Source organism: Helicobacter pylori (genome assembly GCF_021062735.1).
GTDB lineage: Bacteria > Campylobacterota > Campylobacteria > Campylobacterales > Helicobacteraceae > Helicobacter > Helicobacter pylori_DN.
Genome location: NZ_JAHXLB010000006.1, coordinates 1 through 115,343, shown reverse-complemented (window position 1 = coordinate 115,343; position 115,343 = coordinate 1). Strand labels below are relative to the sequence as shown.

Below are 115,343 nucleotides of genomic sequence, written 5' to 3'. Positions count from 1 at the left end.
CAGGGAGGATGATTTATGGTTTAAGCCAAAAAAAGATGTTTTTCCCCCTTTTTGCTAAACTTAACGCCTCTGGCACACCCACTTATGCTTTGTATTTATCTTTAGGGGTTACACTTATTGGCATGCTCACCGAAGCGTTTGCACCAGAAAAAATCATGGCAAGCTTGATCAATGTAGTGAGTTTTATGGTGATTATTGTATGGATCAGTATCAGCGTAGCGCAATACCGCTTCAGGAAAGAGTATCTGGCTTTGAGAAAATCCTTAAAAGATCTTCCTTATAAAGCCCCTCTTAATCCCTTGATCCAAATTGTTGGCATCAGCGGGTGTTTGGTGGGGCTTATAGGGGCGTATATGGATGCAAATGAACGCATTGGAGGGTATCTCACGCTGGTGTTTATGGGGCTTTGCTATGGGGCGTATTATTTGAGTAAAGACAAATGGGGCTATCAGCAAGAAAAAGGAATTTAAAGGAGTTATAAAATGATTTTAATAGGATTGGAAGCGGAATTAGGAGCGTCAAAAAGAGGCACCGATAAAGGGGTTAGGCGTTTGAGAGAAGCCTTAAGTGCAACGCATGGCGATGTGATTAAAGGCATGCAAACGATCATTCAAGAGCGGTGCGTGCTTTATAAAGAGTTTAGATACGCTAAGAATTTTGAAGATTACTACCTTTTTTGTAAAGAAAGTTTGATCCCTTGCATGAAAGAAGTGTTTGAGAAAAAAGAATTTCCTTTGATTTTAAGCTCAGAGCATGCGAACATGTTTGGGATTTTCCAAGCCTTTAGGAGCGTTCATAAGGACAAAAAAATAGGGATTTTGTACTTAGACGCGCATGCGGATATTCATACGGCTTATGACAGCGATTCAAAGCATATCCACGGCATGCCTTTAGGCATGGTTTTAAATCGTGTTCGTAGCGGGTTCAATCGCATGAGCGAGAGCGAAGAAAAGGCATGGCAAAAGCTCTGCTCTTTGGGGTTAGAAAAGGGAGCGTTAGAAATTGATCCTAAATGTTTGGTGTATTTTGGGGTAAGAAGCACCGAACAGAGCGAAAGAGATGTGATTAAGGAATTGCAAATCCCTTTATTTAGCGTGGAAGCGATAAGAAAAAACTTGCAAGAAGTGGTTCAAAAAACCAAAGAATCATTAAAAGCGGTGGATATTATTTACCTTAGTTTGGATTTAGACATTATAGATGGCAAGCTTTTCACTTCTACCGGCGTGCGTGAAAATAACGGGCTGAGTTTTAATGAGCTAAAGCAATTACTGGGCTTGCTTTTAGAAAGCTTTAAAGACGGATTAAGAGCCGTTGAAGTAACCGAATACAACCCCACGGTGAGCGCAAAACACACCGACGAAGAAGAAAAGCAGGTTTTAGAGATCTTAGATCTCATCATCAATAGCTGTAAAATTAAAGACAAGAAGCCATCTTTTACAATGAGTCGCTGATCGCTTTTCAAACACAACGATAAAAAGTTGAAAAAAGGGGCGGTGTTTAGATGAAAGGTTAAACCACTTTGAGCGTCAAAGAATGTCTTGTGTGTTTTGAGAACGCATGCAAGCTTGTCGTGTGTCAAAAATGGGTATTTTCTACTAAAATCAAGCGAAATCAAAAAAAAAGATTTTCATGGGATTAATAAAATTTTAAGAATTTTATGATAAAATTTCGCGAATTATTAAGTTTTTTTTATTTTTATTACTTAATAGGCGTTCGTTATTGGTGTGGTTTTACTTGAAAAATTTAAACTATTTTTTAATCTCTCAAAATACAAGGAGTTTGTGTTGCATAAAAAAGTTCTGTTGGCTTTAACTGCTAGTTTGATTTGCCAAGAGTCTTTGTTCGCTAAGGAAAAAGACTACACTTTGGGCAAGGTTTCTACTGCCGGCAAAAAGGATAAATCTGATTATTCTGGGCAGGTCAATTTGGGTTATAGCGGGATTACCGCGCCTAAGAGTTGGCAAGATGAAGAAGTGAAAAAATACACAGGAAGCCGCACGGTGATCTCTAATAAAGCGCTCACCCAACAAGCTAACCAAAGCATTGAAGAAGCTTTACAGAATGTCCCAGGTCTGCAAATTAGGAATGCGACAGGCGTAGGGGCTATGCCCACTATCCAAATCCGTGGCTTTGGAGCTGGGGGTTCAGGGCATAGCGATGCGACGCTCATGTTAGTTAATGGTATTCCTGTTTATATGGCCCCCTACGCCCACATTGAGCTAGACATTTTCCCTGTTACCTTTCAAGCCATTGATCGCATTGATGTGATCAAGGGTGGAGGCAGCGTGCAATATGGGCCTAACACTTATGGGGGTATTGTCAATATCATCACTAAGCCTATCCCTACTCAATGGGAAAACCAAGCGGCTGAAAGGATCACTTATTGGGCTAAGGCTAGAAACGCCGGGTTTGCCGCTCCCCCTGATAAAACCGGCGATCCTTCTTTTATCAAGTCTTTAGGCAACAACCTCCTCTATAACACCTATGTGAGGAGTGGGGGGATGATCAATAAGCATGTGGGTATCCAAGCGCAAGCTAACTGGGTTAGAGGACAAGGCTTTAGGGACAATAGCCCCTCTAATATTTCAAACTATTGGCTAGATGGGATCTATGACATCAATGAAAGCAATGGGATTAAGGCCTATTACCAATACTACGATTTTGCTATCGCTCAACCGGGATCACTCAGCGAACAAGATTACAAAATAAACCGCTTCGCTAATTTACGCCCTATCAACCAAAAAGGCGGGCGCTCACAACGCTTTGGGGCTGTGTATGAAAACCGCTTCGGGGATTTAGACAGAGTGGGCGGGACTTTCAGCTTCACTTACTATGGGCAGTTGATGACTAGGGACTTTCAAGTAAGCTCCAGCTACAATAGCGCTAACACGGTTACTTGTTTTAGCGAAGCGGCATGTAGGGCGGCAGGACTTCCGGCAGGGTATAACTTGGCTGTGCCTTATTATGCCACCAACTACAATGGTTGGGCAGAAGTAGAAAACCCTGTGCGCTCCATTAACAACGCTTTTGAGCCTAAAGTGAGTTTGATCGTCAATACCGGGAAAGTCAGGCAAACCTTTATCATGGGCTTGCGTTTCATGACCACCACTTTTTTACAACGCCAATACTTAAACACCAATGAATGCCCCACCAAAACGAGCGGTGAGGGGGCAGGATTCTTGTGTGAGGGCGCTAATGTGATGAGCGGTTGGAAACCCCACATCAAGCATGGCGTTTATAGAAACTGGAATAACTGGCGCAACAATTACACAGCAGTTTATTTGAGCGATCGCATTGAAGCTTGGGATGGGCGCTTTTTCATCGTGCCTGGTTTGCGCTACGCTTTTGTGCAATACAACAACGAAAATGCGGCCAACTGGGTGCAAATCCCTGAGAAGGATTTAAGAAAAATCAAGCACATGAACAATTGGATGCCCTCAACCAACATTGGCTTTATCCCTGTGCAAGGCGATCACAATGTGCTTACCTACTTTAACTACCAACGCTCTTTTGTCCCGCCTCAATTAGACGTTTTGAGCTATGGAGGAGCGGAGTATTTTACCCAACACTTTGACACTGTGGAAGCAGGAGTGCGCTACACCTATAAGGATAAATTTAGCTTCAATGCGGACTATTTTAGGATTTGGGCGCGCGATTTTGCCACTGGGCAGTATTCAGTCTATACGAGCGGCCCTATGAAAGGTAATGTGCGCCCCATTAATGGCTATTCTCAAGGCGTGGAGCTGGAATTGTATTACAGGCCTATTAGAGGGTTGCAATTCCATGCCGCTTTCAACTACATTGACACTCGTGTAACTAGCCATGGCCCTTTAACAGACTTGAATGGGGATGTGCTAAAAGGGACTAGCTATAACAAGCATTTCCCTTTTGTAAGCCCTTTCCAGTTCATTCTTGATGCTCGTTACAATTGGCATAAAACCACCATTGGTATTTCTAGCTATTTTTATAGCCGCGCTTATAGCGGGATTAGCAACAGTGCAGCAGGAGGCTATTATGGGATGCAATATTATAGTGGGGGGAACAACTATGAAAGCGTTCTCAATAGCGGTTATCAATGCGAAGCTTGGTGTATGACCCAACATGAAGGGCTATTACCTTGGTATTGGGTGTGGAATATCCAAGTGAGCCAAATTTTTTGGGAAAACGGAAGACACAGAGTTACAGGAAGTTTGCAAATCAACAATATCTTCAACATGAAGTATTATTTTACAGGGATTGGCTCTAGCCCTGCAGGCTTGCAACCTGCACCTGGAAGATCGGTTACAGCGTATTTGAACTACACTTTCTAAAGGCTTTAAAAAGGAGGGGGATTATTGCTCTATGATGAGCCGCTAAAATGAGCCGCTTAGCGGTTTTATTGAAACAATGGAATATTCATTCAAGAATACTCCAAATAAGTTTCTTTGAGGCTGGCCTTAGCCCTTTGCCAATTAGGCAAATACAAACTCAGCAAATCCCTAAAATATTCGTTATGATGGCGCGTTTTTAAATGCAATAATTCATGCACAACCACATATTCAATGCCCTCGCTAGGCGCTTTAGCCAGTTCCAAATTAAAAAGCAAGGCGCGTTTAGCAATGTTGCAACTCCCCCATATCCGTTTCATTTTTTGGATTCTAAAGCCTTGTATGCTTTCGTTTAAAATCTTTTCATACTGGTTGATGTAGGTTTGTATTTTTTCTCTTAAAACTTGTCTGTAGTAGTTTTCTAACACTTTTAAGCGGTTTTCTAAGCTTGTCTTTTGATGGACATGCAAGATTAAATATTTAGGGCTTTGGAGGACGAAGTGTTTTTTTATGGTGTGTTCAATCTTTAACAGATAGCGTTTCCCAAAAAGATAATGGCTTTCTCTTTCTAGCATTCCTCTTTGGCTCTGTCTGTTTTGGTTTAAAAAATTTTGTTGCTGTTCTTTTATCCAAGGGAGTCTTTTAATCAAAGAAAGCCTGAGGCTCTCATCGTTTAAAGCTAGGGGGCAAGACACACGCACAGAGCCATCAGGCGGGCAAACGCTAATGTGTAAATGCTTAATACCCTTTTTTTCTATAGCGATATTGGTATCATTTAAAGTCAAACAATAAGCGTTCATTAATGATACTCCTCTATGCATTTGGCTAAATTAAAGGTGTTTTCCAACAAACCCTCATCGTCTATGATTTTTCTTAAAGCGAATTTAAGGATTTTTTCTTTTTGATGATGCCCCACCCAACCATCTTTTTTATTATCCCTTATGCATGCGTCTATTTCTAAAGCTAAGGCTTCATTTTCATCTAAATTATCATAGAGGGTTTTTAAAGCGTCAGTGTCGATCTTTTTAGGGTAATTTCTATCTTCTTTATCAATAACTTTTTTGGCTAAGTCGCAGATTTGTTGCAAGTATTCTAAATAGGTTAATTTCTTTTCTCTAAACTGGAGAATCAAATCGTTTAAAAGCGAAGATAATTTTTCGTAATACTTAGGATCGCTCGCTTCTTTTTCTATAATGCGTTTTTTAGTGTTGTTAGCGATGCTTTCTGCCATAGAGCTTTCATTTTTAAAGACTTGAGACAGCACCTTATTAAAATCATTAATATCCATTTGGGCTAAAACTTCACACAGCCCTTGATCTTCTATTTTGATTAGCGTCTCGCTATCCGTGGTTTTAATGTAAGCGTCTAAAATCCGGCGCATGTCTTCACTATAGCTTTTTAAATCCACGCTATCCCCACTGCTTAGGCTAACCGCTTTTTGTAAATGCCTATAAAATTCCGCTTCTTGTTTGATTTGTCGCATTTCTTCTTTAGAATAAATGGGCTTTTCTAAGTTGTTCAATTCCACAAACATTCTTAAAAACGCGCCAACAAGCTGGTAAAACAACCGCCTTTTTTGAGCGTTTTTTTCTAAATCGTTCCCGCAAAAATAAGCGATATAATCCATTTCATCTTTTGGCTCTTTCACGCTTTCACAAAGCGATTTTAACTGATCTCTAGTTTCTTCTAATCTTTTCTTAATCTTTTGGGCTTTGTCAGAAATAAGCCCTTGAATGTCTTCTCTTTCATAGTTTTCAAACGCTTTATTGGTGTAATCGCTGTGCGCTTCTTGTAGGCTATCAAACAAATCCTTATAGTCTATGATGCAGCCAAAATCCTTATCTTCACTATCCAATCTATTCACCCTGCACACCGCTTGAAAAAGCCCATGATCTTGCATTTTCTTATCCATGTATAAATAAGTGAGACTTGGCGCATCAAAACCGGTCAATAGCTTATCCACCACGATCAATAGCTTCATTCTATTAGGCTCATTAATAAAACGCTCTTTAACTTTTTCTTCAAACTCTTTAATTTTATTAAGGGCTTTTTTCTCATCTTTTTCATTAAAAAAGTTTTGCAACATTTTGCAATAAGCGCGGTATTTATAACTCTCTTCGCTCTCATCGATCCCGCAATCTTTAAGATCAGCGATATTGGGTTCATAGCTTGTGATCACAGCCACCTTATCCTTTAATTCTGTTTCTAAAAAGAGTTCAAAATACCGGCATGCGTTATACACGCTTTCAGCCACCAGCATGGCATTCCCCTTTTCACTCCTTAATCGTGGGAGTTTTGCCATATCCAATACAACATCTTGCACAATACGAGCTAATCTGTCTTTAGTGGAAAAAACTTTTTGCAAATTAACCCATTTCTTTTTAAGCTCTGTTTTAGCCGCATCATTCAAGCCTTGAGTTTTTAATTCAAAATATTCGTCTAGCTTTTCAGGGTTACTGACATATTGTTCCACGCTTCTGGCTTCATAGTTTAAATCTAGCACCACTTTATCGCTAACGGCTTCATTAAATTTATAGCAATGGATATAATTCCCAAACACTTCCTGGCTTGTCTTTTTATCTTGTTTCAATAAAGGCGTGCCGCTAAAGGCGATAAAAATCGCATTAGGGAGCAGGCTTTTCATGGCTTTATGCAATTTACCGCCTTGGGTTCTGTGGCATTCATCCACTAAAACAACCCATTTCTCTAAAACAGGTTGTTTTTTTAAATCTTCTAAGTCGTTGTCATCAAACTTATGCACAAGCGAGCCAACCAAAAATTTCTTATTTTCAAACAGCACGCTCAATAAATCCTTCTTGCTGTCTGCGCGATAAAGATTCTTCTCACCTATTCCACTAAACACGCCTTGGATTTGAGCGTCTAATTCCCTCCTGTCCGTAACGATTAAAATCCTTGCTTGTTGGGTATTCTCTCTTAGCCATCTAGTAAGCCACACCATAGTCAAGCTTTTACCGCTGCCTTGTGTGTGCCAGATAATCCCCCCTTCGTTTTTGTGGATAAATTCTTGCGTTTTTTTAACCGCAAAATACTGATGGAACCTGGCACATTTCTTTTGCCCCTTATCAAAAATCAAAAAATCATGGATAAATTCTAAAAACCTTTCTTTTTTTAAAAAGCATTCAATCGTCTCAAACAAATTTTTTAAAACGCCCTCTTCTTTCCAAGAAAGGTAGTGTTTTTCTTTAGTTTCTATGACGCCATATTTTAGCCCTTGACTTTCATTACCCGCCATAACCAATTGGATCGTTTTAAAAAAATCTCTAATAAACTCTTTCTTTTGGTTGTCTAAATTTTGCCTGATAGCGCTTTCTACGCTCACGCTGGATTTTTTCAATTCTAGCACCCCTAAAGCGATCCCATTCACATAAAGCACCATGTCCGGCCGTTTTGCGTTTGGCCCTTTAACGCTCACTTCTTCAGCCATGCTAAATTCATTCTTAGAAACATCTTTCCAATCAATGAGCCAAGTCGTTTGGAAGTTTTCATTCTGGCTTATTTGAGTTTTCACGCCATAAATTAAAAGCTCGTAAAATTTTTGATTCGCTTCGTATAAATCGTTTTTTAAAGCGTTATGGATTTTCTGCTCAATTTTATGCCACCTTTCAGGCTCAATTTTTTGATTTTTAACTAGCCATGCTTTCAAGCTTTCTTTATTAATGTTTTCGTTATCGCTCTTTGTTAAATCCCCTAAATACGCATAGCCCATGCTTTTAAAAGTTTCTATGACTTGTTTTTGAACTTCTTTTTCTGTTTTCATCATAAACCCCCTAAGAACGCTTTTTATCGCTTTATATTATAATCCTAAAAACAAAATAGGGCGGTTAAAAATGGCGATCAAAAAAAGCGAATTGTATAGCTCTTTATGGGCTGGAGCGGATAGCTTAAGGGGCGGGATGGATGCGAGCGAGTATAAAAACTATGTTTTAAACCTACTTTTTTTAAAATACATCAGCGATAAAGCCAGAAACAATAACTTTAGCGAAATAGAAGTGCCAGAAGGGTGCTTTTATGAAGACATCCTCGCTTTAGAGGGCGATAAGGAAATAGGCGACAAGCTCAATAAAATCATCGCCAAGATCGCAGAGCGAAACGATTTAAAAGGCGTGATTGACAGCGTGGATTTTAACGATAACACCAAGCTTGGCGAGGGTAAAGCGATGGTAGACACCCTTTCTAATTTGGTTAAAATCTTTGCGGATTTAAGTTTGGGCGCACATGGGGCTTTAGACGATGATTTACTAGGCGATGCTTACGAGTATTTAATGTGCCATTTTGCCAGCGAATCCGGTAAATCCAAAGGGCAGTTTTACACCCCTAGCGAAGTTTCGCTTTTATTATCCCTTTTGCTTGGCATTGATGAAAACACCAGACAGGATAAAAGCATCTATGATCCCACTTGCGGGAGCGGTTCGTTATTATTAAAAGCTTCTAGTTTGGCCGGTGAAAAAGGTTTAACTATCTATGGTCAAGAAAAAGATATTTCCACCACAGCCCTTTGTAAAATGAATATGATCTTACACAATAGCGCTACTGCTGATATTGCTAAGGGGGGTTCTAGCACCCTTTCTAACCCCCTTTTTATTAAAAATGGCATGCTACAAACCTTTGATTATGTCGTGGCTAACCCTCCCTTTAGCTTGAAAAACTGGACTGATGGGCTAAGCATAGACCCTAAAAGCAAGCAAGTCATTAACGATCGTTTCAATCGTTTTGAAGACGGCACGCCCCCTGAAAAAAATGGCGATTTTGCTTTTTTGCTCCATATCATCAAATCCTTAAAAAACACAGGCAAAGGGGCAGTGATTTTACCCCATGGGGTGCTATTTAGGGGGAACGCTGAGGGAGTAATTAGAAAAAATCTTTTAATGAAAGGCTATATTAAAGGCGTGATAGGCCTAGCCCCTAATCTTTTTTATGGCACTTCCATTCCTGCATGCGTGATCGTTTTAGACAAAGAAAACGCGCGCGCCAGAAAGGGCGTTTTTTTGATCGATGCGAGCAAGGATTTTAAAAAAGACGGCAATAAAAACCGCTTAAGGGATCAAGATGTCCAAAAAATGATAGACACTTTTAACGCTTACAAAGAAATCCCTTATTATTCCAAAATGGTGAGCCTAGAAGAAATCAGCGCTAACGACTATAACTTGAATATCCCGCGCTACATTGCCGCCAAACCAGAATCAGAAAAAGACTTGTTCGCTTTAATCAACAGCCACAAAGCGAGTTATTTGCCCAAAAACGAAATAAAAGCCTACGCCCCTTATTTTCAAGTGTTTAAAGAGCTTAAAAACACGCTTTTTAAAAAGAGCGATAAAGAGGGTTATTACGCTTTAAAAACAGAATGCGAAAACATTAAAGAATTAATCATTCAAAGCTTAGAATACCAAACCTTCCACGCTTCTGTTTTAAACGCTTTTGACCGATTGAATCTATTTGAAACTTTTAACCATTTAGAGCTAGGTTTTAACCCAAAAACCCTCATAGAAAGCGTTTGTTCAAAGGTTTTAAAAGAATTTGAAAAGGTGGAAATTTTAGACAAATACGGCGTGTATCAGCTCTTCAAAGATTACTATAACGAAGTCTTGCAAGACGATTGGTTTCTTCTTTCATTCAATGGCTTTAGAAGCACTAAAGAATTGAGAAAATTAACCCCCCTAAAAGACAAAAACAAAAAAGCCAACTATTTAGAGGAGCCGGATTTTGTCATTCAAAAAACCTACTATAAAAGCGATCTAATCCCTAAAAACTTGATCAAACAACGCTTTTTTGAAAAAGAAGCGAAAGAATTAGAAGAATTAGAAAACGCCTTCAATGAAAAAGAGGCTCTTTTAGATGAATTTATAGAATAGCATTCTAACGAAGAAGGGCTTTTTTATGAGTTGAAAGTCAATGAAAGCGTTTTGAAAAAAGAGCTAAAAAACGCCACCGATTCAGAAGATAAAGAAATCCTAAAAACCGCTTTAGAATTGCTAGAAGCTAAAAACAAGGCGCTAAAAATGAAAAATAAAACCCATGAGGAGCTGGAATTAAAAGCGTTCCACCAATATAAAAACTTGAAATTAGGTGAAATTAAAGATCCCATCATCCAAGACAAATGGCTTAACAGCTTGAAAAACGCCCTAGAAAACAAGATTTTAAAACGCATCAACGCTTTTACTAGCACCCTTAATGAAATCATTTCAAGCTACTCTAACAGCTTGTTAGAATTAGATAAAGAAGTCAAAGAGAGCGAATCAAAAGTTTTAGAGCATTTGAAAGATTTGGGGATTGTCGTTTGATATTAAAAAGTTTGGAGTGCCTTTTGACTAGCGTATCCTCGCTATGAGACCTCCAAACTAGAAGAGATTATAGCACAGGAAATTTAATGGAACTTGAAAATGAAGTTTTTAATCGTATTTTAAAGCATCTAGCCCTAAAAAACCCCCTTGCTTTCAAAAATAAGGGTTTAGATCAATTAAAAAAATCTATTAGCGTGTTACACTATGACTATCTCATAGGCGCTAGTAAGGAATTGGGTATCGTGTTACAAAAATACCCCAATAAAGAAAATGAAATCAATAACCTTTTTGATTTTTTAATGCATTTTTATAACAAACGAACTAAAACGCACCACATGCTTTTTTTATGGATACATTTTTTTGAAACGGCTTTGCGTTCTAAAATGGCGGTTATTTTGGCTCAAAAACACAGCAGCAAGGATATTGACGATTGGTTTTTATCTAAAAAGCTTAACCATAAGATTGAACGCTTAAAACACACCCACCATTTAGAAAGCTTAAAAGGATACAATGGCTTTCAAATCTTAAATTTATTCACTCTTGGCGATTTAGAAACCATTATTAAAATGTATTGGAGCGATTTTAAACCCTTATTTGCAGATTACAAAACATACAACGAGTATGTTTTGCCAGTCTATGGCACTTGGGAACATTTTTTAAAGACTTTCAGCTTGATACGAAAAGCCAGGAATGACTTATTCCACAACAACCCTTCTAAAATCAAAACAAGTTCGCTAGTTAAAAACATTGAAATCTTGCTATTAAGGCTGGATTTTAACCCTAAAAACGCTTTTGATAACACCCTAAAATTAGAACGCACTATCTTTTTTAAAACCATTCAAAAGAACGCATGGACGCATTAACAACGCCCTCAAATTGGCAAAGAGTGAGGCTTGGGACTTATAAATATAGGCGAGGTTCTTTTCCGCAACCTTATGGCAATCCACAATGATATAGTGATAATGGTATGCCATTTGTGCAAGTTTATGATGTGGGTGAAAATTTTAAGCTTACCCAAAAAACCAAACAAAAAATCAGCAAAATTGCACAACCCATGAGCGTTTTTGTTCCAAAAAATAGCGTGATTATCACCCTACAAGGGACAATCGGTAGAGTTGCTTTAACACAATATGATTGTTATTGTGATAGAACAATTTTAATTTTTGATAACAATACGCTTAATGATGTAAATAAATATTTTTTTGTTTTAAGTCTTTTTACGAAATTTGAAGAAGAAAAAAGAAAAGCAGATGGAAGCATTATTAAAACAATTACTAAGCAAACCTTGAAAGATTTTGAAATCCTTTTACCCCCTCTAAACGAACAAATCGCTATCGCTAACATTTTAAGCGATTTGGATCATGAGATCACAAGCCTTAAAAACAAAAAACGCCAATTTGAAAACATCAAAAAAGCCTTAAACCACGATTTAATGAGCGCTAAAATCAGGGTTTTAAAAAAATAAAGATTGTATTAAGAGAGGTTCTTTGCGCAATCCATGCAAAGCGTAATAGATTGTGAGAGCATCCAAGTTGTTAAAATTTGTTGTAAAATTCGTTTTTATTGATTGTCATTCTTTTTGCTCGCTCGTGTAGACTCTTAAAAAAGATTTTAGTTTTTGTTAATTTTAGTTTTTAGCGGGTGTGGTTTTAGATGGGTTTGTGGGATAAAGAGTGTTGAATGATGTTTTAGTTTATTTGGCGAGAACAAAAGCCACAAACTTTCAGAGGGTTATTTTAATGGGTGCGAAAACGCCACACTAAACAAAATAATGACGCTATAAAACTGAATGAATAAGCATAAAGCAAGATTAATACCTTGCTTATAACCCCGTATTGCCCTGCCCTTCTTTATTGGCATAATCTTTCAATTCTTTATAAAGCAAAGATTGCAGGCGCGTGATAGCAAAATTCTTATTCTTTTCATCCACTTCAAGACTTCTATTCAATACGGGCGTGCCTTGACAATCGCTCGCGCTAACAACCACTCTAATGCGTGTGGTGCCATTAGCGCTGTCTGTGAAAACTTCATTTTTGATTTGATAGAGTTTTTCTTCATCGCTAGGGGTTAGCACTCTAGCGTAAGCGCTTATGAGAGCGTTTTTAATCTCTGCATCGCTGTTATTATCAAAAGTGATTTGCACTTTAGGTTTGAAAGCGTTTTGGTAATAGATTTTTTCATAATTTTCTAACGAACCCACCGGGACAGAATACGCTTTTAAAATCCTTTCTATAGGCATCGCTTTAGCCAACAAATCCCCCATGTTCTTAGATTGCTGTAAAAAAACCCCTTTACAAACCTTAGGCATTAAGGTGGAAAACTGCCCATAAAGAGCGTTATACTTATCCCTTAAACCCTGCAAAAACAAGTTTTGATTAATCCTTACTCTGGTGTAGTAGATCCCTTTTTGCGCTTCTTGATTGACAATTTCTACATTATTCAATTCCAAGTCATCGGTTTTTAAGTTAATCGTTTGCGAATCACTGGATTTTAACTTATTATCCACACGACTTTTTTGAATATGGATTTGGGAATTAACCACCACGCTAATAGACGCCACTAAATCCGCTAACGCTTTTTGTTTAGAAGCTTCTTTAGAAGTGGCTGAACCACTCCCATAAAGATAGCCTTTTTGGGTGTTTGTTTTGTTATAGGCCTTGCTATACCACTTGGGCTCTGCACTTAAATTGGCACCCACAAAAGCCATAAGGCATGCAAGAATAATCTTTTTCATTATTAATCCTTACTCATTCGTTAAAGCGATGTGTTTCTTAGTGATGTTGAGAAGCACATAAACTTTATCCGTATCAATAAAAGTGGCCTTTAGCTCACTAGCCTTAATCTCTATTTTATCCCCCTTGAAAGCTTCCATCACTTTCTCTAAGGCGTTTTGTCTGGCTGAGGACAAGCTGTAATCCATATCCGAAAGCAATATATCGCTCATCCCACACACTAAAATTTTTTCATCTTTGGTTTGAGTCTTTTCAATCCGCACTTCTTTTGAGCAATCTCTCGCCCACTTAGGCAAGGATTTCCCCCACGCAACTCCCAATACCAAAGCGAACGCGATAGCAAGGCGTTTCATTAAACCCTACTTTTTAACCATGCCCAACTCTTCGCGCACTTTATCCACAATTTGCTTATCCAAGCCCACTAAAACAAAAACCCTGTCTTTACCGACATAGCGGGCAAGCATTTTAGAAGCGATCAATTCCTTATCCACTAATTGAGAAATTTTTTCAGTATCAGTGCCGCTGATGGACCTTTTACCAGAAGCGTCTACCGTTCTGGTTTTTTCATTTTCCAAATCTTTTTGTAAAGTGGATTTCAAATTCGCCGCTAAATTAGCCCTAGCCTTCGCTGTAGCCTGGTTAGTAGAATAATCCACATCATTATTAGTGATCAAATCTTCAGCCCTTCCTAAAAAGACCCCTGAATATTTTTCATACTTCGCCACTTTTTCTAAATCCCCTACTACCCAATCAGGAGCGCCTTTAGTCGCTTCTTTGTATGCCTTATTGCTTTTACTGATACCTGATTTTGGGGCATGGCTACAACCTACGATCATTATCGTTGCTATCACACTCATCCCTAAAATTTTTTTAACTTGATTTTTCATCGTTCATCCTTTCAAATATAAACTTAAAACATACGCTTATTGCTAGCGTTCTTCACAATAGGCTTAACATCGCTCCATACCTCTTCACCCGTTTTCCTGTTAGTAAGGCTTAGGGTGAAGTCATAGTCTAAACGCTGCCTAGAACTACTAATAGAGGCTGCGATACTAGATACTTTACCACTTAAAGATAAATCAGCGGCTTTTAAAGTGCCTTTTTCTACAGTGGTGTCTTGATTATACTCTTCGCTCTCTCGTTCTTTTTCGCGCTGTTTCACCATTCTGCTATCCGCTGCAATGCCACTCCCTCCGCTCGCCCTTGTGATATTGAACCTCCCATTAGATCGCAACCGCAACTGCCGCGCGATTTCAGTCGTCAAAAGATTCATGTCCAAATTGGGTTGCGTGGTGTCGTTAATCACATCTGAGACTTCAATCAAATGCTTGCCCTTGAGTTGCTCAAAATTAGGGTCGCTAAACATGGAATCTAACATCGCATTAGCGGTTAGCAATAAATCCGTGCTATTAATGCTTGCAGTCGTATTTTTAGTGGCATCATTCACATTTTGATAAGTTGCCATTTCGCTTGAGCAACCCACCCATAATAAAGCACTCAAAATCACCGAGCTTATAATTTTTAATTTTGTTTTCAATACCATAGTGATAGAAACTCCCTATTCAAAATTTAAAACAGATACTTCCGTTCCTAATTTTAAACTTCTAATCTAAACACATCGTCAGTGTTTTTGCGGATTTTAGCATTTTATGCGTCTTTTTTTTCACATTTTACAAGTTCTAGCCCTACAAATTTCACACTGCAAGCATTAATACCACAAATTCGCTCATTTTTAGCTTAATTAAAGAAACTTTTTTGACAAACATGCTGATTTAAAAACGATAAAAACGATTTTTTGAGATAAAGAAATAACATAAAAGCTATTTGAAGTTAGTCCCCTATCAAAAAGGGGGCTAAAAAAAGGGACTATAGAAAAAAAGACTAAATAAAAAAAGAGTTAAAAGATTTTTAAACTCTTATTTTTACAATAAGGCTCTTTGATAACGCCCTTTATGATGCCCTTTACAATAACGCTTTTAGAGCGTCTTCAATCGGTTTTTGAGAGCTAGGTTCTACAAGCCTTTCCCCCACTTCTTTGGCGTTTTTGTAAAAAATCAAAGTAGGGATCTTGCGAATGTCTAAACTCTCTTTTAAATCCTGGCTTTCATCAAAAGAAACCTTAAAAAATTCCACCTTGCCTTTGTAAGTTTTGGCTAAATTTTCTATAATCGGCTCAATCTTTCTGCAATCCGGGCACCAACTCGCCCCCACATTGACCACTACCGCTTGATGAGCGGTTTTTTCTGCGTAATTCTTCCCGTTAATCACTTCTAACATGATAATCCTTAATTTTTATTTCCCCCAACCGCCGAAGTATAGCATATTTCAAGCGCTAATCCCCTTTAGTATTAGCCCTATTAGCCATAAACGCATGCAATTCGTTGTATTCTTGGCGGTTTAAAAACCGCATTTTCCCTACCGGCAAGGCATTCAAATTCACAAAACCATAACGAACGCGCCTTAAATCCAACACTCCAGCGTTAAAAAACGCAAAAAAACGCCTCAATTCTCTGTTTTTCCCCTCATTGATAATGACTCTCAGTTTAGAATATTTGGCATGGTTTTTGATGATTTCATAACCAATAAAGGGGGCAAATTCCATGCTTTTAATGGGGGTTTTTTGGTGCGCTCCCTTAGTAGCGTTTTCTAATTTCAAGCCCTCTTGCATGGCGTTTTCTATCTCTCTTGTAACAAAGCCTTGAATCTTAACAAGATACTCTTTTTCTAAATTCGCATGCATCAAAGCGCTCACCACCGCCTTACTATCGCTTAAGAGTAGCACCCCCTCGCTTGCAAAATCCAAACGCCCCACCGGCGCGAAATGGGCGTATTTTTTCTCCAAGCTTTCATAAATCACGCGCCGTTTTAAGGGATCTACTTTACTCACCAATTCGCCCTTTGGCTTGTGATAAACCAGCACGCTGAATTTTTTGTTTTTTAAGGGTTTGATGAGTCGTTTGTCTAAAAACACCTTGTCGTTTTCTTTAACCACGCTAGCGAGTTTGGCATGCTCATGGTTGATTTTCACCCGCCCCTCTAAAACCAATTTTTCAGCCTCTCTTCTTGAATGCTTGGTGTAATGGGCTAAAAATTGGTTGATCCTCAAGCTAAATCCCTCCACTCTAATTCTTTAAAATCGTCCTTAATCTTTTCATTTACCATTAGATCGCTTTGGATTTTGAATTGCTTATCCTTATCTTTGATGATCAGATACAAGGGGCGTTTGCCCTGGTGTTTTAGAGCGCTCTCTTTGATCTGCCTTAAAAACTCTTTTTTCACATCATTTTCTAACACGATCGCCAAAGAGCAAGAGCTGGAGGCGAGTATTTCCATGGGGGGGATTTCGCGCACATCTTCTTTTTGCTTTTCAGGGTCTTTATAGCGGGCTTTAGGGATTTTAACCTCTCTAGCGCTCTCTAGATCCAAGATTTCAAAAAGCCTTAATCGCGCCACTTCTTCTTGCTCTTCAATCTTGCATTTAAACACTAAAGGCTTACTAATATCCAACTCTTCTAAAGCGTTTAATTGCTTTTCAAACAGCATGAGTTCAAACTTGCCGTATCGATCCAAAATGTCCGCTGTGCCATAAGGCTTACCGCTTCGTTTGCCAATTTTCTTTTTAACTTCCATGATTTTGCCCAGCAAATAAGCCTGTGAGCCGATTTCTAACTCTTCAATATCAATACTTTTGACTAAATTTTTAAAGCCCTTAATCTCTTCTTTAAACTCGTCTAAGGGATTGCCTGAAACATGGATGCCTAAAGTCTCATATTCGCATTCTAAAAGCGTTTTAGCGTCATGTTCGCCCAAATCAACCATATCCAAAATAACCTGCTCTTTAACTCCGCCTTCCATAGCTCCAAAAAGGGAGTTGCCTCCTTGCATCATTTCATTAGCCTTGTCTTTAGCGCGCCCGGCATCACAGATCAAATCCAAGTTAGCGAGCATGGTTTTTCTAGTGTAGCCTAAATTGTCCAAGCTCCCTGATTTCACTAATGGCTCTAAAGATTTTTTAGTGAGTTTAGAAAAATCCACTCGTGAAATAAAATCTTCTAAACTCTTATAATCCCCTTTAGCCCTTTCTTCAATGATGTTTTTAATCGGCTCACCCCCAACCCCTTTAATCGCTCCTAAACCAAACACGATTTTCTTTTCCAACTCGCCCTTTTGGTTTTTAAACTCCGCCACGCTGAAATCTTGCATAGAAGAATTGATGTGCGGGGGCATCACTCCAATTTCTAAAGCCCTGACCTCATCAATATAGCGCGCCACGGATTCAATCTTATTGGATTCGCTAGTGAGCATCGCTGCCATGAACTCATGCTTGTAATAAGTCTTTAAATACGCCGTTTGGAAAGTGATCATCGCATAAGCGGCTGAATGCGATTTGTTGAAACCATAGCCGGCAAATTTAACGATCAAATCCCACAAATTAGCCGCCTTTTGACCATCATGCCCTAAATTTTTAGCGCCTTCTACGAATTTAGCCTTATTGTCCGCCATGATTTGAGCGTCTTTTTTCCCCATAGCGCGGCGGATGAGATCCGCTTCACCCAAACTGAAACCGCCGATAGTTTGCACGATTTGCATCACCTGCTCCTGATAGACGATCGTGCCGTAAGTGGGCTTTAAAATCGGCTCTAATTCTTTAAACGCATAAGCGATAGGCTCAACGCCATGCTTTCTATTCACAAAATCATCTACCATGCCTGATTCCATAGGCCCCGGTCTGCCTAGCGCGATAATGGCGATAATGTCTTCAAAGCTTGAAGGCCTTAAGCGCTTGTTAAGCCCTTGAAACATTCCGGATTCAATTTGGAAGATCCCCACCGTATCCCCGCTTTGGATCGTTTTATACACTTTCGGATCGTCCATATCCAACGATAAAAAATCCACATCAATGTTATGCTGCGTTTTAATGATTTTAAGCGCATCATCAATCACGGTCAAGGTTTTAAGCCCCAAGAAGTCAAACTTGATCAAATCCACCGGCTCTAAATACTTCATGGAATATTGCGTAACGATACCGCCGGTTTTTTCAGAGGCAAATAAAGGGGTTTTGTGCCACAACTCTTTTTGGCTATCCACCACTAAAGCTGCCGCATGCACGCCTGCGTTGCGGTTTAAATTCTCTAAATTGAGCGAATATTCCCACACTTGTCTAGCGGTGTCATTGCTTTCTACTAATTCCTTGATTTTAGGCTCTAATTCCCACGCCCCCTCTATGAACTCGCCATTTTTTTCATAACCCTTAAGCGTGATGCCTAATCGGTTGGGGATGAGTTTGGCAAAATCGTCCGCTTCTTTATAAGGCATGTCCAAAACCCTTGCGACATCTCTGATCACGCCTTTAGCCAACATCTTATTAAAGGTGATGACTTGAGCCACATTGTATTTGCCGTATTTTTCAATCATGTATTCTATGATTTCCTTACGCCGGCGTTGGCAAAAATCCGTATCAATATCAGGCATGCTGACTCTTTCGGGGTTTAAAAACCTTTCAAAGAGCAAATCGTATTTCAAGGGGTCAATATCCGTGATTTTTAAAGCAAAAGCCACCAAACTCCCGGCCGCACTCCCCCTACCAGGCCCTACAGGAATGCCCATTTCTTTAGCGTAACGGATAAAATCCCACACAATCAGCATATACCCCGGGAATTTCATGCTCGTAATGACTTCAATTTCTTTTTCTAAGCGTTCTTGGTATTGATCATGCTTTTCTTTAGGCACTAAAATTAAGCGCTCTTTCAAGCCCTCTCTAGCCTTGTAAGCAAAATAAGAAGCGTCATCTTCAAAATTCAGCCCCTCATTTTGAGCGTAAGCTTTAGTGAATTTGAAGCTTGGAGGGGTTGGGGGGTTCTTTTTATCGTCTTTTAAATCAATCTCTAAAACGCATTTATCAGCGATTTCTTGGGTGTTTTCTAAAGCTTCTGGAATATCTGCAAAGAGCTTTGCCATTTCTTCAGGGGACTTGATGTAAAACTCATGCACGGAGTGTTTCAAGCGCCCCTTATCGTTTAGGGTTTTACCCATCGCTACGCACATCGCTACTTCTTGAGCCTTAGCGTCATTAGGCATGGTGTAGTGGGTGTCGTTGGTGGCAATGATTTTTAACCCCGTTTCTAAAGACATTTTAATGACCTGCTCATCAATGAATCGCTGATCCAAAATGCCATGGCGCATGATTTCTAAATAAAAGTCGTCTTCAAAAATCTCTTGGTATTCGCAAGCGATTTTTTTGGCTTCATCATAGCCTTTAGCCCCATACTTGCGGTTTCTCTCATTATGAGTATTCAAATGGTAATTGACTTCCCCTTGCAAGCACGCGCTAGAAGCGATAAGGCCTTTAGAATGCTCTTTTAGAAGTTTTTTATTGATGCGCGGGAAATAATAAAACCCTTCTAAATACGCCATAGAGCTTAAGAACATCAAATTTTCATAGCCCTCTTGGTTTTTAGCGAATAAGCACAAATGGAAGCGCTGCTTGGTTTCTTTGCTAGAAAGGTTGTCGTCATTATGGATATACGCTTCCATGCCGATGATAGGCTTAATGCCTTCTTTTTTCATGCTCGTATAAAAATCAATCGCTCCAAACATGTTCCCATGATCGGTTACGCTCACGCTTTTCATGCCCAATTCTTTAATGCGTTTGGCTAGAATTTTAATCTTGTTCGCCCCGTCTAAAAGCGAATATTCTGTGTGCAAGTGCAAATGCGTGAAGGCTTTATTCTCTTTCATTGTATAACCCCTATTTGGATTTAACGCCATTATACCTATCGCTCTTTAAAAAACTCTTTATCAGTTCATTTAGTGGTAAATTATTTTAAAATGGTGGTTATAATAAGAAAGTTTTTATTATTTTTAATGCTATTTTAGGAGTTCATCATGAAAAAATCCATTTTGTTGGGCGTTTGTCTGGCTTTTTCTTGTGCTCATGCCCTAAACGATTTAGAATTGATCAAAAAAGCGAGGGAAAGCCAGTTAGAACCCATGCCTATGGGCAAAGCGCTCAAAGAATACCAAATCAAAAAAACCAGAGATGTGGGCATTGGCGCTAAAAACAGCGAAATCATGACCTCCGCTCAAGTGGAATTGGGCAAAATGCTCTATTTTGACCCTAGGATTTCCACTTCCTATCTCGTGTCTTGCAACACATGCCATAATTTGGGCTTAGGCGGGGTGGATTTAGTCCCAAGCGCGGTAGGTTCTCAATGGAAGAAAAACCCCCACCTTTTAAGCTCCCCAACGGTGTATAACTCTGTGTTTAACGATGTGCAGTTTTGGGATGGCAGGGTTACGCATTTAAACGAACAAGCACAAGGGCCGATCCAGTCTTCTTTTGAAATGGGGGCTGATCCCAAAGTGGTGGTAGAAAAAATCAATTCCATGCCAGGCTATGTCAAACTCTTTAGAAAAGCTTATGGCTCTAAAGTCAAAATTGATTTTAAATTGATCGCTGATAGTATCGCTATGTTTGAAGCCACGCTCATCACCCCAAGCCGTTACGATGATTTTTTAAGAGGCAATCCTAAAGCGCTCAGTAAAGCCGAAAAAGAGGGGCTGGATTTATTCATTTCTAAAGGCTGTGTGGCTTGCCATAACGGCATCAATCTTGGGGGAACGATGCAGCCTTTTGGGGTGGTCAAACCTTATAAATTCGCTAATGTAGGCGATTTCAAAGGCGATAAAAACGGGCTTGTGAAAGTGCCTACTTTAAGGAATATCACCGAAACGATGCCCTATTTCCATAACGGGCAATTTTGGGATGTTAAAGATGCGATTAAAGAAATGGGCTCTATCCAGTTAGGCATTGAAATCAGTGATGCAGAAGCGAAAAAAATTGAAACCTTCTTTGAAGCCTTAAAGGGTAAAAAACCTAAAATACTCTATCCAGAACTCCCTATAATGACAGACAAAACCCCTAAACCCTCTTTTTGATTTAAAAAAGTCCTTTTAGGGGGCTTTGACGCCAAATCTAAAAAACGCTCAAAGCATCTTTTGCGATCAAAATAATAAAAAGCTTGCGAAAAGCCAAGCGATAATCCCTTAAAAAGCGATCTTTATGGGGTTTAGAGGGATTTAGTTGGAGGGTTGTAGGGGGAGAATTGTTTCAAAATACCCCTATCCCCTTAAAAGAATGATTTTTACTCCTATTTTTTAAAAATTTTTTAATCTCTTTATCATTTAGAATGTTTTTTGATTTTAGATCGCACTTAAAACACAAAACATAAACTCAAGGCGTTCTCAAATAAATTTTCATTTTTTGGTTGTCTAAAATGAGCGTATCCTTGCCCTTAGTTACCGTAAAATTACCCTTAAAATTTTCCATAAATTCCAATTCAAACGCCATTAAATGCTCATCTTTACACACTTTTCTTGAAATCCCGCTATCTTCAATTCCAATATGCCTATCGCCCTGCCATACATAGCTGGCAAAATACCGGTTGCAATAGCCTTTGCCATAAATACGATTTTCTTTTTGGTCAAACACAAACTCTCCCATAGAGCTTTTAGGCTTTGGCTTCTTTTTGAAAAGCTCATACCAGTGTTTTCTTTTTTCTTTTTGCTCCTGCTCTTTGGCTTCAAGTGCTGTCTTATCCTCAGGTAAAGCGGTATTGAGAGAGGAATCTTGCTCTTCTTCATGCTCTCTAAAGGCGCTATCAGCGAGCATGGTTTCAATGTCATACACTTGATGGTTCATTTCTACTTTTTGGATATGCCAATCATTGCTAGAAAGTTTTTTATCAAACATTTTTAAAAAAAAACACCCCGAAAAGACACAAGCGGTTAAAACGCTTGCTCCAACCAATCGTAAGTTCAAACAATTCCTCCTTATGTTTATTTTTTTAACGGGCTTACGCTTTGCGCTTCAATGGCTTTTTTAATCAAAGAAATCGCTTCTTGCATCGCTTGTTCGCTTACATGTTGGAGGGATTGTATCGCACTTTCTTGAAAATCTTGATTGCCATTTTTACTCGTTTTGGTCGTTTTATTTTCCAAGCTAGAAATATTTTCATGCTTAATGATCACTCCAGAATGCGAATCGCCTTTCACGCTAATATCATAGCCTAGTGCAAATTCCGCCCTATAGGTAGAATTTTCTTTTTCTAAAAGAGAAAACGATAAAATCGTAAAACGGACCGCATAAGTGGGCGCGCCCGCACCATAAGGGGGCAAAGCCACGCCTAAGCATGCTTTTTGCGCTTCTTGCATGAACATGGTTTTTAGCATGTTGCGAGGCAAGTCTATCCATTTTTGGTGTTTCCCATGCGTGATCTGCCCGTCTTGGGCTTTAAACACGATCTCTTTAGTGTTGAATAAATCCGCACTCAAAATACTAATGAGCCTCACTTCAGTCAAAGGTTTAGGGCATTGCGTGATTTCAAAAGAACTCGCATTCAAATCATAAGTTCTGATCTCTGGTAGCATTTGTTTTAAATTGATACTCAAGCAACCCTGAAGCAATAAGGCTAATGCTGATGAGAGTGAAAAGATTTTTATCGCCGCAGCTCTCATGATTATTTCCTTTCTCCAAAAATCGTTTTATAGGGGTTAGCGTCAAATTTATCTATCAAAGCAGAGCCTTTTTCCACAAAATTATCAATGTTTCTTAAACTCAACTGTGCTTGCATGATTAAGGGAGTGAACATCGCTTTAAAGTCGTATTGCCCCTGTTTTAGGCGCTTATCCACATCTAAAGCCACATTATTGACATTAGAAACAAGATTGTTAGCGTTGCCAATCAAGGCATCAAATTGAGTCTTTCTTGAATCCAAGTTAGCGATGAGATCATCTACTGAAGCAAGAATGTGCTTGAACTTTTCCACATTTTCATCGTCTAAAATCTTATTCATGTTTTTAATCGCTTTCATCACTTCTTGCATCGCTTGGTTAGCATCCACGCTCAAGCGATCCATAAGCCCTTCTTTAAAGATCAAAATCCGCTCCCCTTTATCGCCACTGCCATAAAATTCTTCATTGTGGCTTTGCTCTAAGGCTAAAAATTTTAACCCCATAAGCCCTCTAGAAGAAACCGCCACTTTGGAGTCTTTACGGATCTTGACGCTGGATTTAATCATCAAATCCAAACGGACCACCCCCACTTTATCCTTTACAAAACCCACCTTGATGACATTACCCACTTGAATCCCTTTGTAATTAACGGGCGAGTTGGTCGCAATGCCTCCCAAGTCTTTGTCCGTATAGACCACATATTCATAATATTTTCCGTCATCTAAGCCCAAATGGCCTAGCCATAAAATAAAGCCTACCATGCACACTAAGCATAAAAAGAAGAGCCCGCCGATTAAAGTGTAATTCACATGCCTTTCCAAAATTTCTCTCCTCGTCTTGAATTGAATAAATTGCCTTCATCTAGCCCTTGAGTTTGAGCTTTTTTAATAAAATCTTTTAAATCCCCATTAAACTCCAATAGCCCGTCTTTGAGCATGATGAATCGATCCACGCAATCATGCACGGAATCTAAATCATGCGTAATCATCACCACCGTAAGCTGTAAGCTCTCTTTGAGCGTCATAATCAGTTCATCAAATTTGCCCGCGCTATAAGGATCTAGCCCGCTTGTTGGCTCGTCTAAAAATAAGATCTCTGGATTAGTCGCCATAGCCCTAGCTATACCCACGCGCTTTTTCATCCCCCCACTCAATTCATAGGGGTAAAGGTGGTAAGCCCTAGGGGGCAAACCCACTTTTTCAATCCACATTTTAGAAATTTCTTCAACAATTTTTTTAGAATAAGCGCCGTATTGCTCTAGCATGACACCCACATTTTCTAAAACCGTTAAAGAGCTATACAACGCCCCAAACTGGAAGCAAATGCCGCAGCGGTTAAAAATCTTTTGCTGCTCTCTTTCTTTGAGTTTCCATATATCTTCCCCAAAAAGCAACACTTCCCCCTTTGTAGGGCGATTGAGCAAGATCATGCACCTTAAAAGTGTGCTTTTACCGCTCCCTGAACCCCCTAAAATCGCCATCACTTCGCCCTTATGCACGCTAAAACTCACGCCCCTATGGATAATGGTGTTCCCAAAAGCGCTATGGAGATCCTTCACTTCAATTAAGACTTGATGGTTAATAGCGTTCATTATATGTTCAACTTAGAAAAGATGATAGAAAAAACAGCGTCTAAGAAAATGATCCAAAACAACGCGTTCACGACGCTAATAGTGGTCAAGCGCCCAATGCTCTCAGTATCCCCCTTGACTTCAAACCCGCGCATGCACCCTACCATCGCAATTGCAAACCCCCAAAAAGGGGCTTTGACAATCCCTACCAAAAAATGATTCCAACCCACTGTGTCATGCAGTCTGTCTATATAGCTTGGAAAGCCCAAATCCAATTGGTATTTAATCGCAAACATGCCCCCAAGAATGGCGAACGCATCAGCGATAAACACCAATAAAGGCAAAACAATCACTAAAGCTAACACCCTAGGCAACACTAAAAATTCAAAAGGGTTAAAGCCCATGGTTTTCATCGCATCTAATTCTTCAGTGATCTTCATCACCCCAATTTGCGCGGTAAAACTGCTCGCGCTCCTCCCAGCAACCACAAGGGTTAAAATAAAAGGGCCGATCTCTCTTAAAGCGAGTTTAGCCGTCATTTCAACCGACATTAAAGGCGCGCCCATGTCTTGTAATTGTAAAGCCCCTTGTAAAGCAACGGCAAACCCCACGATAAACACCGTTAAAATACTTATGGGCAAAACCTTAAACCCGGATTCATTGATATGATAGAGCAAAGGAGTGATGCAAAAGCGTTTGGGGTTGAAAACGCTTTTAATGAAGTAAAATAAAATCATGCCGCAAAAATTGAACGCGTTTAAAAAGGTGTTGTAAGTCTCTACGATACTCTTACCCAATTTAGTGATCATAAGCTCGTATTTTTTGCCCGCTTTTTTAGACTCTAAATCCTCTTCTTTTTCAAGCCAGTCTTTAACCACTTTCAAAGCGCATGCGTTATTCTCGCTCACGTTGCACAATTCAATGTTTAAAGAACGCTCCTTAACTAAATCAAATAAAAACATGCCAAAAACAAAATCCACTTTTTGGCACCCTGAAAAATCCATTTTTAAAGACCCTTGATGATCTAATAAATTTTTTTTCAACTCATCTAAACGAAACACGCTCGTTTTAAAATCCCAATCACCTCTTAAAATCAGCACAGAGTTCGCCCCATCTTTACGCATCTCCAAAAATTTTTGTTTCTCTGTCTTCATTAAAATATATTCTCTCTTAGATTAGGTAAAATCTATTAACAAAATTTTGTTTGTTAAAACGACTATTTTAACACAATGATAAAACAAAAGGTTAAACAATATTCTGTTTAATAAAGGATTAATTATTTTTAAAATGTTTAAAAAAATCATTTTTTTTTGTGTTTTCTTAATGGGGGGTTTTGCTGTCTTTCCCCTTGATGCAATGCCTATTTTGCATAATAAAACCCCTAAAAAAAATTACCAAGAAGCCCATGAAGAACTCTATAGAAGCATCATTAACCGCCAAAAGCTCACTCGTAAAAAAAGCGGGTGGTATTTTTTAGGAGGGTTTGGCGCTGTAGAGGCCATTAAGGACTATCAAGGCCAGGAAATGAAAGATTGGATTGCGACGCTCAATTTAAAAACCGGCGTGCAAAGTTTTTTTAAAAAATATATCGGGATTAGGGGGGTTTTTGCATGGGATCTTGGGTCAGGAAAAGTGAATTACCAAAGCCATAAAGATCCTACCAACTCTTTTTTTACCATGCTTGCGGTGGGTTTGGATGTGATTATGGAGTTTCCTTTAGGGAGTTATAAGCATTATTTGGGGGCGTTTGGGGGAGCTAGGGGGGCTTTAGTCGTTTATACAGACAAGCAAAATTTCAAGTTTTTTAAACATTCTGTGGTTTCAGGGGGATTAGCGATTAATGGGGGGGTCATGCTCACGCTTTTTTTAAGACACCGCATTGAATTAGGGTTTAAAATCTTACCCACCGCCAGATTGCTTTCTAGCTCCAAACGCTTTGAGACTTCGCCCTTATTTTATGCGGCATACAGCTATAAATTTTAACCTTTTAGCAAACTTCAAAAATCCAATCTTTGGGGGCTTCTTGTTCGCCCTGCTGGATGGATAAAAGCAAATCATAGAGTTGTTTAGTAATATGGCCCGGCGCTTCAAAAAAATAAGACTTGTTATTGTGTGCGATTTCTTTAATGGGCGTAATGATCGCAGCTGTCCCGCACGCTCCAGCTTCTTTAAACGCATCTAATTTATCAATCAAAATTTCTTTTTCTTCCACTTTCAAATTTAAATATTCTTTAGCCAAAACCATCAAGCTTTTTCTGGTAATGCTTGGTAAAATGCTTGGCGAATGCGGAGTAATAAAGGCGTTATCATGCGTGATGCCAAAAAAATTCGCCGCCCCCACTTCTTCAATCTTAGTGTGCGTGGTAGGATCTAAATAAATGCAATCATCATAGCCTTGCTCTGTGGCCATTTTGTGGGCTAACAGGCTTGCAGCATAATTCCCCCCCACTTTCACCCCACCGGTGCCTTTAGGCGCGGCCCTATCAAACGCCGTAGTGATAAACCTAGCCCCTCCTTTTTCTATACCCCCCTTAAAATACGCCCCCACCGGTGCGCAAAACACGATAAAAAGGTATTCATTGGCCGGCTTTACCCCCAAATTATCCCCTACGCCTATGACAAAAGGGCGCAAATACAAACTCGCCCCGCTTTTATAAGGAGCGAGCCATTTTTGATTCGCTTTCACTACTTCAGCGCATGCCCTTAAGAACAATTCTTCGCTCACTTTAGGCATGAGCAGTCTTTCGCATGAAGTTTGCAAGCGTTTGGCGTTTTCTAAAGGGCGAAAAAGTAGAGCCTTCCCGTTTTGAGAGCGGTAAGCCTTCAAGCCTTCAAAACAAGCCTGCCCGTAGTGCAAGACCGGCGAGCCTTCGCTGATTTGCAACACGTTTTCGCTCACCAATCCGCCTTGCGACCAAGAGCCGTTTTTATAAGTAGCGATGAAGCGAAAATCCGTTTTAATGTAGCTAAAGCCTAAATTTTTCCAGTCTAAATTTTCTAAATTTGCCATTTTCACACCTTTAAATGGATAGTTTCAGGCGTGATTGTATCTAAAAAGGGGTTAAAAATCCCTCAAGTAACTGATTTGAAACGCATAAACTCTACGCACATCAGCCTGTAAGGTGTATCCCTTTTCGTTGGTAAGAGAGAAAAGCTGGTGCGTGATCGTAGGCACTTTAATCCCTAATTCTAGGCTATTGTGTTTAGCGATATGGGTGCGGATCCCAAATTTCCATAAAAACTGGAAATTGGCCGGGCTGTAACTGGAATTGCTGTGGTGTTTTGCATAATGAGCAATCTCTTTACTGATGCTCGTTGCCCAACTATCCCCCGCTAATTGGATTCCTACCACAAAACCAAAAACCATGTTTTCTTTATTCACAAAATTCCACAGCGTATCCAACCCCACGCCATAAGTGAATAAATTGACATAATATTGCCCTTGATAGGAATCCCTTTCCGTTAAAGTCGTCCCTCCAAAACTAAAGCTGTTGTAAATAAACCCGCTCTCGCCCACCGGAATGCCCTTTTTCATCACGCCAAAGCGGTTGTGCGCGTAGTCAAAAAACCCATAATAACGCATGCCAAACCATTTTTTCTTACCAAAAAATTGCTTATAGCCCACTTCAAAACCGGCTCCTGCATAAGGCGGGAACTTTATCAAAGGCTTTTGCAAGCCGTTGTCATTCACCATTTTAGTCTGATTTTGTATCATGCTCACCTGGTAATTGACTCCCACAAAAGCCGCGCTCTCTTCAGCGCTCGCTCCAACACCCAAAGCCCCTAAGAATATAATTCTTTTCAACATTCAGTCTTTTCCCTTTATTTTTGATAATCACTTTATATTATATTAGCTTAAAATGGCTAAGTATTACTTATAAAGAAATAATAATATATTTTTTCTTAAACTCAATTAAAAAACTACCCTTTTAATTCATTCCAACGCTTAGCCATAAACGCGCTCGTTTCTAGTGGCACCCTCAAAGGATAAACTTCATCATTGAGGATGCGTTGGATTTCTTGCTGCAACTCTAGGGCGTTTTTTTCTTCAATCTCAAAAATCAATTCGTCATGCACTTGCAAAAGCAGCCTAACTGAAGGGTTATTTTTGAAACGCTCGCTCACTTTGAGCATGCCCAATTTCAATAAATCACTCGCGCTCCCTTGAAAAATCGCATTCACGCCCTCTCGCAAGTAATTGCCCTTGATGTAATCATTTGCACCGGTAAAATCAAACACCCGATAACGCCCAAGCAAAGTAAAAGCTTTAGAAGTTTTTAAAATCTCTTCTTTCATGCGGTTTAAATAATCTTTGATGCTAGGGAATCGTTTGAAATACGCTTCTATGTAGCTTTTAGCCTCATTTAAAGGGATGTTTAAAGTTTCGCTCAATTTCTTACTCCCCATGCCATACACCAGCCCAAAATTAATGCTTTTAGCGATGGATCGTTTTTCTTTGGCCAAATCTCCACCAAACAACGCCTTAGAAGTTTCTAAATGGATGTCTCGCCCCTTTAAAAACGCCTCCATTAAATCCTTATCCTGGCTGAAATGGGCTAATAAGCGCAATTCAATCTGCGAATAATCCACCCCTAGCAAACAATATTCTTTAGAGCTGGCGATAAAGCCTTTACGAATGAGTAAGCCTTTAGGCGATCGCACCGGGATATTTTGCAAATTAGGCGAATGCGAGCTTAAACGCCCGGTAGCTGTGCCGGTTTGGATGAAAGTGGTATGGATTTTATCGTCTTTGTCTTTTAGGCGCAATAAGGGGGTGGTGTAAGTGTTAAAAAGCTTATTTAGTTCTCTGTATTCTAAAATTAAAGCGATGCTTGGGTGCTTGTCTAGGATTTTTAACAAGCTTTTTTCATCAGTAGAATGGCTTTTATTTTTAGGAAGCCCTAATTTTTCATACAAAATCTCGCCAAGTTGCTTGGGCGAATTGAGGTTAAAATCCACGCCAATTAAATCCAAAATTTGGCGCTCTAAAACATGCAATTCGTTCTTAAACTCCTGCTCTAATCGCTTGAAATAAGGCGCATCAATCTTAAAGCCTTGAAATTCCATGCCCATTAAAACTTTCACAAACGGCGTTTCAATGTCTCTAGCTAAAGTGAGCAAGCCCTCTTCTAGCCCCCCTTTTTCAAAATACTCGCACAAACGCTTTAAAGCGCTTAATTCCATGCTTAAAAGTTCTAATTTTTCCGCTTTTGTCTTAAAATCTTTGATTTTTTCATGCGGGATTAATTCTTCTTTTAAATATTCCTTTAAAACTTCATCAAACCCCACTTTTTCCGGATTCTTTAAAAACGCTAAAATTTGAGTGTCTTGGATGCGGATGTTTTCTAAAGACACCTGGTATTTGGCTTTTAAAAAGCTCAATAAAGGTTTTAAATCATGCCCAATGATTTGCGCATGCTGTAAGATTTGAGAAAAAGCGTTTTGCAAAAACTCTACAGAAAAGGGCGAAAATAACGCCTCTTCTAAAGGCAAAAAATAGCCTTGATCTTGTAATAAAAACGCTAGAGCCAGAACTTTTTTTTCTTTATCCAGCACCAAGCGTGCAAAAACCCTAGCGTTAGGATTTTTTAATTTTTCTAAAAACATGCTCAAAGGCGCAGCGCTTTCTAAAACGATCATGTGCGATTTTTTAGGGGTGTTGTCTAATATAGGCACGCTATCTAATATAGGGGCGTTTTCTACAATTAAGGGCGTAGGGGAATTTTCTAAATCCCTTAAAGTGGAAATAAAACCATATTCTTTCAGTTCGTCTTTAATTTTCAATAAGGGGTTTTCGCTAGGAAAAGCGCAACTTAAAAAATCAAATTCTTTAATGCATCCTCTTTCTAAAGTGGCCAATTCTTTGCTTAAAAACGCGCTTCCTTTGTCGTGTATAAGGGCTTGATACATTTTAGGGCTGAGTAAATTTTTCGCCAAGTCTAAATTTTCATAGATTTTTTCCAAACTCCCTAATTGTTGTAACAATTCCTTAGCGTTCTTGCTCCCAATGCCTTTAATCCCCTTGTAATTATCGCTGCTATCCCCTACAATGCCTTGATAATCTGTGAATTGACTCGGCAAAATCCCGTATTTTTCCACGCAATCCTTCGCTAAAAACTCCGTTTTGCCATCAAAAAGCGCGATCTTATCGCTCAAAAGCTGGTTAAAATCCTTATCTTTAGAATAAATGCGCGTTTTATAAGGGCTTAGCGTGGCTAGAGTAGCGATCACATCATCGGCTTCAAACCCGCTTATTTCCACGCAAACAAAACCCATTTTTTGCAACCATTCTAAGGCGATAGGGATTTGTAAAAGCATCTCTTTGGGGGCGTCTTTGCGATTTTGTTTGTATTCGCCCAATTTTTCAGCCCTTTTAGTTTTAGTCTGGCTTTCTAGAGCGAACACGATAAAAGGCATGTTTTTTCTATCTTTATAAAATTTTTTAACCATGCCCACAAGCCCCGTTAAAAGCCCTGTAGGAAAGCCCTTGTCATTCGTTAAAGGCTTATTTTTAGCGCTCATGTAATAGCTTCTAAACAAATACGCAAAAGTATCAATTAACGCTAAAGTCCCCTCTTTAAGCTCTTCCATGCATCAACCCTCTTCAATCAAGCAAATTTTAAGTTTATTGTAACACAAGCTTGACCTCATCTCTTTCAAAATAACGAGTCTTTTTGGGTTGGTGCTTCTTGTCTGATGGCTTCTTTTGTAGCTTGTATTTTAGCGCTGCTGTATTGAACCACGCCCTGAATGGTTTGTTTCATTAGAGCGTTTATAAAGGTGCGCATGAAATGAAAATCAATTTCGCCATGTTGGTTGGTGGGGAGTGAAATATTTTGATTTTCTATTATGCTAACACTAAAACTCGCACTCCCCCATGAAAAATTTCTAAAAGCCTTTGTTAAACTTGTGATAAAAAATAAAGCATTTATCTTATTAAAATTAGGATTTTTGCATCGTAGAATTTTGATTTTATCCCCTGTGAAATAAGGCTTTTCTTGATAAAACATTGTAGCGGTGTCTTGCCCAAAAGATATAGTGTTTCCCGCATTTAAAAAATTTGTATTTTCTTTTAAATAACCCCTTATGCCATTATTTAGGCTTGTGCGCACAACATAAGGGTAAGTATCTTTAGTTTTGCTAGCGTAAATATTAACCTTATTAGCATCAAAGCGTTTTTTATATGGCAACACTTCAAACAAATCCCCTAATTTGAAGCTTTGCCATGTTAAGCCGCATGGGGTATTACCCCCCCCAGAATTATTGAAAAGGTTAAGGGCGTTTTCTTCATCACTAGAAAGGGTGGTGTTTGATAGCCCTGTAGCTTTTAAATAAGCCTCAAGTTCGGCGAGCCGACACTGCTCAAGTTCGGCTATGAATTTTTCCATGAAATTGAAATCTACATCATCAAGGGTTTGAGTGTTAGCGGTGGGTTTTAGGGGTAGAGAAAATTTAAATTCCGCAATGCTTTCTGTTGTAGAGCCTAGCCCCCAAGTTAAGGGTTTTAAAATAAATTGCAAAATCGTGCTTATAAAATGTAAAATTTTAGGGCTTTTGAAAGCAAATTTTGGTTTTAAAATTTTAACCTTATTGCCTGTAAAATAAGGTTGTTTTTGATAGAACACGGTGAAAGTGTCTTGCGCGAACGAAAGGGTATTTTTTTCATTAGTATAATGTGGGTCATCTACAATAAAGCCTTTTATACCATTGTTGGTTGCAGCGCGCACGACATAAGGGTAGCTGTTTTTTATTTGCGTGTCATGGATTTTTATCGTGTTGGCATGATAAATTTTCTTACTTGACAACACTTCAAACAAATCCCCTAATTTGAACTCGCCCCACTTAATAGCGTTGAGCTGGCTACTAAGGGGGCCAATCACTTTGGGGGCGTTTGGTTTTTTAAAATCAAGCCCACTTCATAAGAAAGGTAATCGGCTATCGTTCTTTTAAAATCCTCTAATTCGGGTTTAGTCTCATTCTTTTGGTGCGCTTCAAAATTAAAGTCTTTAGCATGCTTGTTTTCATGTGGCTTAGCGATAAAATCTTCAATATAGATGGTTTTTAAATCGCCCCACAGCTCTTTAGAAACCTTAGCGTTTAAGCCGGCTTTGTAAATTTTAATGATTTCTTCGTAGCGTTTGGTGGGGTTAGAGGTTTCATTCAAGCCTCTTTTGGTGCGTTTGAAACCGTCGTTTCTAAAGTCTATGAATTTAACGGGCTTTTCATAATCGTGTGGCTCATGAGCTTTAAAAATATAAACGCTGGTTTGCACCCCGGCTTGAGGCATGAATAAATCGGTGGGCATTTTAACGCTCGCTAAAAGCGAATGTTTTTTTAAAATTTCAACATTGGATTTTAAAGCTTGCCCGCTCCCTGCACTATCTTGGATAATGATCGCGCCTAAAGCGCCCTTTTGCATATACTCTAACCCGAACTTGATAAAAGGCATGCCGTTTTCTTTGTAGCTAAAAGGAGGGTTTAATAAAAGGATATTGGGTTTAAAATCTTCATAAATCTTTTTATTGGTTTCAAAAGTGTTGCCCTTGATGATCAAGCTTGAGCCATCGCCTCTTAAAATCATGTTAGTGGTGGCTAGCGAAAACATTTCAGCGTTAAGCTCCACGCCTAAAAGTTGCGTGGTTTTTGCGTCTTTTATTTTTTCGTTCGCTTTAGTGGTGTTTTTACCATAGGTTTTTTCAATGTCTTCAATCATTAGCACCATAGAAGAAATTAAAAATCCCGCGCTCCCTGTGGCTAAATCCATCACAAAAGATTTCGCATTAACCCCTAAAAGTTCGCTCATCATTTTAGTTACATAAGGCGGGGTTAAAACAATGCCCAATTCCTTACCATCCCCTAAAGCGTATTTTAAAAATTCGCTAATTTGGTTAAACACTAAAACACCATCACGGCTAGTATCAGTCAATTCGCCTTTTAAATCGCTTGGTTTTAAGCCCTCTTTTTTGCCTTTAATTTCTTGCATGGATAAAAGCATGCCACTCACATATAGCACGCGCTGAGGCGCGGTGATGTTGTGGTTATGCATAAGGCGGTTGAGTTTTTTAGCGGTTTCGTTTAGATCGGCTTTGGTTTTGATTAAGATAAAATGTTTTTCTTCTTCAGTGAGCGTGCATTCTTTATAAAAAGCGTTAAACGATTCTTGATTTTCTAAAAAATGCAGGTTTTTAGCGTTAGTGAGTTTGTGCGAATTGATTCCGCTTGCAAAAACATAATACACTTCTATCAAAAGGTTTTCTTCGTCATCACCGGCTATGCCTATGGCGATACATTCTTTATACTTTTCTTTGTTTTTTAGGATATTTTGAGCGTAGTGTAAAGCCCCATTCACGGCGTATTTTGAAATGGAATGGTCATCGTTTTGCAGCGCGCTGTTTTTGAGCTTTTTTAAATTTTTAGCGTAAAGTTTGTTTTCTATGATTATAGGGATAACGCTCTCTTTATTTTTAGGGTGCGTGTATTTTTCTAAACTAAAATCTGGCTCGCCATAAGAAGTTTTATCTTTAGTTTTACTCGCATTCAAAAGGGCGTTTTTAAGGCTAGGACTCATTTGGCTTTTAACATTAAAATCCTTATTTTTCATAAGCCCTAATTTTGTCAATTCTTTTTTAACATAGTCATCAACATCATCTTCTAACCGAAAAGCTTGCATGGTTTTATCCTTTTAAAAATTAAAATTATAACTCATTCATCCGCGCTGCAAAGCGCGATTGCAAAGTGCACTTTGATGTTTAGGTTTTTAAGGTATTTTAAGGCTTCTTTTAGGGTGGTGCCGGTGGTGATAATATCATCTAATAAAAAATAATCTAAATTTTTGTCGCCTTTGAAGGTGAAATCCCGTGGGTTATTGGCGCGAAATTCTAAGCTTTTTCCGGCATACGAAATAGTATTATTAGCCCTTAAACGCCCGTAAGTGGGCTTTAAATTGCCTTGACAAAAGCCTTTTAAAAGCGCGGCTGAATGCGAGTAAAAGGATTTGATTTTATCATCAATGGCGATGCCATAAAGGGGGGCGCTCAAGCCTTTTTCTTTTAGGATTTTCACAAATTCCGCGCCGGCTTTTTGAGAAAGCAAGGGCAAAATGCGAGAGCCAATCAGCGCGTATTTGCTTTTAATGAGCTCTTCTATTTCGCTATAAGCGTAAAAACTATACACGCTCACGCCCTCTAAAACCCTTACTTTTAAATTTAAGGGCAAATCGTTCAAGCAATTTGAACAAAGGGGCTTAAAAGAAAGCTTCAAACAAGTTAAACAACGCATTCAATAAAGGCTGCAATCTGGCGGTGCAGATCCCCAACGCTTTTTTGAGCGTCTAATTCCAAAACTTCGCACCCGAATTTTTCTTTTAGCGCATAAGCATGGGTTTTGATCTTTTGCTGGATTGTGAGTAATTTTTCTGCACCTTGGTTTTCTATTTTGTCTAAACTTTTAAGGCTTAAGCGCTGTTTTAAACCCTCTTTATCTATGAGTAAAAGAATGATTTTTTCAGGCAAGACGCTTTGAGTGGCAAGCAGGTTTAATTCCAAGCTTGAAAACTCGCTATAAGCCATGCCAGAGATCAAACTCCTATCACTAATGATGAGCTTTTTTTCTTTCAATGCCGGTTTGATCACACTTTCTACATGCTCAGCCCTATCGCTTAAAAATAAAAACGCTCTAGCCAATTCGCTGATGTTTTCATTTAAAGCGATACGCCTTAAACTTTCGCCTATTTTTGTCCCCCCTGGCTCTTTGGTAAAAAGGGCGTTTTTAAACCGGTCTTTTAATAATTCTACTTGAGTGCTTTTGCCCACGCCATCAACGCCTTCTAACACCACATACATTTTAAGCCTTTGAAATCAAAGGATAAATTTCTTTAGGCACTAAATGGCTCGCATCGCCCTTATGCGCGATAATGGATCGCACGATAGAAGAGCTTATGAAAGCGTTTTGTAAAGTGGGCATGAAATACAAGGTCTCTAATTCGTGGTTTAAGGATTTGTTCGCATAGCCCATTTGCAATTCGTATTCAAAATCGCTCACCACCCTTAAGCCCCTAACTAACACCTTACAATGGTATTCTTTAGCCAAATTAGCTAACAGCCCTTCAAACGCAACGCATTCTACATTTTTAAAACTTTTGGTGGCGAGTTGCATCATTTTTAAGCGCTCTTTTAAACTGAACATGGGGTTTTTAGCGCTTGAATGCGCCACAGCGACAATGAGCTTTTCAAACAATTCGCTAGAGCGGTGGATGATGTCTATATGCCCGTTAGTGACCGGATCAAAAGTGCCCGGGTAAATGCCGATTTTTTGCATCAGTTCATTCCCCATCGTGGGTATAAGTCATTTTCTATCCCTAAGCTGTCAAACCACTTCCCCACTAAAAAATCTTGCATCGCTTCTAAAGTCTTGCTCTGGGTGTAATAAGTCATCATCGGCGGCGCAATGATTGCATTAGAATGGGCGAGTTTGAGCAAATTTTCCAACATGATAGCGCTTAAAGGCATTTCTCTAGGGGCAATGAGTAAGGGACGCTTTTCTTTAAGCATCACAGACGCACTCCTAGAAATCAAATCCCCCCCAAAGCCATGCGCGATTTTAGCCACCATGTCCATGCTCGCTGGAATGATCGCCATTTTATGGATACCATAACTCCCTGAGGCAATGCTCGCATGGATGTCTTGCTCGTTGAAAAAAGTCGCGCCAGGCCGTAAATCTTTCATGGCGTTTTTAAGGTTGATATTCGATTCTTCTAACGCCACGACATGCGCGTTTTTAGACGCCACGACAAAAACTTCAATTTCTTTAGGTAATTTTTCTAAAAACCGCAAGGCTAGGGGTATCCCGCTCGCCCCGCTGATGCCTAAAACCAATTTCATGAATATCCTTTATAAGATTTGCGCTTTAGAGCTGCTCAACACTTTCGCTTTGAGTATTTTATTGCTTTCTAAATTTTTCGCTTGAATGATTTGATTAAGCGCGCCATTTTCTAGGGCTTTTAGGCTTATTTCTATGCTGATTTGCCCCTCTTCATACACCCCAGTGATGATGTCGTTTTTACGCACGATGATTAAAGCTTGGGTTTTATCCATGCTTAAAAGCGTGTCAGGGGGGATAAAATGTTTCGCGCTCACTTTACCAATTGCACCCTCTAACAAGGGGTTAGAAAGCGCGCCAAACAAAACGCGTTCTTTTTTGGTGTTGTTAGCGGTGATGTTCTCGTCTTTTTTAATCGCCTCTATGCTTTTAAAAGCCTGCATGCTGCCTATCACGCTATAACGCACCGGTAGGCGTAAATTAGGCTCATTTTCCAACCTTAAAAACACGACCCCGTCTTTTTTAAGCTTATTGGAAGCGTTTAATTCATAGCTTAAAATGGAAGTGTTAGAAAAGCGCTCTGGGATTTCTAAGTTAATGGTTTCAATTTCTAATTTTAAGTCTTGGTATTCTTTGAGGTAAATTTCTTTAATTTCTGCTTTAAGCATGTTGGTATCCATAGCTAGTAGCGTGCGTAAAACCATGAAAAAAAGGATTAAAATTTTCAAAACCCGTTATCCACTTTTTCTACAAATTTTTCTGAGATTTTATCATAGATATTCCCTCCGCAATTGATTTTCAAGCACAAACCGCTCAAGCCCTTTTCCACGCCTAAAACCCTACCGGTGCCAAAAATCTTATGCTTGATCAAATCCCCCACTTTAATGGGCGTATTTTTTTGGTGATTTTGTTTAGGAGGCTTGTCTTGTTGGAGCAGCTTGGCTTCTTCTAAAAACACAGAGGGCGAGCAAGAAATTTTCCTCCCAAAATACGAACGCTCTTTGACATAAGAAAGTTGTAATTCTTCTTTAGCCCTAGTGATCGCTACGTAAGCCAAGCGCCTTTCTTCTTCTAAATCGCTTTCTTGATTGAACCCCCTATGCGGGAAAAACCCCTCTTCTAACCCGATCACAAACACATGCTTAAACTCTAATCCCTTACTCATATGCACGCTCATGCAACTCACTTTTTGCGCGTTTTCTGTATTATGGGCATCTAGAACGCTTTCATTCAAAAAATCCAGTAAAGAATGCGTGGGGTTAGTTTTAAAATGCTCTTTCAATAAGGTTAAAAGCTCTTTAACAAAGCCCTCCCTTTCTTCGTAATTGTCTTCTTTTTCATAGCTTTTTAAAAGGTTGGTTTCTTCTAAAAACTGAGCGCAAAACTCCTCTACTGAAATTTCAAAAGCCTCTCTCAAACGCCCTATCATAGCGGTGAATTTCTTTAAAGCGTATTCGTTTTTAGGGTTTAATTTGTCTTTAAACGCCCCAAGTTTTAGTGCTTCTTCTAAATTCAAATCCCCATCATCTAAAAGGGAAAAAATCCATTCTTGAGTGATCTTGCCAAGGCCTCTTGGGGGCTTGTTTAAAACGCGCTTAATAAAAAAGCGATCGTCTTTTTTAGCCACTAAATGCATGAACGCCAAAGCGTCTTTAACCTCGGCTCTTTCATAAAAACTCACCGCCCCAATAAGCCTATAGGGGATATTCAAAGCGTTCAAGCTCTCTTCAATGCTGCGGCTAAGCCCGTTTAAGCGGTACAAAATAGCGATATTTTCTAAATTTTCGCCCCTCTTTAAAAGGGCTTTGATTTGATAAGCCACATCCAGGCTCTCTTCTTTTTGCGTCAAATATTCTTTACAAACCACGCTTTTATGCGAGCCTTTGAAACTTTGAAGCGTTTTAATATGGCGGTGTTGGTTGTGGCTGATAAGGGAGTTAGCGCACGCTAAAATTTCAGCACTAGAGCGATAATTGGTCTCCAATTTCACTATTTTAGCCCCTTTAAAATGCTTGGAAAAATTTAAAATGTTAGAAATATCAGCCCCCCTAAACCCATAAATGCTCTGATCGTCATCGCCCACCACGCACAAATTATGGTGCGTGAAACTCAATTTTTTTAAAAATTCTAATTGCAGGGCGTTCGTGTCTTGATACTCATCTACCATAATGTAATGGTAGCGCTCGCTAGTTTCTTTGGCGATGGTTTCATTATCTTGTAAAATCTTAAGGCTTAAAAAAAGCAAATCGTCAAAATCCACTAAATTGTCTTTTTTGAGCGCGTTTTGATAAAGCTCATAGGCTTTATAGCATTCGCTATCTTGCATGCTCAAATCCATCATGCCGTTTTTGATTTGAGAAATACTGGCTCTAAAGCTTGAAATTTTGAGCTGTTTGCACAGCGCTTTTGTCTCATCGCTATCTAGCACCGAAAAATCGCACGCTCTTTTTAAAAGGCTCATGTGTTGCCTTAAAAACAGCAAACCAAAACGATGGAAAGTGCAAAGCAAAGGGGGGATAAACGCTTGATTGTTCAATAATTTCAAAGCCCTTTCTTGCATTTCTTTACTCGCTTTATTGGTGAAAGTGAGCGTTAAAGTGTTCTCGCTAGGCACACCACAAGCGCCAATCAAATACGCTAAACGGCTCGTTAAAGTCTTAGTCTTGCCGCTCCCAGCTCCCGCTAAAATGAGCAATGGCCCTTGAATGTGGCTTGCAGCGATTTTTTGCGCTCCGTTTAAATTGCCTAAAATGCTTTTTTCAAAACCCATTATTCTAAAAACTCGCCCTTTCTTCTTGGTTTAAACGCTCTTTTAAAAGGTTGGTATCAATTTCAAAATCAAAATAGGGCGAAGAAAAATCAGAGGTTTTAATGGCTAAAAAATGGTTTAGCGCTGATTTCAAGTCCCCTTTTCTTTGATACAACAACCCCAAAGCGTAACGGATATTTTCATTATTCGGATCGTCTAATTTCCCAAGCTCTAGCCATAAAGCGGCGTTATTGTAATTATTTTGCGCGATATAAGTCAAACCCGCTAGGATTTTTAAACGCACCTCACTGTCCTTAAGATCGCTAATTAAGTTTTGATACAACGCGCTCGCTTTTTCATACTGGCCTTGAAACAAACTCACTAGCGCTAAATTTTCTAACCAATCGTTAGGGGCTTCTTTCTCTTCTAAACTGGCGATTTTTTGCTCTAGTAATCTTTCTTGATGATCCAAATCATTGACCATAAATCCCATGTAAGTGTAGAAATGACGCCCTAAAATGGGCCCTTGCATGGTTTGATCCCAACTGATTTTACGCGAATCTAAAAGGGTGTAAATGCTTAAAGTGTGGCGGATACTCGCATCATAATACGAAACGATTTCATAAAAGATATTAGAGATGAGATCTTTAGGGAGCATTTTTTTTAAATTCCCAAAAGATTGCACCATCAATTTTTTATCCTTGCTCTCTTTAGCGAACACCGCTTCTAGCACGTAATAAAAGGGGAGTTTTTTAGGGGCGTTTTTAAGCCAGTCCATATCCCAATTGGTGCGGTAATTCAAATAAGCGATGAGCGAAGAGAGTAAGGCTTTTTGCGTGGGGCTAGAAAAATCCTGACTATAAAAATTCTCTGTGATTTCTCTTAAAAACTCCGTGGTGTCTTCATGGGTGAAATGCGAAGCTAAAATTGCAAAAATCGCGCTCAAATAATCCGCAGAATTCAAATGGAAAGCCCTTAAAAAATGGAAATAGGCTTTGTGGTAATTTTCTAATTGCGCATAAATCAAGCCCGTATTATAATGGAGGAGCGCGTTATTGGGGCTGTTTTTTAAAGACAAATCAAAAAAAGAAAGGGCTTTTTTTAAGCACTTGTTTTCTAACGCTTTCAACCCTTTGAGCGCGTTTTTATCCGCTATCGCCATCAAACGCCCCCTTTTAAAAGCAAGGCTTGCCCCCTCTAAATCCTTTTGTGCATCAGAGTCTAAAAGAAACAGCCCCTCTTCAATCACGCCTAAGGTTTCTTTAGAGTCTAAAACCTTAAAAGGAGCGTAATAAAAGAGCAAGCGGTAGATAAAATCCCTTTTACCTTCAAAATATTGCGTGTTCCAAAAACGCTCTTTGGCTCTTTCTTTGTCTAAAAAAACAGGGTTTATCGTGGGCTTGATGGGGTAAAAAGAGTTGGCTAGCACGCTATCTTCTTTTGTGTGGCTGGCTATTTTTAAGGCTTCGCTCGCTTTAAGGGTATCGCCTTTTTTCAAACTCACCAATTCCAAAGCCATCAAAGCGTTTAAATCTTTAGGGTAGTTGTGCAAATAATGCTGCAAATGCTCCAAAGCCTGCTTGTAATGGCCCAAACGCGCCTGCAAAAGCCCTAAAGCAAGCTCATCTTGGGCGTTTGCGCTTTTTTGTAATTGCTTGTAAGCGTTCGTTTCATCTTTAAACATCAAAAACAATTTAGACGCCAAGCGCGCGTTAGGCTTTAAAAAGGCGTTGGAATTAGGGTGCATTAAAGGCGAAAGGGCTTCAAAATACTCTCCAGCGTAATAGGATTTGAGCGCGTAAGCGTAGGAATAAAAAGACTTTTTATAGTCTTTATACAAAGTGTCTCTCACAATTTTTAGATAATGATAATACAAATCTTCATCTTGCAAATGATAAGCGCTCACTAACGCATCAATCGCGCTCACGCTCGCGTTTTCTTTAGAAGCGATGCTAGAATCAAACAAATCCAACGCCCCGTTAAAATCCTTTTCTTTAAACTTAATCACCCCTAAATTATGGCTCGCAATCCCTTGCGAAAAAGAAGCGGCTTTGTCAAACAGGTGTAAGGCTTCATCTTTTTGCCCTTGCTCATACAAAAGACTCGCTTTTTTCATGATCGCATCCACTTGATTTTCATCGTTTCGTTTGAGGGAGTCCTTGCCGATTAAATCGGGTAAGTCTAAATTCTCTATTTGCCCCTCGGCTTGTGTGTTGTTAGCGTTGTTGGTGTTATTAGGCGTTTCGTTATTGGTGGTGGCGGTATTAGTTTGTAAAGAAGTTTGTTTATTTTCTTTTTTATGCCCTAGTAACAAACTCAAAGCCACAATGAGCACGATGAATAAAAGCAATGCTCCAAGCGCGATATAAAGCTTTTTTTTATTGTGTAAAAGCTGTTTAAAAAACTCTTTAGAACTTTTGATTTTATTAATCGTCTGCTCTAAAGCCTGCTTCAAAGAGGGGATTTTAGAATGAATGCCTTTTAGGGGGGTTTCTTTTTCGTTTTTGTTTTCGCCCCCTTTTTCTTCTAATGAATTTTGCTCTTCATTCAGCACGAACTAGCCTTAAAGGTATTTTTCTAACGCCTTAGGAATATGAATGCTCCCATCCGCTTGCTGGTGGTTTTCCATTAAAGCGACCATCGTCCTGCCTACCGCTAAAGAAGAGCCGTTTAAGGTGTGCACTAATTGGTTTTTTTGATTTTCTTTGAAGCGGATTTTGGCGCGCCTGGCTTGAAAATCCCTCGTGTTAGACACCGAGCTGATTTCTCTGTAGCAATTTTGCCCAGGCAGCCACACTTCAATATCTATCGTGTTGCTCGCGCTAAAGCCTAAATCCCCGCTGCACAATTGCACAAACCGGTGCGGTAATTCCAAAGCCTTTAAAATTTCGCTCGCGCTCTCTAGCATATGCTCTTGCATCGCATCGCTTTCTTTAGGGTGCGTGATAGCCACTAATTCTACTTTATCAAATTGGTGCTGTCTTATCATCCCCCTTGTGTCCTTGCCCGCACTCCCTGCTTCGCTCCTAAAACAAGGCGTGTGCGCAGTCATTTTAATGGGGAGATTTTCAACGCTAATAATGGTGTCGTTGTATAGATTAGTGAGCGTTACTTCAGCGGTGGGGATCAGATACAAATTTTCATTTTCTATTTTGAAAACATCTTCTTTGAATTTGGGCAATTGCCCGGTCCCAAAAAGCATTTTTTCATTCACTAACGCCGGCGTGTAGATGATTTCAAAGCCATTTTTTTCATTAAAATCCAACATTAAATGAATGAGCGTGCGATAAATTTTAGCCCCAAAACCCCTAATGACAGAAAAACGGCTTTTGGCGAGTTTCACGCCGCTTTCAAAATCAATCCAGCCATTTTGTTGAGCGAGTTCAAAATGCTCTTTGGGTTTGAAAGTGAAATTTCTAGGGGTTAAGATTTTTTTAATTTCTATATTGTCTTCTTCATTTGTGCCTAAAGGGGTTTTTTCATCCACTAGATTGGGGATTATGGAAAGCTTCAAATCAATTTGTTGCTCCAATTCGCCCACGCTTTTAGAAAGCTCATTCAATTTGATTTTATTGTTTTCTAGCTCTTTTTTGAGATCGCTTGTATCCGCTTTTTGAGCCATTTTAATACCAAATTCTTTAGAAACCTTGTTTTGAAAGGCTTGCAAGCCTTCCAATTCAATGAGCTGCTTTTTATAGTGCGTGATGACTTCGCGCAAACGCTCTAACTCATCACCCATCACATGGTTACGCTTTTTTAAAGAAAGAGCCACCTTGTCAAAATCTTGCAATAAAAGTTTTCTATCAATCATTCAACCCTCTTTAATCGTTCTAAAATGCCACAATTTAGCCCATTCGTCTATATCGTTTTTATCTATTTGAGCGCTCAAAGCCCCCATTTTACCCTCTAAAGAATCTTCAATAGCACCATTAGGCAAAGCCACAAAACTATCCCCATAAAATTTCCACAAAAATTCGTTTTTTTGATCTTCTTCTACAATAATTTGGCGATACGCTCCGATCCTATTAGCCCTAACCACCACGCAAGAAGTGCAAAAAGCGCGCATCTGGCACAAAAGCCGCCACCTTTCATTGGATTCAAAAGTGGCCACGCTGCTCAAAAGCACCACATCCACGCCCTGATTTTTAGCCTGAACCCATATTTCATCAAAATGCGCTTCAAAGCCAAACAAAGGGGCGAATTTCAAGCCGTCTCTTTCAAACACGAGCAATTCTTTAAAAGCACTTTTTTCATTATCAAAAAAGCTCTCTTCATCCCAGTGAGGATAGGGGATTAGGCGTTGTTGCGTGTAATACTGGATATTTTCCTTAGAAATGAGAGCGATTTTTTTATAGATTTTAGAATGTTCTTCTAAAAGCACCGGGGCTGAAACGATTAAGTCTAGTTCTTCGCATTTTTGCGATAAAAACTCTATCGCTCGCACAGACTGCACGTTGATTTCACTCACATCCAATCCCATGTTATGGTGGAAAAAGGGGTTGATCACGTATTCAGGCAACACCACCACGCTTTGCTTGGGTATGGAGTTGAATAAGGATTGCATGAGGGTTTCTTCAAAAGACTCTAATTGCAAAGCAAACACTCGCATGCTTTAAGCCTTTTTGTCTGGCGTTTGGAGTTTCTCATGCTCTAAATAAGCGTTTTCTAAAAGCTTTTGAGCCAAAACCAACTCTTGCATAGCCGTTTTATACAAATCCATCCCGTCTTTTAAGGACAAGTTAGGATCATTCAAGCGATCTATGGCTTGCTCTAGGGAATGAACATGCTCTTCAAAACTTTTTTTAGGGGCGTTTTTAGCGTTTTTAGTGTTTTTTGGGGGGATTTTTTCGGTTTCAAATAATTCATCTTGCATAACATTCCTTTAGCTTTTTTTAACAAGCATGGTCGTTGAAATTTGAGCGATAGAATCTTCAGTCCTTAAAATCTCAAACCCTGCGTTTTTTAATTCAAATTTCAAGCCCTCCAAACTCAAAAATCCCTCAATGGATTGCGGTAAATAAGAATAAGCGCCATAATTCTTACTGATAGCCCCTCCCACTAAAGGCAAAACCTTATTCGTGTAAAACCCTGAGATTTTATCCAGCCATGTGGGGTTGTCCTTTTTTAAAAATTCTAAAATCACTAAAACGCCCCTGGGTTTTAACACCCTAAAAAACTCTTTTAAAGCTTCTTGTCTTTCCACGATATTACGCAAGCCATACGCAATGGAAAGGATATCCACGCTGTTATTTTCAACGCCTTTTAAATCTTTGGCTTGAGCTCGGATGAAAGAAGCTTTGTTTTCAAGCTCTTCACATTTTTTGATAGCCAATTCAAGCATGTTATTAGAGGGGTCAATCCCCAAACATTCCTTAAACTCTATGCCGCAATTGAGAGCGCTTTTTTGCCAAGCTATGAGCATATCCCCCGTCCCGCATGCCACATCCACAAGCCTTAACGCTTTCTTGTTTTCCAAAAACAAAAACGCATGCTCGCAAGCCCTTTCTCGCCATTTAACATCTAAGCCAAAACTCATCAAGCGGTTGGCTTGATCGTAAGAGCTGGCTATATCATCAAACATGTTGATGATTTTTTCTTGCTTGAGGTGCTTTTCTTTTTTCATGACTTTTCTTTTTTCATGGCTTGTCTTTAAAAAGGCTTGACAACCACTAAAATCACAATGAGAATCATTAAAATCGCGGGTATTTCATTAAACACACGATAAAACCTTGCGTTTCTTCTTGTGGGGTCTTTTTCTAGCTCGCGCATGCATTTCTTGCAATAAAAATGATAGGCTAAAAGTAAGATCACTAAAGCCAATTTAGCATGTAACCAACCCCCACTTTTAAAGAGTGCAGGCTCTATCAACAGCATTAAAATCCCTGTGATAAGCGTGAAACCCATAGCCGGCGAAGCGATAAAGGAATAAAGCTTTTTTTCTTGGATTTGAACCACTCCTACAAACTCTTTTTTATGCGCATTTTCTGCATGATAGACAAAAAGGCGCGGCAAATAAAATAACGCCGCCATCCACGAAATGACCGCTATCACATGGAAAGCCTTAACCCATAAAAAATACCCATTCAAAAATCCCATACCACTCTCCCTAATTTATCTTATTTTGTTGTAAAAACGCTTGCAAATTTTCTCTTTCGCCGCTGATTTCCACTTCCACGCTTTGGTTTGAAAAATTCTTTTTGCTTAATTGTAAGCTAAATTTCTTAATTTCACGCTGAAGAGCGTCTAATTCTTTGTAAGAATAATGAGCGCTTAAAGTTTCTAACTCCACAAAATCCTTCAAAGCGTTTTCTTTTTGAGCGTTTTCTACGCACAATAACGCGCTAGTGGCATAAGCTTTCATCAAGCCCCCCACCCCTAAAAGCGTGCCTCCAAAATAACGCACGCTCACTAATCCTATATTGATTAAATCCTTTCGCCTCAAAACGCTAAGCACAGGCATCCCTGAACTCCCTTTAGGCTCGCCATCATCGCTAAAACCCTCCGTGATTTTGCCCTCTAAAGAATAGCGGAACGCCGTTACAAAATGTGCGGCTTTAAAATGCTCTTTTTTCAATTGTAAAAGGGTTTCTTCAAAATCATCAAAAGGCATAAGATACCCTAAAAAGCGAGACGCTTTAGTTTGGTGCTTGGAAGTGATGAGGTGTTTAAGCGTTTTCACAAGCTTTCTTTAAAGAGCTGAGTTTAAAGACACTCCCTATAAAACTCGCAATAAAAATCGCAATAAGCGCGTAAAAATGGATGGAAACATCTATAAATTCCGCATGCATTTGATTCAATCGCCCTAACAAACTAATCGCATGATAAGCTGGCACCATTTGGACGAACGCTTGTAAATAAGAGGGCAAGGATTCAAAAGGCCACACAAAACCCATCATAAAAATCAAGGGCAAAGAAGAAATTAAAACGATTTGAGTGGTGTGGGCTTCATTTTTGATCCATGCACCTAAAAACAACCCCAAACTCAAGGTTGCAAGCATAAAGATAGAGCTATTCAAAAACACCATTAAAGCGCTCGCATGCCGTTCGATCCCATAAAAAGAAAACAGCGCCCCAAAATACAACAAAACAAAAATACTAAACGCTCCCATAAAGATCAAAAGCCTTGCAAATTGCCTTAAAGCGATTTGCTTTTTGTCTAAAAGGGCTAATTCCAAACGCCTGGAGCTAGTAAACATGCTGCTTGCAATGAGCATCACCTGGTGTAAGATGAAAATAAACACGCTAGAGAGCGCGTAATTCAAATACCCCTCACTAGGGTTATACAAGGCGATAGGCCTGATTTTAATCCCGTCTGTCCCTAATTCAGCTTCTTCTATTTGGGCGTTGCGTTTGAACCTTATCTCATCATTTAAAGCGTTGATGCTCTCCACCACCGCATTCGCTAACGCGCCATAAATCAAAAAGTAATTGGAATTCGCATAAAAATCTATCGTTACAGGCACTTGTTTATGGATATTGGCTTCAAAATGCGAAGGGATATGCAAGATCCCATAAATTTTTTCTTCTTTTAAAAGCTTTTTGGCTTCCAGCATAGAGGGGCTAAAAAAAGCGATTTCTAACTCGTTGGAGCTTTGCGCCATGAAGGCTAATTGCCTAGAAAGGAAGGAATTGTCTTCATCTACAAGGGCGATTTTTTGCTGCGTTACGATGTCTTTCAAATAAGGCAAAGGGTATAATAAGCCATAGATTAAAGGAGCGCCTATAAGGATTAACAAAACGCCTTTATGAGAAACAATAGCCCTCAATTCCATTAAAAGGATTTTAAAAAAATTCATGCGCTAGCCTTGTCTTTTTTAAAAGAAAAATAAAAAATCAAAAGCCCTAAAGCTAAAAAGATTAAAAAGAACACAAGCGGCATTAACGAATTTAAAGACTCGGTAAAATCTGTCTTATAATAAGCCTCTTGTAAAAAGAACTTCATAAAATGGCTAATAGGCAAGCAATGGCTCCAAAAATCCCCAAAAATTTCCATGTTGTTTTGCGGGTAAGTAACCCCAGCAAACGCAAAGCTTGGAGCGGTATAGACCCCAATCGCGCCCGCAGTTTCAATAACGCTTTTTGAAATGCCATAAACTAGCACCACAAACCCGCTCATAATAAGCGCCATTAAAACTACCGCCAAAAAGACCAACAACAAATGCGCATAATTCCCCTGCATGCCAATGAAATTAAAATAAAACGCCATACCCATCCCCCAAAAACTAAACACGCACACATTCGCTACAATACTGATCAAAAGCTCGCGCATGTTAGAGGTTTTTTGAATGAAATTGAGCATGCCAATCGCAATGAAAATAAGCCACATGCAAGGCAGCATCACGCTTAAAAGGTATTGCGTGTAATTGTTTTCTTCATTATATAGGGCATGCAATTGGAGAATGATGGGCATTGCTTGGGCTTTAGCCGAAATCAAATTAGAATCTCGCACTAAAGCTTTGGTGGCTAAGGTTTTAGCGTCTAAAGTCAAAGCGGTTTGTAAGAAGGCGTTTTTGAGCGTTTTCCCCACCAAAACGTATTCAGCGTTATAATAAAAGGGCAAATCCACCTTTCGCCCCATTTTGATTTTTTTCTCTAAATCTCTAGGCAAAACTAACGCCCCATACGCTTCAGCGGAATTTAAAAAGCGTTTGGCTTCTAAAAGGCTAGCCACTTGGTATTTGATTTGAAGCGCGCTCGTTGCACCTAATTCAAACGCTACTTGATGGCTTGTCGTGGTTTTATCCAAATCCACCACCACGATAGGGAGCTGTCTTGGGATTTCTTGTTTAAAGATTTGCGTGCCTAAAACCCCTAAACAAAAAGGCAATATAAAACACACGATAAACAAGAACTTGTCTTGTAAAACCCATGCGCTTATCAATTTGAACAAAACAATCCTTTTTAAGGTTTAATGGTAACTAACACGCTCATCCCTACCCTAAAATTTTCCAACTCTTCTAAGGGTATGGCCTCCACTTCATAGCTTTTCATGTCGTAAGTGTTGGAATTATTTGTCGCTTTCCAAGTCGCAAAATCCCCCATCACGCTCAAATATTTGACCCTGAATTTCGCGCTTTTTTTCAACGCTGGGATATAGCCTTCAAATTCCTTACCCACTTTAAACTCGTTCAAATACTTTTCAGGCACGCTGATTTTTAACCAACTATCCTTTAAATCTATCATTAAAACCACAGGAAAACCCTTAGGGCTAAGCTCGCCACCGCTTAAAAGCACATTGCTCACTTCCCCATCAATAGGGGCTGTCGCTTTGACATCTTTTAAATAAGACTCCACTTCATTCACTTGCCCTAAAGCCGCGCTCTCTTTAGCCTTAGCGGCAATCTTGCTTTCAGAGCTCGCCCCCCCTAAAGCCATTTTATACTTTTGGTAAGCCGCGCTCTCGTTGTATTTAGTGCTTTCATAAGCCGCATAGGCTTCATCGCGCTTTTGCAAACTCGCCACGCCGTTATCATACAAATCTTGAACGCGCTTATAAGTCTCTTTGGCTAAAGTCGCTTGAGATTTTGCCGCTTGCCAAATGTCTCTTGCAGAATTGATCGTTTCATCTCTTGAGCCTCTTTTGACTTCATCGCTAAGCGCTTTAGCGGCTTTATGCCCGGCTTCAGCTTGAGCGAGCTTGGCTTCTAATTCAGGGCTAGAAATGCTAAAAACCAAATCGCCCTTTTTAATGCGATCGCCTTTTTTAACAAACACCTTTTCAATGCGCCCAGGGACTTTGGAACTCACGCTGTATTCTCTGGCTTCCAAAAACCCTTGCAGCACTTCAGCCTTAGGGCGATAAGCTAAATAAAAAAGCACGATTAGCCCTAATAATAAAGCCCCACCCCCTGTAAGAATCGCTTTATTTTTATCCAACATGCTGTTTGACATGATTTTTTCCTTTAATAAACAAATTCATAAAATAAATCAATATGATCGCTTAACGCCATTAAATTCGCTAATGAAACAATGTATTTATAAGCCACGCTTTTTTGCTCCACGATGATAGAAGAAAGCGTGTTCCTTGCATCAATGACTTGAGCGTTCGTGCTTAAGCCTTGTAAAAAAGCCTGCTCTTGGAGTTTTAAGTTTTCCTTGGCTAATTCCACGCTAGAAAGCAAACTTTTGTATTCTTTCAAATAAGAAAGCGTCTCTTTATAAGTCTTATTCACTAGCAATTCCATGTTTTTTTTAGCTTGGATTTGTTCGCTATTAGCTTGCAACTCCGCTAATTTGCTCGCTTGGTATTTTTGGATACGCCCTGTGGGGGAGAGTATGGGCATGCGCCCGGCTACGCCCACAAACCAGCTAGGGATCATGTCTTCAAACACCGAATTGTTTTGTTTCATGATATAAGAGCCAAAAAAACTCACTTGGGGCAAGAATTTAGCGATCTGTAGTTTCGTGTTTTCTTTAGAAATTTGAACTTGATTTTCTAAAGTCTTTAAAACCGGGTAGGAATTGAGTGTGGAAGAAACAAAAAAGCTCAAATCGGGCAGATTTTTCTCCGTGCGGATCTCTAATTTGCTTGAAGGCGCTAGATCGTCCTTGCTAGACAAAATGGAATTGAACGAGAGTTGCGAAACTTCTAACACGTCTTTAGCCTTAACGCTAGCGATATGGGCCTTATCATAAGCCACTTGAGCGCCTAAGGTTTCTACCCTAGCGATTTGCCCTACTTTTTGCATTTTTAAAGCGTTTTGGAAATGCTTATAATGGCCTTTTTCCACCTCTTCTAAAGTTTCAGCCACTTCTGCGTTTAACACCATGCCATAATACACGCTCACAAGCTCTTGAAAAGTGGAAAGCTTTTTCAAACGATACACTTCATTAGCGTCTTTTTGCATCAAATCCGCAATGCGCACCATCGTGAATCTTGCCCCACCCATATAAAGGGGATAAATAATGCTCAAAGCCCCAATCACCACATTTTGCTTAGAAAACAATAAGGGGGCTTCTAAAGTGCTGCTCAAAGCCCCAAAACCTTGCATCACCCCTTGCATGCCCGCTTGGATTTGAGGGGTTAATACTTGAGGGGGGATATTTTGCTGGATGTTTTGCAAGCCTTGATGGATTTGGTTGGTGGCTTTTTGCACGCCCGGTTGTTTTTGGCTGGCAAAATCCATTTTAATAGGGTTAGAAAGATACACGTAAAACGCGCTCAAATCAATTTGAGGCAAAAAAGAAAGCTTAGCCGCTAATTTCATTTTACTCGCTCTTTTAATGGCGTATTCTTGTGCATGCAAGCCTTCATGGTTGGATAACACCCTATTCCATGCGTTTTTTAAGGAGAGTTTTTGGGCGTTAGGGTGGTTCAAAGGTAGGCTGTCTTCAGCCAAATTCAAAGAAGAAGGCTCGGTTTTAGAAGTCTCATCAACAGCGCTTAAAGAGCTATTGAATAATAAGCCCAATACAAAGAGGGTTGTTTTTTTCATGCTTCATTTTCTCCCTGATCTTGTTTAACCGCTTTTAAGCGTTTTATCCTAGCCCCATCCACGCTCAACACCTCAAACAAATACCCATGCGAAATGATTATATCCCCCTCCATAGGCATGCGTTCTAACAAGCTAAAAACATAGCCCCCAAGCGTTACCTGCTCGCATTCTTTGTCAAATTCAATGTGAAGCACTTCTTCTACGCTCTCTAAATCCAGCATGCCCTCTAATTCAAACACGCCCTCTTCAAGCTTGTTCACGCCCTCTTGTTTCAAATCGTATTCATCGCTAATCTCGCCCATGATCTCTTCAATAATATCTTCCATAGTGAGCAACCCGGCCGTGCCGCCGTATTCATCAATCACCAAAGCGGTATGGATTTGCTCTTTTTTCATTTTAATAAGGATTTGAGAAATGGAAGCGCTTTCAGGGACGATGATCATTTTCCTAACGATTTGATTGAAATCATGCATTTTAGGGGTAAAAATAGAGCGCGAAAGCAAGTCTCTGATATGCACCATGCCGATAATGTTATCCTTAGAACCCTTACAATAAGGGTAGCGCGTGAAGCGGCTTTTTAAAACAATGTCTACATTTTCTTCATAGCTGTTTTCTTCGTCCAAACACACCATGTCTTTTCGTGGGGTCATGATTTCTTTAGCGCTCGTGTCAGAAAAATCCACCGCGTTTTTAATGATTTCGCCCTCCACTGAATCAATAATGCCCTCTCTTAAACTCTCGCCCACAATGATTTTTAACTCTTCTTCAGAATGCGTGCCGTCATGCTCTTTAGGATTGATGCCCACTTTTTTTAAAAAGAAATGAGCGATCACATCAAACAAGCGCACCACCGGGTAAAACACGACCCAAAACACATGCAAAGGGCGTGCGGCAAAAAGAGCGGCTTTTTCAGATTTAGCGATCGCTAAAGATTTAGGCACAATTTCGCCCAGCACGACATGCAAAAAAGTGATGCTTAAAAACGCTATAACCACGCTCATTGAATGGATAAAAATAGGATTTTCTCTCAAATCCATAGACTCAAACAGCACGGCTAACAATTTTGCGATAGCGGGCTCACCCACCCAGCCTAAAGCTAATGAAGAAAGGGTGATGCCTAACTGCGTTGCACTCAAATAAGTGTCTAGTCTTTGACTCATCTTTAAAGCGAGTTTAGCGTTGGAATTACCGATTTTAACCAGCTCTTCTAATCGGGTTTTACGCACTTTCACAAGGGCAAACTCTGAAAGCACAAAAAAAGCGTTCAACAGCACCAATAAAAAAGCAACCATCAACATCAAAATTGATTCAGACGGATCCAAATAAGCTCCTTGATTCCTCCCCATGACTTTAAACCTAACGATAAATATAAAATAAATATAAAATCCTAGAATTTTAACATAAAAGATTAAGCCTAACTTTAAAAAATCAAGCCTTTAAAAACCCTAGAAATACTTTTCTATAAAACCAAGAGCCACAAAAAGAAGCGCCCCCAAAAGTGCAGAAACCGGCACGGTTACAAGCCAAGCGGTAACAATCTTTTTCAAAATGGAGCGTTTGATCACTTCTTCTTTATACACTTTTTTAAGCGACTTTTTTTCTTTCTTTTTCAATTCCAAAGCGATAGCGTTGTTCTTGCTTTTTTTCAAGCTCTCTAGCATGAGCGATTTTTCTTTCAAGTTGGCTTTATCAAAGCGCTCTAAAAAGCCTTCAATTTCTTCTAAATCTTCCCCAAAGTGCGCCGCTACAATGTTGTCTCTGATCCTAGCAAAACGCCTTCTTGATTGCTCTCTTAAGCGCTCCCTTAAAAAGCCCACCCCAAACACCGCGCCCACCACAATATGCGTAGAGCTTACGGGCAAGCCTAATTGAGAAGCTAAAAGCACGGTGATGACTGCAGAAAGCGCGATGCAAAAAGCTTGCATTTTGTCTAATTCTGTGATTTCAGACCCCACCGTTTTAATGAGCTTTGGCCCATACAAACTCAAGCCTAAAGCAATCCCAGCTGCCCCTACTACCATAATCCACAACGGCACAGAGCTTAAGGTATTCCCCATAGGGCTATTTGCATCTTCTAAAGTTTGACTGATGGCCGCTAGTGGGCCTATAGCGTTAGCCACATCATTAGCCCCATGCGCAAAGCTTAAAAGCGCAGCGGCAAAAATCAAAGGGACATTAAAAAGCTCATTAATGCTTTCATGGCTGTTTTCTAATTGCGGGGCTTTCTTTAACACAAACCTTTTAAAAAGGATAAAGATTAAAAGCGCAAGGATACAGCCGCAAGCCAGCTGGATTTCAAAATTCAGTGCATAGAGGCGTTTTAAAACCTTAATAATCAAATACCAGCTAAACGTTAAGCTCATCAACGCCACCAAATAAGGCACGACCTTTAAAGCCGCGCTCTTTTTGTCTTCTTTATAAGCGATAGTCTTTTTAATGAGCATCAAAAAAAACATGGCTATCAAAGCCCCCATTAAAGGCGAAACCACCCAACTCGCTACAATACCTGATAAAAAATGCCAATTGACAGCAGACATTCCAGCTGCTGCCATTCCAGCCCCCATAATCCCCCCCACCACAGAGTGTGAAGTGGAAACAGGAGCGCCTATTAAAGTCGCTACATGCAACCACAGCGCCCCACTCAAAAGGCTAGCCAACATGACATTAATGAAAACATGCACATCATTAATGGATTCAGGCGAAACGATACGGCCCTTAATCGTAGAAACCACTTCCCCCCCAGCAATGATCGCTCCAAGCATTTCACAAATCCCAGCAATCACAATCGCCCCGCCCATGCTAATGGCTTTAGAGCCTACGGCAGGGCCAACATTATTAGACACATCATTCGCGCCAATATTCATCGCCATATACCCCCCAATCACAGCCGCAAAGATGAGCAACAATCCCTTAGAATTAGCCTGCCCAAAAATAAGAGCGAGCAAAGCAGTACCAATGAGAAACAAAAGAGCGAGAGCGATCTTTAAAGTGTCTTTTTGGAGTTTTTTAGAAGCTTTTTCAAACTCCTTGATGTTTTTAATTTCCATATCGTCATAAAAACCTTGTTCTAGTAGTGGTCTTATTCTATCCAATTAGCCCTTGAGCCACTCTTAAAAAGCGTTGTTTGATAAAAATGGCTCATTATATGGTATCTTAAAGTAAAATTTTAAAGAGAGTTTTAAAAATGATAGAATTTAGCGATGAAGATTTACAAAAACCGGTGCGTGTTGTGATAGAAAAAATCCGCCCTTACTTGCTCAAAGATGGCGGTAATATTGAAGTGCTAGGGGTGAAAAGCATGAAAATTTATGTGGCTTTAGAGGGAGCATGCAAAACTTGCTCTAGCAGTAAAATCACTTTAAAAAATGTCATTGAAAGGCAGCTTAAAATGGACATTCACCCCAATTTAGAAGTGGTGTGCTTAGAAAACGCTAAGGAGTTTGATAAGCTTTAAGGATTATAGGCATGCAAAAGTTTGATTATGAATTTAAAAAGCGCGCATTGATTAAAGATGGCTTTTTAGCGTTCAAGCAAGCCCATTACGCTGAAGCGTTACGCCTTTTTTCTGAAGTGTTGTTTTTGGATAAAGACAACCAAAAAGCCAAAGTGGGGGCGTTATTAAGCGACATCGCTAAGGATTTCCCTAAAGAAGCCCATAGCTTTTATGAATTGTATCAAAGCCTGATCGCTATGCAAAAACGGAGTTTAAAAAACCAAGCTGAAGAGCAAATCATCAATTTGATCGCTTCTTTTGATGAGGGATTGAACCAAATGACTGAAAAGATTGATGCGCAAATTTCTCAAAAAGGCGAGGAATTGAATGGCATTTTGTATGCGGATTTCAAACGCTTGAGCTTGGAGCGCGGTTTTAAGGAAGCGTTTGAAGATTTGATGTTCAGCTCTAGGGTGATTTTTGACAATAAAGAGGATTTTTATGAATTTTTGAAAGAATTGAACCACTATGGCTATTATGAATTAGCGATCAATTACATTGAAAACATGCATGAAGATTCTTTTATTTACGATAAGTTTTTGCGTTCTCTTTTAGAAGACGCTCTCAAATCCAATAAGGCTTAAAGAATGAAGCTTAAAAAAACCCTGACTTATCAAAACCACACCTATTCTTTTTTAAGCGATAACACTCGCGAAGTTTTAGAAAACCCTAAAGAAATCCTTTTTGTCAAAACGCCTTTAAATGAAAAATACTCTCCTTTCATTACAGAAAAAAACCTGGCTATTTTAGATTTTAACGAGCTTAAAAACTATTTTGATTTTAAAATGAAAATTGTAGGGATTACTGGCACTAATGGCAAAACGACCACGGCGAGCTTGATGTATTCCTTGCTCTTAGATTTGAATAAAAAGACCGCTCTTTTAGGCACAAGAGGGTTTTTTATTAACGATGAACGCATCAAAGAAAAGGGCTTGACCACGCCCACTCTTTTAGAGCTTTATAGCGATTTAGAAGAAGCGATTCGTTTGGGGTGTGAATATTTTATTATGGAAGTGAGCTCCCATGCGATTGTCCAAAAACGCATCGCCGGGCTTGATTTTGCTCTTAAAATCTTAACCAATATCACAAGCGATCATTTAGATTTCCACAAAAGCCTAGAAAATTACAGGGACACTAAAAACAGCTTTTTTAAAGATGAGGGCTTGAAAGTGATCAACAGAGATGAAACAAACGCCCTTTTTAACCCCATTAACGCACACACTTACGCACTGGATAAAAAAGCGCATTTAAACGTTCAAGCCTTTTCGCTCAACCCCTCCATTAGCGCGTCTTTATGCTACCAACAAGATTTAAGAGATCCCAATCTTAAAGAAATCGCCCTCATCCATTCCCCCCTTTTAGGGCGTTACAACCTTTATAATATCTTAGCGGGCGTTTTAGGGGTCAAACTGCTCACTCAATTACCGCTAGAAGTAATCGCACCGTTATTAGAAAACTTTTATGGGGTTAAGGGGCGTTTGGAAATTGTGCATTCTAAGCCTTTAGTGGTTGTGGATTTTGCCCACACTATAGATGGCATGCAACAAGTCTTTGAAAGCTTTAAAAACCAAAAAATCACCGCTCTTTTTGGAGCAGGGGGCGATAGGGATAAGACCAAGCGCCCTAAAATGGGAGAGGTAGCGAGCTATTACGCGCATAAAATCGTCTTAACTTCAGACAACCCCAGAAGCGAGAACGAAGAAGACATTATCAAGGATATTCTAAAAGGCATCAATAATTCTTCCAAAGTGGTTGTAGAAAAAGACCGAAAGAAAGCCATTTTAAACGCTTTAGAAAATTTAAAAGACGATGAGGTGTTATTGATTTTAGGCAAGGGCGATGAAAACACTCAGATTTTCAAAGACAAAACGATTTTTTTTAGCGACCAGGAAGTCGTTAAAAGCTATTACCAACATTTAAAACAAGGATAAAACATGCAAGAATTCAGTTTGTGGTGCGATTTTATAGAAAGGGATTTTTTAGAAAACGACTTTTTAAAGCTCATTAATAAGGGGGCTATTTGCGGGGCGACGAGTAACCCTAGTTTGTTTTGCGAAGCGATCACAAAAAGCGCGTTTTATAAAGATGAAATCGCTAAACTCAAAGGCAAAAAAGCTAAAGAAATTTATGAAACTCTGGCGTTAAAGGATATTTTACAAGCCTCTAGCGCGTTGATGCCTTTGTATGAAAAAGACCCTAGCAACGGCTACATTAGCCTAGAAATTGACCCTTTTTTAGAATATGATGCTATTAAAAGCATTGATGAAGCCAAGCGGTTATTCAAAACACTAAACCGCCCTAATGTGATGATTAAAGTCCCAGCGAGTAAGAGCGCTTTTGAAGTGATTAGCGCTTTAACTAAAGCTTCTATTCCTGTTAATGTAACTTTAGTCTTTTCGCCTAAAATTGCCGGTGGAATCGCTCAAATCTTAGCCAAAGAAGTGCAAAAAAGAGCGGTCATTAGCGTGTTTGTCTCACGATTTGACAAAGAAATAGACCCTTTAGTGGCGCAAAATTTGCAAGCTCAAAGCGGGATTATCAACGCTACCGAGTGCTATTATCAAATCCATCAGCATGCTAATAAGCTAACAAGCACCCTTTTTGCATCCACGGGCGTTAAATCCAATTCTTTAGCTAAAGATTACTACATTAAAGCACTGTGTTTTAAAAACTCTATCAATACAGCCCCCCTAGAGGCTTTAAACGCTTATTTGCTTGCCCCAAACACTGAGTATCAAACCCCTTTAAAGATTGCAGAAATTGAAGCGTTTAAAAAAGAATTAAAAACGCACAACATTGATTTAGAAAACACCGCTCAAAAACTCCTTAAAGAAGGCTTGATAGCGTTCAAACAATCCTTTGAAAAGCTTTTAAGCAGTTTTTGATTTTTAAGGGTTTTTTGGATAGAATAAGCCCTTATTTTATTTTAAAGGATTGACATGTTAGAAGGCGTTATTAGAGAGAGTATTACTAAAGCTAACGCTAAAGCTTTAAAAAAAGATGGCTATCTAATCGCAAATATTTATGGAAAGGGCGTTGAAAATGTGAATTGCGCGTTCAAATTAAACCCTTTCATTAAATACCTTAAGGAAAAAAAGCATTTGGTTTTTCCGGTGAAATTAGGGGATAAGACTTTTGAAGTCGTGGTTCAAGAATACCAAAAAAACCCTGTTACTAACGAGCTTATTCATGTGGATTTACTCGCTGTTACTAAGGGCGTGAAGTCTAAGTTTAAAGTCCCTGTTAAACACCAAGGCACTCCAGTGGGCTTGAAAAATAAAGGGATTTTAATGCTCTCTAAAAAGCGTATCAGCGTGGAATGCGCTCCAGAGCATTTGCCCGATCACTATTTAGTGGATGTAGCCCCTTTAGATGTGAATGAGTCTATTTTGGTGCGCGATTTAGAAAAACACGAGAATGTTAAGATTTTAGATCATGATTCTATCGCTGTGATCGGTGTGATTAAGGCGAAGTGATTTCAGGTGATGACGCTTTTAGTAGGTTTAGGCAACCCTACTTTGCGTTACGCTCACACCAGACACAACGCTGGTTTTGATATTTTAGATTCGCTCGTTAGCGAATTGGATCTTTCTTTCACTTTTTCTCCCAAACACAACGCTTATTTGTGCGTTTATAAGGATTTTATCTTACTCAAGCCCCAAACTTACATGAATTTAAGCGGCGAGAGCGTTTTAAGCGCTAAAAATTTTTACAAAATTAAAGAGCTTTTAATTGTCCATGACGACTTGGATCTACCTTTAGGCGTTGTGAGGTTTAAAAAGGGTGGGGGGAATGGGGGGCATAATGGCTTAAAGTCCATTGATTTATTGTGTTCTAATTCTTATTACCGCTTGAGGGTGGGGATTTCTAAAGGAATTGGTGTGATTGAGCATGTGCTTTCAAAATTCCACAAAAACGAAGAGCCTTTTAAAAACGCTGCGTTTGAACATGCCAAAAACGCCCTAAAATTTTTTATAGAAAGCCATGATTTTAACGCCATGCAAAATCGTTTCACGCTTAAAAAACCTTTACAAATAGAAAGTTAGGGGTTTAAAGTGCGTTTGTTTAGATTTGTAGGGTGGTATTATTTCAAATACTTTTTAATCGTGCTTTTAGCTTTGGAATTGTTTTTTGTAGGCATTGACAGCCTGAAATACGCCGATAAAATGCCTGATTCTGCGAACATGATCATTTTATTTTTCACCTATGATATTTTATTCGCCCTCAATTACACCTTGCCCATTTCCTTGCTTTTAGCGATGGTTTTATTTTACATCACCTTCATTAAATCCAACCAATACACCGCCCTGCTCTCCATTGGCTTTTCCAAATGCCAGATTTTAAGCCCTATTTTTTTGATTAGCCTGTTTTTCACGGCTGTTTATGTGGGGTTGAACGCGACTCCTTTTGTGTATATGGAAGAAAAAACGCAAAATTTAATTTATAAAGACAATTCTTTGAGCGTCTCAGAGCATTTGTTAGTGAAATATAACGATGATTACGTGTATTTTGATAAGATTAATCCCTTATTGCAAAAAGCCCAAAATATCAAGGTTTTTCGCCTAAAAGATAAGACTTTGGAATCTTATGCTGAAGCTAAAGAAGCTTTTTTTGAAGACAAATATTGGATTTTGCATGACACTACTATCTATGAGATGCCCTTGAGTTTTGAATTGGGCAACAACGCTTTAAACACCACGCGTTTAGAAACCTTTAAAACGCTCAAAAATTTCCGCCCCAAAGTTTTAGACACCATTTATCAAAACAAGCCTGCGGTTTCTATCACAGACGCTCTTTTATCCTTGCATGCTTTAGTGCGCCAAAATGCGGACACGAAAAAAGTGCGCTCATTTTTGTATGTGTTTGCGATCTTGCCCTTTTTTGTGCCGTTTTTAAGCGTTTTAATCGCTTATTTTTCGCCCAGTCTCGCCCGCTATGAAAACCTGGCTCTTTTAGGGCTAAAGTTTATCATTATCACGCTCGTTGTTTGGGGGCTATTCTTTGCTTTAGGGAAGTTCAGCATTTCAGGGATACTCATTCCTGAAATAGGCGTTCTATCGCCCTTTTTCGTATTCTTAGCCATCAGTCTTTGGTATTTTAAAAAGCTCAATAAGAGATTGTGATTTTTAAATCTTATATGTTACTAAGTGGTTTTGTTCTATTAGTTTAAAGGTGGCTAGTGGAAAGATTTAATCTAAAAAACCGCCGGTATATCGGCTCAAAAACCAAGCTTATAGAGTGGGTATTTGGGAATTTAAAATTAAATAATATCAAAAGCGTGTGCGATATTTTTGCCGGAAGTGGGGTAGTGGCTGGTCAATTTGCCACTATTCCTAATGTTAAAAACATTATTATAAATGATATTTTATTTTCTAATGAAGTCATTTATCATGCTTTTTTTATGGGGCAAGACGCTGATTTTAAGATGCTTGAAGAGCTGAAAGAATATTATACTCAAGCTTTAAAGCTAGAAGAAAATTATTTTAGCCAACATTTTAGCGACAAGTTTTTCAGCTATAAAGATTGTGTCAAAATCGGTAGCATTAGAGAGCATATAGAAAGCTTGAACTTAGATAAATTAAATAAAGATATTTTATTAACAAGCTTGATTTATTCAATGGATAAGATAGCTAACACGGTAGGGCATTATGAAGCTTATAGGAAAAAAGAGATTTTGCAAGATAGATTTATTTTTGAACTTATTAGCCCTATAAAGCATGATAAAAATATCATGATAGAGAGAAAAAACGCTAACGAATTGGCTAAAACCTTAAAAATAGACTTAGTCTTTATTGATCCTCCATACAATTCAAGGCAATACAGCCGGTTTTATCATCTCTATGAAAACCTAGTGCAGTGGAAAAAACCCAAACTCTATGGAGCAGCTTTAAAGCCATCATGCGAGAACATGAGCGAATATTGTCGCTCTAATGCCAAGAAAGAATTGAGCGATTTGATTGAAAAACTAGATTGTAAAAGGATTGCTTTAACTTATAATAATACCTATAACTCTAAGTCTAGCTCTTCGCAAAATAAAATAGGCTTTAAAGATTTAGTGGAAATTTTAAGCCAAAAAGGAAAATTAAGCGTTAAAGAAAAGGCTCATGGTTTTTTTAATTCAGGAAAAACTGATTTTAAAGAGCACAAAGAATTTTTATTTATAGTGGAAGTGAAACCTTGAAAAAAGGCATTCGTTCTCCCTTTTTCTATGTAGGGGATAAATATAAACTCATGCCACAACTCAATAAACTATTCCCCAATAACATTAATCAATTTATTGAGCCTTTTGTGGGTGGGGGTAGCGTGTTTTTAAACACTAATGCTAAAAGATACTTAGCTAACGACATAGATACTAATATTATCAATTTACATAAAACTTTAAGCAAGTTCAATACTTGTGAGCTTTTTGATGAATTGTCTAAAATCATCATTCATTATGGCTTGTCTTTCTCTTTTAAAGGGATTACAGCCCCTGATGAATTAAAAAAACAATATATAAAAACTTACTACGCTAAATACAATAAAATAACTTATGAAAAACTAAGGGCTGATTTTAATTCCAATCAAAACAACACGCTTTATTTGTATTTGCTTTTAATTTATGGGTTTAATCACATGATTAGATTTAATTCTAAAGGGCTTTTTAATTTACCTGTAGGTAATGTGGATTTCAATGAAAATGTTTATAATGCCCTAAAAAACTACATAGATTTTATACAGCAAAACACCATCATTTTTCACAATGATGATTATATTGATTTCCTTAACCACACCACTTATTTAAAAGATGATTATGTTTATTTTGACCCCCCTTATTTAATCTCCAATAGTGAATACAACAAGTTATGGGATAGCGATAATGAGATAGCCTTATATGGCGTTTTAGATAGCCTAGATAAAAAGGGAGTTTTATTTGGTATAACTAATCTTATTTATCACAAGGGAGAGACCAATTCTATTTTAAAAGAATGGGCTAAAAAATATTATATTTTTAATATCAAAAGTAATTATATCAGTTATAATGACAACACTATTAAAGAAGATAGTCAAGAAATCTTTGTAACTAATTATAGGTGATTATTATGACTAAAAAACCGGCACGAAAAATTTTAAGCTTTTCAACCACTATGCGAAACCCTAAAAGAATAGGACAATTTTTAGCTGTTTTAGGAAAGTTTGAAAATCAAACTCTTGAATCTTCAACAATCATGCAAATTATCAAATCCGTTTTGGCTCATAGGCTTTATAGACCTACTTCTATCAATCAAAATAAAGAATTGAAAGAAAAATTTGACTCCAATGAATATATCTTTAGCGATGAAGAGTTAGAGTGCATTATAGAAATATCCCCACAACAGCATAAAGAAATGGGCTTTGAGCATGGATGGGAAAGTCGGTTTGACACTTGGTATAAGCTTATGTGTGAGTTTGGTTTTTGCTACTATGCAAAATATGAGAAAATACTCATCAGCGATAGCGCTAAGATGCTTATTCTTGCTTATTACGATAAAGAAAACAATACTTTTAAAGAAAGCGTTGATGAAAGCGTAGTTGGGGCTATATTTTTAAACGCTCTGTCTAAATATGAAGTAGGAAACCCTTACAAAAAGAACTTAAACCATAACAACCCCTTCAAACTATTACTCTCGCTTTTAAAACGACTCAAAAATGCCAATCTAACTCCCCTATCTGTCAAAGAAATCCCTATTTTACTTTGTTGGAAAGATGATAACGCCAATGGGCTTTATGACTACATTATTCATTTAAGACAAGAAATTGTTACTATCAATAAAACAGAATTCAGTTACTCAGATGAATTTATCTATGAAAAATGCCTAAAACTTTTAGAAAGTGTTAATAAAATACGATTTAAAATGAGCCAAATCAACGAAGCCGTTGATGAATACATTAGAAAAATGCGTATTACAGGACTTATTTCATTGCGTGGTAATGGTAGGTTTATTGATATTAATACTAATGAAAATAATAAAATAGATTACATTTTACAAACTCATAAGGCTTTTAAAGGGATTATTTAAACGACACTCAAGCTAACAAACTCGCCTTTTTTAACTACATGGCGATCGTGGATAGCTTTCTTGTTAGCGTTACTCCAATCAGTACTGATGAAAGCGTTAAATCAAGCAAATTGAATGAACTAGCAACCACTTATACTAAAGATTTTATCAAGCAAGAATTACTCATTACTTGCAGCAAGCAAGAATCAAAAGATAGTTTTTTAAGACTCATTGATAAACCTTTACGCTTGGAATTTTTAAGCGCTATTTTCTTGAAACAACATTTTGAAAATTTAAGCGTGATACCAAATTATAAAAGCGATGATGAAGGCTTGCCCGTATACACAGCAAGCGGCAACAAACCTGATATTGTAGCTATGGACACAAAAGCACAAAGCTATATAGAAGTGAGCTTGATTAGAGATAGAAGTCAAAGCACCTTGGAAATGATACCTATTGCCAGACATTTAAAAGAATTGATTAAAAATAGCACTGATATTAGAGAAAAATTTAGTGTTTTTGTAGCTCCAAATATCCATGATGATGCCAAAGAATACGCGGAATTTGCCCAATCCAAAGACAATATTAATATATGTTGTTATGCTATTAATGATTTTATCAAAAAAGTAGAAAATAGTGCAGAATAGCTACAGATCAATGATAATTTGAAAGCTTAAAGCATCAAGCTTTCATCTCTAAGCCTTGCCTAAGCCTTGCCTAAAAACCCTACCAAACTTAAAAAGTATAAACATAGCGCAAATACATAGAATACTGACGGCGTAAGGTTTGGGTCAAGCTGAAATTGGTTTCTGCTCCGGTGATAGTGGTTGGTTGGCCATTCTCTAGCGGGCCTTGTTTTTTCGCTCTTATGGTAGTAGAGCCTTTGAAAAAGTAATTAGGGAGCGTGGGGATTTTGATACCAAACTCAATGCCATGGTGTTCAAAAATATTAGTTCTAACCCCTACATTCACTAAAAATTGGAAAATCGTGTGATTCACCTTAGCGTTCAATTTTCCTGTGGCATAGACGCTATTAGGGTTAATCCCCACATTGCAACTCGCCGGCGTCGTGTCCCCGCAAGTGATTGTGCCATCAGCGTTAGTCATGTAAGCGTCAGCGTCCGTATTGACGCCATAAACATACCCGTCCTTAAAATACCCCACACGATTGTTAGTCCAAGTGTTACCCGCAAAATTCACGCCCACAAAAAACCCGGCCGTGGCTTTAGGCTTATCTATAATGTTAAAAAGCATGTCTGTGCCAAAACCATAAGTATACATGTCGGCTTTTTGATCGCTCAAATAAAAAGGCGATATAGCGTTAGCGGCCCTGGAGTTAGAGAAATTGGTATGCCCATAATCAAAAAAGCCGTAATAGCGCAACCCAAACCACCTTTTTTTACCGACAAAATGCTTATAGCCTGTCATCACGCCTAGCCCATACATCGGCTGGTTACGGCCAGGAATGTTTTTATTGGTGCTAAGCATGGTGCGCGAAGTCCAATTGACTACGCAGTTAGCTTTAGTGTAGCCTGGCGTTCCTGGCGTCCCTGAAGCTGGCTGACAGCCACCGGTCTGCCCGTCAGGAACTTTGCCATCATCATTAGCCGAAACATCGCCAAAAGGCACTTGAAACAACTCGCCGTTTTTATAAGCGTTTGTCTTTTGATCAGCCCTACCCACTTCCAAGCTAATCCCCACAAACGCGCCATTCTTTTCATGGGCATTTAAGGGGTTTGTCAGCCACAACGAACTCAAAAGAGCGCCTAAAATTACCGAGCCTTTTTTAGAAATATCTAAAGATTGAGCTATCAAAACAGACTCCTTACGATTAAAATTTTTACCAACCATTTTGCAATCTTGCATTCTATTTTTCTTCTTTGTCATAAAATTGAGCATCACTCTCTAGGGTCTCCGCTTAAGTGTTACTTTTTTAATTATTTTATTATAGCTAATTGCAATCTTAAAAGTCAAACAAAAACCACCCCTAAAATTCCCATAATAGTGGGATACTTGACAATAAAACCCTTTTATAGTAGATTAAAAACTCTTTAATTTTCCCATGAATAAAGGATTTTAAATGGATGCGATTTATCCTTATGTGTTGGTTGTTCATTTATTGTGCGCCATCATTTTTATTGGCTACTTGTTTTTTGATGGGGTAATTTTCCCTAATGTGAAGAAAATGTTTGGCGAAGAGTTTGCCAATAAGGCAAATACAGGAATCACTCAAAGAGCGATCAAAATCATGCCCTTATGCGTTTTAGGGCTTGTTTTAACAGGGGGCATGATGCTTAGTCAATACATGGGGGGCGATAAAGGCTGGTGTGAAACCCCTTTTCAAAAAATACTGATGCTTAAAGTGATCTTAGCGTCAAGCATTTTTCTTTTGGTGCTTTTTTCTTTATTATGTAAGTTTTTGGGTAAGAAAAACCCTATTGGCAAATATATCCACCCTATCGCTCTAACTTTTGGCTTTTTAATCGCCATTTTAGCCAAAACGATGTGGTTTGTTTAAGAGCGTTTCAATCTCAAAGAATTTAAGACCACTAATAGCGAACTAGCGCTCATGCTCAAACTCGCTGTTAAAGGGTTGATGTATCCCAGCATAGCGACCGGGATTAAAATAGCGTTATAAATCAAGCTCAAAACAATATTTTGCAACACCACTTGATAGACTTTTTGAGCGTTATCAAACGCTTTTTTTAGCAAACTCAAATCCTCTTCTAAAAGCAAAATATCGCATGCACTTTTACTCAAAGCGCTTTTTTCAAACCCCAAAGAAACGCTCGCTTGTTTTAAGGCTAGCGCGTCATTATTGCCATCGCCTACCATCGCACACACGCCCTTATAAGAACTGACGATTTGAGCCTTATCTTCAGGGGTCAAATGGGCATGATACTTAGAAATCCCTAATTTTTTCGCGCACTCCTTAACCGAGTTTTCATTATCCCCGCTTAAAATTTCTAATTCTAAACCTTTATTTTGTAAAGCCTGAATAACTTCTTTAGCGTTAGTTTTCAAGCGCTCTTCTAAAATGAATAACGCGCACAAAGTCTTATTTTTCGCAAAGCCTACCATGATATTAACGCTCTCTTTCGTTGGTATACCCACCCCCATAGATCCCAAGAATTTCAAACTCCCCACTAACAGAGTTTCATTGTGATAGCTCGCTTTCAAGCCATGAGCGAAAAACTCTATCGTTTCTAAATGAATCTCATCGCTATCTAGAGATTTAAGAATCGCACTATGGGCTAAATGCTCCCTCACTTTTAAAAGGCTCTTTAAAAGCCTTTCATCAAATTCTTCATAAATGATTTTTTCTTTTAAAAGGACTTCTTTTTGCGTGAGCGTGCCGGTTTTGTCTATAAAGATTTTTTTCACTTTAGCCAGAGTTTCTAAAAACAACGCTTCTTTAAACACGATCAAAGGGTTTTTAAACACCCCTATCACTAACGCAATGGGCGTAGCTAAAGCGAACGCGCAAGGGCAGCTGATGACTAACACGCTAATGCACACCATTAAGGCTTTTTCAAAATTACCCCCCAAACCAAATTGCCATAATAAAAAGCTTACAAAGGCTAAAAACAACACCGCTTTAGAAAAAATATCCGCAATTTGATTCGCGCTGCTCTCAATTAAGGGTTTTTCTAAAAAACTTTTTTTTAAAGTTTCTAACAAACCAGAAAGGCGTGAGTTTTGAAAAGTAGCGCTCACTTGATAGCTAAAAGGCACGCCCACATTCACATAACCCCCTAAAATTGGATCATTAACCCCCAATTCCAAAGGCTTAAACTCCCCGCTGATCAAAGACGCATCCACGCTCGCATGATTTAAAAGCACGCCATCTAGTGCGATTTTAGCCCCGCTTGGCACCCAAACAACAGAGCCTATCGCCACATCTTTAGGGTGTTTTTCTATCTGTTTGTCCTTTTCTACAATAATCACGCTATGGATTTCATGCGATTCTAGGGCCAGGCATTTTTCATTCGCAAACAATCTGGCCTTTAATTCCAAAAACTTAGAGCCAAAAACAAGCGTTAAAATCGTGCTGCTCGCTTCAAAATAAGTCTCTTGGGACACCAACATGGCATAAACGGAATAAACAAACGCCGATAACGCCCCAAAAGACACGCTCAAATCCATGCCCAAAACGCCATTTTTTAGCCCATAAAACGCCCCCTTAATAAAAAAACGCCCCACAACCACTAACACCAACAAGCTTAAAAAGAGCGATACGAGATCCAAATTCCTTTGCATAAGCTTATCCATGCCAGTGCCATAACTCGCACCGCCATAACTTGCGTATTTGGCGATCGCAATAAACATCAAATTCATGGTGGCAAAAAACCCCACGCTCAAAGTGATCAAATAGGAGCGCTGCTCTTTTTGGGCTTTTAGGGCGTAATTTTTGGCGTTATAAATTTTAGCCCCATAACCCAAACTCTCAATTTTTTGAATAATCTCTTTAGGGTTTAAGGACTTGTCAAACACGATCTGTAAATGGTGGGTGGTGAAATTCACGCTCACTTTTTTAACCCCACTTAAACGCTCTAAAACCTTTTGATTGAGCCACAAGCAAGCGTTACAATGCGTTTTTTCTAGCAAAAGATTAAGGATTAATTCGCCCTTATTGTTTTCTTCAAGGGCCTGTTCTAATTCCAAAGCGCTCATTGAATCTTGGGGCGTTACAGGGGCTAAAGTGGAATCGTTTAATTTGTCATAAAAACTCTCTAAATTCAAATCCAATAATAACGCATACACCCTAGCGCACCCCGTGCAGCAAAAATACAATTCCTTGTGATGGATCACCTCTTTAAAAAGCTCACTTTCTTTAAACTCCAACTGGCAATGCGAACATTTCATTTTTTAATCCTTAATTTAAGGGCGCTAATTGAGAAGCGCTTTGATAGAATAAGTGTTACAAATTTGATAGATGCTTAAAACTTCTTTGGTGTTGTCGCTTTGGTTTTTGGAATGGTGCGTGATTAAAGGGGGCAAAACTTTTAGAGCGCTTTTAGAATTATTCCTAGCCGCTCCAAGCATCAAATGGGCGTTTTTGTCTTTAAAACTTTGGACAAACCTTAAAGTTTCTAGCGTGAGCTTAACGCTTTTTAAACTCTCTATCACCAAGCAAAGCGACAAGGTTTCATAGCAAAAAATAAAATACCCTTTAGGTTTTAGGCAATTTTTCACTTTAGCCACCAAAGAAGCGAAGTCTAATTCGCTCTGGTGCCTCGCATGCCCTTTAATTTGAGATTTAATAGATCCTAAGGCATAAAAAGGAGGGTTGCACACAATCATATCATACAAAATCGGGGGGTTAAAATCTAAAAAATCGCCCTCAAACACTTGAGCGTTAGGGAATTTAAGGGCGTTTTTTTGGGAGCAAAACGCCATTTTGCTATCCTTTTCCACTAAATGAACGCTCGCTAGCGGGTTGTCTCTAGCGCAGAGCAAGCCTAGAACCCCACACCCTGATCCTATGTCTAAAATCGCGCCGCTGTTTTTGATAAAAGGGCGTGAAAAATCGTATAAAAAAAGCGAATCGCTATTGTAAGAATAAGCGTTTAAGGGCTGGTATAATCTTAAGAGTTTTCTATCCATAAAAGGGCTTCATTTTCTAAGATTTGCGCATGCAACAACCGCCCCTTAAAAGGGGTTTTTAGAGCGAATGCGTTAAACGCTTCGTTAATCATAGACGCATGCGAATGCAAAAGCAATACATCTATTTTGTCCCTCAAGCTCTCAAACAATCCCCACCCCCCTTCAATGAAATTAAACCCCTTCTCTAGGGGTAAATCTTTGGGGTCATGAAAGGTATCAACCAAACGATTAGGCGCAGAAAAAACTTTTGAACTAGGGCTAATTGAGTGCTTGGATAAAATAGCGATATTGGGGTTTTTATTTTGATAAAAGCGATCGCAAAAGCGGGCGTCTAATAAGGGGTTGTCCGTTCTTATGGTTTTCCCAGAAATGATGAGCGTGTCGCATATTGCTCGCTGGTTGTGCGTGAAAATAACGCTTTTTTGCCCGGTGATCTTGCCATGATAATAATCCCCATTCATTCTTAAAGCGAGTTTGAACAAATTAAAACGCCCCTTTTGTTCCATTACCCTAAAAGGCAAGAGCAAGTCTTTAGCCTTGTTTTCTAAATTATGACAAATTATTGTTTCAATACGAGCCTTTTGTAGCCTTGCTAAACCCCCTTTTTTAGCTTCGTTTTCTTCTGTGGCAATGACCACTCTTTTAGGCTTTAAAATTTCTAACAATCCGCTACAAGCCGGGGTTTTACCATAAGAATTGCATGGCTCTAAGGTGATTAAAAAAACGCAGTCTGTAAAAGCGTTATCGTGGCGCGTTTTTAAAAAATCGCTTAAAGTTTTAGGGTCTTCTAATTTTTCTAAATCGTTTTTTAAATGGGGGCGTAAAATCTTTAGTGCTGATTTAGCGGCTAAGACTTCTGCATGCGGGGTTTTGGCTTTTTTGTGGGTTTCTAAACTCAAGATCTCATGGTGTTTATCTAGCACCATGCAAGCCACGCTCGGATTTTCTAAGGCTAGGGTTTGATACTCCCATGCCTTATTCAAGCACATTTCTAATAAACTCTCATAAAGTCTCATGATGGGAAAAAAGGCAAGAGCAAAAAGCCTTTAATCGCTAAAGCGTTAATAATATCAACAAAAAACGCCCCCACTAAAGGCACGACGATAAACGCTACATGCGATGGCCCATAGTGGTTGGTGATGGTTTGCATATTCACCATAGCCGTTGGGGTCGCTCCAAGCCCAAAACCGCAATGCCCCGCGCACAACACCGCCGCATCATAATCCTTCCCGCATACCCTAAAGGTTACAAGCACCACATAAAGGATCATAACCACCACTTGAACGCTCAAAATAACCGCTAATGGCACAGCGAGTTTTAACAATTCCAATAAATTCACGCTCATTAAAGCGTAGGCTAAAAACAGACTCAAACTCACATTCCCTATGACTGAAACCTCTCTGTCAAACACGCTATGGATCTTAAAAAACGACAAGGCATTTCTTAAAATAACCCCCACAAACAAGCACCACACAAAAGTCGGCAAGGTGAAGCTTTTAGGCATCAAATGCGATAAAAAAGTCCCCACTAATAAAGCTATTGCAATCAAAGCTAAAGTTTCTACAAAACTGGATGCGGTGATTAGGCGTTGCTCTTTAGGGGTTTCAAAGCCTTTAGACACCACGCCCTCTAAAGTGTCTTTTTCTTTAGTGTCTTTAGGTTCTAGTTTGTATTTAGAAATCAAATATTTAGCGACAGGCCCTCCAATAATCCCCCCACTCACCAAGCCAAAAGTCGCGCACGCCATGCCCACTTCTAAGCTAGAGCTAAAATTATAAGGTGCTTGGGTGAAAAAATTAGCCCATGCCGCGCTAGTGCCATGCCCTCCCACTAAAGCGATAGATCCCCCTAAAAGCCCCATTAAAGGATTGACCCCTAAAAGGCTAGCGATAGAAACCCCTACTGCATTTTGACACACCACAAACCCCGCCACAGCCAGCAAAAAGACCGCAAGCATTTTCCCGCCTTTTTGTAAAGATTTGAAATCCGCACTCAAACCAATGGTGATAAAAAAAGTCAGCATTAAAGGATCTTTTAAAGAAGAATCAAATTGCAAGCCAAAATGGTAAAACTGACGCGCCAACATGATAAAAAAAGCGACTAAAACCCCGCCCACAACAGGCTCTGGAATATCATAATCGCGCAAAAACTTGACTTTAGAAATCACATAACGCCCCAAGAGTAACACTAAAACCATGCACACCAAAGTGGCATAAATATCCAACTTAATTTCTTGCAAGCTTGCATCCTTAATTAATCAAATTTATCTTATTATAATATAATACCCCCCTAAAAGAACGAGATTAGTTAGAAAGTAGGTGTTCCTTGCATACAGTATTACAAATTGGAGCTGGTGGCGTAGGCAGTGTGGTGGCACACAAAATGGGCATGAACAGAGATGTGTTTAAAAATATCATTTTAGCGAGCAGGAGCTTAGACAAATGCTATGCGATTAAAGAAAGCATGCTCAAAAAGGGTTTGGGGGAAATTGGCGTTGAGCAAGTGGATGCTGATGATACGCAAGCCTTAGTCGCTTTAATCCAAAAATACAAGCCTAAAGTCGTTGTTAATGTGGCTTTACCCTATCAAGATTTGACGATCATGCAAGCATGTTTAGAAACTAAAACGCATTACATTGATACCGCCAATTACGAACACCCGGATTTAGCGAAGTTTGAATACAAAGAGCAATGGGCGTTTGATAGGGCCTATAAAGAAGCAAGGATTTTAGGGGTTTTAGGGGCTGGGTTTGATCCGGGGGTTACTAACGCTTATGTCGCTCACGCTCAAAAACACCATTTTGACACTATCCACACTTTAGATATTTTAGACTGCAACGCTGGGGATCACAAACGCCCTTTTGCGACGAATTTTAACCCTGAAATCAATTTGAGGGAAGTCAGCTCTAAAGGGCGTTATTATGAAAATGGCAAATGGATTGAAACAAAGCCTTTAGAAATCAAGCAGGTGTGGGCTTACCCTCAAATTGGCGAAATGGATTCGTATCTTTTATACCATGAAGAATTGGAATCGTTAGTCAAAAACATTAAAGGCTTAAGGAGGGCGAGGTTTTTTATGACTTTCTCTCAAAATTATTTAACCCACATGAAATGCTTAGAAAATGTCGGCATGCTAGGCATTAAAGAAATAGAGCATCAAGGCATAAAAATCGTGCCGATACAATTTTTAAAAACCCTACTTCCGGATCCGGCCACTCTAGCCAAAGACACCACCGGTAAAACCAACATTGGGTGCTATATGACCGGCATTAAAAACAACCAAGACAAAACACTCTACATTTACAATGTGTGCGATCATAAAAAATGCTATGAAGAAGTGGGTTCGCAAGCCATAAGCTACACCACCGGCGTGCCAGCGATGTGTGCGGCTAAAATGATTTGCAATGACACTTGGAGTGCGGATCATTTTAGGGCCGGGGTGTTCAACATAGAAGAATTAAACACCGATCCTTTCATGGAAGAATTGATCAAACAAGGCTTGCCTTATGAAGTGATTGAGCGCTAGTTTTAGGCTTCAATCTTCACTAGGCACGATAAACACCGATTCCCTTTCTATCGTAATATTCTTATCGTCTGCACTATAAGCTTGTATGGTAATAGGGATTAGAGCGTCTTTAGCGTTCTTGTATTCTGTGGCGTTAGTTTTTAGGGGTTTTCTTAAAATCACTACCGCTTTGATCTTTTGCCCGGCTTTAATGGCGATAGGATTTAAAGGCTTTTTGATTTGGATGTCTTTTTGCCCTAAAATTTTGAAATAAAACTCATGGTCTTTATTGTCCGTGTTGTGGAATAAAAACACGTAATCGTTATCCACATACCCACTAGATCGCAATTCATACAGATCGCTGTTGCGGTTAATGTCTAAGAGCATGCGTTCTTTTTTAAACGAAGTGATGGCTAAAAGAGCGATCACAACAGCGATAACCCCCAAATAAGCGATCGTTTTTAAACGCACCAGGCGCACTTTTTGGCACGTGTTAATGGCGTTAGTTGAAGACCATTGGATGAGTGAAGGGCGGTTGAATTTAGCCATAGTGATTGTGCATGCATCCACGCATTCTAAGCAATTGATGCATTCTAATTGCAAGCCTTTCCTAATATCAATATGTGTGGGGCAAACCTGCACGCAATGCAAGCAATTCACGCATTCGTTTTCTGAGTTGCGCTTTTTAGGGGGCAAGGGAAAGAGATGGCCCTGATTATTATAAAGCACTCCGCCGCGTTTTTCATCATAAATGGGGTTTAAGGTGTCATTGTCATACAACACCGATTGCACCCTAGCATAAGGGCATAAATAAATGCAAAAACGCTCCGCAACCACCACTATATCAAATAGCACCACAGCCGTGCTAAAAAGCCAAAAACCCATAGCAATAGGGTGATCGCTAGGGTTTTTAAGATACATAAAAAAATCTTCTGGGGCGATGAAATAAAAGAAAAACAACATCATTAGCCCCGCCACAACAGGAGCGAACAACAAAACGCTCAATGCTTTACGGATCTTATAGCTTGGGGTGTTTTTAGGGCTTTCTTGTTTGTTGCTGATCTTTTTATGGAGTTTGAAAATCTTGGTTTCAATCACATCTCTATAAAGCACCCTTAAAAAGGTTTGCGGGCAAGCCCAACCGCACCACACGCGCCCAAGGCTAGTGGTGATGAAAAAAATCCCTATAAAAAGCAAAATAACCATGAAAGGCAAAATTTGCAATTCTTCAGCGCTAAAAATCTTGCCTAAAAAATGCAGTTGCTTATGCTCAAAGGAGATCAAAAACAAATGCGCCCCATCAATGCGAACAAAGGGCGTGATTAATAACGCTAAAGAAATCAATAAAAACCCTATATAACGCTTCAAGCGAAACGATTTTAAAAAATGGCTAGAAGATTCAAGCATTCTCAATATCCTAAAATTTTTAAGCCACTATACCCTAACAACTTAACGCTTTCACTTAAAAAGCAACATGTTATAATGATCGCTATTTTATTTGAAAGGGTATTTATGGAAAGCGTTTTAAATTTCCTAACCAATATCAATGTGATTTTCACCCTTTTGGGCTATTTGATTGGGGGGATTCCTTTTGGCTATGCGTTAATGAAAATCTTTTACGGCATGGATATTACTAAGATCGGATCGGGGGGCATTGGCGCGACGAATGTCTTGCGCGCTTTACAAAGTAAGGGCGTGAGTAACGCTAAACAAATGGCTCTATTAGTCTTAATCTTGGATCTATTCAAAGGCATGTTTGCGGTGTTTTTAAGCAAATTGTTTGGGTTGGATTATAGTTTGCAATGGATGGTCGCTATCGCTAGCATTTTAGGGCATTGTTATTCGCCTTTTTTGAATTTCAATGGAGGCAAGGGCGTTTCTACAATCATGGGTTCTGTGGTGTTGCTCATCCCTATTGAAAGCCTCATCGGCTTAACGGTGTGGTTTTTTGTGGGTAAGGTGCTTAAAATCTCTTCACTCGCTAGCATTCTAGGGGTAGGCACAGCGACTGTTCTTATCTTTTTTGTGCCTTATATGCATATCCCAGACAGCGTCAATATCCTTAAAGAAGTCGGCACGCAAACGCCGATGGTGCTTATTTTTATTTTCACCCTTATCAAGCATGCGGGCAATATTTTTAATTTATTAGCCGGTAAGGAAAAGAAAGTCTTATGAAAACCCAACAAGGCGTTCATATCCATAACTTGGTGTTTGAAACGATTTTAGGGATTTTAGAGTTTGAACGCTTAAAACCCCAAAAAATAAGCGTGGATTTGGATCTTTTCTACACGGAATTACCCAGTAAAGCTTATTTAGACTACATAAAAATCCAAGAGCTTATTCAAAAGATGATGCAAGAAAAACAATACCTTCTCATTGAAGACGCCCTGAAAGATTTAAGCCATGTTTTAAAAACGCGCTATAGTGGAATCTCTGAGCTTTATTTAAAAATCAGCAAGTTAGAAATTTCTCCCAATTCTCAAGTGGGGGCGAGCGTGAAAATTTGCTATGAAACCAATCTTTAGCCTCTTTTTCCTCCTTATGGTTTTAAAAGCGCACCCCATAAACCCTTTATTAGAGCCGTTATATTTCCCCAGTTACGCGCAATTTTTAAACTTAGAACCTCATTTTATCATTAAAAAAAAGCGCGCTTATAAACCCTTTCAATGGGGGAATACCATCATTATCAAACGCCATGATTTAGAAGAACGCCAGAGCAACCAGCCAAGCGATATTTTCCGCCAAAACGCTGAAATCAATGTGTCTTCTCAAACTTTTTTAAGAGGAATGAGCAGCGCTTCTTCACAAATAGCGCTTGATTCAGCCGCTCAATAAAATGCTAAAACTTTTTTAATCATATTTTTCTTGGTATTTTCTTAATCCTAAAACAAATTTAAGGTATTATTAAATAGAATAATGTAATAATAACCTTAGGTTCAAAACTTGACTAAATTTTTAGAAAAAAGTAAATAAAAAGGCTAAAAGAAATGCTTAGAAATCAATTTCGTATCGTGTTTGTCTCTTGTATTGTCGCTAGCAATTTGCAAGCTCAAGAAAATACCCACACTTTGGGTAAGGTAACCACTAAGGGTGAAAGGACTTTTGAATACAACAACAAAATGTATATTAACAGAAAAGAGCTCCAACAACGCCAAAGCAACCAAATCCGTGATATTTTTAGGACTAGAGCGGATGTGAATGTGGCCAGTGGGGGCTTGATGGCACAAAAAATCTATGTTAGGGGGATTGAGAGCCGTCTCTTAAGGGTAACCATAGATGGCGTCGCTCAAAATGGCAATATTTTCCACCATGACGCTAACACCGTGATCGATCCTAACATGGTTAAAGAAGTGGAAGTGATTAAGGGAGCGGCGAACGCTTCAGCAGGCCCTGGTGCGGTAGCGGGTAAATTGTCTTTCACTACGATTGATGCTAACGACTTCTTAAGAAAGAATCAAACTTATGGGGCTAAAGCGGAAGCGGCCTTTTATACCAACTTCGGGTATCGCATGAATGCCACGGCAGCCTATCGGGGGAAAAATTGGGACATACTCGCTTATTACAACCATCAAAATATTTTTTACTATAGAGACGGGAACAACGCTTTTAGGAATGTCTTCCACCCTAACTACGATTTACAAGATCCGAGCAATAGCGAAATGAGCGTAGGGACTCCGAGTGAAGTCAATAGCGTTTTAGCTAAAATTAATGGCTATATCAACGAAACCGATAGCATTAGCGTGAGCTACAACCTCACACGAGACAATTCTACAAGGCTTTTACGCCCTAACACCACTTCAGCCCTCTCCAAAGCCAATGACCCAGGAAGCCAACCAGCCCCCTTTGTGATTGACTTTGGGAAAGAATTAGCCCATACGATCAACTTCAACCACAATTTGAGCTTGAAATACAAGCATGAAGGCGGCCCTAATTTTAACCAGCCGCGCGTTGAATCCACCGCCTTTTTAGGGGTAAGGGGGGGGAATTATAACCCTGTGGTGAATCCTTTCGCTTACAATTCTAACGAGCCGGCTAACCCGGATTATATCCCTGAAGTGAAAGAGTGGTGTAATAACCCGGATAATATCAGCCAGTGCACGCAAGGGGCTATCAGGCCTTCTAATGGAGGCTATCAAATAGGCTATGGTGCGCCTAACTCTATTAATTGGCAAGGGGATAGCGATTCTAGTGGAGGGGCGCAAGCAGGGTATGGGCAGCTTAACGCTACCATGCTTTCTGCAAGCGCGAATGTTTATCATGGGCTTGTCCCTAAAAATCCTGATTATGACATGACCCCCCCTAACGCTCAAAACCCTAGCGCAAACGATTGGACTTTAGGGAATGCGGACGCTGAGGGGACTTTAGCCAGAAGGATTTTCTTAATCAACTCAGGCGTTAATTTTAAAGTAACCCACCCCATTAGCGAAGATTACGGGAATGTGTTTGAATACGGCATGATTTATCAAAACCTAAGCGTTTTCTCTGGATTGGATAAAGGCAAAAACGGCTATTATAAAAACAACATTGACCCTAACGACCCTAACGGGCCGGGCTTGCCTTACCGCCATTACTACACCGATCAAAGCTCTCAATACCCTCAAAACCTGAACACGCCTAACCCGCTCTATCGTAACATGCCCCAAAATTCGCATGCGATCGGCAATATCATCGGAGGGTTTATGCAAGCGAACTACAATATTTTAAGCAATGTGATCGTGGGTGCTGGGACTCGTTATGATATTTACACCTTGCTGGACAAAAACGGTCGCACGCATGTAACTTCTGGTTTCTCGCCTTCTGCAACCGTGCTTTATAACCCCATTGAAAGCATTGGCTTGAAAGTGAGCTATGCGTATGTAACTAAGGGGGCTTTACCGGGCGATGGCGTTTTGATGCGCGATCCTACGGTGATTTATCAAAGGAATTTGCGCCCTGCGATCGGTCAAAATGTGGAATTTAATGTGGATTTCAACAGCAAGTATTTCAATGTGCGCGGGGCAGCGTTCTATCAAGTCATCAATAACTTCATCAACAGCTACGGGCAAGACACTTCTAAAAATGGTGGGGGTAACGCGACCGCAAAAAACATGTCAGGGAATTTGCCCGAAACCATTAATATCTATGGTTATGAAGTTTCAGGGAATGTGAGGTATAAGAATTTCTTAGGGACTTTCTCAGTGGCTCGCTCTTGGCCAACGGCTAGGGGGCATTTATTAGCGGACACTTACGCTTTAGCCGCCACGACTGGGAATGTGTTTATCTTAAAAGCCGATTATGATGTTCGCAGATGGGGGCTTACTTTAACTTGGCTCTCGCGCTTTGTAACTAACATGTATTATGAGGGTTATTCTATCTATTACCCGCAATACGGCTTGATCAAAATCCATAAGCCTGGGTATGGCGTGCATAATATCTTTATCAACTGGACTCCGCCTTCTAAAAAATGGCAGGGTTTAAGGATTTCAGCCGTGTTTAATAATATCTTAAATAAGCAATATGTGGATCAAACTTCTGTGTTTCAAGCGAGCGCGGACGCTCCAGCGAGCGATATGATCCCTAAAGGTAAGCGCATGGCACTTCCGGCTCCTGGATTTAATGCGCGTTTTGAGGTATCCTATCAATTCTAAAATGAAAGGAATCTTAGGATTTCTTTTTGAATTTTGAACATGGAAACAAACATGAAAAAGCCCTATAGAAACCGCCAAACTCTATGGAAAAAGTTCCGCTCGCTCAATAAGCTCATTAAAATGCTCTTAAGGATTTTAAAAAAGTAGTTTTATCAAAAATTTAGCGAGTTTGGATTAAAATCACACTTTATTTTAAACTCTCAAAAAAGGAATCAAACGCTTTTATCATGGCTAATATCACGACTAAAGAAACGCTCCTAATAACCCCAGATCTTTTGAAAAGCCCTTATCAAAAAATCATCAATGCGAGCGCGAGCGTTTTTGATGAAAACCATGGGCGATCGTTTTTTAGCCCGCAATTTTATGAAAAGATTGAACCTTATTTAAAAGAAGTTTTAACCCAACCCATTGATTTGGAATGCGATCTCAACACCGCTAAAAAAAAGAACCGCTTAACCCCTTTAAAACAGCTTTTTAAGGCGTTCTTTAACGCTGAAGAAATTTTAATTGTCAATAACAACACCAGCGCAATATTCCTCATCGCTAACGCTTTAGCGCAAGAAAAAGAAATCGTTGTTTCTTATGGCGAATTAGTGGGGGGGGATTTTAACCTTAAAGATATTTTATTGAGTAGTGGGGCTAGGCTGCATTTAGTGGGGAATACCAGTCGCGCTTATTTAAGGGATTACCGCTTAGCCTTGAATGAAAACAGCAAAATGCTCTTTAAAACCCACAGCCCCACTTTCAAAAAAGACACGCCCTTTAAAGATTTGCAAGCTCTGGCTAAAGAGCATGGTTTGATAGATTATTACAATTTAGGGGATGTGGATTTGTTAGACAGAACGGCTTTAGAAGAAATTTTAGCCCTAAAGCCATCGCTTTTAAGCTTTAGTGCGGATAAATCCTTTAACAGCGCGCAAGCGGGCATTATTATGGGGCAAAAAGAACGGGTTGAAATATTAAAAAACCACCCTCTTTATAGAGCCTTGAGGGTGGGTAAAATCACGCTCACCTTGCTTTTTTGCAGCCTAAAAACATGGGCAAGTCATCAAGAAGACATTGCAATCCATGCGTTATTAAACCAAACTAAAGACGCATTATTGCAAAAAGCCCTCAAACTCTACGCCCTTTTAAAGCCTTTAGAATTGAATGTGAGCATAGCCTCTAGCTTTTCTAAAATAGGGAATTTGCCCGATAGGGAATTAGAATCCTTTTGCGTGAAAGTCCAGCCCAAAAACACCCGCGCTTTAAATGGTGAGAAGCTTTATTTAAAGCTTTTTCAAAAAGGCGTTATTACAAGAATTTCATGCGAATTTGTGTGCTTTGAAGTCTTTAGCTTGAATGAAAAAGATTTGGAAAAAATCGCTCTGGTTTTAAAAGAAATCCTTAACAAGGCTTAAAAATTCGCTATAATAAAATTTCTTTTAAACGCGCCATATCCCCCACAATAGAGAACGATAGAAAACGATAGAACATCAATTTAAAGGAACTTAAGAATGGAAAAAATCAGCGATCTTATAGAATGCATTGCGTATGAAAAAAATTTGCCTAAAGAGATGATTTCAAAAGTGATTCAAGACTGTTTGTTAAAAATGGCGCAAAATGAATTAGACCCCCTAGCACGCTACTTGGTGGTTGAAGAAAACAAGCAGCTCCAGCTTATCCAGTTGGTAGAAGTTTTAGAAGATAATGATGAAAGATTGATTAACGACCCTTCTAAATACATCAGCCTGTCTAAAGCCAAAGAAATGGATCCAAGCGTCAAGATTAAAGACGAATTGTCTTACAGCTTGAGTTTGGAGAGCATGAAACAAGGAGCGATCAACCGCCTTTTTAAAGATTTGCAATACCAGTTAGAAAAAGCGTTAGAAGACAGCCACTTTGAAGCGTTTCAAAAGCGTCTTAACAGCGTTTTAATGGGGCAAGTGATTTTAGTGGATCACAATCAAAACACCTTTATTGAGATTGAGCAGCAATTTCAGGGCGTTCTTTCCATGCGCCATCGCATCAAGGGCGAGAGTTTTAAAGTGGGCGATAGCATTAAAGCGGTTTTAACGCAAGTCAAACGCACGAAAAAGGGCTTACTATTAGAGCTGAGCCGCACCACCCCTAAAATGCTTGAAGCTTTGTTGGAATTAGAAGTCCCTGAAATTAAAGATAAAGAAATTGAAATCATCCATTGCGCGCGAATCCCAGGCAACAGAGCGAAAGTGAGCTTTTTTTCCCATAACGCTAGGATTGATCCCATAGGCGCGGCTGTGGGGGTTAAGGGCGTGCGCATTAATGCGATCAGTAACGAATTGAATAAAGAAAACATTGATTGCATAGAGTATTCTAATGTGCCTGAAATTTATATCACTTTAGCGCTCGCTCCAGCCAAAATTTTAAGCGTTGAAATTAAAAAAATCCCTATAGAAGAATTGAATGCTGAAGAAAAAGAATCCATTCAAGAGCGTTTTATCGTCAATAACCATTTGCAAAAGGCTAAAGTGCGTTTATTGGACATTGAAAAATCTAAGGCTATCGGTAAAGGCGGGGTGAATGTGTGTTTAGCGTCCATGCTTACAGGCTATCACATAGAGTTTGAAACCATTCCTAGCGTGAAAGAAAACGCAGAAAATGAAAGCGAAAAAGAAACGCAAAAAGTAGGGGTAGAAGCTTTAGAATCTTTGTTTAAGAATTAAAATGATTTCTGTGAAACTTATTGAGTCCTTAATCAAAAGGACTTTAAGCTAAAAGGCTTGCGGTGTTAAATAAGCGCGTGATTGGATTTCTTAAGGCTAAATTTGAAAGAAATAATTTAGGTTTTTCAATGAGTATTGAGATTTTCAAAATTGCAAAAAAACATTCAATTAAGGAAAATTTGCATCAAGTTTTATTGGAATGGACACAAAAAATGGGTTGGGTTGAATTAAAGATATTTAGAAACTAATCTCTGTATTATATGCAATTCTCCCACAAAACCAATCACAAATAGAATTGCAACCATTAGATTAAACCAAAAAATAGGTTTTTTGAAAAAATTTTCTTGTTTATCTTTTTTCTCTTTTGATAAGGATATTTTTGATAAAAAAGAAAAAAGCAGATACAAAATATTCCCAAAAAATAAAGCCATAAAAGCCATAACAAAAACCAAACGGTAGGCGTTCGCTTTGTCAATATTTGATAAAACAGAAGTGGAAAACGCCAATCCCGCAACAAATGTTAAAACAATAGAGGCAAAAATACCTAAAATGGTTATGTATTGCGTTTGTTGCTTATTCAATTCTTCGCTTAATTTTTTATAGTTTTTATTTAGATCTTTTTCTAACTTTATAGAAACATCTTTAACTCTACTCATTTTCTCATCAAAATCTTGCAGTTTGATACACTCTAAATTCATGCGATCATAAAGCTTTTCTAGTTTTGGCTTAATGCTTTCAACTTCTTTATTATCTTGAATCTCTTTGAGTGTCCTTATATTTTGTGTGAGCGTCATAAAGGCTTGCTCTCTATCCCTTGTGGAATTTAAAATAATAGTTGTAATTTTTGAGTATTTATGCCTGTATTCTCCTTGATAGATTTCTTTGAGATCTTTGATGATTTGATCTGTTTGGCTAGACAAATCCCCCTTTTCACACAGCGATACAATCATTTCTTCTAGCTTTTTATCTTTATCTTCTTCTTTAGTTTCCATTTGTTTGTTTGGCTTCTTGTCTGATCAAATCTTTACTAATGATTTCTTTTCTATCTTCTTTGAAGCTTTTATGCCAAGCGCCATCTTCTTTATGACTCTCTTTCACTAAATCCCAATAGGATTTTTTGTTGCATTTTTCTATGGAGCGATTGATGGTTTCAAGTTCATCTTTTCTAAGATTTTGTGAGAGCGATTCTTCTTTGGGTTTGTCAATAGAATTGGCACCATAATTGCGATATTCATAATACACTTCTCTTGCAACAGGCCCGTATTTCCAAGCTTCAAAATCATCAGAAACTAGGTGTTTGTCAAACTTTTTGATATAGTCAAGCTCTGTGAAATACAAAGTTTTTTGCAATTCTAAGTTACTCAATTCTTTGTTTGAATGCTTAAGAATATATTTTGCTAGCTCCAAAGCATTAACCATTAATACCTCCTAGTCAGTTTTTGCTAATTTTAACTAAATATTGTTAACTTTCTAACCATTCCTTTTTCAATGATTTTAATCTCTTTATTTATAAAGATATTTTTCAAGAAAAAAGTAAGGCCAATAACTTAAGCTCTAAAAACAGGCTTTAAGTTAAAAATTTGCGGTATTGAACAAATATTTAATGGAATTTCAAAAATTTGGAAGAAAAGTTTTTTAATGCGACTTTAAATGAGTGGTTTGCAGCTTTTATAAAAATCATTTTTGTGAGATTAGGATAAAATAACGCTCACCCCCTAGTTTTTTTGCTAGAGATTAGGGGGTAAATCACCTTCAAAGGATTACTATGTCCAAAAAACATGGTAAAAAACCTTTGGTTGTATTATACTTAAAAATACCTTTTTTTAAGTATAGGGTTAAAATCGTTGTTAAAAAAACCCATTAAAACCAAAGGTTTCCCCTATTTAAGGGGTTTCCTTTAAGGTGAATCGCTTTTTATTTACTGCCCGTCTTCAATGGTTTTAATTTCTTCATCGGTGAGGTTGTAGAGCCGATAGACTAAAGCGTCAATTTCTTTTTCTAATCTTTGAGTGTTGGCTTTAGGGTCTTTTTCTTTTAGCGCTAGGATTTGCTCCGCGCAATCGGTGATTTTACGGGCTAATTCTTGGTTTTTTTCGGTGATTTTAGGAATGGGTAGCCGTTCTATAAATTGTTTAATCCAACGAAACGCACCCTCGCCAAGATTAGAAGCTATTTGACGCATGAAAAAATAAATTACTTTTGAATTTAATATTGCAAAAAGATATTTATCATCTCTTGCAATAAAATAGCAAGTTTGATTAGTTAAAAAACCTTTATTATCATATATAAATCTAGGTTCGTCTGTCATTTCTGCCCACACAATTTTCTCTTTTTCAAAATCCTCTAAATACGCGCAATTCCTTAAGTGATAGGGGGTGTCTCCTTGATCGGATCGTGTTGCAATAGTGTCCTAATGAGAGTCTAAATGCGCTTTTGTTGCGGGGTATTTTTCTATATCAATGAGAGGGATTTTAAATTTGAGATTAGAAGTGTAGCCGTTATGGGTGTTAATAACCCACTCCCCCGCCCACTCATAAGAATACCTTTTAATGTCTTTCCCTCTTAAAATAGGCTTGATGAGCGCTTCTGTGCGCTTTCTTTCTTCTTGCGTCTTGCAAGCGTTCAAAATCTCTTCTCTTTTTTCAGTAGGAATGATAAAGGCTTCATTAGCGCCGGTTTTTATCCCGTAATTGATTTGAATATCCCAGTCTTTGAGCGGGGTGCCAACACTCTCCATTTTGTCCCTCAAATCTAAAAGCGTGGCGTCGGCAAAAATAAAGCTTTCTGTTGAAAGCGCGTTTTGTTTCATGGGCAAAGAGCGAGCGCTTTTCAAATCGTTTTTATCATCTGGGGTGGGTTCGTAATAATTAAAGCTACTCTCTTTAGGAGGCGTTTGTTTGATGAAACTCATGATGCTGGTATCCACTGCAGCGCTCTCAAAGACTTTTAAAGCGTTTAATTCCATGTAGCTGACAATGGTGGTTTTTTTGAGCAGCCATTCTCTTAATTGAGCGCCGTATTTGGCTCGCACGTATTTGTTGGAAGTGATGAAAGCGTTAAACCCCTTATCTTTTAAAAGGCTGTAAGATAGGGCAAAAAAGTAGGTGTAAATGTCAGCGGTGCTGTTGTAGAAATCTTGGTATTGCTTTTGTAATAAAGGCTTAAGTCTTTGATGTGTTCTTGGCGGATATAAGGCGGGTTGCCAATGATGCAATCAAAGCCTAAAAAATCCCCCTCATCGTCCAACACTTCAGGGAATTCAAAGCGCCATTCAAGAGCGTTAGCGTAGCGTTCGTTTTCATCTTGTAAATCTTTATAAGATGTTAGGACATAGCGGTTAAAATGTTCTAGTCCTACTACTTTATCCGATTTGTCTAGTTTGGGGTAGGGTCTATAATCATGAAAAAGTTTTTCACTCGCCATTTGCTTTTCTAATGCTAGGGCTTCCAATTCTAAGCCGTTGTAGTTTATCTCCTCTAAAATACTCTTGCCATAGAGTTCTAAATGCTCTTTTAAAAATTTTTTAAATTTTAATTCTTTTGGAGGGGGGTCTAAAGTGAGTTTAAAAGCTTTTTTAATTTTCTCTATCCTATCATTGAGAGCCTTTTTAAAATCTTGGTTAGGATTTTGTTTTAATTCTTGATAAAGGCGTTCTTTAGCGTATTTTCTAACAGCGTTAGAGTCTTTTATGGGGTGCGTTAGGGTTTCTAAGATTTTAGGGTCTTTGTAGATTTTAACGAGTTCTTTGTATTCAGCGATAGAGTATTCTAGGTTTTGATTTTTTTTGGTTTTTAATAAGGCTTTATCTTTGAGAGCAAACCTAGAAATGAGCGAATTACCGCACTTAATGTTAATATCAATGTTGGGGAGGGTTTCAAGCGCGTTAGTGTTCTTGCCCTCTTCAAAAATATAATAGCTGTATTTTAAAAGCTCTATCCATAGCCTGAGCTTGGTGATTTCGCAAGAATTGGGGTTAATATCCACGCCAAAAAGGCAGTTTTCAATGATGTCTTTTTTAAGCTCAAAAAGTTCTTTTTGGATTTGGTGGTGGGGGTCGTTTTCGCTATGCGGTATGGTGTAGTTAAAGATTTTATCCTCTGGCGTGTGAATGATGATTTCATCGTTTTCTAATCTAAGCTCGTGGCGATACAAGGAAGCAATAAGCCCTAGCTCATAAGCAATTAACACCATTTCATTGAGCGCTGAAACCAAAAAATGCCCGCTCCCCACCGCCGGATCGCAAACGCGTAAAGTTAAAAGCGTGTTTAGGTATTCTTTAGCTTTTTCATTTGAAAAATTTCTGTCTATTTTTCCTTTCAACGCTTTTAGATTTTCGCAGTCCCACTGATAAGTGGCGTTGAATTTATCCAACACAATCGGCGTGATACTCTCTTTGCACATGTAGCTTGTAATAAAGCTTGGGGTATAAAAACTCCCCTCTTTATAGCCGTTGAGTTTTTCAAAAACAAGCCCTAAAACGCTAGGGTTAATCAAACGGCTTTCGCTGGTATCCGTATTATCTTTAATGTCCTTAGGGGTAGTGGTGAATTTATAAAGACGCAAAAATTCAAAAAAGTATTTTAGCAAGGGCAAAGGTTTTAAATCTTTTTGATCATCTTTATGTTTTTTGAGAACGGAATTTTTATAGATTTCTAGCTTTTTATTGTCTAAAAGCTTGATTTCATGCCCCTTCAATTCTAAAGGCGTTTTATCAAACAAACTGGAATTCAAATAAGGGATTTTTTCTAAAATCTTGTCTTCTTTAATTTCTGACAAACGCTCGTTATTTTTCTTGGCTAGGACTTCAAAAAAGAGGGTGTTTAGGGCGTTGAAAGTTTTAAAGTTTTCTGTGGTTAAGAAAGGATTTTCAAAATGCTTGAAAGAAATTAAAAGGCTTTCTAAAAGCCGTAAAAACAAGATGCGGTTATTCCAAGCGATGAGCAACGCCATGACTTCTTCATCGTCTAAATTATTGTATGAAGCTTTTAAAGCAGCACTTAGGGAGTTTTCGGTGCGGCTGGGCTTGATTAAAATTTTCCCTTTATCATTTTGCTCTTCTAACCCTAAAATGTAAAGCAATTCTTCATAAAAATCTTTGTTAAGCGTGTTAGCGTCAGAATATTTTGGAATTTTGAGCAAAAAATTAGGGCTTAGGGCTTGATAGATTAGGGCTAAATTTTCTTTTTTGAGAGGGATATGGTGGTATTTCAAAGAATGATCAAGTTCATTAAGGCGCTTTTGGCAAACATCATAAAACGCTTCTGTGCGTGTATCGTTACCCTTTTTATCATGGCAATTTTTAAAGGCTTTTTCAATTTTTTTATCTTTATTAAAAACCTCAAATTCGTTTGCATCAATGATATAAAGCTCTTTAATAGTGGCTAAGATAAGATGCTTAAGGTTGTTATTACCCTCTTTTCTTTCTGTGAGATAATACAAAAGGCTTTCATGAAAGGCTTTAACATTCAAATCACCCTTTTTAATAAATTCGTTGGGGTTTTTAAGGGCTTTAAATTCAATGATCACTTCCACTTCGTTATTTTCATTAAGAATAGCGCTGTCTATTTTTTTGATGGGCTTAACCTTGTATTTAAAAATGCCTTTCAATAAATCATTAAAAGCGTCGTTGTGGTGATTTTCATTTTCTTGTGGGTTGGTTTCTAAAAAGGCGTTAAAAGCGGTTTCAAAAGCTTTCAGTTGCTCTTTATTTGGGTAGTTTGTGTTGGGTAAATCTAATTTTTTATAATCCATGTTAATTCCTTACATCGCTTAAAAACACATGCTTTAAAAGTTTATCGTTGTTTATAAAAGCGTTTTTAAATGCCACGCTTTTATAAGTGTAATGCTTTTCAATGCTTTGAAATGGGATAAAAACGATTATAACAAAAGCGCCATGAATTTTAAATAAAACGCTTTTCTTTGAAATTGTTCCATGTGAAACATTAGGGTAATTGAGCTATTGATAAGACTTATTTAATTTAAATTTTTGACTTTCTCCAAACATGTATATAAATGATCAAGGGGTGTGTCTAAAATGGGTTCAAACATGAAAGAGTTAATGTGGATATTTTCAGGAGTAATCATTAAAACCTTTTGTATAACCCTTTTTTCATCATCAGATAGTTCTTTTTTAGTGGCATCATATAACTCCCTTGTTTGATTTTTCTCCGATTTGAATTCTTGATTTAGTTTATTTAACATCCATTCTTCAGCTTTTAATCTGATCGCCATTGAAAGAATAATCTTATTTTGTAATTCAATACGATTACGATCTTTATCGTTATAAATTTCTTCTGCAATATCATAAATTGCTTGAAAGTATAATTTTGAGTTATCTTTTTCAATTTTTTTCTTTTTTCGCTCTGTGCCAAAGACGCTATCAAAAATTTTTGAAATATCCTGAATTTGAATATTTTTTGTATTTTTTTAATGTGCAAGCAACTTGTAAGTTTTATATAATTGCTGTCTTTGTCTGCTTGAAAGCTTGTGTATTCAATCAAATTCCTCACAAAAGGTATCAGTGTGAAAAAGTCTTTATCATCTTCTGAGTCTCTAATCCATTTAATAAAACTCTTCAAATACCCACCTTTTTCAAAAATTATTTCTCTAGCATCATTTTTGCGGATTATTTTAATCTGTTCTCTAGGAATATCCAAACGGCTTGCTAGGGTGCGATAAAAATCAAAATTATGCGTCATCACGAGCAATTTAAATTGTCTGCATTCTTGCAAATCCTTAAGATACTCAATAATTGCATATTTATTTCTATAATCAAAAGAGTCTGAAATATCATCAAAAACTAAAAGTTGGACTTCGTCGCTTCTTTTTCTAGCCTCAATTTCAAACAAGATTTGTAAGATATATAACGCTCTCTTTTCTCCTCCGCTTAAATGTTTTTGCAAATCTTCTTTTTGAACATTCATATCCTGATTGTTATCAGAAAATATAAATCTAAATTGCGCGGTGTCTTTATTCAATAAAATATCTTTTTGATTTTGAAGCTCCACTTTAAAGGGAACAAGAAATCTTTGATTAAAAATTTCAATAACAGATTCCCATTCTTTCTGGTCTTTGTTAGCTTGTTTTATAATTTCTTCTATTTTAGGCTTTTTCTCTCTATAAAGATTAACCAAACTTTTAACATTTTGGATAACTTGTTTAAGATAGCTAAACAACACCTTTTTTCTAAAAGAATCATAATCTAAAAGTTCTGTCAATAATGTATTATCCTTATTGATAGAATCTTTAAAGGCTTTAAGTTCCTTATTAGCATTTATGACTTTTTCAATCTTATCAAAGCTCTCTTTAAGCTCCTCATTATTTAAAATTCTATTTTTTTCATTTTCAAAAATATCTGACAATTTTTGATAATTCGTAATTTCCTCTCCAGCAATTTTCAAACTATGGTTAGCTTTAAAAAACCTGTTATTTTCTAAAGCTTTTTTAAGATCATCAGCATGATTTGTTCCAAAATCCCCACTATTCATATGTTTAAAAATCTTAGATTGAGACAATAACTCTTGATATTTATTAAAATACTGCTCAATCAAATCATGATGCTTATTGACAAAATCTTTTACTTTTTTTGATCCATCAAATATATCACGATATTTAAAAGAATAGTGTTTTTCGCTGCTTTCTATTTCCGTCAAATGATTATCTAAAATTTCATAAAAACTTTTATTTTTTTCATTTTTAATGGTTTTTATTTCTTCTTCATAATCAAAACCGCTTGCAATATCTCTAAGACTTTTTAAAAGTGCCTTCTTTTCTTTTTCTAATTCTAAAAGAATATTATCATATCGTTGTTTGAGGTCTGATTTTGCCATAAAAGTTGTAACGCTGTCTTCAGAGCTAAATTCTTCATCATAAGAATGAAAAACAGCAACATTTTCTTTTGATATTTTCTCACCATTAAATTCAATCTCTATTTTACTTTTACGATTAGGATAAAAATTATCTTTTGGCATTTCGTTATTTATCAAATCGGTCAGGCTTTTTGCAAATGAAGTTTTAAAAACCCCATTTTGAGCATATAAAAGATAGCTGTTTGATCGTGAAAAATCTAAAAATTTTTCTTGTATCTTGCCTATCCCATAACAATTCTCTATATTGATAATTTCTAACTTCATTGACTACTCCTTAGTAAATTTAATCAAACCTTATCGTATTCATTTCAATAAGACCTTTTTAAAGATTAAGTTTAAATTGATCCAAATTGAGATTGTTCCATGTGAAACATTAGAGTAATTGAGCTTATTAGCTCTAATCTTTACGATTTAAAATCTCATTAATCAACGTGCTTAATTGATCTTTGTTCATTTTGGTTTTGTATTCAATATTCACGCCTTGCTTTTTTAAAGCTTCAAAAAATTTCTTAGCGGTTGAAATTTTCCGCTTTTCTTCAGGGCGTAATTCGCTTTTTTTATCAACCCCCTTAGTTTCTACCACTAACAACACTTTTTTATCGTTATTTTCAACCACATACCCAAAATCAGGGCTATAAGTTTGATTTAACCCTACTGGGATTTTAACCCTAGGGAGCTTACCAAAAACAATGATTTTAGTGTCGTTAGATTCTTCAATCGTGTCTTTTTCAATCTCGCTTTCCACTTGCATGAAATTTTCATACAGGCATTTTTCTTGAGCGCTTGAATTTTTAATTTCATATTTGTTCTCCCCCAAACTCCCGTCTAAAAATTCTCTAATTTCTCCTTTTTCATCATAAAACGCATCATTTTTTCTGTTTTTAATCATCGTTTCGCGCATTTGATAGGAGATTTTATCTTTAATATTTTGATAAATGATTTCCAAAAACAGCTCTTCTAAGTGCCTTAAGCCCTCTTGTTCGTTTTTTTTAATTAGCTCAAATTTGTTTTCATCAATGTTTTCTAACACTTTAGCCACGCTTTTAAAACTCAATTTCACCTTATTAGACAAGGCACTGATAAATTCATGCAAGCTCCACACGCATGCACTTTCTCGATCAAAAGTCTTTGTAGTAGCGTTATTTCCCATAGTTTCTACTTTTTTACGCGTCGTAACCGAAACGATTTTTGAACTGACATTAAAAGAAGAATTAATATTTTTAACAATCTCATCAATCAAGATCTCGCTATCAATGGCATAAGCGATCCGGGCTTGATGGTTCAAACCCGCCCATAAGGTTTCAAATTTTTTAAAATTTTCTTTATTGATTTTGATTTTTTCAGTTTTTCGCTCGTTTTTGTTCCTCACTCTGGAATTACCAATCAAGCGATCTTTTAAAAAATCTTTTAATTTTTCAAAATCCAGGTATTTTTCATCTTTTAATTTTTCAAGTTCCGGCTCTTTTTTTAAAAATTCGTTTTGATTGAGGGTGAGTTTAAAATTTTCATCATCTGTTTTTTCTCCAAAACCCAAACCCTCTAATGTTTCCAATAAAACCCCGTAATACCCTTTTTTAACAACGCCGCTTTTTTCTAACTCTTCTGCGCTAAACGCTTGTTTAATCAAGCTGTGTTCGCTTATCTCTTGCTGAATCGCTCCCACAAAATCCCCCTCAACTTGCGGCACGATCACCACCAATTCATTGACAAAATCAAAATCAGCATGCTCTTTAGTGATGCGTTCGCCCTTATCATTCACAGCGAGCCTTAACCCCCTACCGATTTGTTGCAATTTAGTGATATTGGAATGGCTGGGGGCTAATTTGCAAATCGTCATCACATTAGGGTTATCCCACCCCTCTTGCAACGCCCATTGCGAAAAAATAAACCTGAGATCGGATTCAAAACTCAGCAATTTTTCTTTTTCTTTTAAAATGAGCGCGATCACTTGGGCTTCATCGCTCTCTTTCTTGCTTTTAGCAAAATACCCTCCATGCACTTTGTGAATAGCGTCTTTGGTGCGCTCTAAATACGCTCTGTAATTGTTATCTAAATCTTCTTTTTTTAAGACTTCTTCAAGCTTTTGTTGGTAGAGTTTTTCAAATAAAAGGGCCAATTTAGCCGGCTTTTCATTCTCGCTTAAATAGCTATTCACCCCGCTAATAAACACCATGCACAAAGCTTTAATCCCCTTTTTAAAAAGCCCTTCTTCTCTTTCAAAATGGCTTTTTATCGCTTCTTTCAGCATCACTTCTTGCTCGCCCTCTAAAAGATGAGAAAAAGGCTCTTTTTGATCCAGCAACAAATTAAAGCCATTGAGAAAACGAATCTCAGTTTTAGTGATTTTTTCTACAATGTAATCTTCTAAAGCGCTGATTTGAGTTAGCGCGCCTAAATTATCATGCTCTTTGACTTTGACGCTTTGAGTTTTATTTTCTAAATCCGTGTAGTTAATCATAGCTTCTCCTTTTTCAATCCCTTTAAGCTCTAAAAAACACTCATCACTCTCCCCCACAGACGCCACGCTGATGCTTTTCACTAGGGCGCAATCAAACGCTTTTTTGCTGTCTAGCACATAAATCAGATTATTATAACCATCTTTAAAAGTCGCCCCAAACCTGAGCGTGATTAAAGCGTTTAATTGTTCCAAATATTTTTTTGTTTTATCGCCTAAAAATCGGTGCGGTTCGTCCATGATTACGATGGGGCGTATACTCGCTAAAGCTTGCATGTAACTTTTTGCGCCATTGAATAGATTCGTGTTTTCTAGGCATGATTGATTGATAGTGTTTTTCTCTTTATTAAAAGCAGAAAAAGTCATCACCAACACACAGCATTTGTGATTACTCGCTAAAATAAATCTTTCTACATCTTCATAGCTTTCTAAATACGTGTTAGAATACTCGCTTTTAAAAAATTCTCTTGTGATTTCAATACTCTTTAAAACCCCTAATTTAATGGCGTTGCTTGGCGTTAAAACGATAAATTTTGACAAATGGTAGTTTTTGTGCAAGGCATAAACGCATTCCAAAAAGCAAAAGGTCTTCCCGGTGCCTGTTTCCATTAAAATATCGCAGTTTAACGACTTGTCAATCCCCACGCTTCCCTGGGTTATTTTTTGTTTCGATCGTAAATTCTCAATATTTTCTAATAAAACATCTTTGAGCGCCTCTATTTCAAAAACAGGGTTAGCAATCCTTTGAATATCATTTTCTAGCTCTTCAAAATAGATCCCCTTAAACACCCCTAAAATCTGGTCCCGGCATTGCTCCTGATAATCCAATCGTTTGAATTTGATTTTCACCTCTACCCCCTAATCTTTAAATCGCCGCTCTCTAATTTCAAATCAAACAAATTACTGCCCAATTCCAAACACAGCCTATCATTACTAATAGCGGGCATATACATGCTGATTTTTTCCACCCCTTTATCTTTCAAGTTTTCTAAAACCTCACTCATTTCTATATCCCCCACAATGAAAGCCGTATTTAAAGCCAGATACAAGGCGTTTTCAATCAAGCAAATTATAGGCGTAGTGAGCTCCAAACCCTCGCAGCCTAAAAGCTTGATTAAAATCGTTTGGGTTTCCATTCTATCAAGGTTAGAATAAGCGAACAAATCCTTTTGATGGGCTTGACTGAGATTTTTATCGTTAGCATGCGTTTCATCATCAATGATTTCAAACGCTCTAAACCCCACATCTAAATGGGGGCAAGCTTCTTGGATTTTAGCCCCCGCTCTTTTAATCCTTTCTTCGGTGATGTCAAAAATGCTTGGGGAGGCGGATTTTAAGGTGTTTAAACAAAAATCATAAGCGCTTTTGTTTTTCTTGGGATCAATTTTTTCATCTAACTGGACGAGAATGAAGCGCCTTTCTTTAAATGCGGCGTTCAAGCCATTAAATAACCCCCCCCCCCTCACTTAATTTTTGATAATCGCTCTTATTACTCTCTAACACGGCATGAGCGGTTGTCCCGCTCCCGGCGAAAAAATCTAAGATGATGTCGCCTTTTTCAGTAGTTTGCTCTATGAGAAAACTTATCAATTCAACAGGTTTAGAATAATCAAAAATATTCTTAACATTAAAAATTGATTGTAATTTTTTATTTGACATATCATTAGAGTATTTATTATCTAAAAATTCTATACTTGAAATATTTTTAGTGCGGTTAAAATATTCTATTTTATAAGGCTTGCTATCAGATATTTTAGCCTTTGTGTAAGTTTTTGTATAAATTCTATTGTTTTTAACTTCTATAAAACCATTAGCCAATCCAAAATCAAATTTTGCTTTGCTCCAACGCCAAACCCAATCAATCGTTCCAAAATTACCTTTTTGTCTTTCAGTATAAGTTTCCAATCCGCCAGCATAAAACTTTTCATTACCAATTACAATTTCATAATCCATTTTTTTATTATATTGAAGTGAATTGTAATCCAAATTTTGATTTAATTTATACCCACCTCTTTCATTGTAAAATTCATCTTTTAAAGGGTAATCGTTTTCATCAATATCAATCTGTTTAAAATTGATACTATTCTTTTGATAACACAAAACATAATCATGATTTTTAGCGATTTGATTAGTGGATTTTCCTGCTTTCTTTGTTAATCTTGGCATTTCAGCCACAAAATTCCCCTCCCCAAAAATTTCATCGCATAAAAGTTTGAGTTGGGCACACTCGTTATCGTCAATAGAAATGAAAATCACGCCGTCTTGTTTGAGCAAATCTTTAGCGAGCAACAATCTAGGATACATGAAACTAAGCCACCCGCTATGGCATTTTGACCCAAAAAGATTCTTGATATAATCCAACTTTTCTTTAGAATAATCCAATTGTTTTAAAGTCTCTTCATTGGATTGCGAGAAATCATCATCATAGATAAAATTCTCGTTTTTCGTGTTGTAGGGCGGATCAATGTAAATCATTTTGATTTTTTCACTATAGCTTTGTTTTAAGATTTTGAGAGCGTCTAAATTATCGCCCTTGATGAGAATGTGCTTGCTCGTGGATTTATTTAAGGGCTTTAAAATCTTATTGTTTTTCTTAAAAGCTTCATTTAAAGCGATTTTCTTACCCACAAAATCCAACCCATAGCCCTCTTCTTTTATCTCGCTAAAATCCCCGAGTAACGCTTTTAATCTTCCCGCATTTAGCGTGAGTTTGTTATCATTTTCTATACTCAAGCAACCGGGAAAATAACGATTAAAAATTTCTACATTTTTTTCATTAACGCTTTTTTCTCCACCAATTTCTTTATTTTGCATCTCTATCCTTTTTTTAAATGATTTAAATTACCTAATTCCACCTTAATTTTCAAATGTTCCATGTGAAACGCTAGCGGCCTTTAAAAAATCCTGTTTCACTTCAGCGATAATGTTTTCATCTTTGGCTAAGTCAATGTATTCAAAACTATTCCCGCTCTGCTCCCCACCCTGGAGCAAGTCCCCGCTTTTTCTGTATTCTAAATCCAATTCAGCGATTTTAAAGCCGTCCAATTCGTCAGCAAATTTTTCTAATCGTTCGTTTTCTTCTTGGATCGTGCATAAAAAACAATAGCCTTTCAAGCCGTTACGAGACACGCGCCCCCTTAACTGGTGTAAAGTCGCTAAGCCTAACCTTTCGGGCGCTAAAATCACCATCACGCTCAATCGTGGTAAAGAAATGCCCACCTCAATGAGCGTAGTCGCTAAAAGAATGCTCCCGGATTCTCTAAATTCTTCAATCACTTCTTCTTTATTTTTATCTTGCCCTGAAGTGGTATAAACCTTTTTAAAGCGTTTTTGCCAAAAACTTGCCCCCTCACTGAGCGATAAATACGGGATTTTTTCGCTTTCATTCACCAGCGGATAAACGACAATGACTTGATGGTTTTTAGCGATTTCTTCGCTGATTTTCTCCATCACTATTTTAAAATCTCTTTTATGCAAGACTAGAGTTTCAATCTCTTTAGGATAAGGGATTTCTCTAATCATGGTCGTTTTCACAAACGCGCTTTTGGCTAGGGCAAGCGTGCGAGGGATGGGGGTAGCAGAAAATTGCAAGGAATGGGGTTTATTACCCTTACTGCTTGCCATTTTTTCTAATTGGTAGCGTTGCTTTGTGCCAAATCGGTGCTGCTCATCAGTGATCACTAAAGCGAATTCATTCAAATCGCGCTTATCAAACAACAACGCTTGCGTGCCGATAACCACATGCGTGATTGTTTCAAACAAATGATTGGATCGCTTCTTGTGGCTCCCGCCGAGCAGTAATTCCACTTCAAAATAAGGGGGTAAAAATTTTAAGGCTTCGTTATAAAGCTGTTTAGCGAGAATGGAAGTGGGCGCCATTAAAAGGGTTTTATTAGGGTAAGCTAATACCATGCTCGCTAAAATCACCATCGTTTTCCCGCACCCCACATCGCCTATAATCAAACGCTTGCACGCTATAGAACTGGTGAGATCGCTTTGGATTTCTTTAATGGCGTTTTGTTGGTCGTTGGTGAGTTTAAAGGGTAAAGAAGCGATAAACGCTTTCAAGCGTTCGCTATTGTTGTGGCATGCGATTTTAGCGCTGAATTGCAATTTTTTGCGCTCTAAATTTTTCATATAAAAAAGCATTTCAATGTATTTTAATGCGTTTAAATGTTGTGAAGGAAAATTTTTATTCGTTTCAAAATCCTTGACAAAATGTGGCGTGGGGAAAAAGATTTCTAACAATAAATGCGCGATATTCTCTTTAATACCTTCCTTTTTTAAATTTTCTAATGAAATGAGTTTTTGTAAATTTTCTTGTATTTTTTTATGATTTTTAACTTTTTTAAAAATTAAAGAAATTTTTCCAAATTCGGTAAGGATTTTAGGCGTGTTAATGATATAAGCTTGATTAAAAGAGCTTTGCTCTAATTTACCATAAATGAACAAACTCTCGCCGGTTTTAAACTGGTTGTGATGGAACGCGCTGTAATTGAAAAAAACAAGCTCTAAATTTTTGTAAAATCGTTTGGAATAGGCAAAAATTTTTAAAACTTTGGCGTAGTTTCTTTTATCTAAAATATCCACTTCTAAAACGCCGCTCAAGCCCGTTTCAAAATGTTTTAATAAATTCAAATCTTTATAACCTTTGGGCGTATAAACAAGCAAGGCTTCTAAAAGCGATTTCACATTCAATGTTTTTAATAAATTATCTGTTTCTTGCAATTTGTTCTTACCCTAGCCAATCCTTAATCATTTTTATGATAAGATAGTCAAATTATACATTGACTTAAGGAAATTTAATTGATGAAATCTAAAATCACTCATTTTATCGCTATCTCTTTTGTTTTAAGCCTGTTTAGTGCATGCAAGGACGATCCTAAAAAATCGTCTCAATCGCACCAAAATAACCACCAAACCACTAAAAAGACGCAAAACAATCAAAATAATCAAGCTAATAACGATGTGGAAAAAATTGAACATGAAGAAGATGATGAAAAAACCACCAAAGAAGTGAATGATCTGATCGATGAAGAAAATAAAGTTGATGAATTCAATAAAGAAAATGCTGATCCTTCACAAAAAAGAACGAACAATGTTTTGCAACGAGCCACTAACCACCAAGACAATCTCAGCTCCCCACTCAACAGGAACTATTAAAGTTTGAAATTTTTTTCAAAGGATTTATTTAAAAAAGTAACCCCCTTATTTTTAAGCGTTTGTTTTTTAAACCCTACCATTGTGCAAGCTAAAAGCCGTTTTTATGTGGCTTCTCAATATCAGGTAGGCAAAATGATCATGAAAAAATACAACGATCTTAAACGCACGATTGAAGGGGCGAGCTTTTCTTTAGGCTGGGAGATTAACCCCACCAATTATTGGTTTTATTCTCGCTATTACTTTTTTATGGATTATGGGAATGTCATACTCAATAAAAGAACGGGCGCTCAAGCGAACATGTTCACTTATGGCTTTGGAGGGGATTTGATCGTGGAATACAATAAAAACCCCTTGTATGTATTTTCTCTTTTTTATGGCATGCAAGTTGCCGAAAACACATGGACTCTTTCCAAACACAGCACAAATTTCATCATTGACGATTGGCGCAGCATTCAAGGGTTTTCACTCAAAACTTCCAATTTTAGGATGTTGGGTTTAGTGGGGTTTAAATTCCAAACCGTGCTATTCCACCATGACGCTAGTATTGAAGTGGGGATCAAATGGCCTTTTGCTTTTGAATACGACTCAGCCTTTGTGAGGCTTTTTTCTGTCTTTATTTCGCACACTTTCTACCTTTAAACTAATTCCAACCCCACCGGGCAATGATCACTCCCTAAAATATCTTTATAGATTAAAGCGTCTTTTAAGCGCGTTTTTAAAGGGTTAGAGCATAAAAAATAATCAATGCGCCAACCAATGTTTTTATCCCTTGCTTGTTGCATATAACTCCACCAGGTGTAAGCCTTTTCTTTATTGGGATAAAAATAACGGAAAGTGTCAATAAAGCCAGCGTTCAAAAGCTCGCTGAATTTTTCTCTCTCTTCATCGCTAAAGCCCGCATTTTTTCGGTTGGTTTTGGGGTTTTCTAAATCAATTTCATTGTGGGCCACATTCAAATCCCCGCACACAATGACCGGTTTTTTCAACTCTAAAGCTTTTAAAAATTTCTTAAATTCCACTTCCCAACTCATGCGATAACTGAGCCTGGATAGGGCTTGTTGGGAATTAGGGGTATAAACATTTACTAAATAAAAGGACTCAAATTCGCAAGTTATTACGCGCCCTTCTTTGTCATGCTCTTCCATATTAATACCATAGCTCACGCTTAAAGGCTCTTTTTTAGTGAAAGTTACCACCCCAGAATAGCCCTTTTTAATCGCGCAATTCCAAAAATCAAAATACCCCTTAAATTCAAAGGCGTTTTGTTCTTGCTGCATTTTAGATTCTTGAATGCAAAAAACATCCGCATTTACGCTATTAAAAAAATCCATAAAGCCCTTAGTCATGCAAGCCCTTAACCCGTTCACATTCCATGAGATCAATTTCATTTTAATCCTTGTTTGATTTTGAGTGAATTATATCTTTTTAGTCATTTTTTAAAAATTAAGCTTTATTTTACCTTTTTTATGTAATAATTGTTTTTTGCTTGGCTTGATAGCTCAGTCGGTAGAGCAGAAGACTGAAAATCTTCGTGTCGGTGGTTCGATTCCGCCTCAAGCCACCATCTTAAACTTCGTTGAATAAATAATTCCCTTTTTTGACACACACCACACGAGAGTTTTCAATACTCAAAGGCGTGCTTTTGGCTCGTGGTTGCTCTTCTATTTCTAAGGCCATGCACACCCCTTCTTTAAAACGCACATGGTTTTTAACCCATTCTTTGTATTCACTGCTTTCTTTAATTATATCGTTTAAATAATGCCCCTCATACACTTCCACAAATTCCATGAATTTTTCATTCAAATTCAATTCATTATGCGTTATTTCGCTTTTTCGTGTGGAAGAATAAGCCAATTCGCTAGTTTCATAAAAAGTCGGCTCTACTTGATCGTCTTGTTTGGGGCGCTCATAAATGGCTTTCACTAATTGCGTGGTGATTTGATACTCACTCTCCCACGCTTGTTTTAAAGGCTCTTCTATGAGATAGCATTGCCTAGTCGTGCCGTCTTTTCTTGCTCTAGCCCTTTTGCATTTTTCCGTAGAGCTTCTGGCTTGAAGAATCGTAAAATTGTTTTTAGCTTCAAAAGTTTGCGGCTCTTCTAAAGGCTCTGTTTTATGAACAGAGATTTTAGTATAGGGGGTAGTGATTTTACCGCTTTTATTTTCAGCGTGGCTGTAATCGCAAGGGGTAATATCTGTCGCAGTCTGTTTGTCTTCATCAACGCGTTTTAAAATGCTTGGGCGGTAAGCTTGTAAATTTTCATCGTCATAGACCCACTTCCCGCACGCAAATTCCTTAATATTAGGATCTCTAACGGCTTGTTTTTCCACACTATCCCTATTCTCATTGCTTTCATTAATATCAGCGTTAGAGGTGTTGTTAGGGAGCGTTTTTTCGGTGGGTGGCGTTATAAAGAGGTTGTTTTCTTGATCTTCTGAAGAATGCTTTAAAGGGGGTTTAGTGTCGTTTGTTGGTGTTTGAGTTTCGTTAGTGGGACTTATTTTGCTAGGAATTGCTAAAGGCTGTAAAAGGCTGTTTTTAGAGTTTTTAGAGCCTAGTTTGGGCTCTGGGTAAGAAAAGTTTTGAGGAGATTGTTGCGATGAGCTGGGTTTGTTTTGTGGTTTTTGCATGGATGCGTTTAAAGAAGGCATTTGGTGCGAGTGCGACTCTTTCAATTCTTTTGAAGAAAAAACAATTTGGGTGTTTCTAGGGATAGTAGGACGGTTAGGGTTTAAGGTCGTTTCTAAAGAAAGTTTTTCATCAAGGGGTTGATAGACGATTGCAGTGGATATGTGGGTGATAGTGAGCGTGAGTTTTTTGTGTGGGGAGATATTATAAACGCCTAAAACTTGTCTTGGTTCTTTAGAATCAAGGACTTTAGCCTTAAAAGTGCCTTTATGCGGTGAAGTTTTGATTTCTTCTAAAAGCTCGATCACAAGAGCTTGAAGAGGGTTAGAGAAAGTCAGAAAGAAAGACAGACAAAGGGTTTTTTTCATGCTTGTTCCTTTTTTATTTTGGATTTTTGGATTATATCTTAAAAAAAGGTTTAGTAAAAGTTATCAATAAGTTATAGATAGGTAACACTTTGATTAATAATAATTAGTAACAGTAGTAGGGGCGTGAATGAATGGAATGAAAAATCAAAAAGCTTTAGAGGCACGCGTTTTTATGGGGGTTGTGGGTTTTTAAAAAAAGTGAATGAAACGCTTTTTGATAAGCCTTTTTTCATTCACTTGAATTGAAAGCGGTTTTTTTGTCGTTCAATTCGTTCAGGCGGTTTTTGATTTCTTCTCTAAGGCTTAAGACAAAGGGGCTTTTTTCTTCTTCAAGCATTTTTTTAACGCTAGAATACATTTTAGAAATGCTTGAATGATCCTTTAAATCCAAAAATTGAGCGAGCGAGAGCGTGGGGTTAGGGGTATAAAGCCTGGCGAAATACACAACTAATTTTCTCGCCAAAGCGACATTTTTTTGGCGCGAAGAGATTTTGATTTCACTGGATTTGAGATTCAGGCTTTGCGCGACAGCGAGCAAGATATTTTCTAAGCTTGAGCCTTCAGCATGATCTTTTTGCAAATCTTCTAAAACGGTTTTAGCGAGATTCAAATCAATGGGAGCGTTCATTAAGTTCGCGTTCACGCTGATTTTAATGATCGCACCTTCCATTTGGCGGATATTGTCGCTGATGTGTTGGGCGATGTATTCCATCACTTCTTCAGGCAAAGTGATTTTATTGAGTTGGCATTTTTGTTTGACAATGGAAAGTTTGGTTTCTAAATCAGGGGGCATGACTTTAGCGGTTATCCCCCATTCAAAGCGCGATTTTAAGCGATCTTCTAAGCCGGCGATGTTTTTAGGCGATCGGTCTGAAATCAATACGATTTGTTTGCTGTTAGCATGCAATTCGTTAAAAGTGTGGAAAAATTCTTCTTCTAGCTTGGGTTTTCCTTGCAAAAATTGAGCGTCATCTAACAAGAAAAAGTCGCAATGGCGGTATTTTTTTTTAAAAGAATCCATGGTTTTGTTGTCTAAATGCTTTAAAAAGTCTGTCAAAAAATCTTCCGAAGTGACTAACACGACTTTTTTATGCTTTTCTAGGGCATGGTTACCGATAGCGTTTAAAATGTGTGTTTTGCCTAACCCTGTGCCGCCATAAAAAAGCACTGGGTTATAAGGGGGGGTATCGCTTTGGGCGACTTTTTTAGCGATTTCATAAACGGTGTTATTGCATGAGCCTACGACAAAATTTTCAAAAGTGTAAGAGTCTTTGACGCTCGTTTTTATGGCTTTGTAATTGATATTAGCTTGGGCGTTAATTTGGATTTTAGGCGCTACTTCAATACGCACATCTACGCTATGGGCTAAATGCATGCCTACTTTATTTTGGCTTAAAATTTCTTTAAGCAACGCGCCGTGTTTAGCTGTAATCCAATTGCATAAGAGCATGTTGGGGGCATAAAAAAAGGCAATGTCGCTCTTGCTCGCGTTAGGGTTGTATTTGAGCTGGCTAAAGTAATTTTCATACTCTATGGGGCTAACTTTTTGTTTGACTAGCGCCAAGATTTCTTTTTCAATATTGTTGTTGGTATCCATGGCGTTATTATAGCGTGAATAAGTTGTGAATGAAAAAGGAATAACATGTGAATGAAATGTGAATGAAGCCTTAAAATTAAGGTGTTTCTTTTAAGGGTTTGTCTATAATGCTTGATTTATAATAAGCTAATGGATGCGAAAAAAGGATTTTCATGCTGCTTTGCGCTGGAAGGAATGAGACTTTAAAAAAAGCGGTGCCTATTGGTGTGGGCTTGATAGGAAGCGCGATTAATTTAACGAGAATGTGTTTAAAAAACCCTGATACAGAAAGCCTTATTTTTATAGGGAGTGCGGGGAGTTATAGCCCAGAAATTGAGCTTTTAAGCGTGTTTGAAAGCGTTTGCGGCTATCAGATTGAAGAGAGTTTTAGCCATTTAAACAGCTACACGCCTTTGGATAATTTCATTCAAATAGAAACCAAAGAGGAAGCTCTTTTTGAAAGGGTGGGCGTGAATAGCAGTAACTATATCCACACCAGCGAAATGTTTGCTAAAAAAATGGTTCAAAAGGGCGTTTTATTAGAAAACATGGAGTTTTTTAGCGTCTTAAGCGTGGCTAAGGCGTTTTCTTTAAAGGCTAAAGGGATTTTTTGCGTGAGTAACCATGTGGGGCTTAACGCACATAAGGAATTTAAAGAAAACCACGCCAAAGTCAAACAGATTTTAGAAAACATCATTGATAGTTTAATAGTTTAGCTATCATGGAGCATTCTAAATTAAAGGCGATCACATGTTTGAAAAAATACGCAAGATTTTAGCGGATATTGAAGATTCGCAAAATGAAATTGAAATGCTTTTAAAATTAGCGAATTTGAGTTTGGGGGATTTTATTGAAATTAAAAGAGGGAGCATGGACATGCCAAAGAGCGTGAATGAAGCGTTTTTTACGCAATTAAGCGAAGAAGTGGAGCGATTAAAGGAGCTTATTAACGCTTTAAATAAAATCAAAAAAGGGTTATTGGTGTTTTAAATGTGTGGGATTGTAGGTTATATAGGGGATAGCGAGAAAAAATCCGTTCTTTTAGAGGGATTAAAGGAATTGGAATACAGAGGTTATGACAGCGCTGGCTTAGCCGTATTGAGCGGTGATTGTTTGGAAGTGTTTAAAACTCAAGGGAAATTAGAAAACCTTAAAACAGAACTTAAAAATAAAGAGTTTTTGGATTTTGGCGTGAGTATCGCTCATACTAGATGGGCCACGCATGGCAAGCCAAGCAGCGCGAACGCCCACCCGCATTTTACAGAAAATTTAGCCTTAGTGCATAATGGCATCATTGAAAATTACGCGAGTTTGAAAAAAGAATTGGAAAACAAAGGGCATGCGTTTTTAAGCCAAACGGACACGGAAGTCATTGCGCATTTATTAGAAGAAACGCTTAAAAGCGAGAGCGATTTATTGAAAGCCTTTAAAAAAAGCATCAGCCTTTTAAAAGGGAGTTATGCGATTTTAATGCTCCATAAAAGGGCTAAAGAGAGCTTGTTTTACGCTAAATCTTCTTCGCCTTTAATCGTGGGTAAGGGCAAAGAAGGGGTGTTTTTTGCGTCAAGTTTGAGCGTGTTAGCCCCTAAAGTGGATCAATTTGTCATTTTAGAAGAAAACAGCGTGGGGCAGATTTCTTTAGAAAATTTTAAAGATTTAAAAAATATTGAAAACATGAAAGATTACGCTTTTGAGGATAAAGATTATTCTAAAGGGGATTTTAGGAATTATTTAGAAAAAGAGATTTATGAGCAGCATAGCAGTTTGTTGGAGTGTTTGGAGGGGCGCTTGGAAGCCTTGAATGTGTATTGCGAGATCGATCCTAAATTTTTAGAAAATGTGAGCGAGATCACGCTGTGTTCTTGCGGGAGCAGTTACCATGCGAGTTTGGCGAGCGTGTATTTGTTTGAAAGATTAGCCAAAATAAGAGCGAGGGCCATTTTAGCGAGCGAATACCGCTACGCTCATTTTAAAAGCAACCCCAACGAGCTTTTTATAGCGATTTCTCAAAGCGGCGAAACCGCTGACACTTTAGAGGCGTTAAAGTTAGCCAAAGCCCAAGGGCTTAAAACCATTAGCTTGTGTAACGCTCCTTTTAGCATGATGAGCCGCATTAGCGATCATGTGCTTTTGATTAGAGCGGGGGTGGAGAGGAGCGTGGCATCCACTAAGGCGTTTTCTTCGCAAGTGATGCTTTTATGGCTTTTGAGCGTGTATATAGGCAAACAGCTAGGGACAATCTCTAAAGAAGAAGAAAAGATTCAGGCTAAAAACATGCTCAATAGCGTGAAGGCGATGAAAGTAGAGCCTAAATTGCATGAAAAAATCAAGCGCTTATCCAAACGCTACTTGCATGGGCATGGCTTTTTTTATATCGGGCGCGATGTGTTTTACCCGCTCGCTTTAGAAGGAGCGTTAAAACTCAAAGAGATCAGCTACTTGCATGCTGAGGGGTATGCGAGCGCGGAGATGAAGCATGGGCCTATTGCGCTAGTGGATTCCAACCTTTTTACCATTGCTTTATTGTCTAAACATCTGTTGTTTGATAAAACCAAAAGCAATATTGAAGAATTGAGCGCTAGGGATTCTACGATTTGCGTGTTAAGCTCTGAAATTTTAGAGATCGCTGATGATTTTATCCAGTTAGAAGAGAGCGAAAGCTACATGGAAGAATTTTTCCGCATGAATTTAGCGATGCAGCTTTTAGCCTTAGAAATCGCTATGCGCTTAAATCATGATGTGGATCACCCAAGAAACTTAGCTAAAAGCGTTACCGTGGAATAAAAGCGATATAGGAGTAAGATAATGGAAGTGATTTGTAAGCACTACACCCCTTTAGACATTGCAAGCCAAGCGATCCGCACTTGCTGGCAGAGCTTTGAATACAGCGATGATGGAGGCTCTAAAGATAAGGAATTGATCCACAGGGTGGGGAATATTTTTAGGCATTCTTCCACTTTAGAGCATCTTTATTACAATTTTGAAATCAAGGGTTTGAGCAGGGGGGCGTTGCAAGAATTGAGCCGGCATCGAATAGCGAGCTTGAGCGTGAAATCAAGCCGTTACACTTTAAGGGAATTGAAAGAAGTGGAGAGCTTTTTACCCCTTAATGAAACGAATTTAGAAAGAGCCAAAGAGTTTTTAGTGTTTGTGGATAATGAAAAAGTGAATGCAATGAGCGTTTTAGCTTTGGAAAATCTTAGGGTTTTATTGAGCGAGCATAACATTAAAAACGATTTAGCCAAATACGCCATGCCAGAGAGCTATAAAACGCATTTAGCCTATAGCATTAACGCTAGGAGCTTGCAAAATTTATTGACTTTAAGAAGCAGTAATAAAGCCTTAAAAGAAATGCAAGATTTAGCCAAAGCCTTATTTGACGCTTTGCCTGGCGAGCATCAATATTTGTTTGAAGATTGCTTGAAGCACTAGAATTAAAAATACCGCTTTTCAATAACGCTAATTCTTTAAGGTTTTAAAAACGCCTTGTTTTTAGCGTTTGACTAGATGAAGTTTAAGGGGGTTTGTTGTAGGATTTCATCATGCCCCATAAGTTCGCTTTATGGGGCAGACCAACATTGTAAGGAGCATGTTATGCCTAAGACACATAACAAACGCTCTTGGAAAACATTATACTTTGAGTTTGCTTTTTTAGGGCTTAAAGTGATCGTTTCTGTGAAACGCTGATTTTCTAAGAGCGTTCCCCTGAGTTTAAAAGTTTAGGGGTTTCCTTTTCAAGCGGGTTTGTCCTTGACTTTTGGGGCGTTTTATAGGCTTCTAAGCTGTTTTTATCTAAAATCTCTTTTCTCAAGTTTTTGGGGAGGTTTTTGACACATTCTTTTCTGTCGGCTTCAGTTTTGGCGTTTTCCAAACAATCTAGAGCCTGTTGTTCCAAAAGTTTCCTAGCTTCAGGCGTGAGCAGTTTCTCATATGGCTCTAAGAGATAGCTTGGTAAAAAACACATTCCATTAGACACTTTTGTGATCATTTTGGAAGCAAACGACAATGCCTAATCTTTACATTGCAGAAAAAGCTAGCATGGGTCGTCTGATCGCTAGCGCGCTTTCAAATGATTACAACGCTCCTTGATTAGTGTTGAGACATTTAGCGATTTGGTTTAAATTGTTTCCCCACTTAGCTAATTCAATAACTAGTTCTTTATTAGCGATCGCTTTTTGTTTTTTAGATTTTGTTGGAGTTTGTGAGTTTTGAGTTAAAAGAGAGTTTAAAACCAATTGCGAAAAGTTTAAATTTTTTTCTTGCATTTGAGTTTGGATAGTTTGCCATTCTGTTTGTGATAATCTTAAAATTTTTGTAATCGTTTTTTTTGTAACAAGCTTTTCCATGTTTTTTTGGCTATCCCTTAATATGATTTAGGGGGGTCAAGGGGGTTTGCCCCACTGCGAGAATAAGCGGTATTTATAGCCGCCGTTATTTGTGGTTACCCATTTTATTGTGGTTAAGTTTGGATATAATGGGGTTATTATGATTGATTGAGTTAAGGAGATAAGATGTTAAAAAATGTAGAAATGGGGGCTAATTTTTATAAAGAGCTTGGCAAATTAGAAAAACAATTAGCTAAATATCAAAGTAAAGTTTTAGAAATTAAAACACAAATGAAAGAGATTAAAAAGCAATATTCTCAAGCTAAGAAAGAGGAGAATTTAGCTAATAAATATATTCCTAATGATGAGTTAAAAAAGATTTATTAGATATTGATAATCCTAATACGACTGAAAACTTTAAGCCTAAGAATGCTAGTGAAATTTGGTAATTCGCTCTTAATTCTTAGGAGTCAATAGAGAGTTAAAGCCAATTTTTAACCCCTAGAAAATCCACCCGTAATTAAAAAACACTTTAAAATGACTGCCCCCTTCATTCAGGGTGATAGAATTGGTGGTTGCACCATCGCTAGAAACGACCCTATATTTCAACTGGACTAAAGGAACGCTAATGCCTATAGAATATTTAGAATGCTTGTAGCGGTAATTCAACCCACCGGTTACATTTAAATTACCGCTCCCTTTGTATTGGTTCAACAAATAATAGCTGTTGTATAAACCCCTTAACCCCCCAAACACCCCAAGAGAGGAAGTGAAAACCCTCTTAGTTAGATTGTTTTTAGGGTTCTTTTCGTTGGTGTAATTGGTGATAAAATCAAACAACACATCCATCCCCACGCCATAGCTTAATTGTTGGATTTTTTTGTTATTGGCTTGAGCGTAGTTGTATTTGATAATGCCATAAGAAGACAGCCCTAGATAATCGTTAAAATATTTTTGATAGCCCATTTTAAGATTAACGCCTAATAGGGGGGCTCCAAAGGGCCGTGAGGTTTTTGAAGTGCGGTAGGTAGTGGCGCTAGATTTAGTAGATGAAAGGCTTTGACTGATCGCGCTAAGCATAGTGGTCGCAAAATCTTGCGTGTTCAAACTAGCGTTTAAATAGTTGGTTTGGCTGCTCAAATTAGTGTAATCCACCGGTAGGGCGTTTTGATCAATGAGTTGCTGCCAAACCGCGCTTGTAACGCCTATAACCCCAGCGGGGACTTGAGAACAATCAGTATAGATGGAGTTAGGATAGCTGCCCGCTGTATAGGGCTTATCTTTAAAACGAGAACACACATCATAGAAAGAGCCATCGGTATCTCGCACTTCGTGCCCGTTGTCAAATACTTGCACTTCTTTCCCATCCACTTGCTCTATCCTCCCACCCTTACAGCGCTCTTCTGGCCCACTGCCTTCTTCACACATGCGCACCCTTTGATAAGTCATGTTCCCATTATGCGTATAGCCTAAAGTATGCCCGTATTCATGGATAATGTCTCTTAATTGCATGATGGCGACTTTATTCAAATCTTTGCCAAACAGTATTTCAGGATCTAAGAAAGGAGACAATATCCCTAAAGCGCCATAGTTGATGCCATCATCGCCTGGGCCATTCGGGCCACCATATTGAGACCCTAACCCTAAATCCCCTCCTCTTGGGGGTAAGAGATTCACATAAATATTATTAGCGACTCTATAGCTATAGATGACATCTTGCGGCGTTAATATCACTGAGCCTGTTTGTCCGTTTTCTATATTGTATTCATCTCCAGCGTTTTTAGCGATCAATTTAGGATCAACAAGCCCATCGTTGTAAGGATTCACGCATGTAAGGTAATCAGAATAACATGGTGCTGACAGGTTGTTATCGCTAAACTGGAAAGGAGCGTTTTTAACCGCATCTTCCCAAGATTTAGAATCAAACACCGCCATCATGTTCAGCATTAAATTGGTCAAATTTTTAGCGTCTTGAGAGGTGAAAGGCGGCACTTTAGCCACACAATTTGCTTTATCTTCGTATGGAGGGCATGGGGGTTTAGAGCCACTACCGTTACCACTAGAAAATTGGTTGTAATTGATATAGGTCATTTGAAGATTGGTTGTAACCTTACTGAGCTTATCAAACAGATTCTGCGTGCTGGCATCAGAAAATCGTGTGGTGGTGGTTTGGAGTTGTTGGAAGCCATCAGCGTTAAGTTGCGGATCGTTAAACAAGCTTGCGGGCAGAATGATTTGAGATTGTTTAGGGATAGTCTCTATCACGCCCAAACTGACTACATTGCCTTGATTGTCTGTATAACTAAGCTCAATATTGTTTAAATTATAAGGCAAGAAGTTTTGTATCATAATCAAGCTGTTATTGCCATAGCCTGCTTCCTCAGCGCTTTCTTGGTTGTAAGCGGTTACATACACAGGGGTTAAAGAATAAAAGGTTAAGTTGGTGATATTGTCCTCTGCAAATAACTCAGTCGCATTCTTTAAAATGGTGCTTTGGGATATGTAGTATTTCCCATAGGTGCTTTGAGGGGTAATGGGTTTTGGTTTGGGTTTGGGTTTTTCTTGAGTTGTGGCTATGGTTTGTTCTTGGGTTTGCGTGCCTTGTAATAGCCCAGTTTCAAACCCGGCTTCTACAAAAAAGCCGTCTTTTTGGTGCTTTTGGTAGGCTTCTAAAGCGGTGAATGAGCTGATTAGGGACAAACAAATCGTTTTGCTAACGAGTTTTAACATAAAATCTCCTTAATGGTCTTTTCTAACATTTTTACTCAAAAATAGCTTATAGTATGTATATATTTTAAACTAGCTTATTTTACCCCTTTTTGAAAAATGGCAGTATTGTTTTTGTGAATAATATGGGTATTAAACGGCGCTAATGCGTAAAAAAGTCTCAAAAAGTGGCGCTAAAAAGGGGTTTTAACCCATTCTTTAAGCGGTTTCATTTACCTAAGCAAAATTCGCTAAACATGCTGTCTAGCATTTGGCTGGTTTCATAAGGGCGGGTGAGCGAGTTCAAGTTTTCTATCGCGCTTAAAAGATGATAAGAAAAAAGCTCTAAAGTTTCTAAATGGTCTTTAGCGTTTTGCAATTCAAAAATGGCGTTTTCTAGGGCGGTTTTTTGGGCTAGGGAAGTGAGTAAAAGCTTGTTTTGAGTGTCTAGTTTGGGGAAAAAGGCGCTGATTTTTTGGCTCAAATCTTTCAAACAAGCCTTGGAATTTAGGGTGTTGGTTTCTAGTAAAGAATAAGGGATTTTAAGATAAGATTTTAAGATTTCAAGCTCCAGCTTGGGCACTAAATCGTTTTTATTCAAAACAACAATGCAAGGCTTTTTAGCGCGATTAAGGGTGTCAATAAGGTTAAAATCTTCTTTTTCTAGGGGTTTAGAAAGATCAAACACGCCTAAAATAATGTCGCAATTTTCTAAACTTTTAAGGCTTTTTTCAATCCCTAAGCGCTCTATTTTATCCGTGCTCTCTCTAATGCCAGCCGTATCAATCAAGCGCACCTTATGCCCTTGCAATTCAATGACTTCTTCTATGGTGTCTCTTGTTGTGCCTTTAATATCGCTCACTAAAGCCCTTTCTTCTAAAAGCATGGCGTTCAATAGGGAGCTTTTGCCAGCATTGGGTTTGCCAACAATGCTTAAGGCATGCCCTTTGTTTTTTTGTTTTTGCATGTTAGAAAAATCCAGTAAGTCTTTAAAAGAGGCGATTTGCTTTTCTAAATTTTGAGACACTTCATTTAAAAAATCGCTAGGAATGTCTTCTTCGCTATAATCAATCAAAACTTCTGAGCTCGCTAAAAGCTTTAAAAGATTATTTCTAGCCTCTTCAATAAAAATTTTTAACTCGCCCTTAAGCTGCCTGGCTAGAGCGTTTAAAACGCTTTCATCTTCACAAAGGATGAGCTGAACGCTCGCTTCAATCTCGCTCAAATCCATTTTATGGTTTAAAAAGGCTTTTTTACTAAATTCCCCCGCTTTAGCAAGCCTAGATCCTAAATTCAAACAAGCTTGTAAGATATGTTGCGCTAAAAGAGGACTCCCATGGCATTGGATTTCACACACATCTTCGCCGGTGAAACTATAGGGGGCTTTGAAATAAATCACTAACGCTTTGTCTAATAAAACACCACTAGAAAAAATGTCGCGCACATAAGCGTATCTGGGGGTGAAGTCTTGTTTTTGGGTGAGTTGTTTGAGAATGTTTAGAGCGTTATTGCCGCTGATTTTAATAACGCTAATCGCTCCCTTGCCTAAAGGGGTAGCGATAGCGGCGATGGTGTCATTCATTGTTAAAGTCGTTGATGACGATGTATTTTTCATCGTTTAAGTTGGTTTTGATGGAAACATATTTGTTAGGGAACGCTTTTCGTAATTTCTTTAAAGCGATATAGGTTAAAACGCCATCAGGGGCTTTCATCTGCCCCTTACCCACTTCATGAACGGTCATGATCGTGCTTTGGAGTTGCGCTTCCATAACCTTTTCTTGGTTTTGTAAAAAAGTGGAGATTTCTAAGCGGATATTATAGCCATAAGTAGGGTGGATCCAGTTAAAGAGCAAGTAAGAAAGGGCTTTGTAACGATAACCTTTTTCGCCAATCAAAAGAGCGGAATCTTCGCCATCAATATCAATCAATAAAACCCCCGGTTCATAAAGACTCACTTCCACTTTGTTGATTTTATAGGGCAAGTGGGAGAACAAGTCTTTCAATTCTTGTTTAATTTCATGGAGTTTGTCTCCATTATGAGATTCTTCTTTAAGGTTTTTTTTAGGGGGTTTAGGGGTGGTTATTTCTTCTTGCGGTGTTTCTATTTCTAAGTTTTGTTTTTTTTCTTCTGCACTTTGATGAGTTTCTTTCGTGTTGGTTTCTTTAACGCTCTCTTCTTGAACCTCTTTAACCTCTTTAACGCTTTCTTTAACGCCCGCTAAAATAATGGCTTCTTTTTTACCAATGCTTAAAAACCCTTTAGAGGGCGTTTGAATGACTTCGTATTGCAAATTGATAATGGGGCAATTCAAGGTGATAGAAGCTTGAATGAGGGCTTCTTCTAAGGTTTTGGCTTTGATTTCAATAAAATTTTGCATCAACTTTCCTTTTTGTTTTGCGCGTGCATGCGTTTTTTATTCTCTAAGACTTTATTAATGATGAGTTGTTGCAACACCGAAAGGATGTTGTTCGTGGTCCAATACAAGACTAACCCTGCAGGGAAAGTGATTAAAAAGATTGTGAATAATAGGGGTAAGAGTTTAAAAATCTTTGCTTGCATGGGATCGGTCATGGTGTTTGGCGTAACGCCTTGGTGCCAATACATAGACGCTCCCATAAGAAGCGGTAAAATAAAATACGGATCCATGATAGATAGATCATGAATCCATAGAATCCACTCTGAGCTTTTCAATTCCACAGCGTTATAAAGCACTCTATAAATCGCAAAAAACACCGGGATTTGTAAGATCAAGGGCAGACAACCCCCTAGCGGGTTAGCCCCATGTTTTTTGTAAAGCTGCATCATGTGGGCTTGCAACTTTTGGGGCTCGCCCTTGTATTTTTCTTGGAGTTCTTTCATTTTAGGGGCTAATTCTTTGAGCTTTTGCATGCTCACCATGCCCTTATAGCTTAAGGGGTAGAGGACAATGCGCACGATAATCGTTAAAAGAATGATAGCCCAACCCCAGTTGCCCACAAATTGATACAAATAATCCAGTAAAACAAACACGCCTTTGGCAAAGAAAGTGATCAAGCCGTATTCTATCACATCAGTGAGCATGGGCGAAATCGCTTTCAAAGAGCGGTAATCCTTAGGGCCAATATAGCCATGCAAATTTGCTTCATTTTTAAGGGAAATGAACCCTAAGGGGTTTTTAGTGCCGATTTCTGAATCAATTAAGGCTTCAAAACCTTGAGGATCTTTAGTGAAAAGCAAGGTGGTGAAATACCTATCCACGCTGGATAAAAAGAGGGTGTTAGAAAAGCGTTTGATCTCTTTAGCGTCTTTATCTTCAATTTTTTCAATTTTTTTGTCGTTGTTTTCTAAAAGCACGCCTGAAAAGGTGTAGCTGTCCAAATCAGCCACCGGTCTGTAACCATTGGTGATCACATAGCTAGGGATAATGTTGTTGGGCGATTTGAAGGCGATTTTTAAATCATAATGCAAATCATCATAAAAAGTCAGGGTTTTAATGATGGTAAGAGTGCCTAAATCTTGGGTTAAAACAAGCTGTTCATTAGGCCCAAGAGTGGTTTTTGAAGCGCTATAAGGGGTGTTGAACGCTTTGTTATTGAGCGTAGGGTCTAAAAAACGCACTTCTAAAGGCTTGAGTTTATCGGTTGCTAAAAGGGGGAGCTCTTTTAGGGGGGTTTGCGGGTTAGCTTTGGGGTTAAAAAGATGGCTCACATGCTCTAAAAAGCCCTTTTGTTTAGGGGTTAGATACTTTTTATCCTTGAGATAGACCTGTTTGATACGCCCTAAAAAGTCAATTTCAATTCTGGCATGCTCAAAAGAAATCGTGCTTAACAAATTCTCTTGGGGGATTGCTTGAGTAGTGTTAAAAGCGTTGGGCGTGTTGGAGTTTGTTGCTGTGTGGTTGTTGGTTGTTTCTTGCTTTGGGGTTGTTGTTTTGTTTGGTTTTTGGAAAAAATAGCTGTAAATAGCGATAAACAAGAAAGACAGAGCGATCGCTAAAATCAGATTCGTGTTGTTGTTTTTATTCATTGTGATTAAACCTTAATGATGTAGTAAGTTGTGCGGCTTTTTGCAGTAGGAACGAGCCAAAAAGTAATGGTTTTAAAATTGCGATTAAAATCTTTATGAGATTGGAGCAAATTCGGGCGTTTCAAGCGAGTAGTAGGGTAAGCAATGCCTCCAGAGCAAAAAGGGTTGCATGAGAGTATCCTTATAGCGATTTTACCCATAGCACTCAAAGGGTTTTCAAAATAAAGCAACCACAGAGCGTAGTTGGAGCAAGTGGGGTAAAACCGACAGCTTGAAAAGGTGAAAGCCGAAAAAAAGCGTTGGTAACCCCTAATTGATGCCGTAAAAATCGCACTCAAAAAAGGCGTTTTATTGTTTCGCATAGGTATGAGTTATTCCTTTTTTCAAGCCCTTTAAGGCTTTGTTCATATAGTTTTTAATGGAAGTTAGCATTTCTAAAAAATGTTTTTCTAAAGCCCAAAAATCTAAATGGTAACAATCGCTTCTAGGCACAAACACCAAAGCAAGCCCTTGACAAAGCGCAGCATGCTTTAATGTAAGCGAACGAAAACGGCGTTTGATAAGGTTTCGTTTCACGGCGTTGCCGACTTTTTTGGACACGCTTAAACCTAATAAATAAAGTGCTTTTTTGTCTTTAAGCCTACAAGAGAGCGGATCTTTAAAGCCCTCTTTTTCTTTTGGTGGCTCTTTTGATAAATCCAAAACAAAGAGCGAAAAAAAAGGGTTGTGTTTTTTGAAACCTTTTTGATAAACCCTATCAAACTCACTCTTGTTTTTTAAAGAGTCATAGGGTTTAGACGGAAAGCTTTTTTCTGCCCTTAGCTCGTCTGGCATTAATCACCTTGCGCCCGTTTTTGGTTTTCATCCTCACAAGAAAGCCATGGGTTCGCTTTCTTGGGGTGTTGTGTGGTTGGTAAGTGCGTTTCATTTAAAACTCCCTTGAATAAAAATTAAACATAAACACAGATTTTAGCTAAAGAATGCTAAAAATTGACTAAAACTAATTTTTTTGATTCTTTTTATCTTCAACAAGAATGTAAAGCTGCTTCAGATCGTTAGTTTGCAACAAATCCACTACTTTGATGAAGTTATCCAAATTGCTTTTCTTATCGCCTTGCAAGACAATAGGGGTGTCTTTAGCCAAAGTGGAAACCTTGTGTTTTAAATTTTCAAAGCTGATTTCTTTATCGTCTAAATAGAAAGAGCCTTTATTGGAAATGGAGATCGTAACTTGTTTTTTGTCCAACACATCTTTAGAATCAGTGCTGTCTTTATCCACTTGGGGAATGCTAATAGGGAGCTTTGAAGTTTGCACAAAAGACGCTGTTGTAAGCACGATCACTAGCAACACAAGCATGATGTCAATGAAAGGCACCACATTCATGGATTCTACTTTTTTCACCGCTTAATCCTTAGCTTTGTTATAAATCTCATGGGATTGCGTGTCAACCGGGTGGTGGAAAATATCCCATTTAGTGACTAAAATTTCGCTTTTTCTCACTAGCAAGTTATAAATCACAATCGCAGGGATCGCTACCAATAACCCCATGCCAGTCGCTTTCAAAGCAAGGGCCAAATTCGTCATGATCGCTTTAGTGTCAATGCCAGAAGCGGATCCTAAATCCATAAAAGTGAGCATGATCCCCATAACCGTTCCTAAAAGACCGATATAAGGGGCGTTAGAGCCAATCGTGGCCACTAAAGTCAGTCGTTTGTGTAAGGCCAGTTCTAATTTACGCTTGTCTGTGTAGTCATCTACACGAAGAGTGGCAAAAAACCACAACCTTTCTATTGCGATCGCTACAACGATAACAGAGAGAAAGATCAAAAACCCTATAACCCCATAATCTACCATTTCTTTCATTATTATCCTTTAAAGTGGTGTTTTAAATCAGTAAGAATTTCTTTATTGAGTGCTTTTTCTTTGAGACTTTGTCTTTTGTCGTGCAATCTTTTTCCTTTCACTAAAGCAATTTGGATTTTAGCTCTATTTCTTTGGTTAAAATACAATTTCAATCCTACGATACTCAAGCGTTCTTTAGACGCTTCAATCTGCCATTTCAATAATTGCTTTTTGTGTAAAAGCAACTTACGCTCTCGCTTTTCATTGGGCTTGTAATACGCATGGATTGTATCTAAATATGATATATGAACACCAAATAAAAAAGCTTCTCCCTTGATTATTTTAACAAAATTATCTTTTAAATTCACCCTAGTTTGCCTCAAAGCCTTCACTTCAGAGCCTAAAAGCGCTAATCCCGCTTCCAAAGTTTCCAAAATTTCATAGTCAAAATAGGCTTTTTTATTGCTGGCAATGAGTTTCATTCGCCCCCTTTTGACGCAGGCTTTAGCCTAAAAAACGCGCTCCCGCTCCCGCTAAAAAACCACTCCTTGCCTAATTCGCTTTCTATATCTCTTAAGGCTTGGTTAGTGAGTAAAGCCGGTTTTAAAAGATCGTTTAATTCGTTTCTGTCATAAGTTTTTAGGCATTCTAAACTCGGCTTTTTAAGCCACTCTTTGGCTTGAGAAAAACAAGCTTCAGGCTTATAGGCTTGATAAATGGCTTTGGTGCTGCAAAAAACATGGTTTGGCGTATAGATTTCTAGGCGATTTTCTAAAGGCTCTTCTTCAAAATTTTCAATAACTTCGCCATAAGAAGTAGCGTTAGCGCTTTTGTGTTGCGAGATGAAAAAGTTGGTGTCTGCGCCCACTAAAGATCCCATGCGATAAAGCTCTTCTAAACTCAAACGCCAGTCAAAAATGTGATTTAGATGATACAATAGCCCCCCAGCATCAGCGCTCCCACCGCCTAACCCGGCTTGAGTGGGGATGTTTTTTTCCACTTCAATCGCTAGGGTGTCTAGGGATTTGATTGTGGAATTAGAGAAATTTTTTGATTTTAAAAAATTTTTTAAAATTTGGAGAGCTTTAAAGAGCGAGTTTTCTTCTAAAGGGCAGTCAAAATCCCCTTTTAGTGAAAAAGAAAGCGTGCTTTTGACGCTGATAATATCTTTGAATTTATCTTTGACCAAACACATGCGAGAAATGAGCTTATGGTAAGCCCCTTCTTTGTGAAGGATCTTTAAAAAAATATTGACTTTAGGATAAACCTCAAAAGCATGCATCAAGGCTTAATGACCTTTTTGATGTTTTCTAACAAGCTTTCATCTACGGAGACAGAAGCTTTTTGGTTTTCGCTCACAATGGCCTCTTTGAGTTCAGCGCGCAAAATAAGGGTGCTTTCAGGCGCTTCAAACCCTAAACGCACACTCCCTCTATCTATGGAAATGACTTTAATGTGGATGTTATCATCAATGACAATCCCTTCATTAACTTTGCGGCTGAGTATGAGCATGTCTAGTTTCTTGTTCCTTATAGAGAAGAGCTAAACACAACGCTCTCTATAATATCGCCTTGTTTGATTTTATCCAAGACATTAAGGCTTTCTGCGTTTTTGATTTTGCCAAACACGGTATGCTCGCCATCTAGGTGGGGCAAATCCACAAAACACAAGAAAAATTGACTCCCCCCTGTATCTCTTCCGGCATGCGCCATAGAAATAGAGCCTCTTTTGTGCTTGTTGGGGTTATGAGCCACTTCGCATTTAATGCGGTGTCCTGGTCCGCCTGTGCCTGTGCCATAAGGGCAACCTCCTTGAGCCACAAAGCCTGCGATCACACGATGGAAATTAAGCCCATCATAAAAACCCTCTTTAGCTAGAGCTACAAAGTTACTCACCGCTTGGGGCGCATCTTTATAAAAAAGCTCTAAAGCGATATTGCCTTTATTGGTTTTGATCGTGGCGTAAGCGGTTTTTGCAAGCTCTTCTTCTTTAATTTCATAAGTTTTAATTGGATCCATCATAAACCTTTGCGATAAGCTTTTGTCATTCAAATGATTTATTATAGCAATAAATTAAAACAAATGGTATTTTGGCCGATAGTGTTGTAGGATACTTTTGAAATTTAAGCGGTAAGTTTGATAATGGCGTTTTGGCACAAAAGATTGGCGGTGGGTTGTTGTATCGTTTTATTTTCATACATGATGAACGCTAATAACATTCAAATCGTCAGAGACGATCCACCCCTTGATCCAACGCTCCCTGCATGGGTTTATTCTGTTGCGTTACTGAAAGTGTATTTTAGCGATGGGACTTATAAAGAAGGCTATGCGACTTTGCTCAAAAACGGGCGTTATATCGCTTCTTCTGAAACGCTTTATTCTAATGGCTTATACCCTAAAACGATTTTAGCCAAAATGCAAGACAGCAGCGCTAAAGAGCTGATTTGTATAGCCAGCTTGCGCCTTGAAGCGATGGATAGGGATCAAGGGCTTTCGCTTTTAAAAACCGCCGATTTTAGAGACGATTATTGCCATAAAAGAGAAGAGAGTTATTATCATGCAAGGATTTACACAAAATACGCTCAAACTTTTCATTCAAATCCTTATACCAATCAAAAAACACCCAATTCCGATCTCTACTACCCAGCATTGAATGAGGGGAATTCTTTTTCTATACAGATAACGGGCATTTCTGTGGCTGAACTTTTGAAATCTAAAAAGTTTCTTTCGCTTGATAGTTCTTTTAAAAAGGGGAGCGCGTTGTGGGGAGGGAGGCCTTATTTTAGCGAAGTGGGGGAGTTTATGGGAATGGCTAGCAGCACTTTAGAAAACCAAGAAAGTTTGGTGATTATCCCTAAAGAAAAGATCGTGCAATTTTTAAACGCTCTAAAAAATCAAAATATTTTCCCAAACATTCCCTAATTTTAAGCAAACCTTAAGCTTTGTATGACTATACTTTCATTTCCTTGTTTCAGCAAGGGCTTTTAAAAAGCCGCTTGATACCTTACAAGGATAGCTGATTAAAAGCAAACGATCTTTGAAAACTAAGC

At 38.4% G+C, this 115,343-nt stretch carries 100 protein-coding genes, 1 tRNA gene and 7 pseudogenes (1 of these 108 running past the window's edge); 37 read left to right on the top strand and 71 right to left on the bottom strand.

Features of this window, described 5'->3' with window-relative positions:
- The 3 genes from KX581_RS03985 to KX581_RS03975 all read left to right on the top strand — a co-directional run.
- A protein-coding gene (locus tag KX581_RS03985) for an amino acid permease (protein WP_231175653.1) crosses the window boundary here: on the top strand, positions 1-470 show its 3' end. The gene continues 958 nt to the left of window position 1, outside the view; only the last 470 of its 1,428 coding nucleotides appear in the window; the start codon falls outside the window, past its left edge; it ends in the stop codon at positions 468-470.
- 12 nt (positions 471-482) lie between these two features.
- Positions 483-1,451 (top strand): arginase, encoded by a 969-nt coding sequence (rocF, locus tag KX581_RS03980; RefSeq protein WP_231175652.1) that lies wholly within the window; start codon positions 483-485, stop codon positions 1,449-1,451.
- A gap of 333 nt (positions 1,452-1,784) precedes the next feature.
- Positions 1,785-4,310 carry a TonB-dependent receptor family protein gene (locus tag KX581_RS03975; protein ID WP_231175651.1) on the top strand — a complete coding sequence of 842 codons (2,526 nt, stop codon included), beginning with the start codon at positions 1,785-1,787 and terminating at the stop codon, positions 4,308-4,310.
- Between the two features lie 89 nt (positions 4,311-4,399).
- Here the strand turns inward: KX581_RS03975 and KX581_RS03970 are convergent, their stop codons facing one another.
- Positions 4,400-5,107: a YgjP family zinc-dependent metalloprotease gene (locus tag KX581_RS03970; RefSeq protein ID WP_231175650.1), complete on the bottom strand. Its 708-nt coding sequence runs from the start codon at positions 5,105-5,107 to the stop codon at positions 4,400-4,402.
- Positions 5,107-8,085: a type I restriction endonuclease subunit R gene (locus tag KX581_RS03965; RefSeq protein ID WP_231175649.1), complete on the bottom strand. Its 2,979-nt coding sequence runs from the start codon at positions 8,083-8,085 to the stop codon at positions 5,107-5,109. The genes KX581_RS03970 and KX581_RS03965 overlap by 1 nt, the downstream gene beginning before the upstream one ends.
- Before the next feature lie 70 nt (positions 8,086-8,155).
- Between KX581_RS03965 and KX581_RS03960 the strand changes: the two are divergent.
- The 3 genes and pseudogenes from KX581_RS03960 to KX581_RS03950 form a co-directional block, all read left to right on the top strand.
- Positions 8,156-10,606: pseudogene (locus KX581_RS03960) on the top strand (type I restriction-modification system subunit M).
- 86 nt (positions 10,607-10,692) lie between these two features.
- Positions 10,693-11,469: a CAAX protease gene (locus tag KX581_RS03955; protein WP_120872566.1), complete on the top strand. Its 777-nt coding sequence runs from the start codon at positions 10,693-10,695 to the stop codon at positions 11,467-11,469.
- 14 nt (positions 11,470-11,483) lie between these two features.
- Positions 11,484-12,071 (top strand): annotated as a pseudogene (locus KX581_RS03950) (restriction endonuclease subunit S); the annotation flags it as partial.
- Positions 12,072-12,428: 357 nt separating this feature from the next.
- Here KX581_RS03950 and KX581_RS03945 read toward each other — a convergent pair.
- From KX581_RS03945 to dnaE, 7 genes are all read right to left on the bottom strand, one after another.
- A complete protein-coding gene (locus KX581_RS03945) occupies positions 12,429-13,340 on the bottom strand; it encodes an LPP20 family lipoprotein (RefSeq protein WP_097679234.1) in 912 nt (303 codons plus the stop codon).
- A 9-nt stretch (positions 13,341-13,349) separates the two neighbouring features.
- Positions 13,350-13,691 carry a hypothetical protein gene (locus KX581_RS03940; RefSeq protein WP_180438840.1) on the bottom strand — a complete coding sequence of 114 codons (342 nt, stop codon included), beginning with the start codon at positions 13,689-13,691 and terminating at the stop codon, positions 13,350-13,352.
- 6 nt (positions 13,692-13,697) lie between these two features.
- Positions 13,698-14,225 (bottom strand): LPP20 family lipoprotein, encoded by a 528-nt coding sequence (locus KX581_RS03935; RefSeq protein WP_029650475.1) that lies wholly within the window; start codon positions 14,223-14,225, stop codon positions 13,698-13,700.
- A gap of 23 nt (positions 14,226-14,248) precedes the next feature.
- Positions 14,249-14,881, bottom strand: coding sequence for a penicillin-binding protein activator LpoB (gene lpoB, locus KX581_RS03930; RefSeq protein WP_000243392.1), 633 nt, complete (start codon positions 14,879-14,881; stop codon positions 14,249-14,251).
- A gap of 419 nt (positions 14,882-15,300) precedes the next feature.
- Positions 15,301-15,615, bottom strand: a complete 315-nt coding sequence (locus tag KX581_RS03925) for a thioredoxin family protein (RefSeq protein WP_231175648.1) — start codon at positions 15,613-15,615, stop codon at positions 15,301-15,303.
- A 55-nt stretch (positions 15,616-15,670) separates the two neighbouring features.
- Complete coding sequence (locus tag KX581_RS03920; RefSeq protein WP_180628965.1) at positions 15,671-16,459, bottom strand: pseudouridine synthase; 789 nt, start codon at positions 16,457-16,459, stop codon at positions 15,671-15,673.
- A complete protein-coding gene (dnaE, locus tag KX581_RS03915; RefSeq protein WP_231175647.1) occupies positions 16,441-20,076 on the bottom strand; it encodes a DNA polymerase III subunit alpha in 3,636 nt (1,211 codons plus the stop codon). Before dnaE ends, KX581_RS03920 begins: the two co-directional genes overlap by 19 nt.
- 147 nt (positions 20,077-20,223) lie before the next feature.
- Here dnaE and KX581_RS03910 point away from each other — a divergent pair, with 147 nt between their 5' ends.
- Entirely contained in the window at positions 20,224-21,276 is a 1,053-nt protein-coding gene (locus tag KX581_RS03910; RefSeq protein ID WP_231175646.1) for a cytochrome-c peroxidase, read from the top strand.
- 295 nt (positions 21,277-21,571) lie between these two features.
- On the opposite strand, the gene KX581_RS03905 is transcribed toward KX581_RS03910, so the two are convergent.
- From KX581_RS03905 to KX581_RS03885, 5 genes are read right to left on the bottom strand one after another with little or no spacing between them, the layout of a single operon-like run.
- Positions 21,572-22,159 carry an META domain-containing protein gene (locus KX581_RS03905; protein ID WP_220974714.1) on the bottom strand — a complete coding sequence of 196 codons (588 nt, stop codon included), beginning with the start codon at positions 22,157-22,159 and terminating at the stop codon, positions 21,572-21,574.
- 17 nt (positions 22,160-22,176) lie between these two features.
- Complete coding sequence (locus KX581_RS03900; RefSeq protein WP_231175645.1) at positions 22,177-22,854, bottom strand: hypothetical protein; 678 nt, start codon at positions 22,852-22,854, stop codon at positions 22,177-22,179.
- A 2-nt stretch (positions 22,855-22,856) separates the two neighbouring features.
- The gene (locus KX581_RS03895) at positions 22,857-23,672 is read right to left on the bottom strand and encodes an MlaD family protein (protein ID WP_231175644.1); all 816 of its coding nucleotides are present in this window, start codon (positions 23,670-23,672) and stop codon (positions 22,857-22,859) included.
- Positions 23,657-24,442, bottom strand: a complete 786-nt coding sequence (locus tag KX581_RS03890; protein WP_231175643.1) for an ABC transporter ATP-binding protein — start codon at positions 24,440-24,442, stop codon at positions 23,657-23,659. The genes KX581_RS03895 and KX581_RS03890 overlap by 16 nt, the downstream gene beginning before the upstream one ends.
- Complete coding sequence (locus KX581_RS03885) at positions 24,442-25,575, bottom strand: ABC transporter permease (RefSeq protein WP_231175642.1); 1,134 nt, start codon at positions 25,573-25,575, stop codon at positions 24,442-24,444. The genes KX581_RS03890 and KX581_RS03885 overlap by 1 nt, the downstream gene beginning before the upstream one ends.
- Before the next feature lie 133 nt (positions 25,576-25,708).
- Between KX581_RS03885 and KX581_RS03880 the strand changes: the two genes are divergently transcribed.
- Complete coding sequence (locus KX581_RS03880) at positions 25,709-26,404, top strand: outer membrane protein (RefSeq protein WP_231175641.1); 696 nt, start codon at positions 25,709-25,711, stop codon at positions 26,402-26,404.
- A 4-nt stretch (positions 26,405-26,408) separates the two neighbouring features.
- On the opposite strand, the gene ilvE is transcribed toward KX581_RS03880, so the two are convergent.
- The 24 genes from ilvE to KX581_RS03760 form a co-directional block, all read right to left on the bottom strand.
- Complete coding sequence (ilvE, locus tag KX581_RS03875; RefSeq protein ID WP_231175640.1) at positions 26,409-27,431, bottom strand: branched-chain-amino-acid transaminase; 1,023 nt, start codon at positions 27,429-27,431, stop codon at positions 26,409-26,411.
- A gap of 51 nt (positions 27,432-27,482) precedes the next feature.
- Positions 27,483-28,229, bottom strand: a complete 747-nt coding sequence (locus KX581_RS03870; RefSeq protein ID WP_231175639.1) for an outer membrane protein — start codon at positions 28,227-28,229, stop codon at positions 27,483-27,485.
- A 113-nt stretch (positions 28,230-28,342) separates the two neighbouring features.
- Complete coding sequence (gene polA / locus KX581_RS03865; RefSeq protein ID WP_231175638.1) at positions 28,343-31,012, bottom strand: DNA polymerase I; 2,670 nt, start codon at positions 31,010-31,012, stop codon at positions 28,343-28,345.
- 65 nt (positions 31,013-31,077) lie between these two features.
- Complete coding sequence (locus KX581_RS03860; protein ID WP_231175637.1) at positions 31,078-32,301, bottom strand: restriction endonuclease subunit S; 1,224 nt, start codon at positions 32,299-32,301, stop codon at positions 31,078-31,080.
- Complete coding sequence (locus KX581_RS03855; RefSeq protein WP_231175636.1) at positions 32,298-34,091, bottom strand: HsdM family class I SAM-dependent methyltransferase; 1,794 nt, start codon at positions 34,089-34,091, stop codon at positions 32,298-32,300. Before KX581_RS03855 ends, KX581_RS03860 begins: the two co-directional genes overlap by 4 nt.
- Positions 34,092-34,123: 32 nt before the next feature.
- On the bottom strand, positions 34,124-34,699 hold the full coding sequence (locus tag KX581_RS03850; RefSeq protein WP_231175635.1) for a ComF family protein: 576 nt from the start codon (positions 34,697-34,699) through the stop codon (positions 34,124-34,126).
- Positions 34,687-35,262, bottom strand: coding sequence for a dTMP kinase (tmk, locus tag KX581_RS03845; protein ID WP_231175634.1), 576 nt, complete (start codon positions 35,260-35,262; stop codon positions 34,687-34,689). Before tmk ends, KX581_RS03850 begins: the two co-directional genes overlap by 13 nt.
- A 1-nt stretch (position 35,263) precedes the next feature.
- Complete coding sequence (gene coaD, locus KX581_RS03840; protein WP_001169275.1) at positions 35,264-35,737, bottom strand: pantetheine-phosphate adenylyltransferase; 474 nt, start codon at positions 35,735-35,737, stop codon at positions 35,264-35,266.
- Positions 35,737-36,300 (bottom strand): UbiX family flavin prenyltransferase, encoded by a 564-nt coding sequence (locus KX581_RS03835; RefSeq protein ID WP_000780095.1) that lies wholly within the window; start codon positions 36,298-36,300, stop codon positions 35,737-35,739. Before KX581_RS03835 ends, coaD begins: the two co-directional genes overlap by 1 nt.
- A gap of 9 nt (positions 36,301-36,309) precedes the next feature.
- Positions 36,310-36,966 carry a flagellar basal body P-ring formation chaperone FlgA gene (flgA, locus tag KX581_RS03830; protein ID WP_231175633.1) on the bottom strand — a complete coding sequence of 219 codons (657 nt, stop codon included), beginning with the start codon at positions 36,964-36,966 and terminating at the stop codon, positions 36,310-36,312.
- Positions 36,963-39,008, bottom strand: coding sequence for a DNA helicase UvrD (uvrD, locus tag KX581_RS03825; RefSeq protein ID WP_180628953.1), 2,046 nt, complete (start codon positions 39,006-39,008; stop codon positions 36,963-36,965). Before uvrD ends, flgA begins: the two co-directional genes overlap by 4 nt.
- Positions 39,009-39,012: 4 nt before the next feature.
- Positions 39,013-41,541 (bottom strand): tetratricopeptide repeat protein, encoded by a 2,529-nt coding sequence (locus KX581_RS03820; RefSeq protein WP_231175632.1) that lies wholly within the window; start codon positions 41,539-41,541, stop codon positions 39,013-39,015.
- Between the two features lie 9 nt (positions 41,542-41,550).
- Positions 41,551-42,798: a serine--tRNA ligase gene (serS, locus tag KX581_RS03815; RefSeq protein WP_231175631.1), complete on the bottom strand. Its 1,248-nt coding sequence runs from the start codon at positions 42,796-42,798 to the stop codon at positions 41,551-41,553.
- A complete protein-coding gene (locus KX581_RS03810; RefSeq protein ID WP_231175630.1) occupies positions 42,799-43,596 on the bottom strand; it encodes a carbon-nitrogen hydrolase family protein in 798 nt (265 codons plus the stop codon). It lies immediately after the preceding gene.
- Positions 43,597-43,599: 3 nt separating this feature from the next.
- Positions 43,600-43,860 carry an exodeoxyribonuclease VII small subunit gene (locus KX581_RS03805; RefSeq protein WP_108341198.1) on the bottom strand — a complete coding sequence of 87 codons (261 nt, stop codon included), beginning with the start codon at positions 43,858-43,860 and terminating at the stop codon, positions 43,600-43,602.
- Between the two features lie 9 nt (positions 43,861-43,869).
- Positions 43,870-44,610 carry a bifunctional demethylmenaquinone methyltransferase/2-methoxy-6-polyprenyl-1,4-benzoquinol methylase UbiE gene (gene ubiE / locus KX581_RS03800; RefSeq protein WP_231175629.1) on the bottom strand — a complete coding sequence of 247 codons (741 nt, stop codon included), beginning with the start codon at positions 44,608-44,610 and terminating at the stop codon, positions 43,870-43,872.
- A gap of 26 nt (positions 44,611-44,636) precedes the next feature.
- Positions 44,637-45,083, bottom strand: a complete 447-nt coding sequence (gene hemJ, locus KX581_RS03795; RefSeq protein ID WP_231175628.1) for a protoporphyrinogen oxidase HemJ — start codon at positions 45,081-45,083, stop codon at positions 44,637-44,639.
- A 10-nt stretch (positions 45,084-45,093) separates the two neighbouring features.
- Positions 45,094-45,666 (bottom strand): YigZ family protein, encoded by a 573-nt coding sequence (locus tag KX581_RS03790; protein ID WP_120872521.1) that lies wholly within the window; start codon positions 45,664-45,666, stop codon positions 45,094-45,096.
- The gene (locus tag KX581_RS03785) at positions 45,653-46,783 is read right to left on the bottom strand and encodes an ABC transporter permease (RefSeq protein ID WP_231175627.1); all 1,131 of its coding nucleotides are present in this window, start codon (positions 46,781-46,783) and stop codon (positions 45,653-45,655) included. The genes KX581_RS03790 and KX581_RS03785 overlap by 14 nt, the downstream gene beginning before the upstream one ends.
- Positions 46,780-47,877, bottom strand: coding sequence for an ABC transporter permease (locus KX581_RS03780; protein WP_120872517.1), 1,098 nt, complete (start codon positions 47,875-47,877; stop codon positions 46,780-46,782). The genes KX581_RS03785 and KX581_RS03780 overlap by 4 nt, the downstream gene beginning before the upstream one ends.
- Positions 47,878-47,888: 11 nt before the next feature.
- Entirely contained in the window at positions 47,889-48,878 is a 990-nt protein-coding gene (locus tag KX581_RS03775) for an HlyD family secretion protein (RefSeq protein WP_120905539.1), read from the bottom strand.
- 11 nt (positions 48,879-48,889) lie between these two features.
- Positions 48,890-50,422, bottom strand: a complete 1,533-nt coding sequence (locus KX581_RS03770) for a TolC family protein (RefSeq protein WP_180504158.1) — start codon at positions 50,420-50,422, stop codon at positions 48,890-48,892.
- Positions 50,419-51,768, bottom strand: coding sequence for a hemolysin family protein (locus tag KX581_RS03765; protein WP_231175626.1), 1,350 nt, complete (start codon positions 51,766-51,768; stop codon positions 50,419-50,421). The genes KX581_RS03770 and KX581_RS03765 overlap by 4 nt, the downstream gene beginning before the upstream one ends.
- Before the next feature lie 99 nt (positions 51,769-51,867).
- Complete coding sequence (locus tag KX581_RS03760; RefSeq protein WP_231175659.1) at positions 51,868-53,469, bottom strand: inorganic phosphate transporter; 1,602 nt, start codon at positions 53,467-53,469, stop codon at positions 51,868-51,870.
- Positions 53,470-53,606: 137 nt separating this feature from the next.
- Here KX581_RS03760 and KX581_RS03755 point away from each other — a divergent pair, with 137 nt between their 5' ends.
- The 10 genes and pseudogenes from KX581_RS03755 to KX581_RS03710 all read left to right on the top strand — a co-directional run bounded on the left by KX581_RS03755 (position 53,607) and on the right by KX581_RS03710 (position 62,580).
- Positions 53,607-53,876: a NifU family protein gene (locus KX581_RS03755; RefSeq protein ID WP_024114753.1), complete on the top strand. Its 270-nt coding sequence runs from the start codon at positions 53,607-53,609 to the stop codon at positions 53,874-53,876.
- 11 nt (positions 53,877-53,887) lie between these two features.
- Entirely contained in the window at positions 53,888-54,499 is a 612-nt protein-coding gene (locus tag KX581_RS03750) for a hypothetical protein (RefSeq protein WP_001168590.1), read from the top strand.
- Positions 54,500-54,502: 3 nt separating this feature from the next.
- Positions 54,503-55,846 (top strand): UDP-N-acetylmuramoyl-L-alanyl-D-glutamate--2,6-diaminopimelate ligase, encoded by a 1,344-nt coding sequence (locus tag KX581_RS03745; protein ID WP_231175625.1) that lies wholly within the window; start codon positions 54,503-54,505, stop codon positions 55,844-55,846.
- 3 nt (positions 55,847-55,849) lie between these two features.
- Positions 55,850-56,800, top strand: a complete 951-nt coding sequence (gene tal / locus KX581_RS03740; RefSeq protein WP_231175624.1) for a transaldolase — start codon at positions 55,850-55,852, stop codon at positions 56,798-56,800.
- Positions 56,801-56,854: 54 nt separating this feature from the next.
- Entirely contained in the window at positions 56,855-57,391 is a 537-nt protein-coding gene (locus KX581_RS03735; RefSeq protein ID WP_231175623.1) for a 50S ribosomal protein L25/general stress protein Ctc, read from the top strand.
- A 9-nt stretch (positions 57,392-57,400) separates the two neighbouring features.
- The gene (gene pth, locus KX581_RS03730; RefSeq protein ID WP_231175658.1) at positions 57,401-57,961 is read left to right on the top strand and encodes an aminoacyl-tRNA hydrolase; all 561 of its coding nucleotides are present in this window, start codon (positions 57,401-57,403) and stop codon (positions 57,959-57,961) included.
- A gap of 9 nt (positions 57,962-57,970) precedes the next feature.
- Positions 57,971-59,038: an LptF/LptG family permease gene (locus tag KX581_RS03725; protein WP_180598316.1), complete on the top strand. Its 1,068-nt coding sequence runs from the start codon at positions 57,971-57,973 to the stop codon at positions 59,036-59,038.
- A gap of 56 nt (positions 59,039-59,094) precedes the next feature.
- Positions 59,095-60,096 (top strand): DNA adenine methylase, encoded by a 1,002-nt coding sequence (locus tag KX581_RS03720; RefSeq protein ID WP_120872502.1) that lies wholly within the window; start codon positions 59,095-59,097, stop codon positions 60,094-60,096.
- A gap of 50 nt (positions 60,097-60,146) precedes the next feature.
- A complete protein-coding gene (locus KX581_RS03715) occupies positions 60,147-60,992 on the top strand; it encodes a Dam family site-specific DNA-(adenine-N6)-methyltransferase (RefSeq protein ID WP_231175622.1) in 846 nt (281 codons plus the stop codon).
- A 5-nt stretch (positions 60,993-60,997) separates the two neighbouring features.
- Positions 60,998-62,580: pseudogene (locus KX581_RS03710) on the top strand (AlwI family type II restriction endonuclease).
- An 88-nt stretch (positions 62,581-62,668) separates the two neighbouring features.
- On the opposite strand, the gene KX581_RS08260 reads toward KX581_RS03710, so the two are convergent.
- Positions 62,669-63,832 carry an outer membrane protein gene (locus KX581_RS08260; protein WP_269201250.1) on the bottom strand — a complete coding sequence of 388 codons (1,164 nt, stop codon included), beginning with the start codon at positions 63,830-63,832 and terminating at the stop codon, positions 62,669-62,671.
- A 181-nt stretch (positions 63,833-64,013) separates the two neighbouring features.
- Here KX581_RS08260 and KX581_RS03700 point away from each other — a divergent pair, with 181 nt between their 5' ends.
- Positions 64,014-64,451, top strand: coding sequence for a CopD family copper resistance protein (locus tag KX581_RS03700; protein ID WP_097687738.1), 438 nt, complete (start codon positions 64,014-64,016; stop codon positions 64,449-64,451).
- Here the strand turns inward: KX581_RS03700 and KX581_RS03695 are convergent.
- From KX581_RS03695 to gltS, 4 genes are read right to left on the bottom strand one after another with little or no spacing between them, the layout of a single operon-like run.
- Positions 64,448-66,799, bottom strand: a complete 2,352-nt coding sequence (locus KX581_RS03695) for a heavy metal translocating P-type ATPase (protein ID WP_231175621.1) — start codon at positions 66,797-66,799, stop codon at positions 64,448-64,450. The genes KX581_RS03700 and KX581_RS03695 overlap by 4 nt on opposite strands.
- Positions 66,800-66,823: 24 nt before the next feature.
- The gene (locus KX581_RS03690; RefSeq protein ID WP_231175620.1) at positions 66,824-67,540 is read right to left on the bottom strand and encodes a tRNA1(Val) (adenine(37)-N6)-methyltransferase; all 717 of its coding nucleotides are present in this window, start codon (positions 67,538-67,540) and stop codon (positions 66,824-66,826) included.
- Positions 67,522-68,556 carry a bifunctional diaminohydroxyphosphoribosylaminopyrimidine deaminase/5-amino-6-(5-phosphoribosylamino)uracil reductase gene (locus KX581_RS03685; RefSeq protein WP_180628936.1) on the bottom strand — a complete coding sequence of 345 codons (1,035 nt, stop codon included), beginning with the start codon at positions 68,554-68,556 and terminating at the stop codon, positions 67,522-67,524. The genes KX581_RS03690 and KX581_RS03685 overlap by 19 nt, the downstream gene beginning before the upstream one ends.
- The gene (gene gltS / locus KX581_RS03680) at positions 68,553-69,779 is read right to left on the bottom strand and encodes a sodium/glutamate symporter (RefSeq protein WP_127983423.1); all 1,227 of its coding nucleotides are present in this window, start codon (positions 69,777-69,779) and stop codon (positions 68,553-68,555) included. The genes KX581_RS03685 and gltS overlap by 4 nt, the downstream gene beginning before the upstream one ends.
- Positions 69,780-69,865: 86 nt before the next feature.
- Here gltS and KX581_RS03675 point away from each other — a divergent pair, with 86 nt between their 5' ends.
- A complete protein-coding gene (locus tag KX581_RS03675; RefSeq protein ID WP_120872327.1) occupies positions 69,866-71,065 on the top strand; it encodes a saccharopine dehydrogenase family protein in 1,200 nt (399 codons plus the stop codon).
- 9 nt (positions 71,066-71,074) lie between these two features.
- Here KX581_RS03675 and ccoG read toward each other — a convergent pair whose 3' ends face one another.
- Positions 71,075-72,451, bottom strand: a complete 1,377-nt coding sequence (gene ccoG / locus KX581_RS03670; RefSeq protein ID WP_231175619.1) for a cytochrome c oxidase accessory protein CcoG — start codon at positions 72,449-72,451, stop codon at positions 71,075-71,077.
- Between the two features lie 105 nt (positions 72,452-72,556).
- On the opposite strand from ccoG, the gene plsY reads away from it, so the two are divergent.
- From plsY to nusA, 6 genes are all read left to right on the top strand, one after another.
- A complete protein-coding gene (gene plsY / locus KX581_RS03665) occupies positions 72,557-73,219 on the top strand; it encodes a glycerol-3-phosphate 1-O-acyltransferase PlsY (protein ID WP_000446716.1) in 663 nt (220 codons plus the stop codon).
- On the top strand, positions 73,216-73,569 hold the full coding sequence (locus tag KX581_RS03660; protein WP_231175618.1) for a FolB domain-containing protein: 354 nt from the start codon (positions 73,216-73,218) through the stop codon (positions 73,567-73,569). Before plsY ends, KX581_RS03660 begins: the two co-directional genes overlap by 4 nt.
- Positions 73,553-73,879 (top strand): Plug domain-containing protein, encoded by a 327-nt coding sequence (locus KX581_RS03655; RefSeq protein ID WP_180385572.1) that lies wholly within the window; start codon positions 73,553-73,555, stop codon positions 73,877-73,879. Before KX581_RS03660 ends, KX581_RS03655 begins: the two co-directional genes overlap by 17 nt.
- 152 nt (positions 73,880-74,031) lie before the next feature.
- Positions 74,032-76,671, top strand: a complete 2,640-nt coding sequence (locus KX581_RS03650; RefSeq protein WP_097687732.1) for a TonB-dependent receptor domain-containing protein — start codon at positions 74,032-74,034, stop codon at positions 76,669-76,671.
- Positions 76,672-76,898: 227 nt separating this feature from the next.
- A complete protein-coding gene (locus tag KX581_RS03645; RefSeq protein ID WP_231175617.1) occupies positions 76,899-78,071 on the top strand; it encodes an aminotransferase class V-fold PLP-dependent enzyme in 1,173 nt (390 codons plus the stop codon).
- A 96-nt stretch (positions 78,072-78,167) separates the two neighbouring features.
- Positions 78,168-79,355, top strand: a complete 1,188-nt coding sequence (nusA, locus tag KX581_RS03640) for a transcription termination factor NusA (protein WP_231175616.1) — start codon at positions 78,168-78,170, stop codon at positions 79,353-79,355.
- Between the two features lie 227 nt (positions 79,356-79,582).
- Here the strand turns inward: nusA and KX581_RS03635 are convergent, their stop codons facing one another.
- The 9 genes and pseudogenes from KX581_RS03635 to recG form a co-directional block, all read right to left on the bottom strand.
- Positions 79,583-80,347 (bottom strand): hypothetical protein, encoded by a 765-nt coding sequence (locus KX581_RS03635; protein WP_120872311.1) that lies wholly within the window; start codon positions 80,345-80,347, stop codon positions 79,583-79,585.
- Positions 80,337-80,774, bottom strand: coding sequence for a Panacea domain-containing protein (locus KX581_RS03630; protein WP_120919276.1), 438 nt, complete (start codon positions 80,772-80,774; stop codon positions 80,337-80,339). Before KX581_RS03630 ends, KX581_RS03635 begins: the two co-directional genes overlap by 11 nt.
- Before the next feature lie 499 nt (positions 80,775-81,273).
- On the bottom strand, positions 81,274-81,642 hold the full coding sequence (locus KX581_RS08410; RefSeq protein WP_414600153.1) for a TaqI-like C-terminal specificity domain-containing protein: 369 nt from the start codon (positions 81,640-81,642) through the stop codon (positions 81,274-81,276).
- Positions 81,631-85,106: pseudogene (locus KX581_RS03625) on the bottom strand (type IIG restriction enzyme/methyltransferase); the annotation flags it as partial. The pseudogene KX581_RS03625 and the gene KX581_RS08410, both read right to left, overlap by 12 nt.
- Positions 85,107-85,328: 222 nt before the next feature.
- A pseudogene (locus KX581_RS03620) lies at positions 85,329-87,487 on the bottom strand (hypothetical protein).
- Between the two features lie 133 nt (positions 87,488-87,620).
- A complete protein-coding gene (locus KX581_RS03615; RefSeq protein WP_231175615.1) occupies positions 87,621-90,527 on the bottom strand; it encodes a type III restriction-modification system endonuclease in 2,907 nt (968 codons plus the stop codon).
- A 2-nt stretch (positions 90,528-90,529) separates the two neighbouring features.
- Positions 90,530-91,117 (bottom strand): site-specific DNA-methyltransferase, encoded by a 588-nt coding sequence (locus KX581_RS03610; RefSeq protein ID WP_128050237.1) that lies wholly within the window; start codon positions 91,115-91,117, stop codon positions 90,530-90,532.
- A 4-nt stretch (positions 91,118-91,121) separates the two neighbouring features.
- Positions 91,122-92,492: a site-specific DNA-methyltransferase gene (locus KX581_RS03605; protein ID WP_231175614.1), complete on the bottom strand. Its 1,371-nt coding sequence runs from the start codon at positions 92,490-92,492 to the stop codon at positions 91,122-91,124.
- A gap of 42 nt (positions 92,493-92,534) precedes the next feature.
- Positions 92,535-94,406 (bottom strand): ATP-dependent DNA helicase RecG, encoded by a 1,872-nt coding sequence (recG, locus tag KX581_RS03600; protein ID WP_231175613.1) that lies wholly within the window; start codon positions 94,404-94,406, stop codon positions 92,535-92,537.
- 81 nt (positions 94,407-94,487) lie between these two features.
- Here recG and KX581_RS03595 point away from each other — a divergent pair, with 81 nt between their 5' ends.
- Positions 94,488-94,841: a hypothetical protein gene (locus tag KX581_RS03595; protein WP_024116130.1), complete on the top strand. Its 354-nt coding sequence runs from the start codon at positions 94,488-94,490 to the stop codon at positions 94,839-94,841.
- Between the two features lie 3 nt (positions 94,842-94,844).
- Positions 94,845-95,480: an outer membrane protein gene (locus KX581_RS03590; RefSeq protein ID WP_231175612.1), complete on the top strand. Its 636-nt coding sequence runs from the start codon at positions 94,845-94,847 to the stop codon at positions 95,478-95,480.
- On the opposite strand, the gene KX581_RS03585 is transcribed toward KX581_RS03590, so the two are convergent.
- Positions 95,477-96,229, bottom strand: a complete 753-nt coding sequence (locus KX581_RS03585) for an exodeoxyribonuclease III (RefSeq protein ID WP_231175611.1) — start codon at positions 96,227-96,229, stop codon at positions 95,477-95,479. The genes KX581_RS03590 and KX581_RS03585 overlap by 4 nt on opposite strands.
- A 100-nt stretch (positions 96,230-96,329) precedes the next feature.
- Here KX581_RS03585 and KX581_RS03580 point away from each other — a divergent pair.
- Positions 96,330-96,405 (top strand) — tRNA-Phe (locus tag KX581_RS03580).
- Positions 96,406-96,407: 2 nt separating this feature from the next.
- Here the strand turns inward: KX581_RS03580 and KX581_RS03575 are convergent.
- A complete protein-coding gene (locus KX581_RS03575) occupies positions 96,408-97,838 on the bottom strand; it encodes a competence protein (RefSeq protein WP_231175610.1) in 1,431 nt (476 codons plus the stop codon).
- A 123-nt stretch (positions 97,839-97,961) separates the two neighbouring features.
- Here KX581_RS03575 and KX581_RS08255 point away from each other — a divergent pair, with 123 nt between their 5' ends.
- Entirely contained in the window at positions 97,962-98,084 is a 123-nt protein-coding gene (locus tag KX581_RS08255) for a hypothetical protein (protein ID WP_269201247.1), read from the top strand.
- On the opposite strand, the gene dnaA is transcribed toward KX581_RS08255, so the two are convergent.
- Positions 98,068-99,435, bottom strand: coding sequence for a chromosomal replication initiator protein DnaA (gene dnaA, locus KX581_RS03570; RefSeq protein WP_231175609.1), 1,368 nt, complete (start codon positions 99,433-99,435; stop codon positions 98,068-98,070). The genes KX581_RS08255 and dnaA overlap by 17 nt on opposite strands.
- 152 nt (positions 99,436-99,587) lie before the next feature.
- On the opposite strand from dnaA, the gene KX581_RS03565 reads away from it, so the two are divergent.
- The 5 genes from KX581_RS03565 (at position 99,588) to KX581_RS03545 (ending at position 103,101) form a co-directional block, all read left to right on the top strand.
- Positions 99,588-100,130 (top strand): nucleoside phosphorylase-I family protein, encoded by a 543-nt coding sequence (locus KX581_RS03565; protein WP_180511465.1) that lies wholly within the window; start codon positions 99,588-99,590, stop codon positions 100,128-100,130.
- 34 nt (positions 100,131-100,164) lie between these two features.
- Positions 100,165-100,404, top strand: coding sequence for a DUF2443 domain-containing protein (locus KX581_RS03560; protein ID WP_000461839.1), 240 nt, complete (start codon positions 100,165-100,167; stop codon positions 100,402-100,404).
- A complete protein-coding gene (gene glmS, locus KX581_RS03555; protein WP_231175608.1) occupies positions 100,405-102,198 on the top strand; it encodes a glutamine--fructose-6-phosphate transaminase (isomerizing) in 1,794 nt (597 codons plus the stop codon). It begins immediately after the preceding gene.
- 21 nt (positions 102,199-102,219) lie between these two features.
- On the top strand, positions 102,220-102,846 hold the full coding sequence (thyX, locus tag KX581_RS03550) for an FAD-dependent thymidylate synthase (protein ID WP_000451943.1): 627 nt from the start codon (positions 102,220-102,222) through the stop codon (positions 102,844-102,846).
- 75 nt (positions 102,847-102,921) lie between these two features.
- Positions 102,922-103,101, top strand: coding sequence for a hypothetical protein (locus KX581_RS03545; protein WP_231175607.1), 180 nt, complete (start codon positions 102,922-102,924; stop codon positions 103,099-103,101).
- 4 nt (positions 103,102-103,105) lie between these two features.
- Here KX581_RS03545 and KX581_RS03540 read toward each other — a convergent pair whose 3' ends face one another.
- Both KX581_RS03540 and KX581_RS03535 read right to left on the bottom strand, forming a co-directional pair.
- Positions 103,106-103,378 carry a CagY family CD-EC repeat-containing protein gene (locus KX581_RS03540; RefSeq protein ID WP_180385693.1) on the bottom strand — a complete coding sequence of 91 codons (273 nt, stop codon included), beginning with the start codon at positions 103,376-103,378 and terminating at the stop codon, positions 103,106-103,108.
- A gap of 115 nt (positions 103,379-103,493) precedes the next feature.
- Positions 103,494-103,760, bottom strand: a pseudogene (locus KX581_RS03535) (plasmid mobilization protein); the annotation flags it as partial.
- 165 nt (positions 103,761-103,925) lie between these two features.
- Here KX581_RS03535 and KX581_RS03530 point away from each other — a divergent pair.
- A pseudogene (locus KX581_RS03530) lies at positions 103,926-104,188 on the top strand (jhp0828 family protein).
- 52 nt (positions 104,189-104,240) lie between these two features.
- Here the strand turns inward: KX581_RS03530 and KX581_RS03525 are convergent.
- The 13 genes from KX581_RS03525 to KX581_RS03465 all read right to left on the bottom strand — a co-directional run bounded on the left by KX581_RS03525 (position 104,241) and on the right by KX581_RS03465 (position 114,312).
- The gene (locus KX581_RS03525) at positions 104,241-106,469 is read right to left on the bottom strand and encodes an outer membrane beta-barrel protein (protein WP_231175606.1); all 2,229 of its coding nucleotides are present in this window, start codon (positions 106,467-106,469) and stop codon (positions 104,241-104,243) included.
- Positions 106,470-106,674: 205 nt separating this feature from the next.
- Entirely contained in the window at positions 106,675-108,027 is a 1,353-nt protein-coding gene (gene mnmE / locus KX581_RS03520) for a tRNA uridine-5-carboxymethylaminomethyl(34) synthesis GTPase MnmE (RefSeq protein ID WP_231175605.1), read from the bottom strand.
- Entirely contained in the window at positions 108,020-108,823 is an 804-nt protein-coding gene (locus KX581_RS03515; protein WP_231175604.1) for a Jag N-terminal domain-containing protein, read from the bottom strand. The genes mnmE and KX581_RS03515 overlap by 8 nt, the downstream gene beginning before the upstream one ends.
- Entirely contained in the window at positions 108,823-110,451 is a 1,629-nt protein-coding gene (gene yidC, locus KX581_RS03510; RefSeq protein ID WP_231175603.1) for a membrane protein insertase YidC, read from the bottom strand. Before yidC ends, KX581_RS03515 begins: the two co-directional genes overlap by 1 nt.
- A gap of 5 nt (positions 110,452-110,456) precedes the next feature.
- On the bottom strand, positions 110,457-110,813 hold the full coding sequence (gene yidD, locus KX581_RS03505) for a membrane protein insertion efficiency factor YidD (RefSeq protein WP_231175602.1): 357 nt from the start codon (positions 110,811-110,813) through the stop codon (positions 110,457-110,459).
- Positions 110,800-111,285: a ribonuclease P protein component gene (gene rnpA / locus KX581_RS03500; protein ID WP_231175601.1), complete on the bottom strand. Its 486-nt coding sequence runs from the start codon at positions 111,283-111,285 to the stop codon at positions 110,800-110,802. The genes yidD and rnpA overlap by 14 nt, the downstream gene beginning before the upstream one ends.
- Entirely contained in the window at positions 111,245-111,379 is a 135-nt protein-coding gene (rpmH, locus tag KX581_RS03495; protein ID WP_001847286.1) for a 50S ribosomal protein L34, read from the bottom strand. Before rpmH ends, rnpA begins: the two co-directional genes overlap by 41 nt.
- A 72-nt stretch (positions 111,380-111,451) precedes the next feature.
- Positions 111,452-111,853: an ExbD/TolR family protein gene (locus KX581_RS03490; protein WP_000755085.1), complete on the bottom strand. Its 402-nt coding sequence runs from the start codon at positions 111,851-111,853 to the stop codon at positions 111,452-111,454.
- 3 nt (positions 111,854-111,856) lie between these two features.
- Positions 111,857-112,315, bottom strand: a complete 459-nt coding sequence (gene exbB, locus KX581_RS03485; RefSeq protein WP_120963761.1) for a TonB-system energizer ExbB — start codon at positions 112,313-112,315, stop codon at positions 111,857-111,859.
- Positions 112,316-112,317: 2 nt separating this feature from the next.
- Entirely contained in the window at positions 112,318-112,776 is a 459-nt protein-coding gene (gene smpB / locus KX581_RS03480; RefSeq protein ID WP_231175600.1) for an SsrA-binding protein, read from the bottom strand.
- Entirely contained in the window at positions 112,773-113,576 is an 804-nt protein-coding gene (locus tag KX581_RS03475) for a 4-(cytidine 5'-diphospho)-2-C-methyl-D-erythritol kinase (RefSeq protein ID WP_231175599.1), read from the bottom strand. Before KX581_RS03475 ends, smpB begins: the two co-directional genes overlap by 4 nt.
- A complete protein-coding gene (locus KX581_RS03470; RefSeq protein ID WP_000906450.1) occupies positions 113,576-113,806 on the bottom strand; it encodes a carbon storage regulator in 231 nt (76 codons plus the stop codon). Before KX581_RS03470 ends, KX581_RS03475 begins: the two co-directional genes overlap by 1 nt.
- Before the next feature lie 17 nt (positions 113,807-113,823).
- Positions 113,824-114,312, bottom strand: a complete 489-nt coding sequence (locus KX581_RS03465; RefSeq protein WP_001916231.1) for a peptidylprolyl isomerase — start codon at positions 114,310-114,312, stop codon at positions 113,824-113,826.
- Positions 114,313-114,435: 123 nt separating this feature from the next.
- Between KX581_RS03465 and KX581_RS03460 the strand changes: the two genes are divergently transcribed.
- Entirely contained in the window at positions 114,436-115,215 is a 780-nt protein-coding gene (locus KX581_RS03460) for a hypothetical protein (RefSeq protein WP_231175598.1), read from the top strand.
- The last annotated feature ends 128 nt before the right edge of the window (positions 115,216-115,343 follow it).

What these genes read in the sequence shown, in the direction of transcription:
- tmk (WP_231175634.1), bottom strand. Translation starts at nt 35,262, where the DNA reads ATGTATGTGGTGTTAGAAGGCGTTGATGGCGTGGGCAAAAGCACTCAA.
- smpB (WP_231175600.1), bottom strand. Translation starts at nt 112,776, where the DNA reads ATGAAACTCATTGCCAGCAATAAAAAAGCCTATTTTGACTATGAAATT.
- KX581_RS03565 (WP_180511465.1), top strand. Translation starts at nt 99,588, where the DNA reads ATGCTGCTTTGCGCTGGAAGGAATGAGACTTTAAAAAAAGCGGTGCCT.
- KX581_RS03965 (WP_231175649.1), bottom strand. Translation starts at nt 8,085, where the DNA reads ATGAAAACAGAAAAAGAAGTTCAAAAACAAGTCATAGAAACTTTTAAA.
- KX581_RS03715 (WP_231175622.1), top strand. Translation starts at nt 60,147, where the DNA reads ATGCCACAACTCAATAAACTATTCCCCAATAACATTAATCAATTTATT.
- KX581_RS03955 (WP_120872566.1), top strand. Translation starts at nt 10,693, where the DNA reads ATGGAACTTGAAAATGAAGTTTTTAATCGTATTTTAAAGCATCTAGCC.
- rpmH (WP_001847286.1), bottom strand. Translation starts at nt 111,379, where the DNA reads ATGAAACGCACTTACCAACCACACAACACCCCAAGAAAGCGAACCCAT.
- ubiE (WP_231175629.1), bottom strand. Translation starts at nt 44,610, where the DNA reads ATGAAAAAAGAAAAGCACCTCAAGCAAGAAAAAATCATCAACATGTTT.
- KX581_RS03635 (WP_120872311.1), bottom strand. Translation starts at nt 80,347, where the DNA reads ATGGAAACTAAAGAAGAAGATAAAGATAAAAAGCTAGAAGAAATGATT.
- KX581_RS03855 (WP_231175636.1), bottom strand. Translation starts at nt 34,091, where the DNA reads ATGCAAGCTTTTCGGTTAGAAGATGATGTTGATGACTATGTTAAAAAA.
- KX581_RS03465 (WP_001916231.1), bottom strand. Translation starts at nt 114,312, where the DNA reads ATGGATCCAATTAAAACTTATGAAATTAAAGAAGAAGAGCTTGCAAAA.
- KX581_RS03850 (WP_231175635.1), bottom strand. Translation starts at nt 34,699, where the DNA reads ATGCGTTGTTTAACTTGTTTGAAGCTTTCTTTTAAGCCCCTTTGTTCA.
- yidC (WP_231175603.1), bottom strand. Translation starts at nt 110,451, where the DNA reads ATGAATAAAAACAACAACACGAATCTGATTTTAGCGATCGCTCTGTCT.
- KX581_RS03545 (WP_231175607.1), top strand. Translation starts at nt 102,922, where the DNA reads ATGAAGTTTAAGGGGGTTTGTTGTAGGATTTCATCATGCCCCATAAGT.
- KX581_RS03970 (WP_231175650.1), bottom strand. Translation starts at nt 5,107, where the DNA reads ATGAACGCTTATTGTTTGACTTTAAATGATACCAATATCGCTATAGAA.
- KX581_RS03890 (WP_231175643.1), bottom strand. Translation starts at nt 24,442, where the DNA reads ATGAACGCTATTAACCATCAAGTCTTAATTGAAGTGAAGGATCTCCAT.
- mnmE (WP_231175605.1), bottom strand. Translation starts at nt 108,027, where the DNA reads ATGAATGACACCATCGCCGCTATCGCTACCCCTTTAGGCAAGGGAGCG.
- KX581_RS03645 (WP_231175617.1), top strand. Translation starts at nt 76,899, where the DNA reads ATGGCTAATATCACGACTAAAGAAACGCTCCTAATAACCCCAGATCTT.
- KX581_RS03470 (WP_000906450.1), bottom strand. Translation starts at nt 113,806, where the DNA reads ATGCTCATACTCAGCCGCAAAGTTAATGAAGGGATTGTCATTGATGAT.
- thyX (WP_000451943.1), top strand. Translation starts at nt 102,220, where the DNA reads ATGGAAGTGATTTGTAAGCACTACACCCCTTTAGACATTGCAAGCCAA.
- KX581_RS03745 (WP_231175625.1), top strand. Translation starts at nt 54,503, where the DNA reads ATGAAGCTTAAAAAAACCCTGACTTATCAAAACCACACCTATTCTTTT.
- KX581_RS03765 (WP_231175626.1), bottom strand. Translation starts at nt 51,768, where the DNA reads ATGGGGAGGAATCAAGGAGCTTATTTGGATCCGTCTGAATCAATTTTG.
- lpoB (WP_000243392.1), bottom strand. Translation starts at nt 14,881, where the DNA reads ATGGTATTGAAAACAAAATTAAAAATTATAAGCTCGGTGATTTTGAGT.
- KX581_RS03655 (WP_180385572.1), top strand. Translation starts at nt 73,553, where the DNA reads ATGAAACCAATCTTTAGCCTCTTTTTCCTCCTTATGGTTTTAAAAGCG.
- KX581_RS03925 (WP_231175648.1), bottom strand. Translation starts at nt 15,615, where the DNA reads ATGTTAGAAGTGATTAACGGGAAGAATTACGCAGAAAAAACCGCTCAT.
- KX581_RS03695 (WP_231175621.1), bottom strand. Translation starts at nt 66,799, where the DNA reads ATGAAATGTTCGCATTGCCAGTTGGAGTTTAAAGAAAGTGAGCTTTTT.
- pth (WP_231175658.1), top strand. Translation starts at nt 57,401, where the DNA reads ATGACGCTTTTAGTAGGTTTAGGCAACCCTACTTTGCGTTACGCTCAC.
- coaD (WP_001169275.1), bottom strand. Translation starts at nt 35,737, where the DNA reads ATGCAAAAAATCGGCATTTACCCGGGCACTTTTGATCCGGTCACTAAC.
- KX581_RS03560 (WP_000461839.1), top strand. Translation starts at nt 100,165, where the DNA reads ATGTTTGAAAAAATACGCAAGATTTTAGCGGATATTGAAGATTCGCAA.
- KX581_RS03585 (WP_231175611.1), bottom strand. Translation starts at nt 96,229, where the DNA reads ATGAAATTGATCTCATGGAATGTGAACGGGTTAAGGGCTTGCATGACT.
- serS (WP_231175631.1), bottom strand. Translation starts at nt 42,798, where the DNA reads ATGATTGATAGAAAACTTTTATTGCAAGATTTTGACAAGGTGGCTCTT.
- KX581_RS03880 (WP_231175641.1), top strand. Translation starts at nt 25,709, where the DNA reads ATGTTTAAAAAAATCATTTTTTTTTGTGTTTTCTTAATGGGGGGTTTT.
- KX581_RS08260 (WP_269201250.1), bottom strand. Translation starts at nt 63,832, where the DNA reads ATGCTCAATTTTATGACAAAGAAGAAAAATAGAATGCAAGATTGCAAA.
- KX581_RS03690 (WP_231175620.1), bottom strand. Translation starts at nt 67,540, where the DNA reads ATGGATAGAAAACTCTTAAGATTATACCAGCCCTTAAACGCTTATTCT.
- KX581_RS03575 (WP_231175610.1), bottom strand. Translation starts at nt 97,838, where the DNA reads ATGAAAAAAACCCTTTGTCTGTCTTTCTTTCTGACTTTCTCTAACCCT.
- KX581_RS03595 (WP_024116130.1), top strand. Translation starts at nt 94,488, where the DNA reads ATGAAATCTAAAATCACTCATTTTATCGCTATCTCTTTTGTTTTAAGC.
- ccoG (WP_231175619.1), bottom strand. Translation starts at nt 72,451, where the DNA reads ATGCTTGAATCTTCTAGCCATTTTTTAAAATCGTTTCGCTTGAAGCGT.
- KX581_RS03835 (WP_000780095.1), bottom strand. Translation starts at nt 36,300, where the DNA reads ATGAAATTGGTTTTAGGCATCAGCGGGGCGAGCGGGATACCCCTAGCC.
- yidD (WP_231175602.1), bottom strand. Translation starts at nt 110,813, where the DNA reads ATGCGAAACAATAAAACGCCTTTTTTGAGTGCGATTTTTACGGCATCA.
- rnpA (WP_231175601.1), bottom strand. Translation starts at nt 111,285, where the DNA reads ATGCCAGACGAGCTAAGGGCAGAAAAAAGCTTTCCGTCTAAACCCTAT.
- KX581_RS03900 (WP_231175645.1), bottom strand. Translation starts at nt 22,854, where the DNA reads ATGAGAGCTGCGGCGATAAAAATCTTTTCACTCTCATCAGCATTAGCC.
- KX581_RS03755 (WP_024114753.1), top strand. Translation starts at nt 53,607, where the DNA reads ATGATAGAATTTAGCGATGAAGATTTACAAAAACCGGTGCGTGTTGTG.
- KX581_RS03650 (WP_097687732.1), top strand. Translation starts at nt 74,032, where the DNA reads ATGCTTAGAAATCAATTTCGTATCGTGTTTGTCTCTTGTATTGTCGCT.
- glmS (WP_231175608.1), top strand. Translation starts at nt 100,405, where the DNA reads ATGTGTGGGATTGTAGGTTATATAGGGGATAGCGAGAAAAAATCCGTT.
- uvrD (WP_180628953.1), bottom strand. Translation starts at nt 39,008, where the DNA reads ATGGGTTTTGAAAAAAGCATTTTAGGCAATTTAAACGGAGCGCAAAAA.
- exbB (WP_120963761.1), bottom strand. Translation starts at nt 112,315, where the DNA reads ATGAAAGAAATGGTAGATTATGGGGTTATAGGGTTTTTGATCTTTCTC.
- KX581_RS03525 (WP_231175606.1), bottom strand. Translation starts at nt 106,469, where the DNA reads ATGTTAAAACTCGTTAGCAAAACGATTTGTTTGTCCCTAATCAGCTCA.
- KX581_RS03770 (WP_180504158.1), bottom strand. Translation starts at nt 50,422, where the DNA reads ATGAAAAAAACAACCCTCTTTGTATTGGGCTTATTATTCAATAGCTCT.
- KX581_RS03540 (WP_180385693.1), bottom strand. Translation starts at nt 103,378, where the DNA reads ATGTGTTTTTTACCAAGCTATCTCTTAGAGCCATATGAGAAACTGCTC.
- KX581_RS03700 (WP_097687738.1), top strand. Translation starts at nt 64,014, where the DNA reads ATGGATGCGATTTATCCTTATGTGTTGGTTGTTCATTTATTGTGCGCC.
- KX581_RS03475 (WP_231175599.1), bottom strand. Translation starts at nt 113,576, where the DNA reads ATGCATGCTTTTGAGGTTTATCCTAAAGTCAATATTTTTTTAAAGATC.
- KX581_RS03910 (WP_231175646.1), top strand. Translation starts at nt 20,224, where the DNA reads ATGAAAAAATCCATTTTGTTGGGCGTTTGTCTGGCTTTTTCTTGTGCT.
- dnaE (WP_231175647.1), bottom strand. Translation starts at nt 20,076, where the DNA reads ATGAAAGAGAATAAAGCCTTCACGCATTTGCACTTGCACACAGAATAT.
- dnaA (WP_231175609.1), bottom strand. Translation starts at nt 99,435, where the DNA reads ATGGATACCAACAACAATATTGAAAAAGAAATCTTGGCGCTAGTCAAA.
- ilvE (WP_231175640.1), bottom strand. Translation starts at nt 27,431, where the DNA reads ATGGCAAATTTAGAAAATTTAGACTGGAAAAATTTAGGCTTTAGCTAC.
- KX581_RS03805 (WP_108341198.1), bottom strand. Translation starts at nt 43,860, where the DNA reads ATGCAAGATGAATTATTTGAAACCGAAAAAATCCCCCCAAAAAACACT.
- KX581_RS03935 (WP_029650475.1), bottom strand. Translation starts at nt 14,225, where the DNA reads ATGAAAAATCAAGTTAAAAAAATTTTAGGGATGAGTGTGATAGCAACG.
- KX581_RS03810 (WP_231175630.1), bottom strand. Translation starts at nt 43,596, where the DNA reads ATGCGAGTGTTTGCTTTGCAATTAGAGTCTTTTGAAGAAACCCTCATG.
- KX581_RS03760 (WP_231175659.1), bottom strand. Translation starts at nt 53,469, where the DNA reads ATGGAAATTAAAAACATCAAGGAGTTTGAAAAAGCTTCTAAAAAACTC.
- KX581_RS03735 (WP_231175623.1), top strand. Translation starts at nt 56,855, where the DNA reads ATGTTAGAAGGCGTTATTAGAGAGAGTATTACTAAAGCTAACGCTAAA.
- plsY (WP_000446716.1), top strand. Translation starts at nt 72,557, where the DNA reads ATGGAAAGCGTTTTAAATTTCCTAACCAATATCAATGTGATTTTCACC.
- rocF (WP_231175652.1), top strand. Translation starts at nt 483, where the DNA reads ATGATTTTAATAGGATTGGAAGCGGAATTAGGAGCGTCAAAAAGAGGC.
- KX581_RS03775 (WP_120905539.1), bottom strand. Translation starts at nt 48,878, where the DNA reads ATGTCAAACAGCATGTTGGATAAAAATAAAGCGATTCTTACAGGGGGT.
- nusA (WP_231175616.1), top strand. Translation starts at nt 78,168, where the DNA reads ATGGAAAAAATCAGCGATCTTATAGAATGCATTGCGTATGAAAAAAAT.
- KX581_RS03750 (WP_001168590.1), top strand. Translation starts at nt 53,888, where the DNA reads ATGCAAAAGTTTGATTATGAATTTAAAAAGCGCGCATTGATTAAAGAT.
- hemJ (WP_231175628.1), bottom strand. Translation starts at nt 45,083, where the DNA reads ATGGGATTTTTGAATGGGTATTTTTTATGGGTTAAGGCTTTCCATGTG.
- KX581_RS03785 (WP_231175627.1), bottom strand. Translation starts at nt 46,783, where the DNA reads ATGAATTTTTTTAAAATCCTTTTAATGGAATTGAGGGCTATTGTTTCT.
- KX581_RS03515 (WP_231175604.1), bottom strand. Translation starts at nt 108,823, where the DNA reads ATGCAAAATTTTATTGAAATCAAAGCCAAAACCTTAGAAGAAGCCCTC.
- KX581_RS03660 (WP_231175618.1), top strand. Translation starts at nt 73,216, where the DNA reads ATGAAAACCCAACAAGGCGTTCATATCCATAACTTGGTGTTTGAAACG.
- KX581_RS03685 (WP_180628936.1), bottom strand. Translation starts at nt 68,556, where the DNA reads ATGAGACTTTATGAGAGTTTATTAGAAATGTGCTTGAATAAGGCATGG.
- KX581_RS03630 (WP_120919276.1), bottom strand. Translation starts at nt 80,774, where the DNA reads ATGGTTAATGCTTTGGAGCTAGCAAAATATATTCTTAAGCATTCAAAC.
- KX581_RS03885 (WP_231175642.1), bottom strand. Translation starts at nt 25,575, where the DNA reads ATGAAGACAGAGAAACAAAAATTTTTGGAGATGCGTAAAGATGGGGCG.
- tal (WP_231175624.1), top strand. Translation starts at nt 55,850, where the DNA reads ATGCAAGAATTCAGTTTGTGGTGCGATTTTATAGAAAGGGATTTTTTA.
- polA (WP_231175638.1), bottom strand. Translation starts at nt 31,012, where the DNA reads ATGGAAGAGCTTAAAGAGGGGACTTTAGCGTTAATTGATACTTTTGCG.
- KX581_RS03605 (WP_231175614.1), bottom strand. Translation starts at nt 92,492, where the DNA reads ATGCAAAATAAAGAAATTGGTGGAGAAAAAAGCGTTAATGAAAAAAAT.
- KX581_RS03945 (WP_097679234.1), bottom strand. Translation starts at nt 13,340, where the DNA reads ATGAAAAAGATTATTCTTGCATGCCTTATGGCTTTTGTGGGTGCCAAT.
- KX581_RS03460 (WP_231175598.1), top strand. Translation starts at nt 114,436, where the DNA reads ATGGCGTTTTGGCACAAAAGATTGGCGGTGGGTTGTTGTATCGTTTTA.
- KX581_RS03870 (WP_231175639.1), bottom strand. Translation starts at nt 28,229, where the DNA reads ATGTTGAAAAGAATTATATTCTTAGGGGCTTTGGGTGTTGGAGCGAGC.
- KX581_RS03940 (WP_180438840.1), bottom strand. Translation starts at nt 13,691, where the DNA reads ATGAAACGCCTTGCTATCGCGTTCGCTTTGGTATTGGGAGTTGCGTGG.